This window comes from Rhodopirellula bahusiensis, from assembly GCF_002727185.1.
GTDB lineage: Bacteria > Planctomycetota > Planctomycetia > Pirellulales > Pirellulaceae > Rhodopirellula > Rhodopirellula bahusiensis.
The window spans coordinates 1-115343 of the sequence record NZ_NIZW01000001.1 but is presented as its reverse complement, the minus strand read 5'-3'; the positions used below and the strand labels follow the sequence as shown (position 1 = coordinate 115343).

Annotated in this window: 80 protein-coding genes and 2 tRNA genes (1 of these 82 running past the window's edge); 49 read left to right on the top strand and 33 right to left on the bottom strand. The window is 56.1% G+C overall.

Features of this window, described 5'->3' with window-relative positions; all coding sequences use genetic code 11:
• Both CEE69_RS00490 and CEE69_RS00485 read right to left on the bottom strand, forming a co-directional pair.
• Window positions 1–1541 carry the 5' portion of a hypothetical protein gene (locus CEE69_RS00490; RefSeq protein ID WP_099258608.1) on the bottom strand. 1216 nt of this gene lie to the left of the window's left edge, so the window shows 1541 of its 2757 coding nt (coding positions 1–1541); the start codon lies at window positions 1539–1541; its stop codon lies beyond the left edge, outside the window.
• 50 nt (window positions 1542–1591) lie between these two features.
• Window positions 1592–1918 (bottom strand): DUF6793 family protein, encoded by a 327-nt coding sequence (locus tag CEE69_RS00485; protein WP_099258607.1) that lies wholly within the window; start codon window positions 1916–1918, stop codon window positions 1592–1594.
• 179 nt (window positions 1919–2097) lie between these two features.
• Here CEE69_RS00485 and CEE69_RS00480 point away from each other — a divergent pair, with 179 nt between their 5' ends.
• Window positions 2098–2916, top strand: coding sequence for a 3-keto-disaccharide hydrolase (locus CEE69_RS00480; protein ID WP_099258606.1), 819 nt, complete (start codon window positions 2098–2100; stop codon window positions 2914–2916).
• Between the two features lie 426 nt (window positions 2917–3342).
• Here the strand turns inward: CEE69_RS00480 and CEE69_RS00475 are convergent.
• The 4 genes from CEE69_RS00475 to CEE69_RS00455 form a co-directional block, all read right to left on the bottom strand.
• Window positions 3343–3416, bottom strand: a tRNA-Val gene (locus tag CEE69_RS00475).
• A gap of 152 nt (window positions 3417–3568) precedes the next feature.
• Window positions 3569–3763 carry a 30S ribosomal protein S21 gene (gene rpsU / locus CEE69_RS00470; protein WP_007338941.1) on the bottom strand — a complete coding sequence of 65 codons (195 nt, stop codon included), beginning with the start codon at window positions 3761–3763 and terminating at the stop codon, window positions 3569–3571.
• A 354-nt stretch (window positions 3764–4117) separates the two neighbouring features.
• Entirely contained in the window at window positions 4118–4405 is a 288-nt protein-coding gene (locus CEE69_RS00460) for a hypothetical protein (protein ID WP_233214457.1), read from the bottom strand.
• A gap of 424 nt (window positions 4406–4829) precedes the next feature.
• On the bottom strand, window positions 4830–5717 hold the full coding sequence (locus CEE69_RS00455; RefSeq protein ID WP_099258604.1) for a formyltetrahydrofolate deformylase: 888 nt from the start codon (window positions 5715–5717) through the stop codon (window positions 4830–4832).
• Between the two features lie 65 nt (window positions 5718–5782).
• Between CEE69_RS00455 and CEE69_RS00450 the strand changes: the two genes are divergently transcribed.
• Window positions 5783–6274, top strand: coding sequence for a YkgJ family cysteine cluster protein (locus CEE69_RS00450; protein WP_007329341.1), 492 nt, complete (start codon window positions 5783–5785; stop codon window positions 6272–6274).
• Between the two features lie 114 nt (window positions 6275–6388).
• Complete coding sequence (gene hisS, locus CEE69_RS00445; RefSeq protein ID WP_099258603.1) at window positions 6389–7717, top strand: histidine--tRNA ligase; 1329 nt, start codon at window positions 6389–6391, stop codon at window positions 7715–7717.
• Between the two features lie 671 nt (window positions 7718–8388).
• Here hisS and CEE69_RS00430 read toward each other — a convergent pair.
• From CEE69_RS00430 to CEE69_RS00420, 3 genes are all read right to left on the bottom strand, one after another.
• On the bottom strand, window positions 8389–8886 hold the full coding sequence (locus tag CEE69_RS00430) for a carboxypeptidase-like regulatory domain-containing protein (RefSeq protein WP_099258602.1): 498 nt from the start codon (window positions 8884–8886) through the stop codon (window positions 8389–8391).
• Between the two features lie 57 nt (window positions 8887–8943).
• Window positions 8944–9948, bottom strand: a complete 1005-nt coding sequence (locus CEE69_RS00425) for a DUF1559 domain-containing protein (RefSeq protein ID WP_099258601.1) — start codon at window positions 9946–9948, stop codon at window positions 8944–8946.
• A 316-nt stretch (window positions 9949–10264) separates the two neighbouring features.
• Entirely contained in the window at window positions 10265–11410 is a 1146-nt protein-coding gene (locus CEE69_RS00420) for a linear amide C-N hydrolase (protein WP_099258600.1), read from the bottom strand.
• A gap of 337 nt (window positions 11411–11747) precedes the next feature.
• Here CEE69_RS00420 and CEE69_RS00410 point away from each other — a divergent pair, with 337 nt between their 5' ends.
• The 3 genes from CEE69_RS00410 to CEE69_RS00395 all read left to right on the top strand — a co-directional run bounded on the left by CEE69_RS00410 (window position 11748) and on the right by CEE69_RS00395 (window position 15921).
• Entirely contained in the window at window positions 11748–13526 is a 1779-nt protein-coding gene (locus tag CEE69_RS00410) for a BBP7 family outer membrane beta-barrel protein (protein ID WP_233214455.1), read from the top strand.
• A gap of 190 nt (window positions 13527–13716) precedes the next feature.
• Window positions 13717–13983: a hypothetical protein gene (locus CEE69_RS00400; RefSeq protein ID WP_099258597.1), complete on the top strand. Its 267-nt coding sequence runs from the start codon at window positions 13717–13719 to the stop codon at window positions 13981–13983.
• Window positions 13984–14088: 105 nt separating this feature from the next.
• A complete protein-coding gene (locus CEE69_RS00395) occupies window positions 14089–15921 on the top strand; it encodes a UbiD family decarboxylase (RefSeq protein WP_233214454.1) in 1833 nt (610 codons plus the stop codon).
• Window positions 15922–16179: 258 nt separating this feature from the next.
• Here the strand turns inward: CEE69_RS00395 and CEE69_RS00385 are convergent, their stop codons facing one another.
• From CEE69_RS00385 to CEE69_RS00375, 3 genes are read right to left on the bottom strand one after another with little or no spacing between them, the layout of a single operon-like run.
• Complete coding sequence (locus CEE69_RS00385) at window positions 16180–17151, bottom strand: hypothetical protein (protein WP_099258595.1); 972 nt, start codon at window positions 17149–17151, stop codon at window positions 16180–16182.
• Window positions 17144–18556 (bottom strand): DUF1501 domain-containing protein, encoded by a 1413-nt coding sequence (locus CEE69_RS00380; RefSeq protein WP_099258594.1) that lies wholly within the window; start codon window positions 18554–18556, stop codon window positions 17144–17146. Before CEE69_RS00380 ends, CEE69_RS00385 begins: the two co-directional genes overlap by 8 nt.
• Window positions 18557–18575: 19 nt before the next feature.
• Window positions 18576–21794, bottom strand: coding sequence for a PSD1 and planctomycete cytochrome C domain-containing protein (locus tag CEE69_RS00375; protein WP_099258593.1), 3219 nt, complete (start codon window positions 21792–21794; stop codon window positions 18576–18578).
• A gap of 322 nt (window positions 21795–22116) precedes the next feature.
• Between CEE69_RS00375 and CEE69_RS00370 the strand changes: the two genes are divergently transcribed.
• The 8 genes from CEE69_RS00370 (at window position 22117) to CEE69_RS00330 (ending at window position 33692) form a co-directional block, all read left to right on the top strand.
• The gene (locus CEE69_RS00370) at window positions 22117–23052 is read left to right on the top strand and encodes a DUF2062 domain-containing protein (RefSeq protein WP_099258592.1); all 936 of its coding nucleotides are present in this window, start codon (window positions 22117–22119) and stop codon (window positions 23050–23052) included.
• Entirely contained in the window at window positions 23049–24800 is a 1752-nt protein-coding gene (locus tag CEE69_RS00365) for a TIGR03545 family protein (protein ID WP_099258591.1), read from the top strand. Before CEE69_RS00370 ends, CEE69_RS00365 begins: the two co-directional genes overlap by 4 nt.
• 326 nt (window positions 24801–25126) lie before the next feature.
• Complete coding sequence (locus CEE69_RS00355) at window positions 25127–26077, top strand: aldo/keto reductase (protein ID WP_099258589.1); 951 nt, start codon at window positions 25127–25129, stop codon at window positions 26075–26077.
• A gap of 106 nt (window positions 26078–26183) precedes the next feature.
• Window positions 26184–27002 (top strand): sugar phosphate isomerase/epimerase family protein, encoded by an 819-nt coding sequence (locus CEE69_RS00350; RefSeq protein ID WP_099258588.1) that lies wholly within the window; start codon window positions 26184–26186, stop codon window positions 27000–27002.
• Between the two features lie 261 nt (window positions 27003–27263).
• A complete protein-coding gene (locus CEE69_RS00345; protein ID WP_099258587.1) occupies window positions 27264–28901 on the top strand; it encodes a sulfatase family protein in 1638 nt (545 codons plus the stop codon).
• Window positions 28902–29127: 226 nt separating this feature from the next.
• Entirely contained in the window at window positions 29128–30963 is a 1836-nt protein-coding gene (locus CEE69_RS00340) for an arylsulfatase (RefSeq protein WP_099258586.1), read from the top strand.
• Between the two features lie 228 nt (window positions 30964–31191).
• Window positions 31192–32910, top strand: coding sequence for an OprO/OprP family phosphate-selective porin (locus CEE69_RS00335; protein ID WP_099258585.1), 1719 nt, complete (start codon window positions 31192–31194; stop codon window positions 32908–32910).
• 95 nt (window positions 32911–33005) lie between these two features.
• Window positions 33006–33692, top strand: a complete 687-nt coding sequence (locus CEE69_RS00330) for a hypothetical protein (protein ID WP_099258584.1) — start codon at window positions 33006–33008, stop codon at window positions 33690–33692.
• 126 nt (window positions 33693–33818) lie between these two features.
• Here the strand turns inward: CEE69_RS00330 and CEE69_RS00325 are convergent, their stop codons facing one another.
• Window positions 33819–36971 (bottom strand): efflux RND transporter permease subunit, encoded by a 3153-nt coding sequence (locus CEE69_RS00325; protein ID WP_099258583.1) that lies wholly within the window; start codon window positions 36969–36971, stop codon window positions 33819–33821.
• Window positions 36971–38311 (bottom strand): efflux RND transporter periplasmic adaptor subunit, encoded by a 1341-nt coding sequence (locus tag CEE69_RS00320; protein WP_233214453.1) that lies wholly within the window; start codon window positions 38309–38311, stop codon window positions 36971–36973. The genes CEE69_RS00325 and CEE69_RS00320 overlap by 1 nt, the downstream gene beginning before the upstream one ends.
• 283 nt (window positions 38312–38594) lie before the next feature.
• Here CEE69_RS00320 and CEE69_RS00315 point away from each other — a divergent pair, with 283 nt between their 5' ends.
• The gene (locus CEE69_RS00315) at window positions 38595–40367 is read left to right on the top strand and encodes a TolC family protein (protein ID WP_099258582.1); all 1773 of its coding nucleotides are present in this window, start codon (window positions 38595–38597) and stop codon (window positions 40365–40367) included.
• Window positions 40368–40407: 40 nt separating this feature from the next.
• Here the strand turns inward: CEE69_RS00315 and CEE69_RS00310 are convergent, their stop codons facing one another.
• Entirely contained in the window at window positions 40408–41817 is a 1410-nt protein-coding gene (locus CEE69_RS00310; protein ID WP_099258581.1) for a sensor histidine kinase, read from the bottom strand.
• Window positions 41814–42491: a response regulator transcription factor gene (locus CEE69_RS00305; RefSeq protein WP_099258580.1), complete on the bottom strand. Its 678-nt coding sequence runs from the start codon at window positions 42489–42491 to the stop codon at window positions 41814–41816. The genes CEE69_RS00310 and CEE69_RS00305 overlap by 4 nt, the downstream gene beginning before the upstream one ends.
• Window positions 42492–42667: 176 nt before the next feature.
• On the opposite strand from CEE69_RS00305, the gene CEE69_RS00300 reads away from it, so the two are divergent.
• The 9 genes from CEE69_RS00300 to CEE69_RS00240 all read left to right on the top strand — a co-directional run bounded on the left by CEE69_RS00300 (window position 42668) and on the right by CEE69_RS00240 (window position 49571).
• On the top strand, window positions 42668–43120 hold the full coding sequence (locus CEE69_RS00300) for a hypothetical protein (protein WP_233214452.1): 453 nt from the start codon (window positions 42668–42670) through the stop codon (window positions 43118–43120).
• 328 nt (window positions 43121–43448) lie between these two features.
• Window positions 43449–43796, top strand: a complete 348-nt coding sequence (locus CEE69_RS00295) for a hypothetical protein (RefSeq protein ID WP_099259169.1) — start codon at window positions 43449–43451, stop codon at window positions 43794–43796.
• 113 nt (window positions 43797–43909) lie between these two features.
• Complete coding sequence (locus CEE69_RS00290) at window positions 43910–44329, top strand: hypothetical protein (RefSeq protein WP_233214451.1); 420 nt, start codon at window positions 43910–43912, stop codon at window positions 44327–44329.
• Window positions 44330–45756: 1427 nt separating this feature from the next.
• Window positions 45757–46128 (top strand): GxxExxY protein, encoded by a 372-nt coding sequence (locus tag CEE69_RS00265; protein ID WP_007340627.1) that lies wholly within the window; start codon window positions 45757–45759, stop codon window positions 46126–46128.
• A 478-nt stretch (window positions 46129–46606) separates the two neighbouring features.
• A complete protein-coding gene (locus CEE69_RS00260) occupies window positions 46607–46915 on the top strand; it encodes a hypothetical protein (RefSeq protein ID WP_099258574.1) in 309 nt (102 codons plus the stop codon).
• Window positions 46916–46956: 41 nt separating this feature from the next.
• Window positions 46957–47727 carry a hypothetical protein gene (locus tag CEE69_RS00255; RefSeq protein ID WP_099258573.1) on the top strand — a complete coding sequence of 257 codons (771 nt, stop codon included), beginning with the start codon at window positions 46957–46959 and terminating at the stop codon, window positions 47725–47727.
• Between the two features lie 89 nt (window positions 47728–47816).
• Complete coding sequence (locus CEE69_RS00250; protein ID WP_233214450.1) at window positions 47817–48566, top strand: hypothetical protein; 750 nt, start codon at window positions 47817–47819, stop codon at window positions 48564–48566.
• A 102-nt stretch (window positions 48567–48668) separates the two neighbouring features.
• Window positions 48669–49082 (top strand): hypothetical protein, encoded by a 414-nt coding sequence (locus CEE69_RS00245; protein ID WP_233214449.1) that lies wholly within the window; start codon window positions 48669–48671, stop codon window positions 49080–49082.
• Between the two features lie 201 nt (window positions 49083–49283).
• On the top strand, window positions 49284–49571 hold the full coding sequence (locus CEE69_RS00240; RefSeq protein ID WP_233214448.1) for a hypothetical protein: 288 nt from the start codon (window positions 49284–49286) through the stop codon (window positions 49569–49571).
• Between the two features lie 296 nt (window positions 49572–49867).
• On the opposite strand, the gene CEE69_RS00235 is transcribed toward CEE69_RS00240, so the two are convergent.
• The 4 genes from CEE69_RS00235 to CEE69_RS00220 form a co-directional block, all read right to left on the bottom strand.
• Window positions 49868–53110: an efflux RND transporter permease subunit gene (locus CEE69_RS00235; protein ID WP_099258572.1), complete on the bottom strand. Its 3243-nt coding sequence runs from the start codon at window positions 53108–53110 to the stop codon at window positions 49868–49870.
• Between the two features lie 98 nt (window positions 53111–53208).
• A complete protein-coding gene (locus CEE69_RS00230; RefSeq protein ID WP_233214447.1) occupies window positions 53209–55143 on the bottom strand; it encodes an HlyD family secretion protein in 1935 nt (644 codons plus the stop codon).
• Complete coding sequence (locus tag CEE69_RS00225) at window positions 55124–55843, bottom strand: CerR family C-terminal domain-containing protein (RefSeq protein ID WP_099259164.1); 720 nt, start codon at window positions 55841–55843, stop codon at window positions 55124–55126. The genes CEE69_RS00230 and CEE69_RS00225 overlap by 20 nt, the downstream gene beginning before the upstream one ends.
• A 419-nt stretch (window positions 55844–56262) precedes the next feature.
• Window positions 56263–58827: a S8 family peptidase gene (locus CEE69_RS00220; RefSeq protein ID WP_099258571.1), complete on the bottom strand. Its 2565-nt coding sequence runs from the start codon at window positions 58825–58827 to the stop codon at window positions 56263–56265.
• Between the two features lie 505 nt (window positions 58828–59332).
• Between CEE69_RS00220 and CEE69_RS00210 the strand changes: the two genes are divergently transcribed.
• The 3 genes from CEE69_RS00210 to CEE69_RS00190 all read left to right on the top strand — a co-directional run bounded on the left by CEE69_RS00210 (window position 59333) and on the right by CEE69_RS00190 (window position 67120).
• Window positions 59333–63886: an Ig-like domain-containing protein gene (locus tag CEE69_RS00210; RefSeq protein WP_233214446.1), complete on the top strand. Its 4554-nt coding sequence runs from the start codon at window positions 59333–59335 to the stop codon at window positions 63884–63886.
• A 311-nt stretch (window positions 63887–64197) separates the two neighbouring features.
• Window positions 64198–65955 (top strand): hypothetical protein, encoded by a 1758-nt coding sequence (locus tag CEE69_RS00200; RefSeq protein WP_099258567.1) that lies wholly within the window; start codon window positions 64198–64200, stop codon window positions 65953–65955.
• 250 nt (window positions 65956–66205) lie between these two features.
• A complete protein-coding gene (locus tag CEE69_RS00190; protein WP_099258565.1) occupies window positions 66206–67120 on the top strand; it encodes a lactate/malate dehydrogenase family protein in 915 nt (304 codons plus the stop codon).
• Between the two features lie 18 nt (window positions 67121–67138).
• Here the strand turns inward: CEE69_RS00190 and CEE69_RS00185 are convergent, their stop codons facing one another.
• From CEE69_RS00185 to CEE69_RS00175, 3 genes are read right to left on the bottom strand one after another with little or no spacing between them, the layout of a single operon-like run.
• On the bottom strand, window positions 67139–68209 hold the full coding sequence (locus tag CEE69_RS00185; protein ID WP_099258564.1) for a hypothetical protein: 1071 nt from the start codon (window positions 68207–68209) through the stop codon (window positions 67139–67141).
• The gene (locus CEE69_RS00180; RefSeq protein ID WP_099258563.1) at window positions 68206–70323 is read right to left on the bottom strand and encodes a coiled-coil domain-containing protein; all 2118 of its coding nucleotides are present in this window, start codon (window positions 70321–70323) and stop codon (window positions 68206–68208) included. Before CEE69_RS00180 ends, CEE69_RS00185 begins: the two co-directional genes overlap by 4 nt.
• Complete coding sequence (locus CEE69_RS00175; RefSeq protein WP_099258562.1) at window positions 70320–71810, bottom strand: MotA/TolQ/ExbB proton channel family protein; 1491 nt, start codon at window positions 71808–71810, stop codon at window positions 70320–70322. Before CEE69_RS00175 ends, CEE69_RS00180 begins: the two co-directional genes overlap by 4 nt.
• 340 nt (window positions 71811–72150) lie before the next feature.
• Between CEE69_RS00175 and CEE69_RS00165 the strand changes: the two genes are divergently transcribed.
• The 4 genes from CEE69_RS00165 (at window position 72151) to CEE69_RS00155 (ending at window position 76555) form a co-directional block, all read left to right on the top strand.
• Complete coding sequence (locus CEE69_RS00165) at window positions 72151–72582, top strand: hypothetical protein (RefSeq protein ID WP_099258561.1); 432 nt, start codon at window positions 72151–72153, stop codon at window positions 72580–72582.
• A gap of 132 nt (window positions 72583–72714) precedes the next feature.
• Window positions 72715–74349: a helix-turn-helix domain-containing protein gene (locus CEE69_RS00160; RefSeq protein ID WP_099258560.1), complete on the top strand. Its 1635-nt coding sequence runs from the start codon at window positions 72715–72717 to the stop codon at window positions 74347–74349.
• Window positions 74350–74993: 644 nt separating this feature from the next.
• Entirely contained in the window at window positions 74994–75167 is a 174-nt protein-coding gene (locus CEE69_RS32710; protein WP_199169763.1) for a hypothetical protein, read from the top strand.
• A 158-nt stretch (window positions 75168–75325) separates the two neighbouring features.
• Entirely contained in the window at window positions 75326–76555 is a 1230-nt protein-coding gene (locus tag CEE69_RS00155) for a DUF1559 domain-containing protein (protein WP_099258559.1), read from the top strand.
• Window positions 76556–76637: 82 nt separating this feature from the next.
• On the opposite strand, the gene CEE69_RS00150 is transcribed toward CEE69_RS00155, so the two are convergent.
• Window positions 76638–77894: a tetratricopeptide repeat protein gene (locus CEE69_RS00150; RefSeq protein ID WP_099259162.1), complete on the bottom strand. Its 1257-nt coding sequence runs from the start codon at window positions 77892–77894 to the stop codon at window positions 76638–76640.
• Between the two features lie 691 nt (window positions 77895–78585).
• Between CEE69_RS00150 and CEE69_RS00145 the strand changes: the two genes are divergently transcribed.
• Entirely contained in the window at window positions 78586–79704 is a 1119-nt protein-coding gene (locus CEE69_RS00145) for an FG-GAP repeat domain-containing protein (RefSeq protein ID WP_233214445.1), read from the top strand.
• Here the strand turns inward: CEE69_RS00145 and CEE69_RS00140 are convergent.
• Window positions 79673–81106: a multiheme c-type cytochrome gene (locus tag CEE69_RS00140; RefSeq protein WP_233214444.1), complete on the bottom strand. Its 1434-nt coding sequence runs from the start codon at window positions 81104–81106 to the stop codon at window positions 79673–79675. The genes CEE69_RS00145 and CEE69_RS00140 overlap by 32 nt on opposite strands.
• Window positions 81107–81371: 265 nt before the next feature.
• Here CEE69_RS00140 and CEE69_RS00135 point away from each other — a divergent pair, with 265 nt between their 5' ends.
• From CEE69_RS00135 to CEE69_RS00115, 5 genes are all read left to right on the top strand, one after another.
• Complete coding sequence (locus CEE69_RS00135) at window positions 81372–81701, top strand: hypothetical protein (RefSeq protein WP_099258558.1); 330 nt, start codon at window positions 81372–81374, stop codon at window positions 81699–81701.
• Window positions 81702–81740: 39 nt separating this feature from the next.
• Window positions 81741–82217: a hypothetical protein gene (locus CEE69_RS00130; RefSeq protein ID WP_099258557.1), complete on the top strand. Its 477-nt coding sequence runs from the start codon at window positions 81741–81743 to the stop codon at window positions 82215–82217.
• A gap of 29 nt (window positions 82218–82246) precedes the next feature.
• Window positions 82247–82328, top strand: a tRNA-Ser gene (locus CEE69_RS00125).
• Window positions 82329–82811: 483 nt separating this feature from the next.
• Window positions 82812–84869 (top strand): S9 family peptidase, encoded by a 2058-nt coding sequence (locus tag CEE69_RS00120; protein ID WP_099258556.1) that lies wholly within the window; start codon window positions 82812–82814, stop codon window positions 84867–84869.
• A gap of 10 nt (window positions 84870–84879) precedes the next feature.
• Complete coding sequence (locus CEE69_RS00115) at window positions 84880–85326, top strand: thioredoxin family protein (protein ID WP_099258555.1); 447 nt, start codon at window positions 84880–84882, stop codon at window positions 85324–85326.
• 710 nt (window positions 85327–86036) lie between these two features.
• On the opposite strand, the gene CEE69_RS00100 is transcribed toward CEE69_RS00115, so the two are convergent.
• Window positions 86037–86273: a hypothetical protein gene (locus CEE69_RS00100; RefSeq protein WP_099258553.1), complete on the bottom strand. Its 237-nt coding sequence runs from the start codon at window positions 86271–86273 to the stop codon at window positions 86037–86039.
• Between the two features lie 614 nt (window positions 86274–86887).
• Here CEE69_RS00100 and CEE69_RS00095 point away from each other — a divergent pair.
• The gene (locus CEE69_RS00095) at window positions 86888–88264 is read left to right on the top strand and encodes a hypothetical protein (RefSeq protein ID WP_099258552.1); all 1377 of its coding nucleotides are present in this window, start codon (window positions 86888–86890) and stop codon (window positions 88262–88264) included.
• A 565-nt stretch (window positions 88265–88829) separates the two neighbouring features.
• Window positions 88830–90194 (top strand): BBP7 family outer membrane beta-barrel protein, encoded by a 1365-nt coding sequence (locus tag CEE69_RS00085; RefSeq protein ID WP_233214443.1) that lies wholly within the window; start codon window positions 88830–88832, stop codon window positions 90192–90194.
• A gap of 96 nt (window positions 90195–90290) precedes the next feature.
• Here the strand turns inward: CEE69_RS00085 and CEE69_RS00080 are convergent, their stop codons facing one another.
• Window positions 90291–96284: a cadherin domain-containing protein gene (locus tag CEE69_RS00080; protein ID WP_099258551.1), complete on the bottom strand. Its 5994-nt coding sequence runs from the start codon at window positions 96282–96284 to the stop codon at window positions 90291–90293.
• 424 nt (window positions 96285–96708) lie between these two features.
• Between CEE69_RS00080 and CEE69_RS00075 the strand changes: the two genes are divergently transcribed.
• Complete coding sequence (locus tag CEE69_RS00075; RefSeq protein WP_099259148.1) at window positions 96709–97872, top strand: cohesin domain-containing protein; 1164 nt, start codon at window positions 96709–96711, stop codon at window positions 97870–97872.
• Window positions 97873–98206: 334 nt separating this feature from the next.
• The gene (locus CEE69_RS00070; protein ID WP_099258550.1) at window positions 98207–98857 is read left to right on the top strand and encodes a fibrinogen-binding protein; all 651 of its coding nucleotides are present in this window, start codon (window positions 98207–98209) and stop codon (window positions 98855–98857) included.
• Between the two features lie 8 nt (window positions 98858–98865).
• Here CEE69_RS00070 and CEE69_RS00065 read toward each other — a convergent pair whose 3' ends face one another.
• The 5 genes from CEE69_RS00065 to CEE69_RS00045 form a co-directional block, all read right to left on the bottom strand.
• Window positions 98866–100458, bottom strand: a complete 1593-nt coding sequence (locus CEE69_RS00065) for a DUF1501 domain-containing protein (RefSeq protein ID WP_099258549.1) — start codon at window positions 100456–100458, stop codon at window positions 98866–98868.
• A 99-nt stretch (window positions 100459–100557) separates the two neighbouring features.
• Window positions 100558–103029 carry a PSD1 and planctomycete cytochrome C domain-containing protein gene (locus CEE69_RS00060; protein WP_099259146.1) on the bottom strand — a complete coding sequence of 824 codons (2472 nt, stop codon included), beginning with the start codon at window positions 103027–103029 and terminating at the stop codon, window positions 100558–100560.
• A 211-nt stretch (window positions 103030–103240) separates the two neighbouring features.
• The gene (locus CEE69_RS00055; RefSeq protein WP_099258548.1) at window positions 103241–103672 is read right to left on the bottom strand and encodes an EF-hand domain-containing protein; all 432 of its coding nucleotides are present in this window, start codon (window positions 103670–103672) and stop codon (window positions 103241–103243) included.
• Between the two features lie 93 nt (window positions 103673–103765).
• A complete protein-coding gene (locus CEE69_RS00050; protein WP_099258547.1) occupies window positions 103766–105286 on the bottom strand; it encodes a FecR domain-containing protein in 1521 nt (506 codons plus the stop codon).
• Complete coding sequence (locus CEE69_RS00045) at window positions 105283–105801, bottom strand: sigma-70 family RNA polymerase sigma factor (protein ID WP_099258546.1); 519 nt, start codon at window positions 105799–105801, stop codon at window positions 105283–105285. Before CEE69_RS00045 ends, CEE69_RS00050 begins: the two co-directional genes overlap by 4 nt.
• Window positions 105802–106030: 229 nt before the next feature.
• On the opposite strand from CEE69_RS00045, the gene CEE69_RS00040 reads away from it, so the two are divergent.
• From CEE69_RS00040 to CEE69_RS33015, 6 genes are all read left to right on the top strand, one after another.
• Complete coding sequence (locus tag CEE69_RS00040; protein WP_099259144.1) at window positions 106031–107374, top strand: polysaccharide pyruvyl transferase family protein; 1344 nt, start codon at window positions 106031–106033, stop codon at window positions 107372–107374.
• Between the two features lie 346 nt (window positions 107375–107720).
• The gene (xerA, locus tag CEE69_RS00035) at window positions 107721–109067 is read left to right on the top strand and encodes a site-specific tyrosine recombinase/integron integrase (protein ID WP_199169762.1); all 1347 of its coding nucleotides are present in this window, start codon (window positions 107721–107723) and stop codon (window positions 109065–109067) included.
• Between the two features lie 736 nt (window positions 109068–109803).
• Entirely contained in the window at window positions 109804–110226 is a 423-nt protein-coding gene (locus CEE69_RS00030; protein WP_099258545.1) for a hypothetical protein, read from the top strand.
• A 227-nt stretch (window positions 110227–110453) separates the two neighbouring features.
• The gene (locus CEE69_RS00025) at window positions 110454–110675 is read left to right on the top strand and encodes a hypothetical protein (protein ID WP_233214442.1); all 222 of its coding nucleotides are present in this window, start codon (window positions 110454–110456) and stop codon (window positions 110673–110675) included.
• Window positions 110676–111329: 654 nt separating this feature from the next.
• Window positions 111330–111695, top strand: a complete 366-nt coding sequence (locus CEE69_RS00020; RefSeq protein WP_099258543.1) for a hypothetical protein — start codon at window positions 111330–111332, stop codon at window positions 111693–111695.
• 633 nt (window positions 111696–112328) lie between these two features.
• Complete coding sequence (locus tag CEE69_RS33015) at window positions 112329–112760, top strand: hypothetical protein (RefSeq protein WP_099258542.1); 432 nt, start codon at window positions 112329–112331, stop codon at window positions 112758–112760.
• Between the two features lie 761 nt (window positions 112761–113521).
• On the opposite strand, the gene CEE69_RS32300 is transcribed toward CEE69_RS33015, so the two are convergent.
• The gene (locus tag CEE69_RS32300) at window positions 113522–113974 is read right to left on the bottom strand and encodes a hypothetical protein (RefSeq protein WP_158230930.1); all 453 of its coding nucleotides are present in this window, start codon (window positions 113972–113974) and stop codon (window positions 113522–113524) included.
• A 73-nt stretch (window positions 113975–114047) separates the two neighbouring features.
• Here CEE69_RS32300 and CEE69_RS00005 point away from each other — a divergent pair, with 73 nt between their 5' ends.
• Both CEE69_RS00005 and CEE69_RS31745 read left to right on the top strand, forming a co-directional pair.
• A complete protein-coding gene (locus tag CEE69_RS00005) occupies window positions 114048–114518 on the top strand; it encodes a hypothetical protein (protein ID WP_099258540.1) in 471 nt (156 codons plus the stop codon).
• 84 nt (window positions 114519–114602) lie between these two features.
• Window positions 114603–115136: a hypothetical protein gene (locus tag CEE69_RS31745; RefSeq protein ID WP_143549103.1), complete on the top strand. Its 534-nt coding sequence runs from the start codon at window positions 114603–114605 to the stop codon at window positions 115134–115136.
• The last annotated feature ends 207 nt before the right edge of the window (window positions 115137–115343 follow it).

Here is a 115343-nt window from a genome sequence, read left to right as displayed (position 1 = left end):
CGGGCGCGTCCGTGATTCGCACTGTTCTGCGATTGAAGTCCTGATCCGATGGCGTTGTCATCGGTCGCTTCCGCATCCGCAGCGTTCGGCAGATTGCCCAATCGCATGTCGCGGGCGAACAGTCGGAATCCGGAATTGATCGACGGCGGTGCGTCTTCGATCGTCATGCCCACAAGGGCTTGTTCGACCGAGGGTTGTTCCAGCATTTTGGCAATCTCTTCTTCGGAAACCGTCTCGGCGTTTTGGGAGGCTGAGGGCGATTGCAGACCGAGCGAGCGATACGCTTCCACTTTGCGGAATTTTCGCGGCGGTCGAGCGAGCACCGCACTATTGAAGAAGCTGTCGTAGGATTTCCAGGCGGTCATCCATTCATTCAGCAGGTCCACGCGGCTGTGCACGATTCGACCGCGTCCAATTCGGCGTTGGTAGACAAGGTCTCCATCGCCCAGTGAGGTCGCATCCTCGGCCGGTTGGCCGGCGACCGACACGGTGATGTTGTCGTTCAGTCTCGCTTCGATGGCGGGGAGTGATTCGTCCGATTGAACCATGTGAGATTTCAAGAAGGCGATCGCATCGTCGCCGTTGATTTCCTGATTCCCGTCCGGCTGGATCGGCAGTAAGGACTTGAGAGTCGCGTCTTCAATCGCATCCGTTCCGGACGGGCCGTTGACGATCAGCGTGCCGCCAAAGTGCACCCAATCCACGATTGCACTTCGCTGGCCAGGTGTTAGGGCGGATGATGTCAGGTCGTCCCAGAACAGGACCGCGGTGGAGGTCCAGTCCAGCATCGTTTCCGATAGCGGCAGGACACCTAGCGTAGGCGGGATGATGACGCGGTAGTTCTCTCTCGGTCGATAGAAATCCTCGCTCGACCGCAGAGGCTCGACCCAGTCCGAAGTTTGCAAGCGAGTGAATCGTTCCGATCGTTCCGTGAGCACGACGAAGAAGAACGACTGCGGTTGTAAAGCCGCGAATTTGCTGGGTTGCAAAGGGACGGAGGCACCGGTTCGCGACGAGACGAAGTCGCCGTCGAACTCGAGGCCTTCAATCATTTTGCCGCCGGCTTCCGACGCCAAGGTGCGGGTTTCCAATTCGCGGCGTTGGCCTTTGGGCAGAACGGCTGGTCGGCGAACGCGAAAGGACTTGCCCACCGTTCGAGCGGACGCGTCGGCAATTCGTGCGTCCATTTCGGAACGCTCGACTTCGTCGGTGAACGCGTTGGCCGGACGAGTGATCTTGGTCTCGGTCAGGATGGCACCGCGTTCATCTTCGCGGTTGCTCTTCAAGGCAACGCCCGCTGAGAACCAGTGCCCCGGTTTGATCGTTCCGTCGATGGCTCCCTTCGTTCCCGCATCGGGGCGGGTTGCTGGAAACGCTTTGGCTGAGTTGATCGTGAATGGCGGTAGCTTTTGCTCCGCGAGTTCATCCTTTAGGTCAGCGTCTTCTGTGGGGCGACATCCATCGCATCCAACCAGCAATGGAACAAGCATCAACCACGCAAACCACAGCCATGGGTTAGGGGGCGACGCTGATTTCATCATGGGTTCTCAATCGTGAAGCAATGGATGCGGTGAGGACTTGGCGGCGTCCACTACCATCCCATTACCATATTCGATTCGATCGCGATGCGTGCTTGATCGAGGTCGCAACCGGTTTCCATTCGGTACAAACGAATCGCGTTGACCTTGTCGCCGGCCGATTTGCTGAGGCATTCGCGAGCGGTCATGCACGGATCGAGTGTGCGATCGGTCAGACCAAGCGCACCTTTGCTGATCACCCAAGAATCGCGAGGGCGTTTCGTCAAACGCATCAGCTCATCTTCGGGGTAGGCGTCGTCGACGACTTCGCGAGCGTCGTCTTCGTTTTCGGCCCAAGTGATGATGATGTGGGCGTCCGTTTCGATTTCAAACAAAGGCATGGTGGAAACGTTCGTTGGAGGAAGAAGAGCCGCGACGCAGCATGCGCTTGCTGGTCCTACATCCTAATCCACGTCGCGACCGGGCTGTAGGTCCTTGAGGCGTTTTGCTTCTCGTCACCGCTGAGGGCTGATAGAGTGGGCGCCGTATTGGAATCTCCCTTTGTAGCCAAGGTTTTGCGATGAAGTGCTGGTGTCTGTCCGGTCGGGAATTTCATTTGATCGGTGCCGTGTTGGGTTCCGCGAGCGTTCTGGCGTGCTGCCTTGTGAATGCCGCAGACAACGTTGGGGCCGCTGCGGAGGCTGTTCCTTCTGTCGAGCAATCCGGCGTTGCTACAGATTTTGTCGAGCTGTTTGATGGCAAATCCTTTGACGGCTGGGAGCACGGTGGCAATTGGCGTCTCGAAGACGGGGCGTTTTTTCGCGCCGCTGGCGGTGGGCCACTGACGTACAAACGCAAGCTTGTTCCGGATGACTTTGAGCTTCGGTTCGAATGGAAGGTGTCCAAGGGTTGCAACAGCGGCGTCTACTACCGGCCGGGGCAAGTCGAATATCAAGTGCTCGACAACGTGAGCAGTCCGTACGGAGAAAACCCGCGGCAATCTGCGGCTTCGTTGTTCTTTTGCATGGCTCCGTCGAAAGATGCAACGCGTCCGGTGGGCGAATGGAATTCCGGAAGAGTGGTCTGCAAAGGAACAGTGATTCAGCATTGGCTCAACGGTCAAAAGGTTCTGGACTTTGACTACACCGATCCAAAGTGGGCTGAGATGGTGAAGCTTCTGACAATCCGAGGCGGTGATCTCACGGGTCGCGGTGGCGAGCTGTGGCTGCAGGATCACGGTCAGCCGGTTTGGTACCGCAATCTGCGTTTGCGAGAGATCCCAAGTGACGAGCCGCTCAATCCATCGCCTGATTTTGAACCCATGTCGATCCCGCCGGGAGCATTGGCCAAGGAGCAGCAGCGTGTGCAGGCGATGCTAGAGGCGGCACGGTCGCGGTAGGGAAACGGTGTTGCCGAAGCACCTCGATGGCACGATCCAAGGGAGCGGTGTCACCCACCGCTAGTGCACCGGATGCTTACCACGAAGAGCACTGAGGGCTCGAAGGTTACGCGGACTTACTCACTCGATCCTTGGGTAGGTGAGAAGTGTCGCCCCGTCGGGGTTTTGGGCTGTTCCGGGCAGTTGTGCGTTCCGGGGCCTGACGACACCGGCACAGATGTAGGCCAGGTTTCACCTGGCAACCACGGCAATGCTTTGGAACAAAGCGAGGCGTCTGCGCCATTCCACGTGGCATCGACATGGGGATTTGATCGGCCAGTCACCCGTGCCAGGTGGGACCTGGCCTGCAAATGGTCGGTGGCACCTTATGGAGGAGGCGGGCACTGTCGGCGCATGAAAAAAGCCCCGCTGGAAAGCGGAGCTTGATGGGCGATGAGGGACTCGAACCCCCGACATCCTCGGTGTAAACGAGGCGCTCTAGCCAACTGAGCTAATCGCCCTTTGAAAAGTCATTGACTTTTCGGGTTGTTTGCTCGGTCCATTCTTCGGAGACCTGAGCTGTGCCGTTTTGGCAAGTTCCGCTTCATCGAAACGGAACGACTTGGGGCTGATGGTCTGATTCGCACGATCAAAGTGGTCGTGCAATCACCGATCAGCGGGACAACATGCGGGTGCGTTTGTTGCGGCGTTCAGCACGCAGGCGGGCGCGGCGATTGGTTTCGCTCGGCTTTTCGTAGAATTCGCGGCGACGCATTTCTTTCTTGATACCGCTTCGCTCAACCAATTTTCTAAACCGGCGGACTGCCTCCTGAATCGTTTCCCGATCACGCACCAATAACTTTACCATTGCCGCTCCGTAAACCCTTTCAAATCAATCGTTTGCATGGTCCAAATCCTCCAAGTCGAGGAATGAAATGTCGCGGTCGAGCGCAGCAAAAGCCAAACCCGTCGCGGTGAAGGCCGCGAATCATAACGACCTAACACCGCCCCCCACAACCGAGGAAACGGAAAATACAGTCGTTTTGTGGTGAAAACGCCGCTTTCAATCTTGATCCAAAACGGATGTTTTCCTCGCGTGTGAACTTGGGCGTTTTGACATCGTCGAAACGCCGTTGGATCATCCGTGAAGATGCGATCGAAGTGGCCGTCCCACGCCGGATTCACCGCCGCAGATGACTCGCAGAAAGTTGATCTATCGGGTTCAGGCGGCGGCCCGCGTGAGGTTTTCCATCGGAACTGTTTCGCAGCGAACCCCGTCGACGCCGTAATAGACGAGCGATTGAGTTTTGAGGTCGGCGATCGCGGTGAGCTTCACACTCCGAGGACCATGCAGGCAGAAGTAGAGCCCGCAGGTCGCTCCTCGCCGCACCACTTCGCGCTGAGTCAGCGGGAACTGATGGGGCTCGAGGTGTCCCAGTTCGCACAGCTTGTCTTCGACTTGGCGACGCAGTAGCGGCAAATCGATCGTTTCGAGGGAATACCCGATCATCAACATCCTTTCGTCCAGCGGGAGGTCTGCTGCCGATGGTGTCACGCCGCCTCGACGTAACAAATTTCCTCAGGGAGAGAGGCCATCCGGTCACTGCGTGCATCAGACGCCGACGGTATCGACGCGCAGCGCGGAGAATCTTCGGGGCGATCTGGTTCAGGTCCGGTCGTGCGGCCAACCAGATTGAAATTCATTCCCATTGCGCACGTTGCGGCAGACTTGCGCGATTAGACGGGGGGAGCGATTCCGGTCGGTCAGACGGATTGAGCCCGTTGTTGGACGAAACGCCGTGACTGAAGGGAAATTTGCAAGTTCGTCCGAAATGCAGTTGATGGGGCGTGACAACTGAATCCATTAGCCGCCGTGCGTTAGCACCGGTTTCTGTGTGTTGAGAACCGGGCATACCGGCCGTTGGCTGATGGGGTCATTTGGTGCCGGCGAGATCTTTGCGGGGCACAACGCGGTGGAAGTGCAGGTGGACTTCGCGATCGACCACTCGCCGCACGCCTTCGACCAGGCACGCGGGTTCGTTTTCGGATTCGCCCTGAGCGATGATTGCATCCAAAGGAGTGCCCGGCGCGACAGAAAACGTCCGCTGGTTGATCGTTTGGTTTCCCGCGTCGAGCTCTGGAATGATGAAGTGGCACGTCGCACCAAACGTCAGCATTCGGACGTTGTGGGCATCATGGTACGGGCGGAATCCAGGGAAGCCTGGCAGCAATCCATGATGCAAGTTGATGATTCGGCCGCCCGCGAATTGCCAGCAAGCGTCGGCGGGAAGGATTCGCATGTAGCGAGCCAGAATCAAATAATCGATGTCGTATTCATCCAGCGTGGCCAGCAAGGCAGCGTCATCGACCGCTCCGGTGCCGTCGCCGATCATCCGGAAATCGCAGTCAAACTCGTCGGCCAGAAACCCCAACTTCTTCCGGTTGGAGATGATCACGGGCACTTCCGCGGCGATTTGGCCTGAGGAAACAGCTTCCAATACCGCTCGCGGAGTGTGTTCGACGTAGGTGCACGCAACCGCCAATCGAGGCTGGCTCGCACGAGCATCGGGGCTCCAGGCCCGGATCGACAAGCCAGTGTGCTCGCCGATCTGCTTCATCTCGTCCTTCAATTGCCCCAGCAGTTCTGCTGGATCGGCACCCGCATCGAATTGCAGCCGGCAGAGCATCGCGAACAATTCTTCCTCGTCGTGGTCGTACATCTGGATTTCGGAAATCCGAGCCCCGCGTGCGGTGACGTGGTGAATGATCGGATCTGCCAAACCGGAGTGATCCGGACCAAGGGCGGTGATGACGACTTCCATGTGGAGGCTTTTGCGAGGAAACTGTTGGCCCGACGAATTCGCAAATTATCACATTCGACCCAATCATGCCCACCGCATCCAAGTTGCCTGTCGCCACGCCGCCCTCGGTCAATGGCCGTCGTCGATCGGACTTTCCCGCCGACGCGAATCTGTGTGATCACTGCACGGCCAAGTGCTGCAAGTACTTTGCGCTGCCGATCGACGAACCGGTGACACGAAAAGATTTTGACTTCATGCGGTGGTATCTGCTGCACGATCGAGCCACCGTGTTTGTCGACGAAGACACTTGGTATTTGCTCGTTCACACGACTTGCAAACATCTACAGGACGACCATCGGTGCGGCATCTACGAAACCCGGCCTCAAATTTGTCGTGAGTACACGACGAAGGAGTGTGAGTTCGAGGACGATTGGTGCTACGAGAAGTACTTCGAAACGCCTGAGCAGATTGACGAGTACGCGGACGCTTTGTTCGGGCCGCAGTTCCCCGAAGGAGCCGACCGGGACATCGACTCGATCCGCAGTCGACGTCCGACGGGACTCCCGGTCGTTGGGTAGCGGAACTCGTCAAGAGTTTCGGCAAATTTGGATGCCAACCGAAAGTCTTGGCGACTTCCGCTACGACTCACACCCTCCACTTTCCTTCTTCCCATTCACCCCTCACCGACCTCCATGATCCAACCTCGCACGCTGAAGGGATTCCGCGACTACTTGCCCGCCGCGATGATTCCGCGGGAAAAATTGATGCAAACCGCTCGCGAAGTGTTCCGCAGTTTTGGGTTTGCACCGATCGACACACCGACACTCGAACACCTGGAAATCTTGACCGGCAAAGGCAGCGACGAAACCGACCGTCAGCTTTACTCGTTTGAAGACAACGGCGGGCGACCCGTCGGCATGCGGTTTGACCTGACGGTGCCATTGGCTCGATTCGCGGCTCAGCACATCGGCACGTTGGGAACCCCGTTCAAGCGTTATCACATCGCTCCGGTATGGCGTGGTGAGAAACCACAAGAAGGCCGTTACCGCGAATTTGTGCAGTGTGACTTCGACACGATCGGCACCACGTCGGAACTGGCGGACATCGAAGCGGTTTGCGTGATCGACGCGTTGTTGCGAGCGATCGGGATCGACGCGTTCACGATCAGCATCAACAACCGAGCGATCTTGACCGGGTTGTTGGAATCGTTGGGATTGGCCGACAAGACGACACCGGTGCTGCGAAGTCTCGACAAGCTCGGAAAGATCGGCCGCGAAAAAACGGCCAATGAGATGGTCGAATCCGCGGGCGTGACGGCCGAGCAAGCCGATGCGGTGTTGCGATTGGCAGAGTGTGACGGCGACGCGGAGTCAATCTTGGCATCGCTGCCCGAGATCACCGGTGGCAATGAAACCGCCGCGGCAGGCATCGAACGTTTGACCCAAATTTATCGTGGTGCCTTGGCATCCGGAGTCAGCCCGGACCGTTTGAAGATCGATGTCTCGATCGCTCGCGGGTTGGATTACTACACCGGAGTCATCTTTGAAACGACGCTGGACGAATTGCCCGGCATCGGCAGCGTTTGCAGCGGCGGCCGCTACGACAACTTGGCGGGGCTGTACACCAAGCAACATCTGCCGGGCATTGGTGCGTCGCTCGGACTGGATCGATTGCTCGCCGCACTGGAAAGCCTCGGTCGATTGTCGGGTGTCAGCAAACCCTGTGCGGTGTTCGTTCCGTTCTTCGACAAGGGACACCGGGACGACTATTTGAAGTTGGCCTCGCAGCTTCGCGATGCTGGGATTGGCACCGAAGTTTATCCGGAACCCAAGAAGCTCGGCCAACAGCTCAAGTACGCCGACTCGCAAGGTTTCGCCGTCGCTCTCATCGCGGGCGGCAACGAATGGGAAGCCGGCACAGTGCAAGTCAAAACGCTGGCAACAAAAGAGTCGCAAGACGTGGCGTACTCGCATGATTCGCCGCACGCGTTGATCGAAGCGATCCGAGCGGCAACTTCGTAGGCCGCTTTTGCACGGTCAATCAGGACAACGTTGGGCCGCTAAAACTTGAGGGTTGACACAGAGCATGCGACGTTAACTTTCGTTTTGTCCTACGCCCCAACGGGGCGGTTCTAAGATAGCCCCAGGCATCGCCTGGGGTTTCGTTACGGAGGCCCCAACGCGAGCCCCAACGGGGCGGCCCTAAGAAAGATTCCCCATAACCCGCTAGGACCGCCCCCGTTGGGGCTTTGCAATCTTGGTCCCACCACAACCCAGGGCGTTGCCCTGGGCTGGCATAGGGCTGCCCCGTTGGGGCGAAGTCGTGGGACAAAACCTGGGCAGTTCAAAGCCGTTTCGAATCCAAGCATTTGGCAGCCTAGAACGACGTCGAATCATTTCGGCGCACGAAAAACGGGTGCTTTCCCAATGGGAAGCACCCGTTGCTTTTGAGGTTAATTCAATGAGCCGTACCGCGTTAGCGGCGGTTATCAGACGCCAACCGGGGCTGACGCCCATCGGCTAATTGTTGTCTTTCGGTATACGACTAAATCAACTGCCCGTTAATCTGCAGGAGACTGGCTGAGCGAATCTTTAGCAACGCGTGAACAACAAGTGGCGATGTTAGCGGTGTGGCGCAAGCCGCCCGGTGAGGAACCGGAGGGCTCGCGCCCTTCCGCTACGTCACGTGGACCTTAAAGCGGTGAGCCGTCGGATTTCAGTGCGAAGTCGTAGACCGTTTGGCTGTCGCTGACGGTGGCTTTGATTTGCGAATCTTCGTTGTAGGCCTCTGGGACCTGCTCGTTTGGATCGCGTTTCTTTTTGCGTCGTGCGACGGCGTCGTCATCATCGTCGGCACCTTCCGTGTCGACTTCACCGGTCGAGGCGGTGGTGCTGATTCGCACGACTTTCTCTCCCGGAGGAACGCCCATCACTTCGCTGTTGAACTTGAGCTCGTAGTGGCCTTCTGCGTCGGTGGTGCCGTAGCAGAACGTTGTGTCCGGTGCTTCGAACATCACGACGGCGCCTTCAAGAGGTTGCCCGTCCAAAGTGACTGTGCCGGTGATCGGAACCAATCCGATCGAGGCATAATCCGCTCCGTCACCCGATCCGCAACCGGCGCTGGTTGCCAAGGCAAGTGCGAGGCAACTGGTCCATGCCAGAGTTGCCGCGGAAGTGATTGTTGATTTCATAATCATCGAGGAGGTTTCAAAGAAGTGTGGTGGGGATGGGTGAGTCCGTTTCACGGATCAGAGTTCCGATGGGATCTCACCGCCGTCACGCGATCCGAGAGCGTCGTAGACGTCTTCTGCAAGCGATTCGGTCAGGAAAGTAACCGAGCCATCGCACTTCAAGAAATGAGCTCCGCCGACGTGGTAGCTTCCGAACGCCAGTTCCATCAATCGACCGCTCATCAAGGGAGCTCGTTTGATCGCGTTGACAGGAGTGATCGTGACACCAGCAACTTCTGAGAATTCGGTTCCGCCGGTTCCGCCATCGCAACGGCAAGGGTCGGTTTGAGGAGCACCGATGTACCAGTAGTCCATGCCTTGTCCGTCTTTGACGAACTTCGGATTGTTGTAGCTTTCGCCGATCATGATCGTGTTGGACGTTCCGTCCAGGATGTCACGGAACTTGGTTTTGCTGCAGGCGTAGAAGATGCCGTCTTGGTCCAAGCTTTCCAATGAAATCGTGTCGGGCAGCGCGGTGCTGGTGTCATCGGAGGTTGCCAAGGTTCCGGCAACGCCGCGGTAACTGGCGGGCACGCGTTGTGGGATTCCGTTGTAATCCATGTGCAATGGCAGCGCCATGCTGGGGCAACGGTAGGTCGGGATGACCGTTTCGCAGGCCTCTTCGTTGGGGCCGTCATCAGTACCCCAGTTGCCCAGGCCTGACTCTTGGAAGATCAGGGTCTGGTACAGGTTGGCTTGTTCGATCTGAGGCAAGATGTGTCCGCTCCAGGTCATGCCGCGGTTATCCCAGCCGTAAGGGAACTTGTTGAACGTGTCGTGGTAAACGTGAAGTCCCAAGCCAATTTGTTTGAGGTTGTTACCGCATTGCATGCGGCGTGCGGCTTCGCGAGCGGACTGGACCGCTGGCAGAAGCAGGCCGACCAAGACGCCGATGATGGCGATCACAACCAACAGTTCAACCAGCGTGAATCCGCGGGTGGATGTGGTTTGGCGGGCGGGAGTTTGGTTCGTGCACGTCTGGGCTGGGGATCGGCGACTCGATTGGGTCGTCAGGGAGGTCATTCGTTACTTCCAGCGAAATTTGTGAGGTGGGCAACGACGGGAAGCGAGTTCGCTGATGAGCCGCCGTTGAAGATTTGGGCGGGACTGTAGAAAAGGACTGTGAAGAAACACCGACGTTCAAAGTGAAGGTTTGATGAACCAGATCGAGCATCAAATCACCGGAAATCGGCTGCCAGATTGCGTGCGTGGGCGACGCTTTCGGGTCCTGTTAAGGTAGGGCTAAGCTTCATAAAAGAAACGGCCGGTACTGAGGAGGGGTTTCGCCCCGTCTGAAGAATTTTTCAGGAAACTTTGTTTCCTAATGCGAAACTGAGTTTCAGGGTGCTGTTTGAGGCACGCGAAGCTTGTTGGGGTAATCCAAAAGGAGCTGTTTGATCATCAGGCTGGGCAGACCAGCTGGGATGAAATGGTCAAACGCATGGTTCACAATTCGTTCGTTGTCCGCGTCGGTGACCGCTTTCATGTGAGTCGCCACGTTGCCATCGATGTTTTGATCTATGTCGATCGCTTGCGGAGTCTGCTCAGAGCCAAAGGACAAGTCGTCCAGGTCGATCCATCTTTGTTTCAGCGAGTTCTGGGTGCGAAAGTGAATTCGCCTTTCCTCCGGTAGATAGACGAGGTTCCACTGAGTCAGACGGCCTTGAGCGACCATCTGCAAACAGCGGTTGGCGTAGTCGACGGGCACCGTCTCACCGTCCAGGTTGCCAGCCATCTCGACCAAGCGAACGCCGCGACCGTAGCGCAGCAGACTTCCGTCGTTGATTTGTTCGGTTTGCGAATCTTGCCAAGATGAATTCGCCAGCACGCACGCGTGAGTCTTTGGTTTTCCATCGTCCAAGCGATAGTCGTCGCCGTGACGCACCACCGCTTTGCCATCGAGGAATTCGACCACAGCGACATCGCCTGTCGCATCGGTGACGAAGTAATGAACGGTTTCGACCATCGGAAGCATTGGGATCGGCACGACGGTTGAGAGACTGTCGACCACCTCCGCGACGGTTTCAGCGGTGTCGAGTTGGTACTGAACCCATTGAATCGCGTTGACCGCGGTGAGCTTTGGGTCCGCTTCCACGTCGACAGGATCGGGAAACGTCGTTTGCGGCAAACGAAGCAAATCGACCGTCAGGCCCTTCTCGTTCATCCCAGCAAATGGAATTTCTCGGCCGAATTGGCAAAACGAAACGCTGCCGTATTTCGAAACCCAGGTGGCAGGTTTGATGGGCGCCAGCGACGTCTTTTCGATGCCGCGATGATTGGTGATAACCATCGCTTCGCCGAACGGCCAATCATGATTGCGAGCGATGACCAATTGGCCGTGAATCGTCATTCGCATCACGGTGCACGCGGACGCGGGCTGGACCGAGACGGTCAAAAGACCCATCGCCGCGACCACGGCGATCAATCCCAATTCGGCGAGCGATTGAAACTGATTGACCGAACGGCATTTTTGACGCGAACACATATCGGTGGACTCCGGCAGTGAATGGGCGTGAAGAGGGCGGACGCGAGGTCCGCGAATTCATGGTAGCAAAATCGTCGAGCGGAGACGGGGCGTTTTTCGCTGGAATGAACGGGGGTTGTTCGGTGAAAAGTTGCTCGCGTGAAACTGCGGATCGGCCGCAGTTGTGGCCTAACCGTCAAAGTTTGCCAAAACGGCTCAACCGTCACGATCGTCGCATCCGATACCAGTTCACGTGGCACCCGGTGTTGCGCGACGAGACGTGCAAGTAGCACGCTCCGAGCCGGCCGGCCACTTCGATTCGACAACCCCCGACGATTGAATCCAAGCGAAACACCCCATGAACTCTTTGATCTGGCGCCGACTTCCCCGGTTTGCGAAAAGCTGTGTCGTCCTCGTGACATGCCTGGCGTGCTCGCCATTGGCGGCTCAGGTCCGTGTCAAAAAACCGGACCGCGGAACGTATCAAGCACCCGGAAGTGCCGCTGAAACGACCGGCGATTGGGAACTGTATCCCGACGACTCGCCTCAGCTCAGCCGCATTCAGATCGACGAAGTCATCTACGACGACATGGAAGTCGCCTCCGACGCGGAAGGTGACGGCCTGCAGGTCGTGGACGCGCCCGGCGGTTTGCAATTGCGAGCACTCGGCGAAGTCGCGGGGGCAAACTCGCAACCATCCAACGCCCAAATCGTCCGGCCGGTTTCAGCCATGTCGGTTCATCCCAACTCAAGTGCCAATGGCGCTTTGATGGGAGGGGCTCGAATCATTCAGTCCACCGGATCGAGCCATCGCGGACGTGTGCTGCGAAAGACTTCCGGCACCGTCACGATGATGGAACAGCCGACTTTTGTGGGTGAGACCATCATCGGTTCGAGCACGCCAACCAGCTTCCAGGGGCCCGGATGTGGCATGGAAGGTCCCGGCTGCGGAATCGAAGGATGTGGTTGTGGTTTCGACGTCGGCTGTGGGCTGGAAGGTCCTGGTTGCGGACTGGATTCGTATGGTTGCGACAGTTGCGGCTATGGCGGATGCGACGGGATGTGCGGACCCTCCAGCGGTCCCTGCGGCGCGATCTGTGTCGACCCGAATCGTTGGTTTGGTTCGGCCGAGCTGATGATCATGTTCCGCAAAGGCGATCGATTGCCACCCTTGGTCACAACCGACACGGCACCGGACACCGGGTCGCTGGACACCGGCACGGTTCTGGCCGGCAACGATTCTGTTTTGAAAGACTCCACGGTTGGCGGACGTTTGACGCTGGGCCTGTGGTTGGACAACCATCAATGCCGCAGCCTTGTCTTTCGAGGCTGGGTCGCTGGCGATGAAAAATACAGCTTCGGTGCCGACCAACGAACCTTCGACGTCCTCGCGATTCCGTTTTTCAACGTCGCAACTGACGCGGAAGATTCCAATGTGGTCGTGTTCCCCAACGCTCCCGCGGACCCCGCGATCAATGGTCGCTTTGGTGCCGTCGGTGTGGATGCCTACAGCGAACTGTACGGCGGTGACATTTCGGTTCGTCAATTCTGGCGAGGCGGTTTGGGCACCACGTTCGACGTGCTGTATGGGTACCAATACATGCGATTGTCCGAGGGTTTGAACATTTCGTCCAGCTCAACGCTGACCGAAGGAACCGATGCGGGCAACTACATCTCGATTCGTGATTCCTTCGAAGCGACCAACGAATTTCACGGAGCCCAGTTCGGTTTGGCCGGTCGCTACCGTGAAGGCTGCTGGAGTTTCAATTGGTTGGCCAAGGCCGCGTTCGGGAACGTTCGACGCACGGCGGATCGTCAGGGCAGCACGACGGTTGGACCGCCTGACACACCTCAGGATGGCGGTTTGTTTGTCGACCCGGACACCAACGAAGGCACCTTCACCAGCGACACGTTCGGCTGGGTTCCTGAGTTGGACGTCAACTTGGGTTGGCACCGATTCAGCAACTTTGACGTCACGATCGGCTACCACCTGATGGCCATGACCGACGCCATCCAGGTCTCGGGCATCTTTGATCGAAGGATCAACGACACCAACAATGTTCTGCCATCGCCGGCGATGCGAGATAGCACTTTCTACGTGCAGGGCATCCACTTCGGCCTGAGCTACATCCACTGATCGGAACCCCAACCTGGGGTCCGAGGCAGGATCGATGATCCGGCGGATCGTTCACGGAATGACGCGGGAAACGGGGCTCCGAGCAATTGCTGGAGCCAAATTTGCCGACATGACCGGTGGTAATTAGGATGTGGGGCAACTTTCTCAATTCGCTCCACGATCCCCACTTTTTGCGGCTGACCTGTCTCCCATGATCTATTTCATTTGCTGGGTCGTTTTCTTGCTCACGATGATTCTGGCAGTGATCGTGGTCGGATTCAAAAACCGCAAGCCTCGACCTGCCGCCGCGGTTGTGCCCGCCGGTGAGGAAGAGATGATGGCGGACGGCGAAGACATCGAGGTCGTCGAAGGCGACGCATTCGAAGCCGTTCCTGGTGAAGGCGATGACTTCGGCGGTGGAGAATTCGCGGCCGAGGGCGGCGACGACTTTGCCGCGTTCGAAGACGAATTCAAATGATCGGTTGAATTCGATCGAAGAATCTCGCTCGCCGACCCGTTGTGAACTCGTCTGGCTTGGCGGTCAATCGATCGGATTCCTGGTTCTCGTCTGAAAGTTTTCGCGTTGAAACATCGAAGCACCCGAGACGTCGTGGAGGATCTGCGCGCCGGAGGTCGACTGATCACGGTCGATGACGAAGTCGATCCAACTCTGGAGATGGCCGAGATCCAACGTCGCGTGTATCTGCGAGGTGGACCGGCGATCTTGTTCACCAATGTTCGTGGATGCCAATTCCCGATGGCGTCGAATCTGTTCGCGTCGCTGGACCAAGCCCGTTACCTTTTTCGCGACACGCTCGAGCGTGTGCGTCGATTGATTGAGGTCAAACTCGATCCGTCGGCATTGCCCAAAAGCCCGATGCGATACGCGGGCGTGCCGATGACGGCGCTGACAATGCTGCCGCGATTCACTCGAAGCGGTCCGGTTCAAGCCAACCGGTGCCGGCTGAGCGAGTTGCCGGCCCTGAAGTCGTGGCCGATGGATGGCGGTTCGTTTGTGACCTTGCCACAAGTGCTCTCGGCGGACCCGACCGCTCCTGAGAATCTGATGCGAGTCAACTTGGGCATGTACCGCGTTCAGCTCGCGGGGAACGACTATGACCCCGAGACCCAAGTCGGGCTGCACTATCAGATTCATCGCGGCATCGGAGTACATCATCGCGCAGCGATGGATCGCAACGAATCCTTGCCGGTCGCGATCACGGTTGGTGGATCACCGGCGATGAGTCTGGCTGCGGTGATGCCGCTGCCCGAAGGCCTGACTGAGCTGACTTTCGCCGGTGCGCTTTCGGGTCGACGTGTTCGCATGATGCGCGGATCGCACGCGCCGGTTTACGCCGACGCGGACTTCGCGATTGTGGGGACGGTTGATCCAACCGCGACGATGCCGGAAGGTCCGTTTGGCGATCACTTGGGTTACTACTCGTTGCAGCACCCGTTCCCGTTCATGAAGGTCGATCATGTTTGGCATCGCAAAGATGCGATTTGGCCGTTCACCGTCGTCGGCCGGCCACCTCAAGAAGACACAACGTTCGGCCAGCTGATTCATGAGCTGACCGATCCAATTATCCCGACGGTGATCCCCGGCGTGAAAGCGGTTCACGCGGTCGATGCGGCCGGCGTGCATCCGTTGTTGTTGGCGATCGGCAGCGAACGTTACATGCCGTACTTGAAAGCCAAAGAGCCGCAGGAGTTGCTGACTCAGGCCAACGCGATTTTGGGCAACGGGCAATTGTCACTGGCGAAGTATCTGTGGATCACCGACGACCCAGATGATTCGATCAAGATCCATGACATTGGCAACTTCATGCAGCACATCCTTCGCCGAGTCGATTGGCGTCGCGATTTGCATTTCCATACCAAGACGACGATCGACACGCTGGACTACAGCGGCACGGGATTGAATCAAGGTTCCAAAGTCGTCGTCGCGGCGACGGGTCAGCCGATCCGAGAACTCGCAACGGAGATACCATCTGGTCTTAGTCTGCCGGATGGCATTTCAGAACCGAAGTTGGTGATGCCTGGCGTGATCGCGGTGGAAGGACCCAAGTACAGCGGCGACGCGTCTCGTGAAGACGTTCAACGTCTCACTGAGCACTTGGCAAACCAGCCAAATCTAGAAAGCGTGCCGTTGATCACCTTGTGTGACGATTCTGAGTTCGCCGCCGCAACGTTGAACAATTGGTTGTGGTTGACGTTTACACGCAGCAACCCAGCGATTGATGTCGACGGTGTTGATGTGCAGGTCGTCGACAAGCACTGGGGCTGTCGCGGACCGCTGATCATCGACGCGCGAGTCAAACCGCATCACGCCCCGCCGCTCGTGGAAGATGCCGACGTCACCGCCAAGGTTGATGCAAGAGCCAGCAGAGGCGATGAGCTGGCCAAGTATTTGTGAGTGTCTCGGGACTCCCTGTAGGCACGGTTGAAGCCGGCGGGGTCACGGGCGGTTCAACAATGAACTTTGGATTCGTTGCCGGACGACTCGCTTTGTTCCAAAGCATCGGTTGGGGCGCCAGGTAATGACCTGCCCTACGGAGCCCCGATCACATCCCGCAGCGTTAGCAAGGTCTTACGCAGTTAGCGGTGCGGCGCGAGCCGCCCGGTGAGGAACCGGAGGGCTCGCGCCCTGCCGCTACTTTGGGCGAAGGATCGCTCAACGTGACGCGTCGTGAACTTCCGCGAGCTTCCTCCTTAGGTCACGCACTCGGTCTTGGATGATCAGTGGCAGTTTGCTTCGCAGTTGGTTGCGGCCGCCGAACCAATCCACTGGTTCGTGCACCACCAGTCTGGCTTGCACGATGGTTGCGTCTGCATCCTCACCCGCGATCTCGGCTGGCAATCGTGTGGCTGTGATCACTCCGCCGAGTCCCTGATATGGTTTCGAGTCGCCGGTGACTTCTTTGCCCAAATCATTTCGCTCGATCGGGCTCCACGAGTTTTCAAACCGTGGATCCAAATGCCAAGCGACGGTCACAAAATCACCTGAGTCGCCTTCGAGGCGACGATGCGTTTCCGCGTGGATCACCCCCTCGACCATGACTCGGTCCAGCAACGGAAAACTCACCCTGCCGAAAGATGAGGTTTCGCCATCCGGGCTGATCCCAAGCTTTGTGAGTTCTTCTTCGCTGACTTGGTTCGCGGCACCGACGTCGTCTTGCTCATCGTCGGTCTTGCGGACGCCCAGCAAAGAATTCAACGCGTCGGAATCTTGCACCAAATCAATCGATGCATGCACGACGAAGGTGACGTCCAGCAGGTGCCCGATACGCTGGTCGTCGGAATTCGAAATCGAATCCATGTCGATGGCGATCGGAGCGACCGCCGAGTCGCGGACGAAACGTTGGATGCCTCCTGCTCGCGACAATTTCTGCAGTTGGCTTTCGACTTCCTTTGTCACGACCGGTTCACCGGATGAGCTCAGGAACGTTGGTGCGGGGAGGGGAGCGACGCTGTCGTCGGTCAGCGGAATGCCATCTTTCAGCATCTGATCAAACAATGCGTTGCCGTCGTCGGCCAGCACCGATCCAGCGTGGGCGATGACTATGCTTGCCAAAACCAACGCGAGGGATCGCATGCGTTGTCGCGATGGTCGCTTGCTGCAATTGGGGCGTTTCCGATCAAGCATTTTTGAGGATCGGTTTCAAGACGCGGGCCGGTTCGACTCCCGTGAGCCTGACGTCGAGGCCTTGGTACTTGGCCGACAACTTCATGTGATCGAGCCCGCAGGTGTGCAGCATCGTCGCATGCAAATCACGCACGTGGGTTTCCTCGCCGTCTTTCAAATAACGATAACCGAGTTCATCGGAGTTGCCGTACGAGATCCCGCCTTTGACGCCGCCGCCCGCCATCCACAACGAAAACGCGTTGATGTGGTGGTCGCGTCCCGAGCCTTGTTTCATTGGTGTGCGGCCAAACTCGCCGCCCCAAATGACCAAGGTGTCATCCAGCATCCCGCGACGCTTGAGGTCTTGAATCAATGCCGCCGAGGCTTGGTCGACCGCTTTCGCGCTGTCCTTCATCCCAGCCTCCAGGTTGCTGTGGTGATCCCACGCACGATGGTAAAGCTGGATGAATCGAACGCCGCGTTCGGCCAATCGTCGAGCCATCAAGCAGTTGCTTGCGAACGATCCGTCGCCCGGTTTGGTGACGCCATACAGGTTCAATGTTTCCTGCGATTCGTCCGACATGTCGGCCAATTCCGGCACCGAAGTTTGCATTCGGAACGCCATTTCATACTGGCTGATCCGAGTTGCGATTTCGGAATCGCCACGGTCGGCCAGCAAGTCTTGATTGAAGGCATTGACCGCTTCGATAGTGGCTCGCTGAGTCGTGTCTGTGATTCCGCCGGGCGGGCGAACGTAGTGAACCGCGTCGCCTTTGGATTGAAACTGAACGCCTTGGAAACGGCTGGGCAGAAAACCTGCTTTCCACTGACGTGCCGAAACCGGTTGGGCTCCGTAGCGACCTTGGCTGGTGAAGACGATGAACCCCGGCAACGATTCGGTCTCGGCACCCAAACCATACAGGAGCCACGAACCCATGCTCGGGCGTCCTTTTTGGATCGAGCCCGTGTTCATGAACGCGTGAGCGGGGTCGTGGTTGATTTGCTCGGTGTGCATCGAGCGAATGATGCACAGATCATCCGCGACCGATCCGATGTTCGGAAACAGTTCGCTGATTTCGAGACCGGACTGGCCCCACTTCTTGAATTTGCAAAACGAACCGCGAGCGATCAACTTCGAACCTTGAAGCTGGGCCAACTGTTGTCCGTCGGTCATCGACGCCGGGAACGGCTGGTCGTTGATCTTGTCCAGTTCTGGTTTCGGGTCCAGCGATTCCATGTGGCTGGGGCCGCCAGCCATGCAAAGGTGAATGACCGTTTTCGCGGTGCCGGGAAAGTGCGGCTGAGGCGAATGGGTTTGGCTGGCTTGGCTTTCGCGTGCGAGCATCGATCCCAGCGCGGCCATGCCGACGCTGTAGGTGCCGCGTTTGAGAAAGCTGCGCCGCTGAATGGAGGGAAATGAATTCATGATGTGACTCCGGCGTGACTCAATAGCGGGTAATGGTTTCGTGCAGGTTCAGAACGATGCGAGCTGTCGCGGTCCAAGCGGCCCATTCGGCGCGATCGGCTGGCGACAGCGATTTGTCGTGACGCGCGGAGGACTGGCCGATGCTGGTCAACTCCACCGACAAGGCTTCGTCCGCGAGGAACAGTTCGCGTTGCTGATCCAGGAATATGGACAATCGCTCGATCTCTTCGCTGGTGGCTTCGCGTTGAACTGAACGACGAACCATTGCCCGCAATCGATTTTCGTCCGACTCGGATTGCTGCATCGTGCTCCAAGCCAGTTCGCTTGCCGCTTCGATGAACGTTGGATCATTGAGCAACGTCAAAGCTTGCTGCGGCGTGTTCGCGTTCGCTCGAATTGCCACGCAATCTTCACGGCTGGGAGCATCGAAATTGGCCAGCATCGGATGCAGAAATGTTCGCTGCCAGTGCATGTAAATGCCGCGGCGATATTGATTGTCGCCCGCGGTGGAACGGTAGCTGCGATTGGGGAATTGCAGGTTCGAATAGTATCCGCCGGGCTGGTACGGTTTGACCGAGGGGCCGCCGATTTCCAGGTTCAACAAACCGGATACGGCGAGCGCGTTGTCGCGAATGATCTCTGCTTCCAAGCGTCGCGGTGGGTGATAGGCGAGCAAGCGATTCTCTGGATCGATCTCAGAAAGTTCCGGTCGAACGCGGCTGTCCTGTTGATACGTTTGGCTGGTCAAAATCAACCGTTCCAAGTGACGCAGATCCCAGCCCGAATCGATCAATTCAATCGCCAGGTAATCGAGCAGTTCCGGGTGCGATGGCGGATCGCCTTGAGCACCGAGGTCATCAACGGCGGCGGTCAAGCCAACACCGAAGAATTGTTTCCAAGTTCGGTTGGCTACGACGCGAGCCGTCAACGGATTGTCGCGGTGCACGATCCAGCGAGCCAAATCCAGCCGCGTCAAACGCTTGGCATCGCCTTCGCCTTCCTTCGCGGGATCGGTGTCGTAGCGACCCAGGAATTCTGGTGTGGCGGGTTGAACGACTTCACCGGTTTTGTCTTGCCAGTTGCCACGCGGCAGGATCCGCATTTCCATTGGCTCGGAAGCTTGCGTCACCATCGTCCACGTTCGACCTTCGCGACAAGCGAGGTAGCGGTCTCGCCAATGGTTCTTGGCACCCACGTCTTTGGCTTGATGCGGATTCGACATCATCCAGCTCAACAGAGCGTTGGGTTGGCCAATCGAATCGCAGATTTGAATCGCTTCCAACTCGGCTGAATCAAAAGGCCGCATTCGGATCAGCGGTGACGTTTCGAATGCCACTTCGGTGTTCGCGTGCAAACCTTTGATCTCCGCGATCAACGATTGGCCGTCTTTCAGTTGCAAAGGTGCGGACAGCTCAAACACAGCCTGCATCGGATCGTCGGCGTGCTCGGACTGGTCGATCATGAACTGATGCGGCCGTTGCTTCACCGTGTGTCCGTTTGAGTCCGTCGCGGGAACCGACCAACGCGAGGCGACGTTTTGCTGAGCGACCGTGCTGGAGAACGCGGGCAGCCAGCGGTTGGCTCTTGCCAAGGAAACAGCGACGCTGCTGCGAGTTGGCTTCGGTTCTTCGCTTTTCTCGCCAGCGGTTTTTTTCTCGTCGGAAGCGTCGGCCTCCGGTTGCTTGATTTCCTCGATGTAGAAGCGGACTTCCACGTTTTGAGACGATTGGTTCGGTGCGGTCAGCAAGCTGACTTGGATGGACTGAGGCGACAGGGATTCAGCGGAAATGGCATCGCCCTCGAGCTTCCAGGCACGCTGGTTTTTGTCCGCTGATTTGGCTGAGGTCTTCTGAACCGATTTCCAACCGTCGGCGTTTTGTCCGAGCCAATCGTTGACACTCGTCAGCCATTGTTCCGCGGCGGTCTTCTTGTCGTCCGGCAGGGCGGCGTATTGAGAACGAGCCAATTCGATGAGTTCCCGCTTGGCTTGCGTTTGCTCTCGCAGCAACGCTTTGCTGGTGACTTCGATTTCCGGCGGGAATGGGAAGTTGTTGTTGTAGCCCTTCAGGTCCGGGTTGGGCGTGTAGCCGTAATCGCTGTAGACGCCCCATTGCTTGATGTCAGCGAAGAACGCACCCAGCGAGTAGAAATCCTTTGCCGTGAAAGGATCGAATTTGTGGTCGTGGCATTCGGCGCATCCCGTGGTCAGCCCCATCCAGGCCATGCCAACGGTTCGCACTCGGTCGGTGGCGTACTTGGAAAGGTACTCGCCAGGTTGGGCACCGCCTTCCCGAGTCATCATGTTCAGCCGGTTGAAGCCGGACGCGATCAAGTCGTCGGTCTTTGGATTGGGAAGCAGATCGCCGGCGAGCTGTTTGATGGTGAATTCATCAAACGACATGTTGTCTTGGAACGCTTCGATTACCCAGTCGCGGTAGGGAAAGATGTGTTGGTTCTGGTCACCGTGGTAACCGACCGTGTCCGCGAATCGAACGAGGTCCAACCAGAACGCGGCCATGCGTTCACCGTGGTGAGGGTTGGCAAACAGTTCATCCAGCTTCTGATCGATCAGGGCGGCTTTCGCGTCAGCCGATGTCTGTGCCGAGCGAGATTGCTGGAAGAAGTCTTGGGTTTCTTTCCAAGTCGGTGGCAACCCAACCAGATCCAAATGCATCCGCCGCAGCAATCGGTCTGCTCGAGCGGGTTCGGAAAGGTCGTGTCCCTTCGCGAGCAGTTTGGCACGGACGAAGGCATCGATTGGATGAACCGAATCCGAGTCAGTCGTTTCGTCCCACTGGCTCAGGTCGGGGACATCGGGACGCTCGATGGGACTGAACGACCAATGTTCCTCGTATGGAGCACCTTGGGCGATCCAGTCTTTCAGCAGCTGCTTCTGTTTGTCGGTCAACGATTTGTGTGAATCCGGTGGAGGCATCACCAGATCCGGATCGTCGTGATCGATTCGGACGACCAATTCGCTGCCTTCGATGTCCTCGGGAACAATCGCGGCGTAGTCGATCGCTTCTTCGCGAACGTCCATTCGCAAACCGGCCTGACGATTGTGCTCGTCCGGTCCGTGACAGAAATAACAGTTCTCGGACAGGATCGGCCGGATGTCTTGGTTGAACGAGATGTCAGCTTCGTCGGCCGAAACGGTGAGCCAGCATGGGCCGGTCAGGCCGAGCAAGCAAAACGTCGTCCATCGCAAAAAATCAAAGGAGTGCAATCGAGAATGCATGAAGAGCGAGACCACAGAATATGGCTGGAAGGAGGGGGGCGGGCGGGAAACTCATTGTAACAGATCGATCCAAGATCTTTCAGAAACCTTCGGTCCTCAGCGAGCTTTCTACGGTTGTTTGAAAGACAACGAAACACCGTGAAACTCAATAGACTCTATCGACTTATGAGCTCGCACGATGGCCGCTTGGAAACCGGCCGATCGCCGATTGATCTGGCAGTGTCGAATTTGCCGGTTGTACTAAATAGTTGTCCTCGAGATGCCGATGATGACGAGGATTCCAGTTGTTACATCCATCGATCAGCCGCGTGGGCCGAGTTTTATGATTCTGTTTTCGATCAAGCTGCTCAGCAGTCTTCGCAAAGCGATCGCGGGGAGGAAATATCCTTCTCAGCTCGCCTGGGGATTGGCGTTGGGCCTCCTCATCGGCCTGATCCCGCACGGCAATTTGTTGGCTGTCGTGTTGGTGTTCGGAGTGCTGATGTTGCGTGTCAATCACGCGATGGTCGCGCTCACCGCGATTGGCGTGACCATGGTCGCACCTCGACTGGATCCAATCTCAGACGAATTGGCTCAGTGGTTCTTCTCCCAAAACGGTGTCTCGGAGTTCATGGCACAGGCTTGGGACTACCCGTTGATTCCTTGGACGGATTTGAACAACACCGTCGTGATGGGCAGCTTTTTGATTGGACTGGCATCGCTCGTTCCAACCTTTGCTGTTTCGTACCCGCTTTTCAAAGCCGTTTCGGGCAACAGAAGCGAAGACGACGACTTGGTCGTGACACCAGTTCGCAAGCGACGAACGACCGATACGTCGGCAACGCACGCGATTGATACCTCGCACAAACAGCCACCTCAGCCTCACTTCACGCCGGAACCGGTTTTTGCATCGGGCAACGGCGAGGCTCTCGAATCCGCTTCGGGACGAGTGTTTGACTTCCGCCGCGTGGACGATGCGGAACCCGTGCTGGCAAAGATCTCGCCACGCCGCGATGAAGACTCGGATTCGAAACGAACCACGGCGGCATTGGACGCTCCTGCTTCGGACGCTTCCTCCAAAACGCAATCCACCCACATCGAAATGCTGGATGCGGAATTGAATTCGCAACCCGCATCGAAACCGACCAGCGTGGCGTTGAGATCTGGCGAGTCAGCTCGTCCGCTTCCAAACACGAACGACGACCAACACAAAATCGATGAAGCGCTCAGTTATTTGCTTCGTCAATTGCGCGATTCGCAAGACAAGGATGCAGCATGATTCGTTGGAGATTCTTACTGACACGGCTAATCGTTGTCGCGACCATTTTGATGCTGCTGTTTTGGGGCCTCGGCCCGATGGCCAGCTACATCACGGTCCGTGGGTTGGAAGCCTCGACGGGAGCCCGGGCCGACATCGGCGCGACTCGCGTGGGATTGTTTCCACCTCAGATCCAGTTCGATTCGGTGCACGTCGCCGATCCACGTGATGACAAGGAATTCCGAAACGCCTTCCAAGCGGACTCGGTGAACTTGATCGTCGACGGAGATGCGTTGCTGCGTCGTCGATGGGTGATTCGCCAAGGCAGCATCGCTGGTTTGCAAATCGGTACCACACGAGAGTCCAGTGGACACTTGGAAGAAGAACCGGAAGAAATCGAATCGTCCGGTCCTTCGATGATCGAAAACTTGTTGTCCAGCGCGACCGGCGGACTGAGTGATCGTGCCGAAGCACTCGGTAAAGATCTCGAGACCGTTCGCACGGGCGAAGAGATTCGCCGTCGTTGGAAGAGCGAATACGAGCAATTGGTCAAGCAAACCAAAGAACTCGAAGAACGCGTCGAAACGATTCGCGAAGCCGCCAGCGGCATCGACAATCCATTGCGGGATTGGCCCGAGTTGCAACGCACCTTGGCGGAATCCGAAGCGGCTCGAGAGCAATTGATCTCGTTGCGAAACGCGATGAATGCAATGCCCGATCAGATGAAAGCCGACTTGGCTCGCTTGGAAAAGGCAAAGCAAGCTGACTTGGACAAAGTCGATGCCTATGTGCCTGGCGACCTGAGCGAATCGAAGAACTTCGGCGTTGACTTGGTCAGTGCTGAAATCCGACGTTCGCTCAACCAACTCCGTGATTACCTCGATAGTGGGCGGACGCTTGCCAACTACACCGTGGTCGCGCCCGATACCGAGCGTGTCCGTGGCGAAGACTTTGATTTCTTGGGCCGCAATCGTCGCCCGGAATTGATGATCCGTCACTGCGACGTCAGCGGCACCATGCGTGCGGACGGCAAAGTCTTCACTCTGACCGGAGTGGTCGAGAACATGACGCCAACACCGGAACTGTTGGCGGATCCAACGCGAGCCCGCTTGCGTTTGGAAGGTCCCGAAACAGTTGATGTCGACTACATTCGCGACCGTCGACAAGGCGAACAACTCGATCGCTTGACGCTTCACTGGCCACAGATGAATGCCGATCCGATTCACTTGGGACGCGGCAAAGACGTTGGCGTTGCGATCGCCGGCGGCGTTCGCGAAGTGTGGGTTCAACTGAGCAGTCGCGGGGAACACCTTGAGGGCCGTTTGGTCAGCAAGCAAACCGGCGTCAACATGCGTTTGGATATCAAAGGCGATGCGGGAGCTTCGACGGCGGCGATTCAAATGAACCAATCGCTTGCTAATGTGGATCAAGTTGAAATCGATGCCGAGTTCAACGGGACCTGGCAAGACATTGATCTGAAGCTGAACACCAACCTGGGTCAGGTTTTCAACGACGCCGCGAAAACGGCCATCGCCAGCCAAGTGGAAGCGTCCAAAGCCAAGGTCGCTGCCAAGGTGGACGAAGCTCATCGCGAGCAAATGTTGGAATTGAACGAGTGGATGCTCGCTCAACAGAACCAAGCTCAATCGTTGTTGGCCAAGGCGGACAAATCGGTGGAAGAACTCAGCCGCAAGGTCCTGAGCGAAATCAACGGTGCGGATCAATACTTGGGCAAACTCAAGACCGCATTTGGTTCGAGCTTGCGTTGATCAGAAGCTAGCAACTCGGGTCGACTCCGCCATGTGCGTTTGAGTCGACCGGGTGAGCGTTGACATCGCGTCAATCGCGACCGTCCTGGCAAAGGCCGAAGGTGGGTGCACGATTCAATCGTGCGTCGACCTCCGGCCTTTCTTCATGCGCGCACGGCGGGGCGAATACGGGGTGAAGATCTCGGGCGAAAACGCTCAAATCTATAGCCCAGAACGGCTTTTCTTTGGGGTTGGGTGCGTTGGCATCGGCGGCAACGCGAGGTTACACTCGCTGCATCTTGTCGCCCTGGAACCCATCCCCACCATCAACCCCAAGAATTGCCAAGATGCTGCCTCGCCGACGTTTAGGCCAAACGGACATGGAACTCACGACGCTCTCCTTTGGAGCGTCTTCGATCGGACAAGAGTTCCGCAGCGTCGATTTGGGTGAGAGTTTGCAAGCTGTTCGTGTTGCTCTCGATAGCGGCATGAACTTCATCGACACCGCTGCGTTCTATGGACGTGGCATGAGCGAAATGATGCTCGGCCGAGTCCTGCCTGATATCCCGCGTGATCAGTACTACTTGGGCACCAAACTTGGTCGCTACACCGGCGAGCACTTTGACTTCAGCGCCCGACGTGTCACCGAAAGCATCGACACATCGCTTGAACGAATGAAGGTCGACCACCTCGACATCGTGCTGTGTCACGATTTGGAATTCGTCGAGATGTCGCAGATCGTCGAAGAGACCATCCCAGCGATCCGTCGCGAAATCGAAAAGGGCAAGGTTCGCTACGTCGGTGTCAGCGGTTACCCCATGAAGATGTTCAAGTACGTGATGGAACGTGCGGACATCGACTGCTTGCTGACATACAACCACTACACATTGCAAAACGACATGGCACTCGACTTGGTGCCACTTGCCAAAGAGAAAGGTGTTGGGTTGATGAACGGTGCGCCATTCTCGGCGCGTTTGTTGACCAACGCGGAATTGCCACCTTGGCACAAAGCCACCCCTGAAGTTCGCAAGGTCGCCGCCGCTGCCGCCAAGCACTGTGCCGATCGCGGAAGTGACATCGCCAAGATCGCACTTCAGTTCAGCATCGCCAACGAAAATTTTGCGACCTGCATTCCTGGATCAGCCAACCCAAAACGAGTCGCCCAGTGGGCCGAGTGGGCACAGGAGCCCATGGACGAAACATTGGTCGCCGAAGTCCAAGAAATTCTGAAGCCAATTCACAATTGGTTCTACATCGAAGGCCGGCCCGAAAACAACGACGAGCCTGTCGCCTCGTGAGTTCACCAAGTGGCATAGGCTTCCAGCCTGTGGAATATGAATCACAGGCAGGAGGCCTATGCCACATCCAATCCATCCCCACAAATCTCCCCCTCAAAGAATTTACATGACGTTCAAATCTGCCATCACGGTCAGCCTGGTCGAAGAAGCTCGCGGCGGACCATTTGTTTACTGGGACGGTTTGCAAGACGCTTGCGAAAAGTCAGCGGCACTGGGTTTTGATGCGATTGAAATTTTCGCTCCCGGCCCCGATGCGGTCGACGAGAGTGAGCTCAAGGGACTGCTTGAAAAACACAACTTGGTTGTCGCCGCTGTTGGCACCGGTGCGGGAATGGTCAAGCATGGTTTGAACCTCACGCACGCGGACGCCGATCATCGTGCCAAGGCTCGTGACTTCGTCAAGCAAATGATTGACTTCGGCGGCAAGTACAACGCTCCCGCGATCATCGGATCGATGCAAGGCAAATGGGGCGGCGACATTTCTCGCGACCAAGCGTTGGGGTTCTTGCGGGAAGCACTTGATGAACTTGGTCCGTACGCAGCGAAGTACAACGTGCCGCTGTTCTATGAGCCACTGAATCGTTACGAGACCAATCTGCTTCGCACGGTCGAAGAAGGCGTTGAGTTTTGCAAGACGTTGTCGTCCGACAACATCAAGTTGCTGGCGGATTTGTTCCACATGAACATTGAAGAAGCCGACTTGGCCTCCGCCATTCGAGCCGGCAAGGGCTACGTCGGGCACATTCACTTTGTCGATTCCAATCGCCAAGCCGCCGGCATGGGGCACATGAATCATGAGCCCATCATTCAGGCTTTGAAAGACATCGACTACGACGGATACCTGTGTGCCGAAGCATTCGCGTTGCCCGATTCGGACACCGCCGCGAAAAACACGATCGATGCGTACAAACGCCTCACTGCGTGAGTTTGTCCAAACACAAACTTGCATAGGTTTCGGGTCTAAAAAAGATGAGGCATAGGCTTCCAGCCTTTGATTCGAGAACCCCTATCGGGCTGTTGATTGAGTGAGCCGTACCGCGTTAGCGGCGGTTAATTAGACGCCAACCGGGGCTAACGCCCAACGGCATTTTGTCATTCGATATGCGACTAAATGAACAGCCTGCTATGCCACTGAGCAAAAAGTCGACGCCCCCACCATCCCTCCCCACCACGAGATGAACTGAATATGTCAAACACTTTGATTGGGTCACGAACCCTGATTTGGATGCTTGCCATTGCGATGGCACCTTGGGCGGTCGCCGATGATCGCCCCAACATTGTCTTCATCATGTCGGATGATCACACCAGCCAAGCGGTGGGAGCCTATGGCAGTCGATTGGCCTACCTCGACCCAACGCCGAACTTGGATCGGTTGGCCGAGGAAGGGATGCTGTTCGAAAACGCGTTCTGTACCAACTCAATCTGCACGCCCAGTCGTGCGTGCATCATGACCGGGCAATACAACCACACCAACGGCGTGTTTGATTTGAATGGTCGCATTGATCCGGAGAACCAGCATCTCGCGAAAGAGATGAAGAAGGCCGGCTACCAGACCGCGATGATCGGGAAGTGGCACCTCAAAGCGGAACCCGCTGCATTTGATTACTACTGCGTGTTGCCCGGACAAGGCAAGTACTTTGATCCTGAGTTCCGAGTCCAAGGTGACAAGCCCTGGCCGAAGAACACGATCAAGAAAGAAGGCATGCACAGCACCGACGCGATCACCGACATCACGCTGAAGTGGTTCGACGAAGTTCGTGAGGATGACAAACCATTCTTCTTGATGCACCACTACAAGGCACCCCACGATTTCTTTGAGTACGCACCTCGCTATGAGGAGTACCTGGAAGAAATTGCCATTCCGGAACCGAAGAATTTGTGGAGCCAACCGAAGTTCGGATCCTTGGCGACTCGTGGGGCCGATGACGAAATGATGCCGTTCATCGGCACATCGATCGGACGCCGCAATCCGCGTCGCAACTATGCAAAGCATTACGGTGTCGACTCATGGCTCAGCGATGAAGATGCAAAGCGAGAAGCGTACAACATCTACATGAAGCACTACCTCCGCTGCGTGAAGGGAGTCGATGACAACTTGGCTCGTTTGTTCAGCAAGTTGGAAGAAACCGGCCAAATGGACAACACCGTGATCATCTACACAGGCGATCAAGGGTTCATGCTGGGTGAGCACGACTACATGGACAAGCGGTGGATGTATGACGAGTCGCAACGCATGCCGTTCTTGGTCCGTTATCCCAAGTCAATTCCAGCCGGATCACGCAGCAGTGCAATCGTCGAAAATGTCGACTACGGTCCGACCATGTTGGCATTCGCCGGAGTGGAAACGCCCGACTACATGCAAGGCAAAAGCTTTCGCGAAATTTGCGAGACCGGTGAAGAACCCGAAGGTTGGAAACAGGAAGCGTACTACCGCTACTGGATGCACATGGCTCACCATGACAATCCCGGTCACGTTGGGATTCGGACCAAGACCCACAAGCTGATCTATTACTACGGCGTCAACTACGAAGGAAAGCTGCAAACGCCACCGGCTTGGGAATTGTACGATTTGGTGAATGACCCAACGGAAGTCGTCAACCAAATCGACAACCCGGAATACGCCGAGATCGCGACGGATCTCAAACAGCGATTGGCGGAGCTTCGGGAACGAGTGGGTGACGATGGTTCACATTACCCGGCCGTCGAAGAGGTGGTCCAGGAATTTTGGGATTACAGTGAGGAGGACCGTCAGAAGGCGATCAAGATTTCGCACGAGTATTCTCAGGCCAAGCAATCGGGGCAGGAAACCAAGCTCCGAAAGTAGGCTTGGTGTTCCAGTGTTTCTAGCGGCTAGTTGAGAGCTCTCCGGTTCGAAGGACCGGACGGTTTGTGCCGTTCTGCTAAGAGACTGCCGGGCTGAACCTGTGAAATGTGTCACGTCGCATTCTCGCCGTTTGAAGGCGGAATTCTGACCTGACAAATCGCACAGTTCGGCTACCGTTGTTTTCCCTCCTCCCCTCAGTTTCATCCCTCCAGTCTGAGTCACTCCTATGTCACGTTGGTTGTTTTGTCTGGCGGTCGTCGCCGTGAGTTCTTGGTCCGGCGGACTGCAGATGTCTGGTTCGGTCGCGGCAGCGGATCGTCCGAATGTGGTGATCGTCATCACCGATGATCAGGGATACGGCGATTGCGGCTTCACTGGAAACGAGGTCGTGAAAACGCCAAACATCGACTCGTTGGCGGCGGAGTCATCGGTGCTGACGGATTATCACGTTGCTCCCACGTGCTCGCCAACTCGTTCCGCATTTGTCACGGGGCACTGGACCAACCGAACTGGCGTGTGGCATACGATCAGCGGTCGTTCGATGTTGAGAGACAACGAAGTGACGTTTGGCGAAATTTTCAGTGATGCTGGTTACCAAACGGGCATGTTTGGCAAGTGGCACTTGGGCGACAACTATCCCTACCGCGCTGAGGACAATGGATTCACCGAGGTCTATCGCCACGGCGGAGGCGGCGTGGGGCAGACACCCGATTTTTGGGACAACGCTTACTTCGGCGGATCTTATTTCCACAACGGAGAGGCGGTCAAAGCGGAAGGCTTTTGCACGGACGTTTTCTTCCGTGAAGGCAATCGATTCATTCGAGAATGTGTCGAAGCCGACGAGCCTTTCTTGGCCTACATCGCGACGAACGCACCGCACGGTCCGTTGCACGCACCGCAAAAGTACATCGACATGTACCCTGAGATGAAGGAAAACGTCGCGACGTTCTTTGGGATGATCACCAACATCGATGACAACGTCGGGCAAACTCGTGAATTGCTTCGTGAGCTGGGCGTGCATGACAACACGATCTTTATCTTCACGACTGACAATGGCACGGCGGGCGGTGCTTCGGTCTACAACGCCGGGATGCGTGGCAAGAAGGGCAGTCCGTATGAAGGCGGCCACCGCGTTCCATTCGTGATGCATTATCCCAAGGGTGGCTTTGCAACGCCCCGCAGTGACAACACGCTTTGTCATGCCGTCGACGTTGTTCCCACGCTGCTGGAAATGTGTGGTGTCGATGCACCTGAAAAGGTGAAGTTCGACGGGACATCGATCGTGTCGCTGTTGAAAGGACAAGCCGACTCGTCGTTCGACGAACGCATGTTGATCACCGATTCGCAGCGAGTGATTGACCCGATCAAGTGGCGTCAATCGTCGGTGATGCAGAACAAATGGCGTCTGATCAATGGCAAAGAGCTGTACAACATTGCGGACGATCCAGGCCAAGAAAACAACGTTGCGAAAGCTCACCCCGATCAAGTCGACTCGATGCGTTCGTTCTACGACGCGTGGTGGGCGGAGTTGGAACCGACGTTTTCACAAACCACAGAAATGACCGTCGGGCACCCCGATCATCCGGTCGTCACGTTCACCGCTCACGACTGGATTGGGCAGGCTCCTCCATGGAACCAAGCTGCGATTCGTGCCGCCGCGGCGGTTTTTCCAAAGAAATCGAAGAAGGCGAAGGACCAGAAATTGTCGCACAACGGTCACTGGGCCATCCACGTGCACGAAGCCGGCAAGTTTGAGGTCGCTTTGCGTCGTTGGCCCGAAGAATCCGGCGCCGCGATCACTGCGGCTGTGCCGCCGGGCGAAGATGTGCCGGGATCGTCACCCGCGTATCGAACGCAAGCCGGCCGTGCGATTCCGGTTCAGTCGGCTGAAATTCGTGTTGATGGAAAGTCCATCGCGAGCAAAGCCGTCGGTGAAGGGGACAGCGTCGTGTCCATGGAAATCGATCTATCCAAGGGCTCACACCAGCTCGCTCCCGTCTTCAAAATCCCGAGTGGCGAAGTCGGGGCGTACTATTGCACGCTCTCGCGAATCGGCAAATGAGTTTCTCTTTTTAGGGCCGGTTGTGACGATTTTTCCGGCACTTCCCAGTCGGGTTGTGTCGGTTGAATCGGATGCATCAGATCCCAATATTAAGAAATACTTAGTTTCGGTCCGGGTGGCAATCATCAGCCATACATGCGGGATCGGGTGATCGATGAACACTCCGTAAGGCGACATCAACCTAGGGATTGGTTGGTGCTTAAATCGAGAAAACGGAGTCTCAATTCGATGCAATCTTCATCCATGCGGCGCGGCGGTAGCGTTGCCAGACGAACCCTTGCGGCGTTGGTCTGCTTGGTAGCCAGTGGCGGAACAGTGGCGACCGCCGATGAATGGTGGAACCCCGCAGACCAAGTGGGAAGCGACTCCGTGTTGGTCTCGCCTGAATCGGCTCCTTCGCAGGGTTCGTTCGATGGAATGCTGTCCAGCGAGTACAGCGCGGCTCCCGTCCAAGCGGTTGAAAGTACTTTGCAGTCGCTTCCCGCTGATATCGATCAAGAGCCATCTGGACTCGGCACGCTTGATCAAGACACGCAAAACCAGCTAGCCATCGCGGAAGACGACTCCGATGAGGCATCCTTGGAGGATCGACTCGAAGCTCTCGCAGCACGTCTTGATTCGCTTGATACACTCGAAGAAGAGTGGGCCGACTACCAAGATGAAATGGCTTCGGACGCAAAAGCCAAGAAGAAAAAGTCGACCATCAAAATTGGCGGTCGTGTTCACATCGACCACTGGTCGTTCTCCAACACCGACGCTGGGATCAACCGGATCGAAAGCGGTCGAATTGGCGGAGCAGCCGGCGACCCCAATCAAAGTCCAGAGAACATCACCGCGTTCCGACGTCTGCGATTGGAAATCTCGGGGACCGTTCCCCAAAACATGAAATATCGTTTGCAGGTTGACTTCAATAACCCGCAAACACCCGAGATCAAAGACGCGTATCTCGGCTGGACCAACCTCCCCAACAACCAAACGTTGCTTTTGGGTAATCAAAAGCGTCCGCTCGGATTGGATCACTTGAACAGCTCGCGATACAACGTCTTCGCAGAGCGCCCATTAGCGGTTGAAGCATTCAATGAAGATGCTCGTCGCTTTGGTTTGGCGATGTATGGTCACAACGATGCAGAATCGTTCTGTTGGACCTACGGCATCTACAACCTCGAGAATATCAACACCGACGGTCGGTTCATCGGCGACTCAGCTCAAGCGGGTGGATACTCGCGGCTGTGGGGATCGCCATGGTACGACGATACCAGTGGTGGACGCGGGTACTGGCACTGGGGTTTGGCGGGAGCCGTTGCAAAACCAGACGGCGACGCTGGAGCGAATGACACCAACAACAACGAAGGGCGTTTTCGTACTCGGCCGGTCGCTCGAAGCTCGCAACGTTGGCTGAACACCGGGCGAATCGACGGTGCCGACTGGTATCAAAACATCGGGTTCGAAAACATCTTGAACTTGGGTTCGCTGCAAATCACGGGTGAGTACATTCTGACCCCAATGCAGGTGGAAGATCCAGCCGCGGGAGTGGACGACAACTTGTTTTTCCACGGTGGTTACATCTACGCGTCCTACTTCTTGACCGGCGAGCACATGCCGTACAACCGGTCGACAGGAACGTTGTCGCGCGTGACACCTCACGAAAACTTCTTCTTGGTGGATCGCTGCAACGGTTGTCGTGGCAGTGGCTGGGGAGCGTGGCAGGTGGCACTTCGATATGACCACCTCGATCTGACCGATGGTGGTGTCAACGGCGGCGTGGCGGATCTCTTCACCGCTGGCTTGAACTGGCACTGGACGCCTTACTCGAAGGTTCAGAACAACTTGGTGTGGGGTGAAATCAGTGATAGCGGATTGGCCGCCAACGGCAACAGTTCGCTTGACGCCCCGGTGGAAGCAGGAAACTTCCTGATCTTCGGAACTCGTTTCATGATTGATTTCTGATCGATCCAGTTCAAATCCAAACCAAGACTCTCTCTGTGCGGGGCTGTTATTCAGCCCCGCACACAAACCGCACAGAAATGAAAAAGGAATTTCTAATGAGCCGATCCATTCAATTCGGTCGCGTCGCGTTGCTGGGATTGTTCGCGTTGACCGCCTCGGTCGTCTTCTCGAGCACCGCCAGTGCATTCGGCCCCGCCTGCTGCTTCTGCCAAGCCGGACGCTGCGTGGTAGAAGTTGAAAAAGAAGAAGTCGACGTGACTTGCTTTGACGTCGAATGCGAAACCATCTGCATTCCACCGCTGCGTTTCCCATGGGAATGCGGGCCGCTGAAGAAGTGCGGCAAGGTTCGGACGGTCAAGAAATTGGTCACGGACAAAAAGAAGAAAACCGTCTGCACCTACGATTGGTCCGCCATCGCTTGCTGCCCAGATTGCCGTCATCGTGCACGTGGAATCTTCGGTTGTGGCAAGGGGTGCGGCAACGGATGCTGTGACAGCGGAAGCTGCGATGCAGGTTGCGAAACCGGTTGTGACGTTGGTGGGTGTGACATCGGATGCTGTGCCAGCACAGAAGGTGCCGCATCGTTGCCGCCCGCAACGTTTGCCAACAACGCCGGCGAAGCGATCCAGTTGGACCAACAAGAAACCGTCGCTTTGGCATCGGCAATCAGCCGTGCTGAACCAGACGCCGAAGGTTGGGTGACCATCACCAATCCCAACCAGGCTTCGCTTCAGGCAGAGAACGACTTGATCGAAGCCACTGTCGAAGTCATCGGTCAGTAATCTCCAACGTCACCAACGTTCGGAACGCAAACCACCGGCACGATTCAATTGTGTCGGTGGTTTTTACTGCGCTGTTGGGATGGGGCAGGCTTCAGTTCATGGACGGTCAAATCACAGGCTGGAAGCCTATGCCACTTTGGAGGCCGTCCGGTTGCGATGGAACATCACATAGACGCACGGAACCAAGATCAGCGTTAGGATGGTGGAGATCACCATGCCCCCTAACAAAGCCCGAGCGAGCGGGATCATCGCTTCGTTTCCAGGTGCGAGCTGAAACGAAAGCGGCAACATGGAAGCAACCAAGGTTAACGACGTCATCAAAATGGGACGCAAACGCACTTGTGCGGCTGACATCGCTGCTTCTCGAGCCGTCACCCCGCTCGCAAGTCGCTGATTAGCAAACTCGACCAGCAGAATCGAGTTGTTCACAACAACTCCGATCATCATCAACGTTCCCATCAACGATTGAATGTTGATGTAGGTGTCCGTCAGAAAGAGAACCACCAAGACGCCGCCGATGCCAAGTGGCACGGACAACATGATGATCAGCGGGTCAAGGAAGGAACGGAACTGAGCCATCAGCACGAGGTAAACCAGCAACGTTGCGACGGCCAGTCCGGCTCCCAGCATGCTCATTCCGTCTCGCATCTTTTCGATAGGACCTCGAAGCGTGACCGAGACGCCGTTTTTAAATTCCATGTCCGCCAAAACAGCATCGATGTCAGCCGCGACACTTCCCAGGTCTCTGCCAGCAACATTGACGTGAATGTCATTGACCCGCGAAATGTTGTAGTGGGCGATCTCGCCGGGGATGGTCACGCGATTGACGGTCGCGATGTTGGACAGCGGAATCGTGATGGGACCATCCGGGGTGTCGAGAGACAACGGAATGTTCTGCACCTCGTCGAGCGACTGAAACTGATTCGATGCGTACTGAACGCCCATGAAAAAGTCGACGCCGCTCTTGGGATCAATCCAGATCGTTGGCGAATAGCCCACACTCGATCCCAACGCCGTCAGCACCGTTTGGGCGACCTGTTCCTGGTCGACGCCCAGGTATTTGGCACGTGTGCGATCAACCTTCACATCGAATTGCGGGTAGTCGAGAGACTGGGCGATTTGGACGTCACGTGTTCCTTGGATCGGAGCGATCTCGCGAACAATTCGCTCGGCCGCGTCTCGGCATTGTTGCAGGGTGCCCGCCGAAACTTGAACGCTGATCGGGGTCGGGACCCCTTCGTTGAGCGCCATGTTGACAATCCCGCCGGAGACAAACATGAACTGCTCCAGCGGATATTCCTCGTTCAGTTTGGATCGCAATTCATCAATGTAAGTTTGGGTTCCAACGTGACGATCTTCTTGGTTCAAGTTCACAATCAAGTAAGCCGTGTCAGGTCCAGAGTTGGAACTCAACACGGTGGAGAAACCGGCACCCTTTCCGACTGGCAAACCAATGTTGGAGATGATCGTGTCAATCCGATCTTCAGGGATGACTTCCTTGATCGAATCTTCAATCTTGGCGACCAGTTCTTCCGTCTTCGACAGGGCGGTCCCGGGCAGGGTTTTTAAGCGAATTTCAAAGCTGCCTGAATCCACATTTGGAAAGAGTTCCGTGCCGATTTGCGGCAGCAAGAGAAAGGAGGCTCCCACCGCCACAGTGATCACCAGAGCCGAGATCGCAGGGACTCGCATCGCCGTTGCCAGCAGATGCCCATACAGCCCCGAAGGTGTTTGAGGTTTCGGTTCGTTGCCTTCCTCTTGCTGATCTGACGATTTTTCACGAACACGTTCACGGACGAATGTCGCACAGAAAGCCGGGACGACCGTCAACGCCAAGATGTAGGACGCACCGATGGTCAGCGTGGCCGCGAGCGACAAGGGAGCAAACAGATACTTGATCATTCCCGTCAGGAAGATTGCTGGCAGGAACACCGCGAGCGTGGTGATGGTCCCGGCAAGAATTGCGCCGGAGACTTCTTGCGTTCCATCGCGGGCGGCTTCCATGGCGGATTTGCCCATGCGGCCGTGACGAATCACGTTTTCGACCACCACGATTCCGGCGTCGACCACGGTGCCGATGGCCAGTGCGATTCCGCCAAGCGTCATGACGTTGATCGTTTGACCCGAGAACGCGAATCCCAAGGCTCCGATCAAGATCGCCAACAAGATCGTCGAAACAATGATCACTGTCGGCAGCACTCGCCTTAGGAAAACAAACACGACCAAGGCGACCAAGACCGACCCCAGTGTGACCTGCGTGAGTAGGCTGGACATCGCGTTGCGAATGTAGAGCGATTGGTCCGAGACCAACGTGACTTCGGTTGCATCGGGGATGTCTCCGCGTTCCTTCATCTTCGGAATCTCCGATGCGATTCCATCGTAGATTCTGTCAACGACGGCAATCGTGTTCTCACCGGGTTCGCGAAGGAGCGGGCAGTAGACGCTGCGTTTTCCATTGACGCGGACGATGTTGTATTGCAACGCCGCATCGTCTTTGACTTCCGCAACGTCTCGAATGAAGATTGGACGATCGTTTCGAACGGCGATGGGAATGCCCTCGATCTCATCCACATCGGGCAATGTGTTTCGAGGATGGATTTGATAGTCCGTTCCGCCCATGGTCGCGGTCCCCGCCGCCAACACGAGATTCGATTTCTTGAGCGCGTCGACCACGTCGGTGGCGCTGACGTGGTAGGCCTGCAGTTTGGCTGGATCGACGTAGACCATCATTTGGCGGAACTTGCCGCCGAAGGGGTGAGGAATCTGGACGCCTTTCAAGCCACCCATTTTGTTCCGGACGGCGTAGTACCCGATCGTGTACAGTTCCGATTCGCTCAGGCCTTCGCCCGAGATCGCCGCGAGCACGACGGGCAGGTTCGATGGTTCGCTGCGAAGCGTGAACGGCCATTCGATCCCGGGCGGCAAGTGGAACATGTCACTGGCTTCCAAGTTGACGATGTCGTTCATCGCTGAACTTGGATCGGCACCCGGTTGGAAGAAGACTTTGATCACAGCGGCACCCGGAACCGTGCGAGATTCCTGGTGTTCAATTTTGCCTGCCAAGGTCAACGCACGCTCCACGCGGGAGGTGACCGATTTCTCCATGTCCAAGGTGGGAAGACCTGGATAAGAGAAAAAGCTGACGACCACCGGTTTTTTGAAATCCGGAAGGATGTCGATCGTGATACCGGGGATGACGGCCGCGCCCAGAACACAAAGTGCGATGGATGCCGCCAGCACCGCGAAACGATTGCGGAGTGAAAACTGGATCAATGACATCAGTGAGCGGCCTCCAAAACGGCGACTTTTTGTCCGTCAATGAAGCGGCTCAAGTGAGCGTCGACGACCGCCTGTCCGGGCTCGACACCGGTCAGGACTTCGATGAAGTTGCCGTCATCCATGCCCGTCGAAATCTCTTGGATGGAGATCGTGTCATCGTCCGCGACCACATACACAAATGCGTTGCCTGATTCATCAAAACGGATCGCTTGAGAAGGCAGCATGTTGGCGGCGATCTTTGTGTCCATGTTGATGGTGGCTTGGCCAAACATGCCGGGCAAAAGTTTGCCGTCACGATTGTCCATTTCGACTTCGACCAACATGGTTCGCGTGTTGACATCCAAGCTGCCGCTGCGGCGGGTGACTTGTGCAACCAAAGGGGCTTCCGACGCGAAGGAAGGGAAGGTCAAACTCACTTCGTCCCCGGGGGTGACCAAGGGAGCGTCTTTTTCTGGGACGGGGATTTGGACTCGTACCCGATTGATTTGGCTGATCACAAACAAGGGTTTGACAGGTCCAACGTCGTTGGCGGCTCGCACCAGGTCGCCCGGTTGAATGTTTCGTTCCGTGACGATGCCAGCGAAAGGAGCCTTGATTTCAGCGTAGTCGATCCAGACGTTGAGCTCATCGAGTTCACGTCGGGCGATCTCCGTTTCCGCTTTCGCGGTTTCCAGATCAGCCCGTGAGGATTCGATCTTTGCGGTGGCGACTTCCACGTCAGCGCGAGCCGATTCCACGGCGGATTCGACCGCTTGCTTGCGAGCTGATTCGCTGTCGCGTTTCATGCGAGCTTCGTCGAGCATTCGATTCTGCAAAGAGCCTCGGTTGACCAAGTCTTCGGTTCGACTGAACTCCGCGTTGGCGGCAGCGAGCGACGCCTCCACGGCGGCGCGTTCGGATTCGGCCTGCGCCAATTTGGCTCGTGAGGACCGTTCGCTTGCTTCAGCCAGCTGCACGCCCGCGGCGGCTTGCGTCTCTTGTGATTCCAAACGCCGGATTTTGGCGTCGATGATCCGGCGTTGTTGCAGTTTTTCAGGAACAGCGATCTTCGCCAGGACTGTTCCTGATTCGACATACTCGCCAATGTCGGCGGAGAACGATTCCACATAACCGGTTGCTTGCGAGCGAACTTCGGCTCGGTAGTAAGCGTGGATGGTTGCCGGTTGAACGCTTCGTCGTGTCACTTCGGTGGGTTGGACGGCGACGGTCTTGACCGGGGTGACGCGTGGAGGTTGCGGTTTTGTTGCCACTGAATCGGAGTCGGTGCAACCAGTCACAAAACAGAGCACGGCGAGGGTGACAAATGGAGGCAGGACGCGGGGCGGGCTTGCAAAAGGCATGTTGTGAATCGAGGACAGTGTCCTGGGCTCCGCTGTGATAATTGGGGGAATCGGAAAAGTCTGTCTGACCGGAAGCGGTTCGCTAGGTGGTCGATGTAGTTTAGTTCGCGCAATGGGCCGTTTCGATGAGCGGCAGATTAGAACTGACTAATCCAACGCGATCGATCGTCACCATCTGGATGAGCAATCGCCGAAGGTCATTTGTAGAAACCAGTGCGTTCAGAACGAGCTGAGAATGGCCCACGAACGCTTTCTTCCGAACAGATGAACTAGGAGAACATGGATGTCTCGTTCGTTTCTTTACTCTTTGATTGCCCTCACGGGCACCGTTCCCGCGATCGGTTGTGCTCAGCATTTTGACCGAGCCCCTGCTGCAGACGCCTATTCCACCCGTTCGGCGGCCGTTGCAACCGCGATCGCAACGGCGACCAACGATCAGGCGGAACCGGATTCCATGTTGGCTGAGGACGTCAAAGCTGAGGAAATCAAAGCCGACGTTCCCTCGATTCGTCCCGTCGCCCATCGTGATGTCGACGCCACCGTCTCTCAGCCACAGGCCGTCAGCGAAACGGTGATGACGATCGATGGGAAACGTTACCGGTTGCAGCCGATCGAAAAGGAACCTGCAACGCAGCCCGCGGAGCATTCCCTGGCGGCATTCGAAAGTGCTTCGGTAGGATTGGCGCCAGAACCCATGGTGGTTGAGCCCTTCGAGCAACCAGTGGAAGTCGGCATGTTGGCCACCGATTCCATCCAAATGAACTTGCCGACCGCTTTGGCAATGATCGACGGTCAGCACCCGGCGGTCGGATTGGCTCAGTGGCGGACTCGCGAAGCGTACGCGGAACTGGACCAAGCCAAGGTGTTGTGGTTGCCGTCCATCCAGGCCGGGTTCAGCTTCCACCGTCACGATGGGAACTACCAATCCAGCAACGGTGACATTGTCGATGTCAATCGGAATTCGTTTCAGTACGGGTTGGGCGCAGGTGCGACCGGTGCGGGAACGACCAATACTCGACCGGGGCTGGTTGCTCAGTTCCATTTGGCCGACGCAATCTTTCAGCCGAAGATCGCCGAGAAGTCCGCTTGGGCACGGAGCCACGCCGCAGCCGGTGTGTTGAATCAGCAATTGTTGCAAGCTGCGATGGCCTACACCGAATTGTTGGAAGCTCACCAAGACGCTCGCGTGCTGGAAGAATCCCGCGACCGAGCTGGGGAGCTCACTCGGATCACGACCGATTTCGCTTCCGCCGGCCAGGGATTGCAAGCTGACGCAGATCGAATGCAAACGGAGATGCGTCTGATCGACAGTCGTTTGGTTGCCAGTCAGGAACGCATTGCGGTTGCATCGGCGCGACTTGCTCAGGCAATCAGCATGCACTCGGGGGACAACTTGGTTCCGATGGACGTGACCGTGGTTCCGTTGAACCTGACCCATATGGGGACCGACAAAGCATCGTTGATCAGCACGGGTTTGTCGTCACGACCGGAGTTGAAAGAATCCCAGTCGTTGGTCGCTGCCGCCTGCGAAGCTTACCAACGCGAAAAGTATGCTCCGTTTGTTCCGAGTGTACTCTTGGGTTACAGCACCGGCGGATTTGGAGGCGGCTTGGGCAACGATCTCAGCGATGTCGATGGTCGCTATGACTTCGACGCCGTGGTCACGTGGGAACTACGCAACTTCGGGCTTGGGGAACGTGCCGCTCGCAACCGAACGTCCGCACGAGTTCAGCAAGCCAAATACGAAAAGCTTCGCGTGATGGATCAGATCGCAGCCGAAATCTCGGAATCGGCCAGCCAGGTTGAGTTTCGTCGTCAACAAATGGATTTGACTCAGCAAGCGATCGCCACGGCGGAACGATCTTACCAAGCGAACTTGGAACGCATCCAAGATGGTGAAGGTTTGCCCGTCGAAGTCTTGCAAGCCGTCCAGGCTCTGGAGGCAGCACGTCGTGCCTATCTCCAGGCCGTGACGTCTTACAACCAAGCCCAATTCCGACTGCAATGGGCCTTGGGATGGCCAGTCAACGATGACCAAACCGTGTACGAGTATTGAGCCAATCGCCATTCCAGTTTCGTGCACCTTCTGATCGCAATCACGAAGGCTTGGTAGGCAAACTCACTTGAAACACGGTCCTCCACGGAGGTCGCTCGATCAGTTCGATTTCGCCTCCTAGGGAATCCAAAATGCTTCGCACGATACTGAGCCCAAGACCCGTGCTGGGTGGGAAGGAGTTTTGATCGTGCTGCGAACTCAATCCTTCGTCGCCCGAGTGGGCTTTGTAGAAGCGATCAAAGATTCGGTCGGAATGTTCGGCCCCAATTCCAATCCCGGAGTCTCGGAATTCGATGTTCACGAGATTGGATGAATGGGTCAAGACGACTTCGATGTTGCCTCCGGTTGGTGTGTACTTGATCGAGTTTTCGAGCAAGTTGTGAAAGACTTGCCGCACACGTTCTTGGTCAGATTCGATTTTCATTGGGCCGTTGCGGATCAAGGCCAATGACAACTGTCGGCCCGTGATTCGAGGTTGCAGCGAGCGGATCACCTCTTCTGCCATTGCTTCCAAATCGATCGAAGCCAATTTCATTCCAGCCGCGCTCGATTCACTGCGTGACAAAGCAAGCAGTTGACTGGTCACGGCTGTCAAACGGGAACACTCCTCCAAAATGCTTTTGAATCGCGTGCTTGCTTCGTCTTGAACGTCTGTGAGTTCCAGTCCCATCTCCGCTTCGCTTTGGATGATCGTCACCGGTGTGCGTAATTCGTGAGAAGCGTCGTCAGAGAACCGTCGGACTTCCGCGAACGATTTTTCTAACCGGGAAATCATCGAGTTGATGGTTTTTGCGAGATGTCCGAGTTCATCGTGCGGGTTCGGAACCGGCAACCGTTGATGTAGGTTTTCAGCCGTGATCTCGTTGCTGCGTTGGGTCAATTGTTCGACCGGAGATAGTGCCTTCATCGCCAAGACGTAGGACACAATCACCACCATGACCAGCATCAAAGGAATGGTGGACCACAGGACTTTCGCGACGCCTCGAAGCTCTTCATCGATGTGCTCCATTTCGGCAACGAGAATCAACGTGTGCGTGCCGGTGGGCGTTTCGATCGAACCGCGAGCGAGCCGGCCGTGTCCGAATCCTGGGATCATTTGGGAATCGAACACCGGGCCTGGTTGCACGATCGTTTTCCATTCGGAATCAGGCATCTGATTCAGCGAGTTGGCCGCCGCCACGATGCGACCGTCAGGAGCCACTGCAACTCCAGAAATTTCCAGATGCTTTCCAAATTTGCGGACCCAGTTCGCGAAATTTTGATCCGGCGTCGTAGTTGTTTCCAGATCAACACGGACTTTCTCGAATCGGTTCTTCAGACCATCATCGACCTGACGGTAGTGCATCCGATAAAGCATGCCGTAGAGCAATGCGGCAAAGGCAAACAAGACAATGCCAAATGCGAGCGTGCTCCAAACGGCGATCCGCCAACGGATACTGATCCGATTCATGCTGTTTCTCGAATCGTGTAGCCCACACCACGAATGGTCAGGATCAAAGGAGATGTTCCAGGCAACTCGATCTTTTTTCGAAGACTGTTGACGCACACATCGATGGCATTGGTCATGATCCCACCGGGTTCTTTCCAAATGTCGATGGATAGCATTTGCCGCGTGACGTTCGAATTTTTGTGACGCATCAGGTATTCCAACAGCTCGTACTCGCGAACGCTCAGTTCAATCTCAACTCCATTTCGGCTGACACGTCGTGCCATGACATCGATGTGAACATCGTTGCACTTCAGTTCGGCCGACTGGTTGGGTCTCGAACGTCGCAGCAAAGCACGGACGCGAGCGAGCAGTTCCAGGTGAGCGAATGGCTTGACCAGATAGTCGTCCGCTCCGAGATCCAATCCTCGGACGCGATCGTCCACGGAGTCTCGAGCGGTTAAAATCAGGACTGGCAAAGTGATGCCACCAGCACGAAGGTCGGACAAGATTTGAAAGCCATCTCTGCCCGGCAATGAGAGATCGAGGATCAACGCGTCGAAGGGTTCCGTGGTCGCCATGTAGAAACCTTGTTCGCCTGTTCCACAAGTCTCAACCTCGTAGCCGTCTTTCTCGAAGACCTGCGACAAATTGCGACGCAGTTTCAACTGATCTTCGATCAAAAGAAGGCGAGTCATGACGGGACTTGGTCGGGGGAGCGAAACAAGGGTTCTTCAGGAATGTCCTTTGGAACCGCAACAGCGACATCTTCCTCGTCGCGATTGCTGAATCTGGGAAAGTGACGCAGCATTGACCATTTATCGTTTCGATCCATTAGCAAATGATTAGAAGTTGCTAATGTGAGGCTGGGTCAATGTCTTCGGTTCGAAAACCTCAGTCATATGCAGATGTGAAAGCTTGGTTGCTGCACTCCTTCGGTACAATTGCTTCGACGGTCATCCAGCCAGCGTATCCAAACACTGTGACGTATCGCATGGTCAATCCCTACGAATCCGCCGAATTCGTTTCTATCACACCGCCTGAGAAACCGTCCAAACATCCCTTTTTGATTGGATTTCGGAATGGCACGCTTTGGTCGTTGATCGTGTTGTTCCTCACCGTTCCGGCGTTCTACAACGAGTTCACGTTGCCCTTGAGACAGAGCAACACGATTTCTCCTGGCGATCGTTTGACGCTCGCGACGTCGGCTTGGTCGTGGTTGATAGCTTGCGGCACTGGTCTGACTTTCATCACATTGCCTTGGGCGGTTGTTGCCGGGTTCGTCAAATGGGCGTCCGTCCGCCGTGAGACTGGTTTCACACGATGAGCATTCTCACGATAGGATGGGGAGTGTATCGAGTTTGAGGTTATCTGATACGTCTTCGGTCAAGGGAGAGCTTTTCACGTACGCCTGTCATCGAAAGGTGATGAGCTCAAGAAAATCTTTGGTGCGATTGATGAATCGCCGTATTTCCCGGACAAACTTTCCCAGAAACTAAAGTTGCTGAAACGGCTCACGCCAAATGATGCGAGCGAAATCGCAATCCCGGATTAGACCCGAACCACCACTTCGTGCTCTTCGTGTCCATTTTGGTGAGTCGTTGCTATTGAGTTTCGTGTCCACTGACAAGCGATCTTTGTTAACTGAGAAGTGGATGACAAATCCGTACCAAATTCCAACCGAAGAAGCGAATGAGACGCCCACACGGACGCCCGTTTGGTACTGGGTTTTGGCTGCGCTGTTGTTGTTGGTTGCGGTCGTGATCAGTGGGCCTGGTGTCATCCTTGCGATGAGTGACGGGTTACGTCCAGCTCCGGCCGGACGTCAGTTCGCGACATATGATCTGGAGCTGTTTCTGTTTGGTATCCCCATCGCACCGTCGACCGCTCGGTGGCTTGCTTTCGCCGTCACACCCATCTTGATTGCCATCGCCGTCGGGCTGGTCTGGCGAGGTATCTCGGTGAGAAGGGATCATCGTGTCGTTGCTTCGCACGATCGATGATCGTTTGAACGCCCCGTTCTGCTTAGGATTGGGCCTGTTTGAAGACAGGCATTTCGAGTTTTTATAGGTCGGTTGTGCAGACCGATCAAGTTTCGACAAGTGGGAGAATGGTGATGGACAGTGGCAGTCAGGATGCGGAACAGCTTCGTTTGCTCTCGATTTTTCACTACGTTGTGGCTGGGCTGTTGGCTCTGATCTCTTTGTTCCCACTGATCCATTTGGCGGTCGGAGTTGGGCTCTTGACTGGCGCGTTCGATGGGGCAGGAACGGGCGAAGCGCCGCCTGCGTTCATGGGGTGGTTGTTCATCGCGTTCCCGCTTGCATTCATTGCCTTTGGATTGACGATGGCTGCCTGCGTCGCCATGGCTGGACGCAAGCTGAACCAGAGACGCGGTCATCTGTTTTGTTTGGTTGTTGCCGGAATGGAATGTTGTTTCTTTCCATTCGGGACCGTTCTGGGTGTGCTGACGATCCTCGTTCTGACGCGTCCAACGGTAAGACAGGCCTTCGGTGTTGCTGACTCTGGGGTTTGACAGTCGGTGGTGATTTCTACCCGCTAGGTTGGCGATGGTTGTTGGCGATTTGCCGAAGCGGCTTGATCCGGACTAGGCGATCACCACGAAGGGCACAGAGAGCACGAAGGTTCAGGTTTGTTGTGGGCGGATCGGTTTGTTTGGAATCTCGATTGCGAAGTGGCCGAGACTTCTGGTTCGCGATCTGTCGAATTCGAATTGGAATCGGGGTAGAGATCGGAAAGTTGGGGCTGATTCTCACTGTCTCTTCGTGCTCTTCGAGTCCTTCGTGGTGCATTTACCGGCAGAGATTCTTCACCACGAAGGGCACAGAGAGCACGAAGGTTCAGGTTAGTTGTGAACGAATCGGTTTGTTTGGAATCTTGATTTCGAAGTGGCTGAGACTTCTGGTTTGCGGTCTGTTGCATTCGAATTGGAATCGAGTTTGAGATCGGAAAGTTGGGGCTGATTCGTGCTGTCTCTTCGTGCTCTTCGAGTCCTTCGTGGTGCATTTGCCGGCAGAGATTCTTCACCACGAAGGGCACAGAGAGCACGAAGGTTCAGGTTTGTTGTGGGCGGATCGGTTTGTTTGGAATCTCGATTGCGAAGTGGCCGAGACTTCTGGTTCGCGATCTGTCGAATTCGAATTGGAATCGGGGTTGAGATCGAAGCGATCGGACCGTTCGTGCTGTCTCTTCTTGCTCTTCGAGTCCTTCGTGGTGCATTTACCGGCAGAGATTCTTCACCACGAAGGGCACAGAGAGCACGAAAGTTCAGGTTTGTTGTGGGCGGATCGGTTTGTTTGGAATCTCGATTTCGAAGGGACTGAGACTTCTGGTTTGCGGTCTGTCGCATTCGAATTGGAATCGAGTTTGAGATCGGAAAGTTGGGGCTGATTCGTGCTGTCTCTTCGTGCTCTTCGAGTCCTTCGTGGTGCATTTACCGGCAGAGAGTTTTCACCACGAAGGACACGGAGAGCACGAAGGTTCAGGTTTGTTGTGGACGGATCGGTTTGTTTGGAATCTTGATTTCGAAGTGGCTGAGACTTCTGGTTCGCGATCTGTTGCATTCGAATTGGAATCGAGTTTGAGATCGGAAAGTTGGGGCTGATTCGTGCTGTCTCTTCGTGCTCTTCGAGTCCTTCGTGGTGCATTTGCCGGCAGAGATTCTTCACCACGAAGGGCACAGAGAGCACGAAGGTTCAGGTTTGTTGTGGGCGGATCGGTTTGTTTGGAATCTCGATTGCGAAGTGGCCGAGACTTCTGGTTCGCGATCTGTCGAATTCGAATTGGAATCGGGGTTGAGATCGAAGCGATCGGACCGTTCGTGCTGTCTCTTCGTGCTCTTCGAGTCCTTCGTGGTTTTAAGATTTGCTACGATGATTTGACAATCGATTCATCCACGCCGGTGGTTCCAGCATGGAAGGCGGTGCGTTGAGGGGGGAGAAAATGGAATTCGATAAACTGTCTCACCGAGTGATCGGGTGCGCGATCGAAGTGCACCGCGAATTGGGGCCTGGGTTGCTGGAGTCTGCCTATGAGCAATGCCTCGCCCATGAGTTGCGTAAGAATTCAATTCTGTTTCAGCTCCAGCACCCGCAGCCGGTTCGCTACAAAGACGTGGCGTTGGATTGTGGCTATCGGATCGATTTGTTGGTGGAGGGCTCCATTATTCTCGAACTGAAGAGCGTCGAGAAATTGAAGGGGATTCACGAGGCTCAATTGCTGACTTACATGAAGCTGGCGGGAATTCGGACGGGGCTCTTGATCAATTTCAACGTGACACGGCTCAAAGACGGGCTCCGTCGCTTTGTGCTTTGAATCTGATGCTGCCGGCTCCATGAGTTGGGATAGGAGTCGAAAGCATGTCTACCTTTCACCGCGAAGCGACGTAGCGGTCACGAAGGATGACTTTCGCCGTTGGTTGGCACCATGTTCACTCCACACTGAACCTTCGTGCTCTTCGCGTCCTTCGTGGTGCATTTGCCGGCGAATATTCTTCACCACGAAGGGCACAGAGAGCACGAAGGTTTCGGTTCGGCTGATCTGCCGGATCGGCGCCGAAGCGGCTTGATCCGGCCTACGCGACTGCTTGAATTGTTAGCCAAAAATTATTGGTATGATGAGACGCTCAGGGTTGCCATCGTAGCGGTCCGAGGGTCATTTTGTGTCACCACGAACATTTTGAAGCGGGAAGAATTCGATGATCAAGATTGCCGCCATCATGCTTGCACCGCTTGTCATTTGGTTTGTGAAGTGGTGTATCTTCGATGATTGATCCTTCAAGAAGGATGACGCGATGGCAAATTTGACAGACCCAAGATGGATTTGGTTCAAGGGCGGGTTGTTCGTCGTGACGGGAGGGCTCGCTTCGCTGGTTTTGATCGCGAATTCTCCGAGTCTGCAGACGATTGGGTTGCTTGCCATTGCGATCTGGTCATTTTGTCGAGCTTACTACTTCGCTTTCTACGTGATCGAACGATACATTGATCCGAAATTCAGTTTCTCTGGTTTGCTGCACTTCGCTCGCTACGCGCTCTTAGGTCACTCGCCGGACGAGAGCAAGCAAGGGAACGCGGATACCGACGAGGGTCACGATCTTTCATAGTGCGTCGAGCTCAGTCGGTGAGCACTGAAAGGAATGGACAAATGACACGATTCCTTGTGGCGTGCATGGTCACGCTTTGGATCGGCACAACCGCGTTTGGGGAAGAACTTGCGCGAATGCGGTATTCCAGTGCACTTCGAGTCACTGAGATTGAGCCGCCCAAAATCGACGGTGTGGTGCCGACGTCCATGCGTTTCTTCGTTCGAAGCATCGCTCCTGGGGTCAGCCCAGATGACATTCGGATGACGTTGAAGTCAAAAGCTGGTGACCTTGTCATTTCAGTGGATGTAAATGGGCGTTTTGACTTGCCGGTTTCGAAGGAGTTGCGTGAAGAAGATCCTTGGTTGATCGCAAACCAGCCGAAAGGGTCTCTCCGGATGGAGTTTGCGTATGCTTTCGAGCAGGACATCGAACCGCGCTGGGTGAATCAAGCATGGCAAGTTTCTTACCAATCGGTTTTTCCACACGTTCATTTTCGGAGTCAACTGACCACGGCAATTGCTGGCATGAAGGAGTCACTTCCGATTGATTTGAGCTACACGCAGTGTGAAGGTGCTGTTCTCTCCAACTTGAATCCGTTTGCATTCGCGAAGTTGGTGGTCAATGGAGTCGAAGTCGAGATGGTCGAATTGATGGACGGCGACTTCGTCATTCCGTTCGATGTGGAATGGTTAGAAGATGCTCGGGTCATCGTTTCACCACCCTATGGTTGGACGATTTCCATTGATCAATCCAACAAGTATTTGAAGGTGCAGTCGGGGATGCATCCGATGCTGAAGTCGGCGCGGACAAACGAATTGCAAGCCGACTGAAGAACTGTTCAAGCGTCCTTGTGCTCGCCGCATTCGAAATTTGTGTAGCTTACTATGATGCTCGTTTCATTTTCGATGAGGAGTCAACGATGAAAAGAATGTTGTGCTTGTTCCTTTTGGTCTTGTTGACCGCACCGGTTGCCTTTGCCGAGGAGGCGTCCTTGTCGATGCGGTTTGTTTATGACGGTGTGCCTCCCAAGCCAAAGCGTTTGGTTTTTCGCGGCGTCCCCTTGATCGTCCAGGATGAGAAGCTACTGGTCGATCAACAAACGAAGGGGATTCGAAATATCGTCGTCCAGCTTTACACAGGACGTGGAGGTTCCGAAGTCGATGTCCCACCCCATGATGGTGTGCGTCAAAAGTTACTCGTGCGGAACGGTCGCTTTGATCCGCACGTGCTGCTGACGCAAAAAGGTGATTCGCTGGAGATCGACAATCAGGGGAGGTTGATGCACAACGTGGCGCTGAACTTCTTCGCGAACACGGCGAGCATCCATCTGCTCAAGCCGGGGGAATCTTTCTCGCTCGAGTTGGAACAACCTGAGCCCGCGCTCATTCCAATTGACTGCAACATCAATCCGTGGATGCGAGGGTTCGTGGTCGTTGTCGACCATCCGTATGTTGCGGCCAGTGATTCCGACGGCCGGTTGAAGATTGAAGGCCTGCCTGTTGGCCAAGAGCTCGTCTTTCGAGTTCGTCATGAAGTGGGCAAAATCGATCAAGTGACCATTGAAGGGCAGGAAGTTCAATGGCGGCGTGCTCGGTTTTCAGTTTCACTCGATCCCGGTGAGAATGATTTGGGTGACATTCTGGTTTCCCCTGAATCGTTTCTGAACTGATCGAATCAGTGAAGTGGATGATGAAGGTTGGAGGTGGTTGTGAAACGGTTTCGGATTTCAACGTTGCTCATTTTTACGGCGCTGTGCGCTGGTGCGTTCGTGATGCTGCGCCCGTTTGAGCCCCAAGTACGCGTCTTCGATCCTGTTGATCTGGAGCGATATCACGGCTACTACCGCAACGCCAAGATTTACGAAGTCTCGGTGGTGAACGTCGGTGGACATGCTATCTGGTTGCCGGACAATTCAGAGCTTTATGCTGCGCCGACATTGTCGTCCCTCGCGTGTGGCGTGAAGACGAATCAGGTATTCGTCTGCTTTGACGAACAAAGTGCCAAACGAGTCGAGCCTGGTGAAGGATTGATCTACCAGATTTGTATGTTCGAGGCTGATGCCAGTTTCGAAGTGGAGGTTGAGGTTCACGATTGGCGTGGGATGAGCAAGACGATCGAGGATTATGTGTACGTCTTGGGGGCTAGCGAAGTCAGTCGAGTCGCCCGCGTCGTTTTAGATGCTTGATGAAACCTGCTGATCAGAGATTTCGTTTTTCCTGGAAGTGCGATTGATGCGGATGAAGAGTGGTAACCGACTCACCGTGGTCAGCACTGAACGTTTTGTTCATATCTTACATTGCGTGTTCGCTGATTGGATCCGGGATGACGAGTGTGGGATCGTCGCGGTTGCGTCGCAGCAGAAAACCAACGGTGACAGGACCGCAGGATGATTGAACCCGACTCAGACCAGAATCAGGATGATTCCGATTTGAACGCCGAACGGATCGCGGAGACATACGATGATGCGATTGTCAACCTGATCGCAGGAGGGCTGCTGGGAACAGTGGGCGGTGCGGGGCTGGGGTTCTCTGTCTCGCTTGCTTTCACCGGATGGGCCGTTGTTGCGTTCTTCGCTGGCGGCGTGGCCGGCGGAGTTTTCGGGATGGTCTTGGGCTACTTCGGCGGCGACAGCTTTACCGAGTGGCTGAAAGAAAATCTGTGGCGATTCTGGTAGCGAGAGCTGAATTCATGCTCGTCCCTCCCTCACGTCATTTAAGTCCATCCTCAGGGTGGCCGTGCAGTTTTGAATTGCCCTCCCTTTGGGCGGTGCGGCCTGCATCGGGCCGGGGAGGGTTGCGTGCTGGATCCAATGCTGAGCCCTCCCCTCGCTTCGCTCGACCCTCCCACGGGGAGGGTGACGATAAACGCTTGGCAAAAACGGGACTTAAGAACTGCTCGGCCCTCCCAAATGTTCGTCAGGCCACCAAGGTGGAGGTGGTCTGCCGAAGCGGCTTGATCCAGCCTGCTCGTCTATTCCTCGACTTCGACGAACGGGATGTTCAGCGATTGAAGGGCGAGCAGGTAGAGCATGTACAAGACAGGAATCAGCAGCAGCACCAAAGCCGTGGCGAGCATCAATCCGAAGGCCAAGCTGCTGGCCATCGGGATCAGCAATTGAGCTTGGAAGGATTTCTCGGTGAGCAGCGGCACCAAGCCCGCGATGGTGGTCATGCTGGTCAGCATGATCGGACGGAAACGCCGGCGGCCCGATTCCAGCAAGGCTTGGATCGGTTCGTCACCGGCCCGGACTCGCGAATTGATGAAGTCGATCAGAACAATCGAGTCGTTGACGACGACCCCCGCCAAAGCGACCAAGCCAAACATGCTGAACAATGTCAGCGGAAGATCGAGGAAGGCGTGCCCCCAGACAGCACCGATCATGCCAAATGGAATGATGGCCAAAATCAAAAGCGGCTGCATGTACGATCGGAACTGAAGGACCAGCAACACAAACATGCATAGAATCGCGACGCCGAAACCGAGCTTCAGACTGCCGACCGACTCACGGCTTTGTTCTTGTTGCCCTTCCCAACGAATGGAAACGTTTGGGAACTGGGCTTTAAAAGTGTCCATCTGTTTCTGCAAGCTAGCGATGATCAAGTCAGCGTTGGCGGTGGTCTCGTCCAAGTCAGCTGAGATCGTGATGCTGCGTTGTTGATCGACGCGGTTGATCTCTGAGAAACCACGTTCCAAATTGATCTCCGCGAGTTCGTTGATCGGACGTTGCATGCCATCCGCACTGCCCACGCGAATTTCTCGGAAGTTGACCAGTGACGTGCGTTCTTCAGGCGGGTAGCGGACCATCAATTTCACTTCGTGGCGTCCGCGTTGCAAACGCATGACTTCGGCACCGAAGTACGTGTTGCGAACGGTTTGGCCGAGGTCGGTTGGGGTGACTCCAGTCGCGAGGGCTTTGTCTTTGACTCGGAATTGGAATTCCCATTTGCCGGGTGTGTTGTCGTCGCTGATGTCAAAGACACCGGCGAAGGTGCCGACCTTCTTCTTCATGACCTCCGTCGCCGCGAGTAACTCGTCAACATGTTCTCCGGACGCGAGCAGTTTGAATTCGATGGGCGTTCCGGCGGGACCGGTTCCGATGCTGCCGTACGTGATTCTTTCGACGCCAGCGATTTCGCCGACCTCCCGACGCCAGCGTGCGATCAACACGTCGCTGTGCACGTCACGAATTTCGGTTCCATGAAGCTCGGCGAAGATTTGGCCCGCGTTGCTGCCGCTGGATCCTTGGCCGCCCATGGGGCCGGCTGTGTTGGTGATGGATCCCACTTCACGGTAGGCAAAACGCACGGGGCCGAGGTAGTCGGCTTCCGGTGGCGGGTAGAGTGATTCGACTGGTTCTCGCGTTTTGGCGGCGCGTTCGAGAGCGATCTCTCGGCTGACCTTTTGAAGGGCGCGTTCCATTCGTTGGGTGGCGACTTCGGTCGCGCTGGCGGGCGTTCCGTTCGGGAAGACAACGGAGGCTTGCAGGTAGTTGTTGTCAGACTTCGGGAACAGGACCGTCGTCACGACTCCTCCGCGAATCATGCCGGCCGTGCCGACAAACAATGCGATCGCAACAGCGATGGGGAGGACTGGGTTGAGCAAGCAGAAGTGCAGCGTGGGCACGTAGATCTTCTCCGCGAACCATTCCATTGCGATGCTGGCTTTGGAGTTGAGCCAAAACAGCAGCAACATGAACGGACGCAGCGGGTAGGTCACAATCGTCGCGACCCGGAAGAATCCGGAATGGCTGTGGGCCAAGTGGCAAGGCAGGACAAACGTGCTTTCCCACAAAGACACCAGTAGCATCGCAATCACGGCGAACGGAATCACGGCCATGAATTTGCCCATCACACCGGACACGAAGAACATGGGCGCGAAGGCGATGACGGTCGTGGTGATCGACGCGGCGACGCTGGGGAGGACTTCGGTGGCACCATCGACGGCCGAGTCATGCAGCGATTTACCCATCTGGCGATGAGCGTAGATGTTCTCGCCGATGACGATCGCGTCATCGACCACGATTCCCAGTGCAATCAAGAACGAAAACAACGAAAGCATGTTGAGTGTTTGATCGCCCCAAGACAGTGCGGCACCGGCACCCATGATGGAGATCGGAATTCCGAGAGCGACCCAGAACGCCAAGCGGACTTCCAAGAACAAGGCGAGAACAAGGAACACCAATCCCAAACCCTGGACACCGTTGCGAAGCAGCAAAGCCATTCGGTCTCGGACGTCGACCGAGGTGTCGCCCCAAAGCACAAATCGATATCCGGGCGGAGGTTCGATGCGATCGACATAGCCGCGAACGTCATCGACAAGGTTCAGCAGGTCTTCTGATTTGGTGCGTTGAACATTGACGACCATGGCGGGTTCGCCATTGATCTCCGCCGTCGCGGTGACGTCTTCGAATTCGTCGCGAACGCTGCCCAAGTCACCCACGGTCAGGACGACACCGTCTTGGCGAGTGATCAAAGGAATGCGTTCGATCTCGGGCCCGACACGGCCTTTGTTCTTGGCACGCAGCAGGATTTCTTGACCAGACGATTTGAGTTGGCCGCCGGGCAACTCGACGTTGTGTTGGCGAATTTCGGACGCGACTTGTTCGAGAGTCATCCCGTAGGACCGTAGCGTCGCCTCGGGAATTTCCACATCGATTTGATAGTTGCGTGTGCCCATCAACTCGGCGACGGTGACACTGGGCAGCATCAGCAAATCGTCACGCACGGACTCGGCGACTTCGCGAAGCTTCAATTCACCTCGACGGGTTCGGTCATCGGGGCCGATGATTCCCAAGCGGATCGCTGTGTCGCGGAAGGTGATTTGTTCGATCTCGGGGTCTTCAGCGAGATCGGGGAAGCTGGGGATGCGATTGACTTCGCGATCGATTTCCGACATCACTTTTTGGACGTCTTGGATATCGCTTTGCAGTTCGGCCAAGACGTATCCGCGGCCCTCCATCGCAATGGAGGTAACTTTTTTGATCCCGTCGATGGACCGGATCGCCTCTTCGATCTTTTGACAGATGGCTTCTTCGGCGTCTTGCGGTGTGGCACCCGGGTAAGGGACCGAGACCATCACGACTTCGAGTTCGAATTCGGGAAAGACTTCCCGACGCATGGCGACGAATGCTAGAGCACCCACGATCATCAACGCCAACATGACGACGTTCATGCCGGGTGCGTTTTCGATGGCCCAAGCGAGGACACGTTTCATCGAAGGTTCTTTGAATGAAAAGGAATGGATGGCGGAAGATGGTCAGTCGGCAGATCAGCGAGCCGCGAGTTTCGTTTCCCGTTCTCGCGGTGGTGTTGTCACAATTCGGTGAGTGCTGAGGCCGACGGTGAATCCGAATCGGTGTCGGTGGGTGGAGTGAGGTTCTCCTTCGGCGCACGAACCGGGAACGTGTCCGCTTCGATGCTGCCGAGCGGCGAGACAACAACAAAACTGTTGCCGGTGATTGATTGATCGGGAACTTCGCAGATCCAAAGGTCAGAGCTTCCGCCGATCGAGGAGAGCAAATCGATGGGACGAACATCGTGACGAATCACCAAGCGTCCCGCGGACCAATCTTCAGGCACAAAAGCGACTTCGGGTTCCGCGTCGGATTCAGTCTCTTCGTCGTCTGATTCTGAATCAGTTGGCTCCGCATCATCGGTTTGTGCGATGTCCGCTTCAGGAGTTTTTGCTGAATCGGATGCGTCGGCATCGGCGGTTTGATCTTCGGTCTCCTCAACATCCAACACCGAATCGTCCGGGATGAATTCCCAAACGCGATTGCCTGGTTTGAGAGCTTCGGATGGGAAGATCACGAGTGGCACGGCGGGGTGCAGTTGCAACTGCAGTCGAACGAACATGCCGCGAACCAGAGCAGTTGGGCCGGCGGACACAACGTCTTCGCCAGTGACTCGTTTTGTCGTCCCATCGTCGCTGCGACGTTGGAGTTCAAACATTTGGGGTTGGTCGACGACGACGCGAACGGGAACGGTCCGAGTTTGCTCGTCCAATCCAATGCCGTCGTAACCGATCAGTTGGCCGTCCCAGACATAGGTCACATCGTCTCGTCCGGACAGTTGATACTTCACCTTCACTTCCGTCGGCGGCAACTTGTATCCGCGATGAGCACCGTTGGCGGGCGCGTTGAGCTCTTCGATGGGTGACTCCGATTTTTTCTGGTTCAGCACCCAGTACAGTTGGTCGGTTCGCAGGCTGGTCGCGACTTCGACTTTGGATGTGTCTTCCATCGTGACGACGGGATTGCCTCGGGCGACGAACGTGTTCAGCTCGGCTTGTTCGCTGGCGATGACTCCGTCGATCGGGGCTTTGATCTCGGTGCGTTGCAAATCGATTCGAGCTTGTTTCAATTGCGTCGCCGCCAGTTGCTCAGCCAACTCCAGTCGAGCTCGGCGTTTCTTCAGCAAGTCGATTTGGTTTTGGTAAGTCACCTTTTGCTGCTCGGCTTGCAAGACAGCTCGACGGGCCGCGTCGACGTCACGACGAGCGGCAAAGTCTTCGGGCAATGAATCGAGACGTTTGACTTCGCGGCTTTGAAGTTCGATGTCGGCGTCGGCGATTTCCAGCAACCGGTTGGAGTTGATCAGCTCTTGATCGATTTCGTTGATCGTTTCGTATTCAGATTGCTGTGTCTGTTCCAAACGACGGACGGTGAGTTCGTAATCGGTCGGATCGATTCGCATCAGCACGGTGCCGGCGGTGACGTATTGGCCGGCTTCGCATTGCGGAGATTTGTCGATGATGCGGCCGGCGACTTCGGTTGCCAAGACGACTTCTCGAAACGGGACGACCGTGCCGTCGGTGTTGAGGTGCAACGTTTGGCCACTGTCGGCGAGTGACTGAGTTGGCACGACGTCGACGGCGGGCAAGGCTTGCAGTCGTCCGGCCAACGATGTGTCGGCGGGCGGACGCGTGGAGGGTTGCACGGCGCCGAGGAAGACGACCAAGCCGGCTGCTCCGGCGAGCAAGAGCAAGGGAACGCCGACGTTGAACATCAACCAAGGAAGCACGTTGGAGGAGTCGATCAACTGGACCGTGTTGGAATCGCTCGCAGACGTATCGACTTCGATGCCATGTTCGTATGGCGATCGCGTCGGTTCGGTGGATGAGGGCGTGGTGGATGAGGGCGTGGTGGATGGCGCCGCGGTCGTCGACTCCGGCGAGGCTTTGGCCGTCGCGGATTGTTCGTCTTCGGTCATCGTGGGTGTCGACTCGTTATTGTTGACAAGAGACATCTTGAGGCTCGTTGAGCGGCGATGGTTTGAGAAGCTTGTGTTGATCGATCACGTTTTGGTCGCCACACGCTGCCAAGGTCGACGCGGTGATTTGGCGGCACAACGATTCCAATCCGTAGTGGGTTTCAATCAATTCGGGCGAAATCAAATGAGCCATCACGGGATGGCCAATCCGATAGTGGAGGCATTGTCCTACGACGCCGAGAGCCAACTGCGGGACAAGGGCGTCGGTTTGCCAGTTTGATTTTGCATCCGCAGGTGGCAGCAATGATTCGATGGTTTTGCACAACGCGTCGTAGAGCGGTTTGAAGTAACCGCGAATCATGTCTTCGAATGCTGGCGTGGGATGTTGCATCTCACGCATCATCAGCATCGCTTCCCAGCCGGATTCATCCGCGGCAAGCATTCGCGAAAGCAGGGTGCGGATCAGCAGTTCGAGATCCTGTTGCGGCGTCTTCTTTCCGACCTCGGGAGTCGGATAGGCTCGTTCGCGTTTTTCTCGAATGGCGGTGATGACGGCTCGGTACAGGCCCATCTTGTCGCCGAAGTAGTAGCTGACAGCGGCCACGTTGACGTCGGCGATGTTGGCGATTTCACGGACGGTGGCGCGATCGAATCCACGCTCGGCAAACACGGGACCAGCCGCACTCAACAGCCGTTGAGTCGGATCGGTAGTCGCGGAAGCGAGAGAATCAGGCATGAACGGATGAAAAGAATGAGAAGAGCAGAATCGCTCGGCAATCATGGTTCAAACGTGCGTTTTAAACAAGTGTTTGAATCTTCGCGGATCGACGTGGTGACGGCCACATTGTCTGCGAAACACTGTGCAAAGCAGGACTTGAGTCCTCAAGGTTGATTGCGTATCGAATTGAATCGAGTCGCTGGTCCGCCATTGCGGGCTTCCAACGGCGTCCCGAGCTCCCGTATGTCGCGAAATGCGGCGGCGAATCCAGAATCGGGATGGCGGTATTCACCCAGGCTTAACCCGGGAGAGCGAATCGCCATCTCACAGGTTCGGAGGATGCCGGGGATTTTTGGACCTGCACCGGGAATCTGCGAGTTAGCCCGTGTGCATCGAAAGTGAAGTTTGGTGCGAAGATGGGACTCAGCAGGTCAGGATCAGAGCGTTTCGAACATGCGTCGGAGCGCGTCGCGATGGGCGTCTTCGTCGAATGGGTTGGCGAGCGGTTTGGTGGTTGGTTGTTCAGCCTGTGGTGCGGACGCGGCGGTTGGATTCGGTTGAGCGTGGTCTGCCGCCAGCGGTTCGCTCGTTGATTGAGCCGACGTTTCGAATCGCTCGAATGTTTCGCTGTGTTCGAACCCGCGGGCAATCCGCGAGGTTCCATCGGATCCATTCCACTGTGTGAGCGAGTCGGTGGTGTGCCAAGTGCCACCAGGTTGCGTGACATAGATTCGCACAGTGTCTTCGCCGCCGGCGGATGCTTTCGCGGTCACATCGTCAAAACCAATTGCGGTGGCGCGATATCCACTGCTGCTGATCGTGGCTTGGGTTTGAGAGATCGACATCACGTCGTCGGCCGCTGAGTCGCCCAAGTCGGCGGTGTCGTGACCACCGGCTTCGGCGTACGCATAGACTCGTTCGAATCCAAACACGGCTTGCGTTTGTGTGTCACTGCGGAGCGAGCTGAATTGAGGTCGGATGACCAAGCGATCATCACCGGACGAGTCATTCAGGTGTGCGGAATCTTCGCCGCCAGCGGTCGCATGGGCAAACAATTTGGGAACGTTGTCGACGCGAAATTCAAAGCCGACTCCAGACATGCGAGCGGATTGGCTGGATGCGTTGAGAACGTCGTCTCCGGTGCTGTCGTACATTGTCGCGAGATCAAGACCGCCGCCGCCGACGAAGGAGATGTTCTCGAAGCCGCGAATTTCGATGACGCCACCGAGGAAGGTGAGTCGACTGATTCCATCTTCGTTGGTTGGCGGACGTAGCAGCAAACTTTCGGCTTCCGCGGATCCCATGATGCGAAGGGTGTCGCCGCCAGCACCGCCGTCGATGACGATGGTTTCCGTTGTGTCGAGCGTGTAGTTGCCGTTGGCGTCAGAGAACAACGTTTCGCCATCGACGCCGCCGTTGACGGCTGACGATAGGTTTCGCAAGTCCAATTCGACTTCATCGGAACCCGATGTGCCTTGGTAACCGCTGAGCGACGTGTTTGCTGGTGGGGTCGGTTCCGGCGTCGGCGTGGGGTCTGGAGTTAGGGAAGGTTCCGGCGTTGGAGCAGGTTCCGGCGTTGGAGCAGGTTCCGGCGTTGGAGCAGGTTCCGGTTCGGGCACGGCAAAAGCCAGTGCTGCTTCCAGGTTCAACGTTTTGTACTGGATGCCGGTGACGGGATCGGTGTGTTGATCGGCGGTGTCGTTCAGGCGAGCCAGGATGGAGTCGACGGTCGGTGACATGCCCGCGTCCGTCATGGCCTGGCGAACCAACACGGAAGCACCGGCGATCTGCGGGCTGGCCATGCTTGTTCCGCTCAGAAGAGCGTAGTCGTTGGCGAAGCCATCTGCGCCATAAACATGTTCGGGAACGCTGCTTCGAACGGCTTGCCCGCCCGTGGTTAGGATCCCGTCTTCACGCTGCGAAAAATTGCTGAGCAGGTTGTTCGCGTCGACTGACCCGACTCCCACGACGTACTGACTGGATGCGGGGTACATCAGCGCGTCGGACGCTTCGTGATCCATCGTCGCGTAGGAATTGCCCGCCGCGGCAAACACCATGATGTCGTTTTCGTACAGCGTTTGCAGTTCGTCTTCTAACATCGCCATCGCGTCGAATCGATTCGCGTCGGTGAGCTCGGTGCCGAGCGACATGTTGACGGTGGTGATTGGGTTTTCGAACGTGTCGTGGTTTTCGATCACCCACTGCAGGGCGGACTCGATCCACTGCAGGTTTCCGTTCCCGGCATCGTCGAAGACTCGGAGGCCAACCAAGTCGGCTCCGGGGGCGAGGCCTTGAAACGCTTCGCCAGAATCCAGGTAGCCGTCTCCTCCGATCAAACCGGCCACGTGCGATCCGTGGTACCCGGCTGGAGCATCGTCGTACGGGTCGTTGTCGTTTTCGGCGAAATCGTAGCCGCCGACGACTCGGTAGCCGGGCCCGTAGCCTCCGCCGAGTGCGATGTGGTCATAGGCGATTCCGCTGTCGATGACCGCGATGGTTTGCCCGCTTCCGTCCCAGGCTCCTGCTTCGGCATCGTCCGCGAGCAGCCCACCGTCTTCCCGCAATGATTGAGCTTGATCGAGGAGCGAACCTGACGATTGCCCGTCGATGAGATTGTCGAAATTCAGCCCGGTTTGTCCGCTGAGGGCCGCGTTGGCGACGGAAGAACTTGGCACACCATCGGTCGAGGTGCCGGGAAGCACCGGTCCGATGGGAAGCGAATCCTCCGATGCGAGGCCCGATGAGTCCGCGGTGGGGACGATCGCCGGAGCAATCGGGATGTTCGCAGCGTCAGTCGCATCGGCGACGGGGGCGAGCCACTCGTCGGCGGGGCAGGCCGGCAGCGGCTGCGTCGGGTCGGCCCAATCCGCCAGCCAAGCTCCCATCAAGGAAGCCGACAGAGCCAATCGTTCTTCGCAGGGCTGGATCGCCGGCGATGGCAGTTCCAGGGCGTCGGAATCCGTTGCGATTGGATTCGATGGCGAGTGGGATGGATTGGACATCGGGTCAGTCGGTTCGATTGGCTGGCATGAAAATGGTTTTTGAAGGGTAGGTCACAGAACGTTGCCGGTACCCGAGAGCTGGGGGGCGAATAGTGAGGGGCCTGCGTTCGCGGTGTCATGGCGGAGTTTTCGCAAGTTGTGGATTGGGCGAACGCGGTAGAAGGCGACCCCTGTCGTCAAAATTTCAGTTTTTGATGAGCTCAATTGGAACTTTTTGCCCGCACAATCCGTCCAATCGCGACCAACCCATCGTTTTTGTTCGCTCGGACCAAGCAAAGATTGATAAAGGCGGTGGTCTAGGTAAGATGGCCTTGCTTTTCAAATTTTCGCACCCGCCCAAAGTTTTTGGATTACGCTGGCGGTCCCGACCGTGGAAGCGGTTTGCGGGAGCCCGTTCTAACTTTGCGCGGAGCGCTGAAATGCCCGTCGATATCGGGGCATTTTGACGTTTGCGAAGACCCATCACATCGACCCAGCCCAACCATTCGAATTGCCGAGAAAACAGATGAAAAATCTGCGTCAACTGCTTCGCAGCGTGAGTCCGTCGTCATCGCGAAAGCGAAGCGAAGACCGGTCGCGTGCTACTCGCTCGAGCAAGCGTCGCCTACTAAGCGAATCGCTTGAAACTCGACAATTGCTGGCTGGTGACGTTCCCTCGGTGATCGATTCAGCCCCGGAAGGCGAAAGCACTCGTGCCGTCGCGCACAACTACTGGCGTGCCTACGATGTTGACAACAACAAATATGTGACGGCCTTGGACGCGTTGATGGTGATCAATCACCTCAACAGCCATGGCGAAGGCGAGCCGCTGTCAGACTCGGATGAATTCACCGGTTTCGTCGATGTGACTGGTGACAACAAAGTGACGGCGTTGGATGCATTGAGCGTGATCAACGCTCTGAATCGAGGCGAAGGCGAAGCGGACATGCCTTTGGTTGAGTTTGTCTTGGCCGCTCGCAACCTGGATGACTCGCTGGTCGACAACACGACTGGTGCGACCGACGTATTGCCCGATGACAACGTTGAGTTGACCTACAACGTCGATGTGAATGAAGTCTTCAAGCTGGAAGTCGGCGTCAAGGATTTGCGAGGGTTCAGTGCAACGGGTGTTTTCCGTGCAGTGACCGACATCGTGATCGATCAAACAGACGTTTTGGAGCCCGCGGTTGGTGAGGTCCAAAGCATCGTTCTCGACAACACTGTTTTGTCGACTCCGCTCGAGGGTGACATCACGTTCTTCTACGTTGACGATCCCAACACGACGGTGACCCGTTCGTTCAGCGACTTCATCGGCTCGAGTCTGAACAACGCTGAAGACAACTTGGAAGCAATCATCGCCGAGCTCAGCCCATTGGTTGATTCCGCGGCCGATGTGACTGTCGACAACAACGTCAACAGCAGCTCCGGTGGCCCCAGCGGCGGTGGCTCGTTCACGATGGAAATCGTGTACACCGGCCCCGATTTGATCAACGTCGACGTCCCACAATTGCGGGCCGTGTTAGAAATCGATGGTACCGCTCAACCGATCAATTTCTCTGAGACCAACGTCCAGAATCCGGACGGCTCGTTCAACAGCACTCCGATCTTGCGTGCTTTGGAACTGAACACACGCAACGCGGGGAACGCTCGAGTCTATGGCGTCGACCGAACCTTTGCTGAGTTCAACCAAGACGTTGATTTGGGCAGTGGGCCAATCGATTTGTTCAATGAAATCGGGGCTCTCGGGCCAACGAACGATTTGACGGACGAACTGGTCGATTTCAATCCTGACCTGGCTTATGACGTCTTGAGCGTACCCGTGCGAGCGGTTGCACCCGTCACCGGTCTGAGTGTTAGCTTGGATCCGCCGGATGAAGGCGACCAAGTCCTGATTTACGGCACCGAAGTCGGCAAGGAAAGCGTGCCGAGCGAAATGATTCAGCTCGACGCTTCTTCCCGATTCATTCTCAACGTGACCGGCGTTGCGAGTGGCTTGACCGCAGAAAACAGCACACTCAGTCTGACCGAAGATGATCCAGCCACGACGCTTGATTTGGCGACACTGAACTCTGGCAACCCGGCCGGCACGACTTACGCGATCTCAACCGAAACCGAAAACCTCGGCGACTTCACCCTCACAAATGGTGTTGTCACCTACACGCCTGATGCGGATGCGTTCGGCACCGGTGACCAATTGGTTTACACCGCGACCGACGGCACCGACACTGTCACTGGCACGATCACGGTGAACGTCGCGGGTGTCAACGATGCACCGACTTTGGCCGATGACACGGCAACAGTTGAACAGGGTGAGACGGCCCAAATCGATGTCTTGGCGAATGATTCTGCCGGACCTGGTGAGAACATCGCCGACTTGGTTCTGCAAAGCCCAGCGACCGCGTTCACAACTGCCAACGGCGGATCGGCGATCATCGCCAACGGGCAAATCAGCTACACCGCTCCAGCCGGATTCTCGGGTTCGGATTCGTTCACATACACCGTTGCTGATGGTGCACTGACCGCCACTGCAAACGTGGTCGTCACGGTCACGAACAGTCAAGTCGGTATCAACGCAGCCGACAAGACCGTCACGATTGACGAAGACAATGGTGGCGGAACGACCAGCGAAGTCTTGGTCGCTGACCTCAGCGCCGACAATCTGATCAGCATCAACACCGGTGGCAGCACCATCACGCTCGACAATGCCGTCATCTCGACGGGCAACGGCAGCGTCCGATTCGACGATGACCAAATCTTCTTCACGCCTGATCAAGACGATTTTGGCACGACAACGATCACTTACACCGCTAGCAACGATGTCGGCAGCGATACCGGTGTCATCACCGTCAACATCACGGCCGACAACACGGACCTGACCGCCACCTCGGATGACTTCCAAGTCAACGAAGGTGCCACCGTGACCTTGGACGTGCTGGCGAACGATTTTGATGGTCCAGGCGAGACTGGGACGTTGACGATCACCTCGGTGACACAGCCCACGTTCGGAACCGCGACGATCACTCAAAGCGGAACACGAATCAGCTACACCTCAACGGGGACAGCAGCGAACGGCGATGACTCCTTCACCTACACGATCAGTGATGGGCAGGGTGGAACATCGACCGCGGTTGTGAACATCGACATCCAAGATGTTTTGGACGCTCCGGTTGCCGCCGACGATTCAGATACCGTTGACGAAGATTCCGGAACCTTGACCATCGATCTGAACAGCTTGGTCACGCTGGAAGGTGGCGACTCGGTCACGTTCAGTAAGGTCAGCGGCACCGACGCGATCGGAGCTTCCGCTGTTGCAGCCAACGGCACCTTGACCTTCACTCCGGTTGCGAACGCAAACGGCACCGCGACGATCGTCTACCGAGCGACCAGCACGCAAGGATCGCAGCTCTCCGACGAAGGCACCATCACGATCAACGTGACGGCAGTCAACGATGCCCCAACGGCCAGCGACCGCAGCGTGACCGTGTTGGAAGACGCTAGCATCGACATCGACTTGACCGGCAATGTCGCCGACATCGACAGCACCGGATTGGTCATCACCGTGGCTTCGAATCCAGCAAACGGAACGGCCACCGCGATCGGCAACGGACAAATTCGTTACACGCCGACCACTGACTTCAACGGGATGGATTCGTTCACCTACCAAGTCACCGACGGCAACTTGACCGCCACCGCGACGGTCAATGTCACCGTCACCGATGTGATCTCGCCACCGGTTGCAAACAACGGATCGTTGTCAGCGATGGAAGACGGCGGAGCGGTCACGTTGGACCTGTCAACTTTGATCAACCTCGACGCGGGTGACAACGGAACCGTCACGATCACCACGGCACCGACGAATGGCTCGGCCAGCGTCAGTGGAACGTCTGGTGACCTGACTAACTCGACTCTGAGCTACACGCCAACTGCAGACTTCTTCGGAAGCGATTCGCTGGTCTACACCGTCACGAACTCGCAAGGTGCTTCGGACACGGGAACGATCAGCATCTCGGTGGCGGGAGTCAACGACGATCCGACTGCCAATGACGACACCGCCACAACGGTTCGCAATCGAGCGGTCACGATCGATGTTCTGTCGAATGACTCGCTCGGACCAGCCAACGAGAACCAAACCGCAACCGTCACCGTGCCGACTCAACCGGCCAACGGAACGGTCACGGTCAATGCAAACAACGAATTGGTCTTCACTCCAGCGACCGACTTCGTGGGCACCGCGACAATCACCTATCAACTCAGCGATGGTGAATCGACGGACACCGCAACAGTCGATGTCACTGTCAACGACTTCAGCCCATCGGTGATCACCGGTCAACTGTTCGTCGACGCGATCATGAACATCCGCGACGTGATCGACAACGGTGCCGATCCAGTTCGCAACGGTGTTCGCGACTCGGGTGAAACCGCCCTCGGTGGTGTCTCGGTTCGCTTGGTCTCGCCCGCTTCGGACAACGAATTGGGCGTCGATATCGATCAAGTCGTGCTGACGAACTTGGACGGTGAGTACACCTTCGAAGACGTTGCACCTGGTAGCTATCAAGTCATCTACAACCTGCCTAGCAGTGCGGTCGCCGCGGGTGAAGCAGCGGACGGAATCATTCCGATCGAAATCGGATCCGAGGGTGGAGCTTCGCCGGTTGGATCCTTCGCTTTTGCAAGCTTGGGTGAAGCCGGACAAGGCAACAGCTCGATCCTGTCGACGAACACCAACGGCGGCAACGGTTTGCCAAGCGGTGTCGATCCGGGCGAAGGTGGTTACATCAACCTCGCTGACGGTGTCCAAACAATGTTCTTGGCCGGCAGCGGATTCGAAGGCGTGGCATACGCTGAGCTGGCGATGAACCGCACGAACGATGCGGCATTGTTGACCATCATCGAAGAAGACGGCGACGTTCGAACCGCTCAGGTCGATGGCGATCACTTGCGAGTCAACCGGGACGGAACTTCGGTTCAACTGCTCGGTGGCGTCAACGACTTTGACTTCGACGACAGCCTCGAAGATCTGGTCGAAAGCGAATACCCCGCTTTCCGCGACGCGATTGACATGATTCTCGGCAGCAGCTGAGTTTGATTTCAAACGATTGAATAACGAAAGCCCCGTCGGTTCATCCCGGCGGGGTTTTTTCGTGATGTACACCGCAATGATCACCTCCGGCTTGCATGCAATCGTCATAACCGGCAGGGATGACGCGATCGGCGAGGTTTCCCAACTTGATTCGAATTACCCGAAAGGAAACAACTTCGATCCCCCCGGGTGCGAGTTATATAAGTTGCGACGTGGAGTTCGACTCGAGCTCCGGCAAATCAACAGTCCAGGCTGAGGGGCACAACATTGCAATGGCCCTCGCTCTTTTCGAACCCTTTGAGGTAACCCCAGTGAAGAAGTTGTTTTACTCTTTCGCGATTGCTTTGACCGCAATGGCCTACGGCACGACCGCCAACGCACAATGTTGTGGCGAACCTGTCCCCGCTCCCGCCTGTGGCGGATGTGGTGCCGTTGTTTCCGCATCGCCAGCCGAAGGTGCTCCTGTCGCTGCAGCAGCTCCCGCCGCAGTGGCTGAAGGTTGTGGCCCAGCCATGACGACTCAAACGATCATGGTGCCTCAACAGGTCACCGAAATGCAGACGGTCACCGTGACCGAAATGAAGCAAGAAACTCGTCAACGCAACTACACCGTTGTGAAGTCGGTTCCTCGCACCGAAACTCGCACTCGTACCGTGACAAAGCAAGTTCCTCGCCAAGTCGTCAAGACTGAGGAATACACCGTCATGGTCCCATCGACCAAGACGGAAGAGTACAGCGTGCAAGTTCCTGTGACGACTGAAGTCGAACAGTCTTACACGGTCATGGTTCCTCAAAAGAGCACCGTTGAAGAAACCTACACGGTCCAAGTCCCAGTGACGACCGAAGTGGAAGTTCCTTACTCGGTTCGTGTTCCTTACACCGAAACCGCGACTCGCACCTACACCGTCAACGTTCCTTACACCGAAATGGTCTCGAAGAACTACTCGGTTTGCGTTCCAGTGACTGAAAACGTTGAGCGTAGCTACACCGTTCGTGTTCCTTACACCGAGCAAGTTGCACAAACCTACACGGTTCGCGTTCCTTACACCGAAACTGTTGAGCAAACCTACACGGTTCAAGTTCCTTACACCGAAACGTTGACTGCTTCACGTACCGTTTGCAAAAGCGTTCCCGTGACGAAGACCCGTACGGTCAGCAAAGACCTGGGTAGCTACCAGTGTGTGACAGAAGAAGTTCCTGCCAGCAATGGTTGTGGATCGAGCTGTGGCGGATGCGGATCATGTGGCGGTTGCAGCGACGCATGCGGTTGCGGCAGCAGCTGTGGCGGATGCACTCAAACGATCACCAAACGCGTTTGGGTTCCTAACTTGGTCACCGAAGAAGTTCCTTATACCGAATACGTGAGCGAGCGTTCGGAAGTTCCTTACACCTACACTGTGAACAAGTGCCGCACTGAAACTCGCACTCGTCCCGTGTCGGTTTGCAAGTACCGCAACGAAACGAAGACCCGTATGGTCAACGTCACTAAGTGCCGCATGGAAACTCGTGCTCGTACGGTTCCAGTGACTCGCATGACTCGCGAAGTTCGCACTCGTCAAATTGCTGTTCGTCGTTGCCGTCAAGAACAACGCACGCAAGAGTACCAGGTCACCAAGTGCCGCACTGAGCAACGCGTTCGCAAAGAGCAACGCACCAGCTACACCAGCGAAACTCGTACACGTTCGAAAGAAGTGTGCACGATGGTCGCCGAAGCTCGCACTCGCATGGTTCCTCAAACGACCATGACGACCGAAGCTCGCACTCGTGAAGTCACCGTCATGGTTCCTGAAACCAAGACTCGTGAGTACACCGTCACCGAGTGTGACACTGTCACCGAAGAAGTTCCTTACACGGTCACCGTGATGGACCAAGTTGAAGAAGCCAAGACCGAAGACTACACCGTTTGCGTGCCAGTCCAAGTTGAAAAAGAAGTCGAAGTCACCAAGACGATCATGGTTCCTCAAACGGTTGAAGTTCCCGTTTCGAGCGGATGTGGATCGGCTGCTGGCAACGGCGGATGCAGCGGTTGCGGTTCGGCCGCACCAGTCGCATCGGGCTGTGGCTGCTGAATAGCGGTCTTCGACAAATCGTCGAATTAGAACGATCTCTCACGTTCGCGTGAGTTCGAAAGAGGCCAGCAATCTTCGGGTTGCTGGCCTTTTTTTCGTTTCTCGCTTCCTGCTTCCGCGTCAGTGCCGTGATTGACGCCGTTCGCGACGTTCCCGCGATGCAGGGCATTGATGGATGATGCCTGCTTCGTTCGGATACCCGAGACAGCGGTAGAATGAATTGAACTCGACATCGCAAAGGACGAATCGCATGAAGATCACATTGGTTGGCACGGGACGGGTCGGGTCCGCGATTGCGTTTGCATTGACCATCAATCCTTTGGCCAACGAGTTGTTGTTGCTCAACCGCTCGCGAGAGAAGGCCGAAGGCGATGCTTTGGATCTGACGCACGCCGCGGCGCTCGTCGACAGCAACATGAAAATCTACGCCGGGGACATCGCTGACTCGAATGACTCCGACGTGATCATTTTCACCGCGTCGGTTCCGTTTCGGTACCCGAACCAAACACGATTGGAGATGGGGATCGACAACATGCCCATCCTGCGTGACTGGATGCCGGCTTTGGCAAAAGCGAGCCCGAACGCGATTGTGATCATGGTCAGCAACCCGGTCGACGCGCTCGCGTATGAAACGATCCGCCTGACTGGATTTGACCCCAAGCGTGTCATTGGTACCGGCACTTTGGTCGACAGCATTCGCTACCGTGCGCTGTTGTCGACGGAGCTGAAAATTCACGCCCAAGACATCCGGGCGTACATCTTGGGCGAGCACGGCGACACACAATTCGCGGCTTCGTCGATCGCGATGACCGGGGGCGAACGGTTTTATCCCAGCGACACTTCGAGACGGATGTTCGAGGAAACCAAAGCGATGGGATACGAGGTGTTTCGATTGAAGGGGCACACGTCTTATGGCATCGCGATGGCGACCATCACCATTCTGGACAGCATCGCATATGACCTTCGCCATACGATGCCGGTCAGTGTGTTGGTCGATGGATACCTGGGCGTTGAAGACGTTTGTCTTTCGTTGCCGGCAGTCATCGGCCGCGAAGGAGTCACTCGGATTCTTCATCCGACATTGTCAGAAGACGAGGAATCCGCGTTTCGGAACTCGGCCGCGATCGTCAAGCAAACATTGGTCGAGATGGAAGCTGGGCAGTGACCGATCGGGTCTCGCTGGCTACTGCGCCTGAGATCGCGAACCACCGGGGCCGCCAGAGATTGGCCGGTCAAATGGAAGCGGGCGAGCGGCGGTCGCAAAACCACGTTTGTACAAGTGCTCTTTCAGCATCCGGAATGCGGCAAAGCTTTCGGGATAAACCCAGACTGTAATGGTGGTTTTGGATGGATCGCGTCCGGCCAATTCCACATCCAGCAACCGACTTGTCGTGAGCACTTGATCGATCGGTTGACCGTGAGGTTCTTCCAGTGGCTCGATCACCATGCCAGCCAATTGAACTCGCGTGCCCATGGAGGTCTTTCCGCCTTGGGAGACTCGACCAGTCGATTTGTCCATCGCATAGTGGGCGACGTATCCGCGGATGGGGCCGACGGCGGAGGAAGAGCGTCCGTCTCGCGAACCACGGATGACGCGTCCGAAGTCTTCCTTGATAGCTTTCAACAATGGCTCGATCGGGACGACTGACAAGCGATCGCTTTTTAAACGCAAATGGATCTCATCGCCGAAAACGGTTTTCGCCATCGGTGTCGGCAAGTGCTCCACCGCAACGACGGGTGTTTCTTGATTTTCGAGACGTTCCTTGGTGCCGGCCAAAGTTGCCAGTTCCGAGCTGACTTCTCGCATTTCACGGCCGAGTTTCGCGGCTTGGACATTGTCTTGGTCGAGCTGCTTTTGCTTCTTCTCCCAAGCTTCTTCGGCGAGCGTCAGCAGGTCGAGCAAGGCACCGCGTTCCCGTTTGGCTTGTTCCAATTCCAAATCATATCGCTTGACCATGTTTTCCAGACGCATCGATTCACGCTGCGCCGCCGCGGCTCGCATCGCGGTTTGTGCGAGTCGCGAAATTTGGGAATCGCTTGCCAGTTTTGGTTCTGGTAGCGGCATGCCTTCGGGCGAGACGAGGTCGCCTGGTTTCTGAGCGATTTCGTCTGGCGAAGTGAGCGCATGGGTGATTCGCTGCGTTTGGGTTCCCAAGACCACCACGAGGATGATCAGGATTCCAACGAGGTTGGCGACGATGTCCAAGAAAGCATCGTGACCGAGTTCCAGTGTCGTGCGTCTGCGTCGACTCATCGAACCCTCCGCGTGATTTCCACACCGCTGTCGTGCATCAACGTCTGCAGTTCATGAAAACGTTGATCGGCATGCGGTGCCACCAATACATCGAGTCGAGGTTGCCAGCGGCCTCCGGGAAGCGTCGCTCCCCAACCGTCCACTCGGTCGTGAACCGCAGTCGCCAATTGCATGGTCGCTTTGTGAACCGAACTGTTCTCGAAGGGGAACGTTGCAACGACGACATTGTTTTGAACCAACTCGTATCGATCGTGGTGGCAAACCATCGCGATCGGACGCACGACCTGAGTTCCATTGATGCCGGCCATCGAACGTGGCAGCGCCCAGTCTCTGCCTTCGCGGCGCACCGTTGCGGATGGTTGCTGTTGCGACTGCATGTTCATGCTTGGCGGTGGCTGATTGGCTGAATCAGGTGCCTGGCTCGACGATGGTGGCGAGGCCGACGATTGGGAAACGGAGGCGGAGGCCGATTGGCCGCCGGTCGATTGCTGCATGCCAGCGACTTGCTCGCCGTTGACCGGCGAACTGGAGCCGCGGAAATCCGGATCGGTTTCGTCGGCGGTGGATTCGCCGTCGGTGCCGTCGGCGGATGGATCGCTCATCGATCCCGAACTTGCGGACGGATCGCGACTGGTGTCGCCTTGTGGATCACCCAACAGCGGATTGTCTTTTTGAGCCAAGTAGTCGTTCAAAGCATCAGATCGCGAATTGACCGCGCCGAAGCTGGATTGACTGGATCCCGGAATTGGTTCCGCCAGTCCGCCGGCGGGCAATGGCGGGCCTGAATCACGAGACGGCATGAAGCCGTTGGCACGTGCTTGGCGATCGAGCGAACGAGCCGAAAGAACTGGTAACGGTTTTTGAGCCGGTTGCATGCGTGAGTTTGAGTCGCTGCTGAGTTGCGATGTGGCTCCGCTGGGTTGGCCAGCGTACGGATTGTTGGTGAGTTCACCGTTGCCGCTTCCTTCACCGGGTCCCAAGCCACCACTTGGTTTGGCACTGAATGCATCCGCATTCGCGAAACCGTTGCCGGACGGTCGTGACGAAGCACCCCCGAGCGTCGAGCCGCCGTTCAAGCTTTGCAGGCCGTCTCCGTTGCCATTGCCTCCCCGGCCGCCACGACTTTCGCCGATGTACTGTTGAATGTTGCGGCTGGCGGCTTCATGAACGGCTAACTCCATCTTGGGTTTCAAGACTCGGTCGGGTTTGGGAAACGCCAGGTCCACTTCTGCGGGAACCAGCTCGTATCCGTATTGGTCATCCCAATCCTGCATCGCAGCTCGGGCGGTCACAAATGTCTCGATGCCATCGGGACGAACGATGAGCAACGGGTACGGTGGAACTCCGTCGCCATAATTTTGCATCGCGTGTTGCCGGAACACTCGAAGAGCTGCGTCAAGTGGATTGCGACGAGGCGATCCAGATTGAACGCCAGCCAACAATTGTGTGTGTGTGATGCGAGTGTTCTCGGGCCAGATCGTGACGCCGACTTCGGTGCACTCCACATAAACGGGCCGGCGAGCCGTTCCGTTGGGACCGCGGTGAGGCACGATGACGACGCGAGGTTTTTCGCCTGATTTGACGTGTTCGAGTTCGGCAATTTCGCGGCGCAGCGTTTCCATCTCTTCACGCATCATCACGATGGCTTGTTCGTCGACTTTGGTGGCATCATCGGGAGCGATCGCTGCATCAACTTCATCGCTGAGTTGCTTCAGCCGATCACGCAGTTTTTTCGCGGCCGTTTGAACTTGAGTCAGTTCGTCACGACGTCGTTCGACTTTGCTGGTTTGCTTTTCTCGATGTGATACCAATTGTTCGACGCGAAATTGTTCTTCTTCCAACAACTGTTGAGCCAACGCCGCGGTCATGGCTGGCGGTGCATCAGAATCTGCTTGCGCGTCACCTGACTCATCCTCGGACGAAGTCTTTTCGTCATCCGAAGGGTCGATCGTCGATGCTACCGCTTCCGCTTGCTGAGCAACTTGCGGGACCGAGGTGTCCTGAGCTTTTTCGGCCACGAGAGCCAGCAACAGGATCAAGGTACCCAGCGTGCAGACCAGCACCGCGAGGAACGGGAACAACGAAGGAGACAGCGAGGCGCGTCGCCGACTCATGCCGCACGCCTTTTGCTGGTGGAGTCATCACGTCCGCTGGGAGCTTTTGCCGCAGGCAATCGTTGCGACAATGAATCGACGGCACGTGCGAGTGTTCGCATCGCATCCCCCATCACCGGATCCAGTTCAACGACAGACGCTTCCGGTTGTGCCTGCATGCCTTGCTGAGCCGCGAGTGCGGTCATAGCTTCGGTGTGAGTCATCAAGGTGCGGCGATGCGTTTGCACTTCCACAGCGGTCGCGTGCATCGCATCGTTCCAAGACTTCGTTTGGTCTTGCAACGTTTGACTGACGCCGTTTCCGATCGTGTCCAACCGAGACACGGTGGCTTCGATCCGGTCCGCGTGACTGGTCAGCGCCGGTTGCAATGACGCTTGCATCAATTTGCGGAACTGTTCGGAACCTTCGTTGTGCTGAGTTCGCCACGACGCTTGGGCTTCTTCGATTGTTTCCCGCCACAGTTTGGCTTGCGTGGCAAGGGACTCTTGCACCGCGACTCGGATGCCATCGCACAACTGCGTGACCAGAGCGGTTTGGCTGTCGCCGGCATCGTCGCTGGGCAAAGCTTCCGAGACCAAATTGCGAACTCGCAGATCAACGTTGGCGAGCAAGCTTTGTTGAGAACGTTCGACGGGGAACTGCAGGAAAATCGCGAGAACCGACAGCACCAATCCAAGCGCTGTGGTATCGAAGGCGACGTACAAACCGCTCTTCAATCGATCCACCGCGGCAGTCCCATCGGTGAAGTCCAATCCGCCGAGCGTTTGTGTGATCCCGATAACCGTGCCCAAGAAACCAAGCATTGGAATGGCCCACACGATGATGCGGATCAAGCCAAAGGAGTCATGAGCCGCATCGGCGTCGCGCTCGGACAGTTCCCGCAAGTCTTGCGGCAGGTCTCCGGTTCCCGTGCGATGCGTTTGACGCCCCAGCACTTCGTTCAGGCGACGGACCAGCAACGAATTTCGAGTGGCTGATGGAAGTGACCGCAAGGCTTTTCGCCAATTCCGAGCGATTGCGCCAGCGTCGTTCTGCTGGAGCCATCGCTGCGCGGGTGAATCCGAGGCGACACCAGTCGCGTGAGCCATCAAATCTTCGTCGCGAAGCAATTCCAGTTGATGTCGATCGCGAGCGACTTGCAAGGCGCGAACGGCGAGGATGGCGACTGCGACGCAAAACAAAATCGCGGCGGCAACAGCGACCGGGTGCCCGAGAAAGTATCGGTTCAGTGGGCCCCAATTGGCTCCGAAGACAACGCCGTAAAACACGGCGGATAGGACCAGTCCCAGCCCGATTGGACCGACGGAGGTCACGATCTTCGACAGCATGGAAGGCGAATCGACCAAGTCGGACGGTTCATCCGCCGCGGCCTTTTCGTGGTTGCTGGCTTGCGGAGAGGCCTGCAATTTCGTCGGAGGCTCGACGGGTTCGCCCCAATGATCGGCGGGGGAAAACGTGTCGTTGGCGTTGAAATCGTGAGGCTTCATCGGACTCCTTCCGGACGGAACGGCGATTCATGGCGCGGAACGGCACAGCCGGTCGCACACGCCACGTCGCTAGGATCGACCGATACAACCGGCGGACTTCATCTAATCCGCATTTTTTGACATTCGGTTGTGGCGATGGTCGGATCGAAGCGGAACTGCTCGGGGTGAACCGTAGAGAGTAGGAGGTTTGGCTCCTCGCCAGAAAGGTCGATCCGCAGTTGCGGGCGAGCGATCTGGACCGCAACGGAGTCGCTGTTCTAGAGTGGCGGTGCTGATCGTTCGAACTTCGCCCGAAGTCCTGAACTCATCTCTTTCTTGATTCATTTCCGGAGAAATCACCGTGCGTACGAACTTGGTTGCCTCGATGGTTTGCGTTGGAATTGGCGTCGTGATTGGATTGTGTCTGGGATCGGACAAATCCGATGGCGCGTTCGCTCAAGACTCGCCGGTGATTCGTCAACCAGAATCGCTCACTGGCGAACCGCACCCGTTGGAGGGGAACCCCACGCTCATCCAAGCTCGGCCGGGCCGAGACGTGGGGGCATCAGGCGAAATAATCGGATTTTCCCATGTGGATGAATCAGGAACGCAAGTAATTAGTTTGGTAAACACAGGAAAACTGTGGATGGCGGTGTATCATGTGGGTCCCGATGGCGAGATCCGACTGGTGAGCAGCCGCGCTATCGATGCCGATTTTTCATTGGAACTCAACGCGACGGCGCCCTTGCCGGATGACATTCGTCGAATGCAAGGGAACACGAAGCCTCGTTGAGGCGGCAATTCTGCATCTGAACGGCCCGTTTCTGTTGGCGATTCGCCGCGACGGTCATTAAGATGGGGATGGCAGGGAAGCTACATCAAAACGACAACTTTCGACGCCCTCTATCCTCATCTCAGCGTTGCCATGGCCTCTTATTTGTCTCTCGAAGACGCCGCCAAACAACTCGGAATTCCTGCCGACAAACTGATTGATCTTCGCAGCCAAGGTCAGGTCCGGGGATTTCGCGATGGTTCGAGCTGGAAGTTCCCTGAGGCAGAGATCGAGCGTTTAAAAGACGAATTGCCCAACATGTCCGGACTGGGATCCGGAATCTTAGCGGCTGACGGTGGTGGATCGAAAATCGGATCCGTGATCGGCGGCGACAATTCAGCCAGCGATGACAGCGGAGTCGATTTGGACATCGAGTCGCTCAGCAGCGGCAGCGACGTCAACCTGATCGCAAGCGATTCGGGAGACGGCAGTGATGTGACGATCGTGCCTGGTGCAAAAGCCGACAGCGACGCACCACTGAAAATTGATCTGGATGAATTGAATTTGTCGGGTTCAGCACTCTCGCACGACAGCGGCGAGTTGGAATTGGAATCGCCGACCCCTGGTCCTCAGCCAAATAGCGACAGCGACGAGTTCAACCTTGGAAGCTCGTTGGGATTGAGCAGCGATTCAGATGATCTGACGCTGGAACCTGTGAAAGGAACCGCTCCTGAAGGAGCTGCCAAGAGCCAATCGGATTTGTCCGGTTTGGGCGGAGAAGACAGCGACGGCGAACTGGATTTGGGCGACATCAGCTCCGATGACCAAGCCAGCAGCCTCGAGTTGATGGGCGACCTCGATCTGGACAGCAGTCCATCGGCGATCGAATCCAAGAGCCATGCTGGCAGCGACGTTCTGAGTGAATTGGATTTGTTGGCAGGCGATGCAGCGGGAAGTGGTTTGCTTTCCGGAAGCGGCGACTTGCTGGGCAGTTCGCTAATGTCCGCTGGTTCAGGCGGATCCTCCGGGGTCGATGATGCACTCGCCGACGACGACGATCTGATCATCGCGGACGACGACGATGACTTGGTTGTCAGCGGTGCGGGCAGCGACATCTCGATCGCTGGTGATAGCGGCATCAACCTGATGAGTCCCTCGGACAGCGGTTTGTCGCTCGAGAGCGAGCCATTGGATTTGGCCGGCAGCAGCATTTCCGCCTTGGATTTGGGAGCGGAGCTCAACGAAGGATCCGGAACTGGAAGCGGTCGCGATGGAAGTGGATTGGTTCCCGCCAGCGAAATGGGTTCGGGAATCGACTTCCAAGGCGACGACGAATTCCAACTGTCCGCTTCGGGCATGCAGATCGATGGCAACGAAGAGAGCGCCTCTCAGGTGATCGAAGTTGTCGATTCCGAGTCGGTTGACATTGAAGAAGTCGATTTCGATGGAGCCGACCAAGTCGATGCCTTTGACGAAGCCGGTGACAGCGGTTTCGCAATGGACGACGACGTCGCAGAAGTGGACGCATTGGACGATCCAATGGACAGCGACGGATTGATCGATGAAAACGCCGCGGTGGCAGCAGCTGGTGCAGGCGTTCGAGGCGGATACGAAGTTCCGTTCACATTGCTTCAAACGATTGGCTTGCTTCTTATCCTCTGCGTGATGAGCTTGGGAGGCATGTTAATGACCGATTTGGTTCGCAACATGTGGAGCTACGCCGAACCATCTGCTCCCGTCAGTGCCCTGACCGACATGCTGATCAGCGTGGCCGGCTGGGGACAGTGATCTCGATTGAGCGGTTGGTTCTTGATTGACCGCACCCACTGAGATTCTCTCCCGCAAAACAGCGGTGCTGACTGGCATTGTTGATTGACCCAAATTGCCCGGCTGGCCATCTCGAGCTCGCCGAGGCAAATCGTCGTCGCCACGGCCCCACTGTGGCCCCCTGTGCAGTTGTGGGCCTCTGTGCAGTTGTGGGCCTCTGTGCAGTGGGGCTTCCTCCTTTCCTGTGTCTCGATTTCTGTTCTCTCGTCCATGAACTGAACGAGGGTTCGTCGCCCAGGATCGACCGCCGCAGAGCCTCAAAGTCCTCTGCGCGATGCCATTTGCCCAAGTTTCCACCTCAAAAAAATTCTTTTCTGGTTGGCTTGGAGACTCGCACGAGGTCTTTTCGAGTTGTGTGGCATCAACGGAAATCGCTCCATCGACGGGGAACCCCGTCTTCAACTAACCCGTTATGGGGGGTTTTGTTCACCCTTTTTCTAGCATTTTGGGTCATAGTCAATGCATTTAAGGTGGAACGAAGCACCGTATACTGTAACATTCGGTTACACATTCCGCGTTCAGCGGTTTGCGTGTCGTGAATTGTTCAGTCATGAACTGCCTTTGCGACAGATTTCAACACTCCCCTCAGGTATGGATTTATCCCGATGAAGCATTTGTTTTCGCTCACGATCTTGTTCGCTGGCCTCACTCTCACATTCGCTGGCTGTGGTGACCAAGCCGAAGTGGTTGAGCCATCTCAGGCTGCTGAATCTGTTGAACTGTCTCCTGAGGAACAAGCTGAATACGACAAAGAGATGGCAAAGCAAATGGGGAACTAGTTTCCCAGGCGCGGCCCAATCGCCAATCGTTCTCCATCATCCTTCGACGGCGTTTGAGTCTGAGCCAACCAGTCTGAAGTGGGTGCAGTTGTATGCTGAGCCCAGTCACTTATTGAACACTTTTCTGTTGAGTTCTTTTTAAATCGGAGAGACTTTTTATGTTGAATCGTTCTAAATCTCGAACTGGCTTTACGCTGGTTGAGCTTCTTGTGGTGATCGCCATCATTGGCGTCTTGGTGGGGCTGCTTTTGCCAGCCGTCCAGGCAGCCCGAGAAGCAGCCCGTCGCATGAGTTGCAGCAATAATTTCAAGCAATTGGGATTGGCGATGCACAACTATGTTTCCGCCTATGATCAAGTACCGATGAACTATGGTGGAACGACGCCCGTCGCTCCTTTGAATGCAGGCCCCGGTGGGGCGACGAGCTGGTGGAATAACAACAACTTTGGAAACCACGAATTGCTTTCGATGTTGATCGGTCTGACTCCATTTGTGGAAGCACAAGCCACTTGGGAACAGATTTCGAATCCATTCCCAGCTGACACGAACAACGATGGCACGCCAGACATCACGTTTCCTCCAATGGGCCCGACTCCCACGCCAGGTACCAATGACCGAAACTTCTACTCACCTTGGATGACGGACCTGCCGTTTCTACGTTGCCCGAGTGATCCAGGTCGTGGCGCTCCGACGATGGGACGTACGAACTACGCTCCTAATGTTGGCGACAACATGAACCGTTGGAATGGTGGCAAGAACGGAGACTTGACGGTCAATAACTGGGCGATGGGTGTTCAATCACGCAACCGTGGTTTCTTCATCCCTCGTGACGTCACAAAATTCAGGGATATCCTGGACGGGTTGTCCAACACAATCGCAATGGCTGAGATCGCCACTGACCTGAATGATGGTGATAAACGGACGTCACTTGCTGTGGCCACCGGCGGAACTTATCAAAGCAATCCGAACCACTGCGAAGAACTGTTCTTGGATCCAGAGCGTCCACAGTTTTGGATCGATCCTGACAGCCCAGGAACCGGGCAGTCACCAGGGGATCAGCCTCGTGGTCTCGGAGCAGCAACTTCACGTGGCGCGCGTTGGGCAAACGCTCGGCCTATCTTTTCGACTGTGAACACCATTTTGGCTCCCAACAAAGGCGTTTGTGCCGACAGTTGGCCAGGAAATGGTGCGATCGCTCCTCCCAGCAGTCGTCACCAAGGTGGCGTCCACATCCTGATGGGTGACGGTGCGGTGAAATTCATCACCGATTCCATCGAAGCAGGCAACGCATCGGCACCAATGCCCGATCCAGGACAAAAGAGTCCTTACGGTGTTTGGGGTGCTTTGGGCACACGTGCGAGCCGCGAAGTCATCGAACTGGATCTTTGATCCACGAAGGTTTCTTTGAAAACAACATTACGAACCGCTCTTCAATTTGGAGAGCGGTTCTTTTTTTGTTGGTGCTCGATCATCATTCGAACTCGCTTGGCAGCTCCGGTTGCAATTCTGGGTACCCCTTAGTGACTTGCCAGGGTGTTTGCTCGGTGAGGCGACTGACAATTTGAGTTCGCACTTCATCCACCTCGACGGTGTCGTCTCGCGGAAGCGTCGTCGCCATGGATGCCCATGCCTCGGCTTCCCAAAGTCGTCCTAGCTTTTCTAATTCAAGAGCAATGTCGGTGGCCAGTTGTCGCGAGATACTGCCCATCTGATCGAATCGTTCCATGGAGACGCGAACCTGTTCGAGACTTTCGAGTCGATTTGCAATCGCACTCAATCGTTCCGGTGATTCAATCTGCAGTTCGCTTGTCAGCTCCAAGATTGATGCCCAAGGTTTGACAAGGTCGGGATCTCGCTGACCGGCGTTCCAAAAGAATTGCAGTGCGTCCTTCGGTTTCCCTTTCGCAGCGGCGACGGTCGCTTTTGCGATCCAGTATTGGGAACTGGCATCGAGTGATGAAGCATCTTGTTCCGTCAGCCACTGCTGGTACGCATCGATGTTGCCGCTTTCTGCGAAAGCAAGTCCCAGTTGCAATTGCGCGGGCTCGAACTCCGGATGCTGATCAATGATCTCACCAAGGATTTTGGTTGCCTCGTCTGTTTGGCCGGACTTCAGCAACTTGTTTGCTTGTCGCAATAGTGGTCGTTTGTCATCGGGATTTCGACGAACTATCTCCAGCGTCGATCCGAGGTCATCTTTGGCCGATGGAGCGATCCCAAGCGACAGCAACAGTTTGGTATCGAACTGACGTTGCCGGACCAGGATTCGACCATGGGAAGTTGCTTCGGCTCGGTTGCCGCTGTTGACGTACAAGTCGTAGAGCCATCGACGCGTGGCATGTCGGGATGGAACCGCCTGGATGGTCGCTTCTAGCAAGCCAATCGCATCGTAGAGACGTCCTGCAGCGACCAATGCGATCATTGCTTGCCGGACTCTCCCGTCGTTGCTGAACGATTCCACGGAGCAGGCCCTCACCAAAAGGTCGGCTACTTCATCAGGCTTTTCCAGGTGTTGAGCGACTTTTGCGACGGAGGCGATGGCGTCGGCATCGTCCGCATGAGCTTCCAAGACCGCGTCTGAGTACTGCCACGCTTCGGTCCATTTTTGTTTTCGCATCGCAAGTCGTAGTTCACCCAGCGGCCGTTCGGGTGCCTGACGTACCTCGGGTGTATCCTGTTTTCCGCACCCGGGAGCGACCGCCAACGGAAACGACAGCAAGGCAATCATTTCGAGCCTGCGTCTCGCGCCGAACAGGCGTGTTTTTCTACTTGAGTGCATGATCGCCTCGAAATGCTTGATGTGGTTTGACGGTCGTCATCGTGCGATAGGCTGGCGAGTTCGCACATTGCCGGCACGCAACAATGGCACTGAACGAGTGACGACCCAATGCGACGGACACTATAGTATTGTTGCCATGCTAAATCTTCGAACACCTGCTGTTTTTATCACTGTCGTGATGACGTGCGCATCAATGGTTGGATGCCGTGAACGCGCTGCTGAGTCCATTACCGGTTCCTCGAGTCCAAACAACGAACTCGTCGATATTCAACCCGCGTCGAGTCAGTATTCAAAGGAGTGGCACGACCGTGTTGGCCGTGAAGTGCAAGCCTTTTGTGCGGACTGTCACGTGTTGCCGCTGGCCACCAGTTCAGAACAATCTCATTGGCCAGGTGAAGTCGATCAAGGGCTCAACTTGTACGTAACTTCGGGGCGAACGGACTTGAAGGTCCCCGCTCGGGACGATGTCATCGCTTTCTTCGAAATGCAAGCGCCTGAAAAGTTTGATTGGTCGCCTTGGTTGAAATCTGTTCCAAAAAGCAAAATCGATTTCACCACTCTATCTGTTGGTCTGGCAGATGAAGGAACGACACGACCTCGTCCGCCTGGCGTCACAAATGTTCGGTGGCTCGACATTGGAATGAACGATTCACTCGCGTTGGTCTACTGCGATATTGGCAGTGGCGCCGTCGTGGCTCATTGGCCCGATCGCGACGGTGGAACATCGAAACATCTCGCTACGTTGTTTCAACCAGTTCATGCCGAGGCGTGTGACTTGGACGGAGATGGCCGCCAAGACATCATTGTTGCTGACATCGGTGAGTTTGATGCCAACGACAGCAACCTTGGAAGAATCGTTTGGTTGCGTCGAAAACCAGAGTCCGAGGAATTTGAACAAATCGTCTTGATGGATGGGATTGGACGCGTCGCTGATGCGAGACCAGCGGATTTTGACAACGACGGCGATGTCGACTTGGTTGTTGCAGAATTCGGTTGGCGGACGAGCGGACGAATTGTGCTTCTCGAAAACCGAATCAGTGAGTCGGTTGCTGCTGCGGATCAGCAAGAACGTTTGTCCGAGTCGTTCATCGTCCACGAAATCGACAACCGGCACGGGACGATTCACGTGCCCCCAGCTGATCTGAATGGCGACGGTCACATGGATTTCATTGCCGCGATCAGTCAAGGCTACGAGACGGTTGAAGCGTTCTTGAATGATGGCAAGGGTGGCTTCCAACAGGAAGTCATCTTCGCGGCGCCCGATCCGGCGTTTGGATTGTCTGGCATACAACTCGTCGACATGGATTTGGACGGTGATTTGGATGTGCTACTGACCAACGGGGATTCGTTCGATCGTGGCGTGAAGCCTTACCATGCCGTTTGGTGGTTAGAAAACGACGGAGCCTATCCCTACAAACACCACAAGCTTTGCAACATGCCGGGAGTGCTGACCGCGAAAGCGGGAGACTTCGATGGTGATGGGGACATGGATGTGGTCGCGGGATCCTTGATGGCGGGACCTGTTCGGGACCAGTTTGAAAGCTTTCAAATGGCGTCCATCATGATGTTGATACAAACCGAGCCTGGCGTGTTCCAGCCAACCTCGTTGCAGCTACATTCGCATCAGCATGCATCGATCGAAGTCGATGATTTTGATCAAGACGGCAAGATCGATTTTGCGATCAGCAATTTGTTGCGGACAGCCAGAGGCAACGAACCGGATGCCGTCATTTGGTGGAATCAGTCGCCTGGTCCCTGACTTGCTTCGCATGTTCACGGTCGACGCGAATGAAGTGATCGGCCATGGAAAGAGTCAGACCCTGCAGCTTCATTCCGGCTAAGTCATCGATCTCAGTGCTTGGCATGTGACATTGGACACACTGATCAGCGAGGCTGACTGGTAACTCCGGACGCATGCCGCAGTGCTCAGCGTCGTGACAGTTCAAGCACGCTCGGCGAAAGAAAGCTTCGTCGCCACGTTTCGCAACGTGCGGGTCATGGCAGTCCGTACAGGTCATCTCGGAGCTTTGAAAACAGTCGCTCATCCGTAGCCGCGCCAATTGGTTGCTCGTGTGGATACCGCTGTCATCGAAGTCTGGTTTGAGCGTGTGATGAAATTCGCTGATGTCATCGCCGGGGCGAAAGCTGAACGCTGGCTTCTTGAAATCGAACGATCCAGAGTGGCACTGGCCGCAAATATCGAGTTGCCGTTCCCTGGATAGTTCGTTTGGTTGGACGATGTGTTGAGCTGTTTTTGAATCAGGGTTGGTCGTGTGGAAATCGACATGCGACTTTCCTGGCCCATGGCAACGCTCACACGAAATCCCCCAGATCGCAGACGATGGCTGGTAGTGGTTGGGTGCTTCCGTTTGCTCGATGTAAGTGATGTGGCATTCCAAGCATTCGGTGCGAATGACTCGGCCGAAATTGACATCGAGGTCCTCAAACCCCGGACTGGTCAACCACTGTTCGGGGCCGCTGAAGTACGACGCGAAGGACTGGAAAAGGCGGTCTTCGTCCCAGTACAAAAATGTCTGAGCGACCTTTCCCGAACCAGTGATGACGTCCATCGGGACATCGACGCTCCAATCGGAAAGCGAAACTTGCTGGACGATGGAATCGCCTTCCTTCTGAATGGTCAGCGTAAGGTCTGGATCGCTGGATTTCAGTTCATTGCCCTGAGAATCGACGGGCCCCAAAAACCGGTCGGGGTCAGCAGTGCTGCTGGTCATGTTGTGAGCCGTCAAAAGGAAGCCACGGTGACGGTCTTGATGGCAGGTGGCACAGGCTTCCGCGCCCAAGAATCCATCCGAATTGACGCTCTCGGGAACATCAGCTTGGACGACATCGCTGCTGGAGGGACCGTTCTCGAGCGAAGAAAAGGGAAGGACCAATCGGGGACGCGGTTGATCATCCTTTTGCAGGACCCATGATCCGGGAATCACTCCTTTCTGAGCCACGACCCTGGGGGTCAAACGCACGACGTCGGATTTCTGCTGACTCTTTGGCAGAGTGGACGAAGCCGCGTCCATTTTTCGCGAAAGCTTTTCCACGAGTTCCGATTCGTCTTCGGATTGGGTGGCTACGTAGGCAGCAGTCAGACACAGACCAGCGATGACTGCCGCGATCAACCAAACTCGGGGGCTCGATGTGTCAGCCAAAGCAAACAACTTCACAAAGGGGAGGGGAACGAAGCGAACACGATGACAAGGGAGTCGATTTTATCAAATCACGCTCGTTTGATCGCGAGGAATCGAGGCAGAGCAATTTGGACAACCTGTTCGGGTGATTCGGCAAATGGTTCTCGATCGGTCGTGCGTCGCAATTGGCCCACGCCCAAATTGGCTTGACCTGGCGAGGGATTGTGGGGTAATCAACACACTGTGAACTTCCCACCTTGTGTTCCCTACCCAGGAATCCCACCCCATGTTCCGACTGGTTTTGTTGTCATTGATGGTTGCTGGTTTCTCGCTTGCGACTCCGTCTGCCGCTGAAGTTTCGGCTGCCGAAACCGTGAACTATCGCTGCAAAGAATGGAAAGCCAAGCACATTCACGACAAAAAGTCGGCGGACACGATCGAAAAGACGCTCAAGACGTTGAAGTGCGAAACTCAGCGTCACGCCCACAACGGTCACGACGATTTGAAGTATCGCTGTGTGGAATGGAAGACGCTGCAACTGAAAACTCACGACGAAGCTCACAAGTGGGAGAAATGGTTGAAGGAATACGGTTTCGAGACTCAGCACAAACACTGAGCAACGTCTCCGCATACTCTCTTTTGAAAGACGGCTTTGATGGCTCACCGATCGTTTCCGCTGCCGCTGATGTCGTTGCCAATCTATTCTGGGTTGGCAATCCGCGCCGTCCAAGCGACCGGCCAGGTTGCCTCGCAGTTGATTGAATCAGCTGGTGACGTTGTCGAGAATCTGCGTGAGTCGAAAGAATCAGGGAGTTCCTTCGCTGACATTTTCGCCGGAACCGCGGATCAGGCTGATTCAGCAACCGGCGACTCAGAAGGCGGATTGGATGCGATTCGCGAAACTCTTGGGAAATTCCTGCGAGACATGGGGTTGGCTCCCGGATCGGAAGTCAATCTGCAGCTGTCCGGCGACGAAATTCGAGTGGCTTCGGACCACCCCCGAGCCGCAGAAATCGAGGATCGTCTCTCCCGAGAGAGCACTTTGCTGTCGAAGATCCGGCAACAACTACCTGGACAGCAACAATTTGAGTTCAACGTCCAAGTCGCCGCACGCGATGACTTGACGGGCTGACGGCTTTTGTCAGAATGACGCCCTGATCTGGAGGATAAGCGAATGGCTAGCAGGCTGATTCGAAATCAGTTGTCCAGCAATGGATTGCGGGTTCGAGTCCCGTGTCCTCCGCTTCTGTAAAAGCACCGCCTGAAACTTTGGTTTCAGGCGGTGCTTTTTTATGGCTCCAATCAACTGGGCAGCAAAGCTGCGATCGCAACGTCAACGATGCGTGCATCAAATCAAGGCGGCCATCATCACGGCGAACGCTGGACGGCTAGGCAGGTGGCGTTGACATGGATGAGGCGTTGTTGATTTTCGTTCTGGCCTACGCCCAGGCGGGGCAGCTCTTAGATAGCCCCAGGCATCGCCTGAGGTTTCGTTATCGCCCAAACGGCTGCATGGTTGTGTCTGATCGTTCCTGCCCACTGGCGTTGATGTCCCGTGAATGACAAAACCCTACTTGCAAAAAAGATGCATGTGTAGCGAGTGGGAAGTTGCTTTCGGATGTTCCATCCAAGGCTGGCTAGAATCCCATCCGGCTTCATGTTCACGCGATGCTTCCGCGATGCCTATGATTGATTGGTCGTCCTGTCCCTCCCAGAAGTCTGTCCGATGAACAAAAATCTGATTGCCCTCTTCGCGTCGACAATCTTGGCGTGCGTCTGCCATTGCGATTTCGCCTTCGCTCAAGTGAATCCATCCGAAACCGATGAGGTGACTCCGTTGCTAGATCGCGAACTGTTCTTTGGTAATCCTCAAATTGCTGGCGGGCAGTTGAGCCCCGACGGGAAATTCATCTCGTTCATGAAGCCGTATCAAGGGATCATGAACGTGTGGGTGAAAGAATTCGCCGAGCCGTTTGACGCGGCTCGTCCGTTGACCGATAGCGAGCGGCCGCTGCATGGATACACGTGGACGGAAGACGGCAAGTTCATTCTGTTCGTCAAGGATTCCGGCGGTGACGAAAACATGAACCTGTTCGCCGTTGATCCGGCGTCGAAACCCGAAGCTGGCAATGAGACGCCCGAGTCGCGGAACCTGACGCCGATGGAAGATGTGACCGCACAGATCATGCACGCCAGCCAGAACAATCCCGACTTGCTTTGGATCGGATTGAACGACCGCGATAAGGCGTGGCACGATCTTTATCGCCTCGAGATTTCCACGGGTGACTTGACGCTGGTTTATCAGAACGACGATCGCATCACCGGTTATGAATTCGATTGGGACGACAACCTGCGTCTGCTCAGCCGCACCGACCCTGCCGGCAACACGATGCTTCTTCGCAAAGACGGCGATGACTTGGTTCCGATCTACGAAACGTCCGTCACCGAAAACGCAGGCGTCAGTGGTTGGGACGCGAAGAACGAGAACTTTTACTTGGTCACCAACAAGGGCGAACTCGACCTGCTGACCTTGTACACGATGAATCCTGGCACGAAGCAGGCCGAGTTGTTGGAAAGCGATCCAGAGCAAGCCGTTGATTTCGGTGGACTTCGGCTGGACCGTAACACTCGCGAAATCATCTCGACGTCCTACACCGACGACAAGACTCGTTACTACTGGCGAGACAAAACCTGGGAAGCCAACTACAAATTCCTGCAAGAAAAGTTCCCTGGCCGCGAGATCGCGTTTCAAAGCTCGACCAACGACTACAGCAAATTCCTGATTGCAGTTCACGGCGACAAGTACGCTGCCGAAGCCTGGTACTTCGACGCGGAAAAACGCGAACTGATTCATCAGTACACTCCACGGCCTGAGCTGAAAGAAGTGGAGGAATACTTGGCACCGATGCAGTCGATTCGCTACGCCAGCAGCGACGGTTTGGAGATTCCTGCGTACCTGACCGTACCCGCGGGCGTTGAAGCGAAGAACTTGCCAGTGGTCGTGTTGGTTCACGGCGGCCCCAAAGGCCCACGCGACACATGGGGTTTCAGCGCAACGGTTCAGTTCCTGGCCAATCGAGGCTACGCGGTGCTGCAACCCAACTTCCGGGCCAGCGGTGGCTACGGAAAGAAGTTCCTCAACGCGGGCGACTTGCAATGGGGAAAGTTGATGCAGGACGACATCACTTGGGGCGTGAAGCATTTGATTGATCAGGGCATCGCCGACAAGGATCGCGTGGCCATCATGGGTGGCAGCTACGGCGGTTACGCAACGTTGGCCGGATTGGCATTCACGCCGGATCTGTACGCATGCGGTGTCGACATTGTCGGCCCCAGCAACATTTTCACGCTGCTCGATTCGATTCCGCCGTACTGGGAATCAGGGCGAGCGTTCTTGTACGGTATGGTGGGCGACCCGAGCACCGAAGCAGGCAAAGCTCGAATTCGCGAAACCAGCCCGCTGTTCAGTGCCGAAAAGATCTCCAAGCCATTGTTGATCGTGCAGGGAGCGAACGACCCGAGGGTCAAGCAAGCCGAAGCCGATCAAATCGCGATCGCACTTCGCGATGCCGGTCACGCGATCAGTTACTTGCTGGCCGACGACGAGGGCCATGGGTTTGCCAAGCCCGTCAACCGCATGGCCATGTACGCCGAAATCGAAGCCTTCCTGGCTGGACAAATCGGCGGTCGCTACCAAGAGGAGATGCCCGATGACGTTGCCAGTCGTCTTGAAGAACTACGAGTCGACGTGAGCAAGGTGACGTACGAACCGGCCGCGGGATAAGGTTGCACAGATGAAATTTCGAGTGTTCGCCATCGCGGTGTTCGCCATTGGGCTGTGTTCATTCGTGATGAGTCAATTCCTTGTGGGGCCGCAAGACGTCGCCGAGCGAAATCCAGACTTCGCCTCCACAACCACGCTCGTCACGGACGAGAACTACCGAGCCATCGTGCTCGCCAGTGAAAAACCCGTCGTGTTGGATTTTTACGGCGACTACTGCCCGGTGTGCCGCCAGCTCGAACCGCAATTATTGCCGGTGGCGGAGGAGCACGCCGACGCAGCCCTCTTCGCTCGCGTCAACGTGGTAGAGTCCCCCGAACTGGCCGAGCAATACCAAGTCCGCGCTGTCCCCACCCTGGTGATGATCCACCAAGGCGAAGTCCTGTTCCAAAGCGAAGGACTATCCGCTCTCTCAACGCTGCAAACCGCCCTGCAGAAAGCGACCAAGCCGCAAGGCTAAAGACATCGCCCGGCGTCAGCTACCGGTACATTGAGTGTCGCCGTCGCCTGGAACGCGGAAGGCAATTCGTCGAGGTGCTTCGTGAATGAGGTTGCTCCAACTTACGTCACTTCGCGAGTTTAGCTGCGATCGCTGAGAACTGTTCCAACGCCGTTTGCAAACCATCTGCGATGTTTTGGGCCAGCACCTCTGGGGCGGGCAGGTTCTCGCTGTCTTCGAGCGAGTCATCTTTGAGCCAGAAGATGTCGAGGTTGGATCGCTTTAGGGGGGGAGGGTAAAGTGCGGGTTCGTGCGGACCGTCTCTCCGGCTACGCACTCGAAGAGGATGTTGTCCGGGACGACGATCGCAGCTCGGCCGTCGATTTCCAGCAACGTCTTGATGTGCTCCCGTGAGCGGCAAGGCGCTAGCCGCCGGTTCGTCACCCCTACTTATCGCGTTCCATCCTATCTTGAGCTTCCAAAACGTAAATCATCACCTGTTCCAAATCATCATCCGTATCAACGAATTGAATGTCCCCGCCTTTGGTCCAGACCTTTGCGTTCGCAATCGGATTCTCACACCTCCTAACAGCGCGAGTCGCGTTCGCTTTCAATTCATCACGGACTCGCTTGATGCCGTCGGCCACTCGATAGTCGTTGTTTCCCGTTTTTGGAACGACCGTCACAACAACATGAACATGATTTGATCGGACAGAAACGGCGTGCAATTCTCAACCACGAATTTGCGAGTGCTTACGAATCACATCTTCCACCGATTCGCGATGTTGCTCGTCCAGCAGAACCGCGTCCTCCTTCATTCGATCTTTGCACCAGTCCTCAAGCACTGGCTGCGGTTGCTGTTCACCCCGTTTCCATTTCTTCCAACCACGCGCGTCTCCTGGTAACCATGAACCATATGCAGTCCATGTGATGAAGAGCGTTATCGGATCGTTTGCATCGTTGGCCATTCAACCATCGTACTGGAGGCAACGAACCGTCGGCTAGCGCCTTGACGCTCACATGATCAGGCTGAAACGCTCACCCGGTTCACCGGCCAGCCAGTCGGCTCCGGCCTCGATCGGACACGGGGCGCCGTCAACGCCGTGCAGAAAGAGATTCATCACGCACAGGCGAGCCATATTGGGAACCAGTTCCCAGCCGCCGTGAGCGGCAAGACGCTAGCCGCCGGTATTTCAGCGCAACGAACCGACGGCTAGCGTCTTGTCGCTCACCAAATCTTTTCGAGCAGACCTTCGTAGATATCGCCTTTGGTATCGGCCTGCATGCTGGACCAGTTCTCGGGGTCGACAGAATCGGCGATTCCCGCGCGATCACCCGCTCAAGAACAGGCGAGTCAACTTGAGCGTGTCGCGGCACTGCGTGGCGGGCATTGACTGGGGCGTTTGGCCGTGGGTGCTCCTGACGGATCGGCGTTTGGATGGCACGCACGGCGCTTACGGATGCTCCTCCAAACTGGCGCTGCCTTGGGGTCTGGGGTTTCAGTACTCTGGTCAACGATCGGCGTCCTGTCTTGTTCGGTGAACTTGTTCGGTCATTCCCCTAAAATTCCGAGTGCTGCATCGTGTTCTTTCAACCGAAAGCGAACCTGCCTGATTCCGCGAAGTCGCGGATTGAATTTTGCTTGCAACAGATCGCTGAATGTGTCGGCTTTGAACGGCTCTTGCTTCCGGTGGTAGGTCGTAAAACCATCTTCGACCTCTATGAAGGTGAGCGGAATCCGCAACACGTGATCGCGTTTATCGGAAAACACCTCGGGCATGATGTCAATGGAATCCAGGTTCGCAATGCCCTCCCGCAGGCTCCGAGTGCTGGCGGTGGCTGTTGCGGTGGTGGGTCTTGCGATGGTCCCAGCGGGCTGGCTGGTCGCTATGAACCGGCGGACCGCAGCATCATGCTTGATCAGACGATCGACAGCGATCCGGCGATGGGGCTGGCCACGCTGATCAATGCCGTCGTCTGCGATTTGCTTTCGCAAAACAACTTTGCCGGGGTACATTTGCCTGAACAAGTCGACCTGGCCGTCGTCGGCACGGGACTTGGCATGATTCGCAACAGCATCAGCCTGGTTGCCAAGCATCCGGTTCATTGGGATTCGACGCAGTGGGACGTTTATCCTCGACCGTTTCTCGACGGCCAATCACTCGCTTATGCCAACGCGATTGCCGCATGGGGGCGTGACGATGCGGCTCCCGAGTGGTCAAACGATTTGCCCAGCGACCTGAAACGCCCAATGAAAAGGTCGCTGAAGTTCCTGCTGAAAACAAACGATTCCTTCTTTCGACCCCGGGCGAAGCAGGTTCTGTTGACGCAGTCGCAGAGCGAATGGTGGAAACTGGCAGCCGATTCATCGGCATCCAGTCAGGTGATCGCGATTCGGCATTTGAATTCGAATGGTAAGCTGGATGACCAGCAAGCGTCCTTGCTGATCGACAAACTGGGGTCTGCGAACGTCGCGATCACGCTGAATGCGATCGCGGCGATGGAACGGATGGCGTCCCAGCAACCAGCAATTGCCAGCGAGTCCCTTGTTCGTGGACTTCGTTCTCTGACGGATCACCGCGATGATGAAGTCTGTGCCAAAAGCATGTGCGTTCTTGCACGGCTAGGCGGGCTGGATGACGCGGCGGTGGAGACGGCAGCAACGATGCTGGAAGCCCATCCAAAGCACCTCACTTTCGCCGGCCTATATGCTTTGTGCATGCAGGATTCCGTTCCGGAGGAGGTCGTGCCTGCGCTGGACCGATGTTTCGTTCGCGTGTTGCGAGCGTGTGACTATGAACTCATCGATTTGATCGCCACAGCGTACCGGCGCTGGCTCTATGATCCTCAATCGCACTTTGAAAAACTGTTCCAGAACAGCCCCGAGCATCTTCCCATTGCACTGGAAACGCTGCAGAAGGTTCCACAGCAACCCGTTCTGTTGAGTCGCGGAGCGTGACGGACGGATTCTCATTGTGGCATAGGCTTCCAGCCTGTGGTTTCTCCTTCACAGGCTGGAAGCCTATGCCACTGATTTACCTAATAGCCTGTTTAAATGAGCCGCACCGCTTTAGCGGCGGTTGACCAGACGCCAACCGTGGCGAACGCCAAACGGCTCACGTGCCCGATGGCACCTGCGTCCCGGCGGCAAACGGTTTCGTTGCCTCGTCCATTTCATCGTGAAACCGCATTGAGGCTTCGGCAGCCTGCGCGGTTTGAAAAATAATCGTCCGCAACCATTTCATCGGTGTGCCGGAAAAGCGAAGGAAGCACTTGAGTCGTCGCGGCCCGCGCTCGGACAGTTCACTCAATCCTCGCGCATAGGTAACCGCTTCGATTGAAATCGGCTTGGAAGAGCCCCACTGGATGGAATCAGCCCCTCATGTGCTGCGGAGTTGCTCTTGTTGGCGAGCGTCGCTGGTGTGTAGGACAGCATGGTTGCAGTCTGATCAACTCGCTGCTGTTTCGAAACAAAGCATCTGAACTTGAACGACGACGGTTTCCCCCGGGCGTCCCATTCATTCATGAACATTGTCCGACTTTCACCGTGGATCGCGATTCTGGGGTGCATCCTGGCATCGCAGAGCGTTTCCGCTCAAAGTCCGAATGGATCATCCAGTCGAGCCCGAGCCTCGGAAACGACCGAGAAGATGACCTGGTACCCCAAGTCGATCAACGGCAAGAGCCTTGATACGGATGTCAGTGAGGATGTCCTGGCGGATTCTGTGGTCGAAGGTGTTTCGTTCGATTCACCGACGTTTGAGTACTACGAAGAACCCTCCCACGCCATCAGTTCATGCGACGGGTGTGGTGTGTGCGATCGATGCGTCACGCACCGATCGGCACGACGTTTTTGGGTTCGAGCCGAATACCTGTTGTGGTCGCTCGATGGAATGGATTTGCCGCCCTTGGTGACGACCAGTCCGGACGGCACCGATCCAGTCGACACAGGTGTGCTCGGGCAATCGGGAACCACCACGTTGTTCGGAAACAGCACCGTGCTCGATTCGATGCGTTCGGGTTTGCGTGTGACGCTGGGATGGAACGACGACAATTGCGGGAACGGATTTGAATTGAGCGGCATTGGGATCTTCCGAGACGAGGAAACCTATCAAAGCAATCGAGGCCTGTTGGCTCGTCCGGTGTTTGACACCGATGCGGGTGCCGAGTCGTCGATGTTGATTGCTCACCCGGATTTCTTGACAGGATCAGTCAACGTCCAAGCCGAGAACGAACTGGCCTCGTTTGAGTTCAACCGCCGACATGCGTTGTCTTCGGTTCGAGGCCAACGTGTGGACTTCCTCGTTGGATATCGATACGGAAGCCTGGACGAAATGCTTCGGATCGATCAATCGTCGGTCTACACCGCTGCTCAAGGCCCAATCATCTCAGGCACGACAGTCGACTTGTTCGATCAGTTCGAAGCTGACAACCAGTTCCACGGGGCGCAAGTCGGCCTCCAGTTGCAACGATGCTACGGTGCGACGACTTGGGACGCTCACGCGAAAATCGCGTTTGGTGTCAACCGAGCCGAAACGACGATCGCGGGGCAAACAACAAACACGGTTCCCGGCGGAGGCTCTTCTACGTTCGCCGGTGGGCTGCTGGCTCAGTCAACCAACATCGGGACGTATGATGATTCGTCCTTCATGGTGCTGCCTGAAATTGGACTGAACCTGACGACTCAGGTTCATCGCGATATGAAGCTGACGATCGGATACAGCATGATGGTTTGGTCGGATGTGGTCCGAGTGGAAGACGCGATCGATCGCAACGTCTCCCAGTTCGCTCCGGAAGCACCGACGGGAACCAACCAACCGGCCTACGATTTGACGACCAGCAGCTTCATCGCTCATGGACTGAACATCGGGGCTGCGTTTCAGTTCTGAGTTTTCGAGACGCTGCTGATCAGCGTCCTTGGAATTCGTCATCCGATCACCCAAGTCTGGACGAAGCCAAACTTGGGTGAGGCCGGACGACAACGATCACACAGTGGTCTCAATGGTGATCGTGAGCACTTCTTCGACAGCCAATCCATAGCGGTCTTGTGACAAGACACGAATGCTATAGCTGGACTGCGTGGCAGCATCGGCCTCGAAATTCGTTTGCAAAACACCGTCGACGATTGTGAACGACGTGTTGTCGGTGTCGCCTGTTCCGGCGACCAACGTAAACGTGTGTTCGTCGAAGTCGTTCGCATCGGTCGCGGTCAGCGTTCCGACCGTGGTGCCACTGGCCGATCCGTCATCCACGGAGCTGTTGTCCAACAAGACGCCCGTCGGTGCGACATTCTCTTCCGTGACAATCAGGTCCGCGGTGTCTTCGAAGGTCAGCCCATCTGCATCGGTCACGCGAACGCGAATCGAGTAGAGAGCCTGAATCGCGTCGTCGGTTGCTTCCGCGGTCCGCAATGCACCATCCACCAAAGTGAATTTGTCATTGTCGAGATCGCCTTCGCCATCAACAAACTCGAAGGTGAATGTGTCGCCGGCATCCTGATCAATCGCTTGCAAATCGCCGACCAAGAATCCACTGGCTTGACCACTGGCGATTGCTGGGAATGCCAGTGCCAATCCGGTGGGAGCATCGTTGATATCGATGACGGTGATCTGGAAGGATTGACTGACCGTCTCACCGACTGCATCAGAGCTTTGGATGCGAACGGAGTAAGTCGATTGAGTTTCGAAGTCGAATGTCGCGGCGGTCACCAGGTTGTTTCCGTCGATTGCAAACGATGCGTTGTCTGTGTCACCCACACCATCGACCAACGAGTAGGTGAACGTATCGGCAACGTCCGCGTCGGTCGTGCTGAGTGCACCCACGACGGTTCCGAGGGCCGCGTTTTCTGCGATCTCGTTGTCGTCAATCGCGATGGCCGTGGGTGCTTCGTTGGTTTCCGTCACGGTGATTGTGAGCGTTTGCTCCACGAATGAACCGCCGGCATCGGTGCTTCGCACTCGAATCGAGTAGGACGATTGAGTGTCCATGTCGAGCGTGGTTGCGGTCAGCAAATCTTCACCGTCAACAGTGAACGATGCGTTGTCGGTGTCTCCATCACCAGCGACCAAGGTGTAGGTGAAGGTGTCCGACGCATCGACGTCAGCGGTGTCGAACGTACCCACAGTCGTGCCCGAGGCTGATTCTTCGGTGACGACGCTACTGCTGATTGAAACAGCAGTCGGATCCTCGTTCACGTTGGTGACCGCGAGCGTCAGAGTTTGCTCGAAGGTTGATCCGTCCGAATCCGTTGTTTGAACACGAACCGAATAGGACGATTGGGTTTCGAAGTCAAACGTGGTTGCGGTGACGAGGTTGCTGCCGTCGACGGTGAAGGCCGCGTTGTCGGTGTCTCCATCGCCGGCAACCAAGGCGTACGTGAAGGAGTCGCCGGCATCCGCGTCGGTCGTGCTGAGTGCACCGACGACGGTTCCTGATGCGGCGTCTTCAGCGATGTCGGCGTTGTCAATCGCGATTGCGGTGGGAGCCTCGTTTACATCGGTGACGGTGATCGTCAGCGATTGCTCGAAGGTGGCTCCGGCCGAATCGGTGGTTTGAACGCGAACCGAATAAGACGCCTGAGTTTCGAAGTCGAGCGTGGTTGCTGTCACCAAATTGCTGCCATCGATCGTGAAGGCGGCGTTGTCGGTGTCTCCATCGCCAGCGACCAAAGCATAAGTGAACGTGTCACCGGCATCCGTGTCGGTTGTGCTGAGTGCACCAACGGTGGTTCCTGAAGCGGCGTCTTCAGCAACGCTGCTGTTGTCAATCGCGATTGCGGTCGGAGCAGCGTTTGCGCTGGTGTCGGTGATCGTGATCGTCAGAGTTTCGGTGATCGTCGCTCCCACTGAATCAGTGGATTGGACGCGAACCGAATAGGACGATTGGGTATCGAAGTCGAACGTCGTTGCGGTGACCAGATTGCTGCCGTCGATTGTGAAGGAAGCGTTGTCCGTGTCGCCATCGCCGCTGACCAAGGCGTATGTGAAGGTGTCACCGGCATCCGCATCGGTCGTGCTGAGAGCACCCACGACGGTTCCCGAAGGAACGTCTTCTGCGATGGTCGAGTTGTCCAAGGCCAGCGATGTGGGAGCGTCGTTGGAATCCGTCACCGTCAGCGTCAGGACTTGCTCAAACGTTGCTCCTTCCGAGTCAGTGGTTTGCACTCGAACCGAGTAGGACGACTTTGTTTCAAAGTCGAATGAGCTCGCCGTAACGAGATTGCTTCCGTCAATCGTGAAGTCTGCATTGTCGTCGTCACCATCGCCGCTGACCAAAGCGTAAGTGAATGTGTCCGAGGCATTCGCATCGGTGGTGCTGAGCGAGCCCACGGTGGTTCCGATGGAGGCGTGTTCTTCGATCTCGGTGTTGTCGATCGAAATCGCAGTGGGCGCCACATTGGCTTCACTCTCGGTGATCGTGATCGTCAGAGTTTGCTCGAAGGTGGCTCCGCCCGAGTCCATCGTTTGGACGCGAATCGAGTAGGACGACTGCGTATCGAAATCGAACGTGGTCGCGGTCAGCAAGTTTCCGCCGTCGATCGTGAAGGCGGCGTTGTCAGTGTCACCATCGCCGCTGACCAGGGCGTAAGTGAACGTGTCCGATTCGTCCGCGTCCGTTGTGCTGAACGCACCCACGGTGGACCCGGATGCGGCGTCTTCGGAGACGCTGCTATTGTCCAGGGCGATTGCCGTTGGGACTTCGTTGGTATCGGTCACCGAGAAGGTGAAGATCTGTTCGAAGGTGGCTCCGTCGGAGTCCGTCGATTGGACTCGAACCGAGTAAGACGCCTGCGTTTCAAAGTCGAACGTGGTCGCGGTGACTAAGTTTCCACCGTCGATCGTGAACGATGCGTTGTCGTCGTCGCCATCGCCGCTCACCAAGGCATACGTGAACGTGTCGGACGCATCATCGTCGATCGTGGTGAACGCACCGACGGTCGTTCCCGACGCGGTGTCTTCTGCGATGGACGTGTTGTCGATCGTGATTGCGGTTGGAGCGTCGTTCACATCCGTTGCGGTGATCGTGAACGTTTCAACGGTCGACAAACCAAATGGATCGGTGCTTTGGATTCGTACCGAATACGACGATTGTGTTTCGAAGTCCAGCGAGGCAGCGGTTACCAAATCGCCACCGTCAATCGCAAAGGAAGCGTTGTCGGTGTCTCCGGTACCGCTCACCAAGGTGTAGATGAACGAGTCCATTGAGTTGGCGTCGGTCGTGCTGAGCGTGCCAACCGTGGTGCCAACGTCGGCGTTTTCTTCCACGTCACTGTTGTCGATCGCGATTGCGGTCGGTGCGACATTCGTCGACGTGACGGTGATGGTGAACGTTTCTTCCGTCGACAATCCATCGGCGTCCTGGGCTCGGACTCGGATGGAGTAAGACGATTGTGTTTGCTGGTTGGCAGCAAACGCGGTGACCAATTCACCATTGACGATCGTGAACGACGCGTTGTCGGTGTCTCCGGTTCCCGACACCAGCGTGTAAGTGATCGTGTCGCCGGAGTCAGGGTCGTCGGTGCCAAGCGTTCCAATCGCCGTGCCACTTGGTTGACCCGTTGCCACGTGAGTGCCGGACAAGGTGACCGTGGTCGGAGCTTCGTTGACACTGGAGACGGTGATCGTGAACGTTTCTTCGAAGAACTCTCCCGTCGAATCAGTGCTGCGAACTCGGATCGTCAATGTGCCTTGGGTTTCGGCATCGAGTGATCCTGCGGCCTGCAATTCATCTCCATCGATGTCGAACAACGCGTTGTCATCGTCTCCATCGCCGGTCACCAACGTGTAGGTGAACGTGTCGCCCGAAGTCGGGTCGGTGGTGCTGAAGGTGCCAACCGCATCTCCGGTGGATCCGTTCTCGACGACGGTGGAGTCATCGAGGCTGATCGCTGTGGGCCCTTCGTTGCTTTGAACGATCGTGAAGACTTGTTCAAACGTTTCGCCGCCGGCGTCGGTCGTTTGAATGCGAACGCTGAAGCTGCTTTGTGAATCGAAGTCGATCGTTGTTGCGGTTCGCAGTTCATTGCCAACGATCGTGAACGATGCGTTGTCTGTGTCACCGGTTCCCGATACCAACGAATAGGTGAAGGTGTCGGACGCATCCACGTCGGTTGTTGAGAACGATCCGACGACGGTGCCGGATACGGAATCGTCCGCGACGGAATCGTCACTCAGTGCGATTGCGGTGGGGGCTTCGTTGACGTCATCGACGTTGATCGTGAAGGATTGATCGAACGACAGGCCACCTTGGTCGGTTGTGCGGACGACGACGGTGTAGCTGCTCTTGGTTTCAAAATCGAGAGCTTCGGTTGCGATTAAAGAGTCGCCGGAGATGGCAAAGGTCGTGGCGGTGGTGCTGCCATCGATCGAAACAATGCTGTAGGTGAACGTGTCGCCGGTGTTGCTGTCGGTTGTCGAAAGCGATCCAACGGAGGTGTCCGCCGCTTCATTTTCCGCGATCGTTGTGTCACTCAGCGAGATCGCAGTGGGAGCAACATTTTGGTCGGTGACCGAAAGCGTGAAGACTCGCTGGAGCGTGCGTCCGGTCGAGTCTGTTGTTTGAACTCGGATGGTGTAGGTGTCTTGAGCCGAAGCATCGAACACTTCCGCCGTCAGCAAAGTGTTGCCCGAGATGGTGAACGAACTGTTGTCGGTGTCACCGGTTCCCGAAACCAAAGCGTACGTGTGTGTGTCGCCCGAATCGGGGTCCATCGATGTGAACGTTCCGACGGTCGAGCCCACCGCTAGGTTCTCGCCAACGGTGGTGGCGGAAAGGCTGATGTTCGTGGGTGCCTGTGCGTCAGGCAAATCGGGAATGTTGGGTGTCGACAAGCCGACGACTCGTCGCAGCAAATCGCTTGCGTCCAACGGGCTCAGTCCGTCTTGGCCGGTCACGTCACCCAGCAAATCTGGATCGATCGCGGCGAAAGGCACAAAGGCTTCCCCGGAACCGGTCGCGTCCGTGACAACAAAACCGCTGTCCAGGTCGACGCCGGCTCGGGCAACCAGTCGAGCGTCTTCGGCGTCATAGCGACGGTTTGCATTGACGTCGCCAGGGAACGCCACGACTTGGATCGCATCGTCGGCGCTGGCGGTCATGCCACCCGCGTTCACATCCAGCGAGCTGATCGTCAATGTTCCGGTGGCACCGTATGGGGCGTCTTCGGGAATGGTGGCAATCAGGTCGATGATGTCGGCTTGCCCCGCATCCATCGCTTCCAAGCTGAAGAATGTGATCGTCGCGACGCCCGGGGTGTCCAAGTTTGCTTCGACTTGACTTCCGGTCGGTGCATCTTCACCAAGTTGTACGCCGGAGATGTCCAGCATAGCTGGGTCGTACTGAATGGTCAGCGTTACCGAAGTCACGCCATCAGCGTTACTCAATTGAATCGGCAGTCCCGCGGGCAACTCGGTTCCGCTACCACCGGCGGGCAACTGCACCGTTTGGCTTGGTCCGCGAACGATGTCGGGCAGTCCGACCACCAACGAAGCCGGGCTGGCGACGGTGAATGTGGTGACAAAGTTGCCGCCCGCCGTGCCGTTGTCGTCCCCATCGAGAAGCTCACCATCGGCGAGGTCCGTGAAGCCGTCGCTGGCACTGCGAAGGGTCGCGGTGTAGGTGTCAGCAGCAAGCGGTCCATCGGTTGCGATGAATGTAACGGTTGTGCCGTTTACAACGAGTGAACCGCGCACGTCGCCGGTCGAGGTTCCCTGCAAAGTCACATCAGCGGCGCCAGCGTCACCGGCTTCGTTGTCGTAAAGACTGAGTTGGGGGATGCTGACTTCTTCGCTCAGTTCAGCGGTGAAGCCGGATGGGGTCGGTGTGAACGAAGCAATTGTGGCCGCCAAAACGCGTCGTGATTCCAGCGATTCGACTTTCAAACGTCGGTCGTTTGCTCCAAGGAATCGGCTTTTGTGGCGTGAATGACGGGATTTATTCGAAGTCAGACGAGCTAGCAATCGTTGGACAGCGGGTTTCATAGATGGGAGACCTTGTTCGACCGGAGTCGATAGAAAAGCAATTCTGCCGTCCCTGCTGAGGTGTGGATTGTCACGCGGTCCCTGGCGACAAACGGAGTGCTCAAATCGAGCCCACAGTGAGTTTAAGACGATGCTCGATCATTTTCGTCACGGGGCTTTTGAAATTTTTTAGGAAATTTTTTGTGCGGTAGTGCGTCAGAGGTATCGTTGAGTGTGACATTTGCACCCCCGTTCCGCCCTGACAATCCGGTCATTCCTCCTTCGCAGAAAACATGTTGCGACCGGCCTGATGCAGACGAACAAAGTTGCAAGTAAGCCTCAGAATCCATTTGGGAAATGCCCTGCGTGCAACGCGGTGACTGCAAGTGTCGCCCCGCCTTCGCAAGTGGCTATGAACGAACACGAAAGACTCCGGCAAGCTCTGATGAAACCTTCTCGATCCCGTCGCCTTTCCATTCAATCGCTCGAAGGGCGACGTCTTCTCGCGGCCGTCAACATTCCGGACGACCTCACCTCGGCGCCCGATGCCATCGTGTCTGTTCCGGTGAACATCGATTCGGCAACGGGAGTCCGTGGAGCGGAGATCCGTTTGAGCTACGACACGTCGGTGTTGGATCTCGAAGCAGACGACATCGACTTCGGTAGTGTTTGGGGGACCGGCAGTGACACACAAGTCACTGCAAATGTTGATGATGCGGCAGGAACAGTGGTCATCTTCGTTTCAGCCTCCAGTGCATTGACGGATGTGTCCGGCAGTCTCGTCGAACTTCCATTCTCAGTGGTCAGCGATGCGGTCGTGGACAGCACCACCGTGCTTGACTTGACCCAAGTCACCTTGAACGAAGGCCAAATCTCGGTCGATCCAGCACCGGTTTCAGGGACCGATTCGACCGATGGATTGATCACGATCACCGCGGCCGCAACCGGCGATGACTCGATCTCTGGATTTGTATACGCGGACGCGAACAATGACAACGTTGTGGGAACCGGAGAAGCAATTCCTGGCGTCACGATCACCCTGACGAACACTTCCACCGGCACGGAATTGCAGACAACCACTGATTCCGACGGCAGTTATGAATTCACCGATTTGGCTCCCGGCGAGTATGAAATTGTTCAGTCTCAACCGGTCGCTTACTTGGACAGTGGTGTCAACGAGTTGACGGTGACGTTGGTCGAAGGAACGGCGCTCGAGGATCAAAACTTCCGCGAACTGGGTTTGCTTCCCCAGTACATTTTCAATCGCTTGCACACGACGTCCGTGTTGCCTGTCGGCTCCGATCGTTGGACAGACGCCATCACTGATATCAACACGTTTGCCAATGCAACATCCAGCTCGACCGTCGCTGCTTCCAGCGTCGTGGCGGCATCCACCAGCAGCACGGAATCCACCTCCACCGCCGGTTCGGATTCGACCGCTAGCGGGGAACCTCTCATCGATGAAGCTGAGCTGGGATCGGTAGCAACGGTCGCGGCAAACGTGGCGACCGCACAGACGGCCGATATGGGCACCCCCGTTGGATCAAACGACGATGACTCCGACGACAACGAAGCGGTCGACGAAGTCTTTGCAAGCAATCTGTTTTGAGCCAACGGATTGAATGCCGCTGGATGCACGCAACCTTTTTACGTTGCGTCATGAAACAGCTTTGATGACGAACTCCGATTCGGTCGTGGTGTTGAACTTCGAAGAATCACCAAGAGTCACGTTGATCACAGCCAATGAAACTCATGTTGTCCAACGCCGATTCTTGCTGAACGCTCGGTGAGTGACGTTGACACAAATGTTCAGATTGGACTACTTCTTTGCATAGAAGTCCCTGAGGTCGTCTGAAAGTTTGGCTTTCAAATGAATCTACTGGGCGTTCATTGCACTCGTGATGAACAGAAGATTCCATTCGGAAACATACATGGGAGCCAGGATGGCCAAAACATGTCGCGTGTTGACGACCGAGCGATTGGAAGGTCGGCACTTGATGGCAAGTGTTTCACTGGACGCCATCGGACCGGCTATCTCTGGGCCCGCTGTGGCACAGGAGTCAGTTGCATCGATCCGGGTGGAGGACGCTCACAACCTAAGAGCTGCCGAGATCCGATTTGAGTATGATCCCAAGCTCGTTCGAATCGAAAAAGAAGACATTCGTGCCGGAGCAATCTGGAACGACCGAGCGTCCATCATCGCCAACGTGGACGATAGCACCGGCACCGTGGTCGCGTATGTGTTTTCGACCCAACCCATTCTCGGCAGCGATGGAAGTCTACTCGATATCCAGTTGGATCAATCGCGTCACGAGGCCTGTCTGACCCCGACGAAGCTTGATCTTCAACAGGTCCGCCTGAACGAAGGCACGATTGAATTGGAATCAGAGCCTGTTGTTGGACCGGATCCTACTGACCATGCGGGGCCATTCCCCGCTCGTTCAACGGACCTGTTTCAACCACCTGAAACAAAGCCGTTCATTGGACCTGTGTTGCCGGACCACTTGAAAGCGGGCTACGTCGACTCGGTCATGAACGACATCTTCCGTTCGCCGGTCCAAGGGCGGATGTTGGGTTTCCAACGATCCGCCTGAATGAACAACTAGCCAACGATATCACGGATCACACTTCCGTAAACATCCGTCAAACGGAAGTCGCGTCCAGCGTATCGGTACGTCAGCTTTTCATGATCCAAGCCCAATAGGTGCAAGATCGTGGCGTGCCAATCGTGGATGTGACATTTGCCTTCGACCGCTTCGTAACCGTGTTCGTCGGTGGCTCCATAGTTGAAGCCTCCACGGACACCGCCGCCGGCCATCCAGGTCGTGTAGCCCTTGTTGTTGTGGTCGCGGCCATCGCCGTTTTGAGCGTGCGGTGTGCGGCCAAATTCTCCGGCCCAAATAACGAGCGTTTCGTCCAGCAAACCTCGTTGCTTGAGATCCTGTAGCAATCCTGCGATCGGTTGATCAATTTGCGAACAGTGATCATCCATTTCGTCGCGGAGGTTGCGGTGGTGATCCCATCCGGGGCTGACGCATTCAATGAACCGGACACCACGTTCGGCCAATCGGCGTGCCATCAAGCATTGACGACCGAAGTCATCGGTCCCAGAACCGTTGATGCCATAGAGCTCCAACGTGTCTTGCGATTCATCGGACAGGTCGACCGCCTCTGGCATTTCTGACTGCATGCGATAAGCCAACTCAAACGACTCAATCATGCCTTCGACTTGCGGTTGATGGCCGTCGCGATCGAGTTTGTTTTGATTCAAATCTTGGATCAGGTCCAACTGAATACGCTGCAGTTCTGGATCGAGCATTCGGTTCGTCAAGTTGGGAATCGCACTGTCATCGCGTTGCGCAAATTGATCTCGAACTGGGCGACCAAATGGACGCTGTTGCATGGACGCTCCCATGCCTCCGGACATTCCCATCCGAGATTCGGCGTAGCGACGGCGGAGGTCACTGTTCATTCCCGACTGCATTCCTCGCCGTGGTCGGCCTTGTTGATTCTGGCCCATTCGATTTCGACCGGGCCGATTGCCGCCGTTTGGTCGCATCATGTTTTGAGCAAAACCGCCACGGCCTCTGCCGCCGGCCTTCATTTTGGTTCCTTGATAGATCGCTGGCAGAAACGAGCTGGCGTAGTTGCCACTATCGCCGGGTGATGGATTCAAGACGATGAAGCCAGGCAAGTTTTCGTTTTCGGTTCCGAGACCGTACAGCGTCCAAGCCCCCATCGAAGGACGCGGGAATTGGAAGTTCCCCGTGTGAGTCTGCGTGGTGGCTTGCGGATGATTGGGTTGGTCGCAATGCATTCCTCGCAACAAGCACAGCTCATCGGCTTGCTTGGATAGTTCCGGGAACAAATCCGAGATCCACAAACCGCTCTCACCGCGTTGACGGAATTCCCACGGTGATCCCAGCAGACGTCCGGTCCCGCCATACTTGCCGACTTTTCCAGTGTCGCGTGTCAGTTGCGGTTTGTGATCAAACGTGTCAACGTGCGACGGTGCTCCACGCATCGATAGAAAGATGACCCGCTTCGCTTTCGGTTCGAAGTGAGGAGCTTTGACGTCCAGCGGATTGTTGGCTCTCGCTTGTTCCGTTGCCAGTGCTGCAAACGCGAGGTAGCCAAATCCACTGCTGACGGCTTTGAGTGCGCCGCGACGCGATAGGTTGTTTGGATCGGACATGGTGGAACCTAATGAGAAAGCGAAGTGGAGGAGTGATGTGGCATAGGCTTCCAGCCTGTGAGTGAGGTTCCACAGGCTGGAAGCCTATGCCACAAGGTTTCAGTTCAAACATCGAAACTCAGCCGAAGCGACCAACGCTTGGCAGAACGCGGTCATCGCCAGTTGTTGTGTTTGCACAAACCGATTGGATTTGCTGCGAGCCGGTCCCATGAAATCCTGAAAGAAGTTCACACAACTTCGGATTTCCGCGTCGGTCGCAGGACGCCCGTACGTCGCTAAGAAAGCTGCCGAGATACCGTCTCGAATGTTGTTGTGTTCCTTCAGCAGTCGACGACTCAGTCCCTCCGCACTTTGCAAGACGAACTCATCGTTCATCAAATACAACGCTTGGGTTGGGACATTCGACACGTCGCGTTTCGCGTTGCTGAGACTCGGGTCGGCGAAATCAAACAACGCCAAGGAGCGAGGCACTGCGTCGCGAACGATGGGCAGGTAAACCGATCGCCGATCGTTCAGCCCGTCCAAGAGCGACGCGTCGAGCGTGCGGCCGATTCGATTGTTGCCATAGCGAGCGATGGGCGAACCGATGGGGCGTTCGAGATTCAATTCGCCGCCAACCGCCAGAATCGCGTCACGCATCGATTCCGCATCCAATTGTCGCGGACTGGCTCTCCAGAGCAATCGATTGTCGGGATCAACTTCATAGTTGGCGTCGTTCATTCCGGAGCTCATCTGATAAGCACGCGACAACACAATTTCGCGAATCAGTGATTTGACGGACCAGTCTTTTGCGAACTGAATTGCCAAATGATCGAGCAATTCAGGATGCGAAGGGGCTTGTCCGGTCAGTCCCCAGTTGTTGGGCGTCGCCACGATGCCTTCGCCGAACAAATGCAGCCAAATGCGATTCACCATGACTCGAGCCGTCAGTGGATTGTCCGGCGAAGTTAGCCACTGAGCGAGTTCCAAACGGCCGCTGGAATCCGATGGGATGGAAACGTCGGCACTGTGCGGCAGGACTTGAACGAAACCGCGAGGCACGCGTTGCGCCGGGGTTTCCACATCGCCACGGACGTAGACGACCGCGTCCTCAAATGCGTCCGCTTCCTGGACGCCCATCGCCAGAGAACGAGGCGTTCCATCGTCATCGACTTCCGAAAGGACACCTTGGATCAACGCGATCTGGGCTCGGAGACGAATCACTGTCTGTTGCTGCGATGGGTTGTCTCGATCGCGAGTGGCTTCCATCATCTGCGATCGCAGATCGTTCATGCGTTCTTGAAACTCATCGATTTCGTCGGTCGAATACTGCCTTCCTGCGGGGACTTCATCCGCAATCGGAAGTGACAACAAATCCGATGAATTGCGATTGGTGATTCCTTCGGCGGTTCCGTAATACGTGTTCGTGCTTTGGAAAATGCCGGCCATGGCGTAGTAGTCGGTCGTCGGAATGGGATCCAGTTTGTGGTCGTGGCAACGGGCGCAGGCGACCGTCAAACCCAAAAAAGCTTTGGACACCGTGTCGATTTGTTCGTCGATGATGTCCGCTTGGACTTGACGAGGATTCCGCTCGACCAGGTTCTTTGTTCCGATCGCCAAGAAACCGGTCGCGATCAAGTTCTCTTGCCACTGTTCATCCGTTTTGACCGGCAACAAATCACCCGCAATCTGTTCCGCGATGAAGCGGTCATACGGCGTGTCATCGTTGAAAGAATCGATCACATAGTCGCGGTAACGCCACGCGTGTGGATACGTGTTGTTGGTGCTGTTGCCACAGGATTCGGCGTAGCGAGCCACGTCCATCCAGTGTCGCCCCCAACGTTCGCCAAATCGCGGGCTGTCGAGCAGTTCATCAACTTTCGACTCGATCGCAGCGTCTCGATCCTTGGCCGTTGCACGCAAGAACGATTGGACTTCGTCTGGCGTCGGTGGCAAGCCAATCAAGTCAAACGATAGGCGACGCAACAGTGTCGCGGCATCCGCATCGGCCGCAGGTTCCAAGCCGTTGTCTTCCAGTTTCGCCAGCACATGCACATCGATGTTGGACTTCGCCCAATCAGCATTCTTGACCTCGGGAAGATCCTGAATAGTCGGTTTGTGAAAGGCCCAGTGTTCCCGTCCTGCTTCAATGTCGATCTTGCTTTCCACCGTGATCGATTCGCGAACGCGCGGGTCTGGCAGATCCATTTCGATCCAACGCTTGAAATCGGCGAGGACCTCGTCGGGCAATTGGCCACGCGGCGGCATCTCCCAACCGCTGTAGGTGACGGCGTCCCAAAACGGGCTGTCTTCTGGATGCCCAGGGACAACCGATGGGCCCGATTCACCACCCAGAAGCAATCCATCTCGCGTGTCCAGACGCAGCCCGCCGCGCGTCTTGCCAGACTCGGCCGAGTGGCACTCATAGCATTCTCGAACCAGCACCGGACGAATTCGATTTTCAAAGAACTCGAGTTGCTCCGGCGTGATCTTCGATGACTCTTGCGCCGGCGTCTCGGACGCGCCGAGCAAACCCAGCGAAAGAGCCAACATGGAAAAGGCGAAGTTTTTCATGGCGTCACGTGCAATCATGAAGTCTGGCAGAGAAGAGATAAGAGTCAGCATCAAGTGTGGGATAGGCTTCCAACCTGTCATTTTGAAAAATTGGTCAGCAAAAGGCACTTCACGTGCGATTCGTCCTGGTGATCGCCACGGTCCGTTCATGCAACCGGGGCGAATGCCCATACGGCTGATCAGTCAGTCCCACACATTTTGCCGACCAGCTTTGCAACGAATGTCACGATCATTCACCGGGGCGTTTGGGCTGAACACCTTTCTCTTCGTTTCGCAATCCACGTTGACCGCCGGCACCTGGTCGCATTCCTTCACGTCCTTGCCCTTGTCGTCCTCTCATGCCCTGCCCTCGCCCTTCGCGAAGTGCGGTCAGCGCCGCGACCAACTCCTTTGCGTTGAGTGCACCGTCGCCGTCTTTGTCATGGTCTTTGATCAGCTTCGCGGCAATCTTGGATGGATCCATTTGCATGCCCGCTGCTCCCCGACGCCTGGCTTGAGGGTTGCCGTCAGCGTCCTTCGCCATTCGGTTTGGTTTTTGAGCGAACGCAACCGATGAGATCAGTGGCAAGGCTGCTCCGCCGGCCAACAGTTTCATCAGGAATCGTCGTCGTGGAGGGGCACCTGCGATAGGTTGGGTTTGCACTTCGTTTTGGTTCTTCATGATTGGCTCCTAGGGAGAGGACGGGGAAGATCGACGAGGGAATGGTTTGGTGAATGCGATCGTTTTGGTGCAGTGCGTTGGCAGACCAGGTCGCTACCGGAGGGCTCGCGCCCTGACGCTATCAATTGGGTTTCGAAGGTTGTTGCGAAACGTTTCCGAAGGTCGACGTGGAAAGCGTGGTCGGATAGAAGCATCCACGATTACACGGACGTGATCTCCGCGTCGTCCAAAGGTCATGAGGCTGAGGTCGATCGTTCGGCGATCTTCGCTGAGCGTGATGATGTCGCCGGTGCGAGTCGCATCGAGTTCCAGCCCCTGGCCGAAGGGTACGTTGACGGCGGTTCGAAGCGAAAACCGCCCATCTGTTTTGAACAAGGTTTTGTCTCGAACAATCACGCCCAGAATGGGGTGTTGAAACGTGATGCTGCCTTCGACCAATTCCAAGTCTCGAATGTTGAGCCGTCGACGATTCCAATCGGGGTCGGGCGTTACGGTGGGATTGAACATCAGCAAGAACGAACGAACGCGTTGGTCCGTCGGAATCACCGAGTTCAGCAATTGCTCTTCCGTCGTGTAGTTTCCGGGGTCTGTGATGTCGACCGAGCATGGTGATTGCAATCGATTCGCATAGCCTTCCGGCAGAACGAAGATACGACGATCACTTTGGATTCGGTTGGCCATTCGCGGCCATTGAGGTGCGAAGCGGAAGGCACCGGTCGACTTGACGATCCCCGACCCATACGGCCACAGCTTTTCGAATCGACCGGTATCGAAAGCGATGTCGCTCATGCTGCCATCGGAGGAGAGTTCGACGCTCTCGCCTTCGGTCAGCAGTCGCTTCTGACGATGGTTGTCTGAGACTACCTCGACCTCACCGTCGAAGACCGACACCTTGGAAAGTCCGTCGCGATCAAGTTCGATACCGAAAGCCGTGCCCAAGTCGATCACTTGAGCGGAGGGTGTGTCGACGCGAAAGCCTTCGGCACCCGGCGGGACGGTCGCGGACAACAGCCCAAACGCCAACTTGGTTTGATCGATTGATTGCAATTCATACGACGCAGGTCCTTCCAAAGTGACCTCCACCCCGCTGTCAAATTGCAAGTGAACGATGCCCGATTGAAGAGCGATCGTTTGAGCCTCCATCCGGTCGCCGGATTGCCACGAGCGATTGTCTTCCCAAGCCGCGTCGATGGATTGAACCAAGGTCACAAACGTTGGATCGGTTTCGTTGTCCGGAACTGCCTGCTCGGTCGCGTTTTGTGCGGTCTTAGAATTGTCAGGATGATCGGGAGCGAACTGGATCGCCAAACCAACGATCAACAAAATCGATGCGGCGACGGCAGCGATGACCCATATTCGCCGATATCCGCTTGATTGGACTGGGGAGGCAACTGCCGATGGCGTGGCCACGTGTTTTGTTTCGGAAGGTTCCGATTCAGTGAACTGTTGCCAGCTCAATTCCGCGGTCATGCGTTCGTCAAAGTGAACCGCATCAGCGAACTGTTTCGCGTGATCCGGACTCGAGTTGATCCATGATTCCAATTCGGACACTTGATCCGGAGTCAGGGTTTCATCGAGATAACCATCGATAAGAAGTTGGACATGGGTGCTCATCCATTCGCTCCTTCCGAAACGAACTTGTCTTCGATGCACTCACGCAATTGTTCGCGAATTCGTTGCAGTGCTTTCGCGACGGAGTTGGCCGTCATGCCGATTTGCTCGCTGATCGCCGCGGGCTTCAAACCCTTTTGATATCTCAAGTCGCAGATTTTCCGGGCTCGACCTGCCAATTGATCAATGCAAGTCGGCAAGTGATCCAGCTCATCGGGCGGAGAGGATTCGTCGAAGACGGTTTGCAAATTCGCAATTGTTTCTTCGCTGAATACCAAGCGATCACGTCGACGACGACGCAGGTACAAACCGATTTGGTTTCTCGCGATCCCAATCGCCCAGCCTTGGAACGCTTGTGACGAATCGTAGGAATCAAACGAGTTCAGAACCGCGAGCGCTGTCTCTTGCAGCACATCTTCGCGATCACGGCGATCTCGAACCACCGACGCAACGAAAGCGGCCACCACCGGCTGAGCCGAGGTCCACAATCGGGTCGCATGGCGTGTTGAATCGTCCACTCAAAACTCCTGAGAATTGGCTTGCATGAGTTCCTTATCCGCTCAAATCAAATCATGACAGAATTCGCCCGGATTTTTTTTTGATTTGTCTTTCGCGACTCCGGTGTGCAGCCCAAATGCTCGGTTGAGCTGAAGTACGATGTGACCCCCTCTCCCACCCACCAGACCGGCGTGAATGAAAGTTTGCTTGCCGCCCCACCCATTTTCGCGAGTTCCCATGCCTCTTTCGATGTCCCGATCCGCGTCTGAAAAGCACGAACCAACACTTGCCCGTCGATCCTTCCTGAGTCGCTCCGCAAAAATGGGAGTGGCCACGGGAGCGTTGGCTGCTAGCAATCCAGTGTGGCAAGCGTTGGCAACGGCCGACGACGGCAAACCTCCGAAACGAGTCTTACTGCGTTCCTCATGGCAGACCGTCAACATCGGTGACATCGCTCACACACCCGGCGTGCTCAGCATTCTTCGCGACCACCTGCCCGACGTGGAAGTCACGCTCTGGCCGTCCAACGTCGATCACGGCGTGGAAGAGTTGCTGCGAAAGGAATTTCCCAAACTGAAAATTGCAAAGCCACGATCCGAGGCATTGAAGCAAGCCTTCCGCGAATGCGATTTTCTACTGCACGGATCAGGTGCATCCATTGTTGCCGAACGCGATTTGGTCAAGTGGCGAGAGGAAACGGGAAAGCCGTACGGCATCTATGGGATCACGTTCCCGCTGAAGAAGTCGTCGGCAACGTCGGCGCGAAACGGAGATGCGATGGATCGTTCAGTCGATGTGCTCAATCACGCGAGGTTCGTCTTCTTCCGAGACAGCAAGTCATTGGAACTGGCAAGGAGTCTCGGTGCGTCCGCCCCCGTGATGGAGTTTGGTCCCGACGGTGCCTTCGCGTGTGACTTGCGAGACGAACCCGCCGCGGATCGTTTCTTGGCAGAGAACCAATTGGAGCCCCAGAAGTTTCTGTGCTGCATCCCGCGTCTGCGATACACGCCGTACTGGACCATCAAACCCAACGTCAAATTTGATCCGATCAAACACGCTCGCAACGAAGCGATGAAGGAGCACGACCATGCCCAACTTCGCGAAGCGATCGTGCAAATCGTTCGCAAGACGGATCGCAAGGTCTTGGTCTGCCCCGAAGATCGCACGCAGATGGCGGTGGGCAAAGAGATGTTGATCGACCGATTGCCGAAGGACGTTCTGTCGCGAGTCGTCTGGCGGCCGAACTATTGGTTGACGGGCGAAGCGGTCAGCGTATACATGAAGAGTGCCGGGTTGTTTGGCAACGAAATGCATTCACCGATCATGTGCATCGGCCACGGGATTCCCGCGATCGTTTGTCGTTTCGAAGAACAAACCAGCAAAGGCTACATGTGGGAAGACATCGGCTTGGGAGATTGGTTGTTCGATCTCGATTCGGAAACCGATTGCAAACGCATCGTCCCGACGGTTCTGCAGATGGCAAATGACTTGGACGCCGCAAAAGCCAAAGCGGATGAGGCACGCCAGTTCGTCGAAAAACGCCAACGCGAAACGATGGCGGTTCTGCGGAAAGAGCTTGCCAGTGTGTCCTGACACATGAGCAAGAAAAAAAGATGGAGTTGATTCCCGTGAGCCGTTTGGGCGTTCGCCCCGATTGGGTGCGGGAATCGGGGCGAACGCTGGGCTGCGAAATGTTTGCGCTTGTGGCGGCCATGTTTTTCGCAGGTTTCATCCCGGGATCGAGAGTGGCAGCGTGGGGGCCGCCGCATCAGATCGGCAATCTGTTGTCGATTCAGCAACAGATCTGGCCTTTGGAGACTGTCCGGCCATTCGTTGTTCCGAAAACAGGGCCGGATCGAGATGAATTCGCATTGTTTGTCACGCTTGGCTCGCTGAACGTTTGCGAAACGTGTCTTCGCCTTATTTGCTGGAGCAGCTCATGTCTCGTCTTGTCGCACCCGATGCACCCCGTCTCTATACCAATGGCCAACCCTGGCGCGACGCCCGCGGCCGAGACGCCCCGCGACACGCCGTGGAGACGGAATTCAAAGCGGAGCATGCCGTCGTCGACCTGTCGACTCAGCCGCCCAAACCGTTGGTTGTTAAATGTCTGGTCCGCGAGTTGCGGATCCGATTTTACTCCGTCAACACCATCAAAAACTATCGCTCCGCTTGGGTCTGCTTCCTTCGCTGGTACCGGGGACCGCTGGACCAGATCGACCAAGAAGACATTCGGGCCTACTTGGAACTGCTGGTCAATGGCGGCGCGTCGGCGTCGGAGGTCAGCGTCACTTTGTCGGCACTGCGAACCGGCCTGGACAAATTCTGTTTGTTGCGTTGCACGGTTGGACTGGTGTCCCCGCGAAAGTCAAAACAATTGCCTGTCGTGATGTCCAAGAAAGAGGTCCAGCGAATGATGGAGGCCGCTCGCACGTTGCGTGACAAGTTGCTCCTCACCGTGCTGTATGCAACCGGTTTGCGAGTCTCGGAGGTCGCCCGTTTGCAGTGGTCGGACTTCGATTTTGATCGCCAACAAATTCGGGTTCAACTTGGCAAAGGCAAAAAGGATCGCTATGTCATGTTGGCCGACGATCTGTTGCCGCTGATGCGGCAGTTGTGGCGGCGCACCCAAGGAATTGGCTACCTGTTTCCTTCCGAAGACGGGCGTGTTGGCCGGCATCTTTCTCCGCGGACGATCCAACGTGCGGTCAAGCAGGCTCGGATTCTGTCGGGAATTGGCAAGGCGGTCACGCCGCACAGTTTTCGCCACAGCTTTGCGACGCACTTGATCGAATCCGGCACCGACATTCGGTTCATCCAAAAGTTGCTTGGGCACACCAATCTGGAAACCACCTCGCTGTACACCAAGGTCGCACAGATGAAGGCGACGGCGGTCGCCAGTCCACTGGATCGGTTGGGGAATGAATCGGGGCCGTCGTCGGGTTCTTCCGGTCGGCAACCGAAACCTCGGCCCTCCGTGGGTCGGATGCGGCTCGAAGTGGATCCGCACCCCGATTCAAGCGGCGCGTATGCGGTGACGTTGGGCGTTTGGCAAGAAGGTCAATTGCTTCCGTTGCCGGGAATGCGAGCGACGATGCCACGCCGAGATTGGGTTTCCTTGCAAATTCCACTGCAAGACATCTGGGAACCGACGTTGTGTTGCCTCCCCGCGGCTCAGCGAGAGCGATTGGAGTCGCCCGAGTTCTTCTCGCAGGTGCAGCGAGAGGTTGCCAAGCGAATCCTGCGAATCAGGGACGCAGAACATTCTCAGGCGATCAAGACCTAAGCCATTCCCAGATGCGAGTTGGATTCTCCCCCCGCAGGACGTTCGTCTTGTCTGCCAGCGGGGAAGGTGTGATTGCCGCCTGAATTCAGAGCGAAAAACACCGTCTTTTGCACTCGTGCCTCGGAAGCAGCAAACGCAAACCCGCGTCACGGCACCCTCGCCTGGTCGCGCAAGTGCTGCAGACCGAGCCCCCTTCAGCTAAAATCAACATCCGTCCTCCCCCATTTCCAAGCATGTACGACACCCTGTCGTCCAGAACCCCGTTGTGCGGCCCAGACAATCGGTTGCATCTGTGTTGATCGGTGTGCATCCGTGGCTCACCTCAGTGCTCTCTGTGTCCTCTGTGGTTCAACCGATCGCTGGCAAATGCAATGGTCGCGCGAGACGCACCCATACGTTCGAACGTCCTGCTTCGCCGATGGGTGCGCGTCGTGCGACTAACGCCATTGTCAAATGACATCGCCTCCGATGCAAGTGTTTTTGCATCACTCCGCGACCTCCGCAATTCCGCTTTCTCCGCGTTTCAAGCTTTTTGCAAGCATTCGATGTCATCGTCTCGCCGCGCGGCCCCATTGTCAGTACCGCACAACATGGTTTTTACGCTAGGCCTTCGGCACACCTTCCTTGGTAGGCAACGGGCGCTGGCATTGGTACAATTTCTTTTGATTCAAACTCCACCGCTTCGGTAACGGCGGTGTCGTAAAAACCTTCCGTTGTGCGACCTAGATCAAATGTAATGACTGTCGACAAAGAGCTAATCGCTGGCCTTTTGCGTGATGCATTGGTTGCCCTTGCGTTGCCCAAACCGGAACAGGTTCGTGTTACACACCCCGGTTGTGTCACCTGTGACCTGATCGAAGATTTTACGCATGGTCGACTCTGTTTCGTCCAATCCTGCTCGGATCGGCTCGATGAATCGTCCACCAGTTTGCTGGCCCAAATCGACTCAACAATTGACGACCTAACCAACGACGATTGCGTTTGCTTCGATTCCGCGATGCTTGATCGTCCACCTTGGGCCTCGCTCCGTGCGCTGGCGACTGACGCTCTCGACGCGCTGGGGTGGGCGGACGCAAAACTCGATGCTTATACTGAAACGGAACCGGGCGTTTGGCGACGTGGAAACTCGGCAATTGTTGATGGTAGTGACGTCGAATAGCACATCGCCGGTCGCCCAACATGGTTTTTACGCTAGGCCTTCGGCACACCTTCCTTAGTTGGTCACGCGGGCTGACATTGGTACAATTTCCGATAGTTCAGGCATCGTTCGCTTCGTTTAGGGCGGTGTCGTAAAAACCTTCCGTTGTGGGACGCTAGCCTAATTTGCCTGACACATTTGAACTCCTCGAAGCTGTGCACGACCACGAGACGTTTGTCGCGTTCGTGATGGCGCTCGCCGCCGAACGCCACGCTGCCGCAAAGATCGAGGCCGACAATCCGCAGCGGTACATGGTCGACGGCGCGCTCGGTTGGGCCAATGGTGACATCCCGGCGTTCCTTGAGGCGTCGTGTGAATTCTTCGCGTCGGTGCCGAACGGTGAATCTGTCCCAGATCCAAGCTGGAAGGTTTTCGCGGAAATCCTTTGGTGCGGTAAAATTATCGAATGATGCGCGGACGGCTTGCATGTCTTCACAATTGGACACCGCTCTGGTGCTTCCCGCGTCCCACAACATGGTTTTTACGCTAGGCCTGCGGCACACCTTCGTTCTTTGGCAACGGGCGTTGGCTTTGGTACAATTTCCCGAAGTTCAGGCATTGTTCGCTTCGTTCAGGGCGGTGTCGTAAAAACCTTCCGTTGTGCGGCCCAGACAATCGGTTGCATCTGTGTTGATCGGTGTGCATCCGTGGCTCACCTCAGTGCTCTCTGTGTCCTCTGTGGTTCAACCGATCGCTGGCAAATGCAATGGTCGCGCGAGACGCACCCATACGTTCGAACGTCCTGCTTCGCCGATGGGTGCGCGTCGTGCGACTAACGCCATTGTCAAATGACATCGCCTCCGATGCAAGTGTTTTTGCATCACTCCGCGACCTCCGCAATTCCGCTTTCTCCGCGTTTCAAGCTTTTTGCAAGCATTCGATGTCATCGTCTCGCCGCGCGGCCCCATTGTCAGTACCGCACAACATGGTTTTTACGCTAGGCCTTCGGCACACCTTCCTTGGTTGGTCACGCGGGTTGGCATTGGTACAATTTCCGTAGTTCAAACATCGCTCGCTTCGTTTAGGGCGGTGTCGTAAAAACCTTCCGTTGTGGGACGCAGGCAATGAGTGATTCCGACCTGACGGACGACGACATCGTGGATTGTATTGGCGATCCGCCACCGTTCACGCCTATCGACGTGCCGCCCGACCCAAACGCCGTTGCGCACGCTGACTTTCTCCGGCGCGTCGCTGGCTGGCTCGAACGCCGCGTTGATCTCAGCCAGCTACGGCGTGAACTCACTACGCCTGATTCGCTGCCTGAATTCCTCGCGGAACTGGATGCGTTCGTTTCGAGCGCTACGCCTGCTCATCAGTGCTGGGCGTTTTCGTCGCCTCAATCCGACTGGGATCGGATGGCCGGACGCTCTGGCTTCGCGTTGGTTGCAGATGGTGACGTGACCAACGTGTTGGTGACTCTGCTGAGCTGATTCGGACGCAACGTCTTTTGGCGGTTCAGCGTCCCACAACATGGTTTTTACGCTAGGCCTTCGGCACACCTTCCGCGTTTGGCCACGTAGGCTGGCTTTGGTACAATTTCCGTAGTTCAGACATCGTTCGCTTCGTTCAGGGCGGTGTCGTAAAAACCTTCCGTTGTGCGGCCCAGACAATCGGTTGCATCTGTGTTGATCGGTGTGCATCCGTGGCTCACCTCAGTGCTCTCTGTGTCCTCTGTGGTTCAACCGATCGCTGGCAAATGCAATGGTCGCGCGAGACGCACCCATACGTTCGAACGTCCTGCTTCGCCGATGGGTGCGCGTCGTGCGACTAACGCCATTGTCAAATGACATCGCCTCCGATGCAAGTGTTTTTGCATCACTCCGCGACCTCCGCAATTCCGCTTTCTCCGCGTTTCAAGCTTTTTGCAAGCATTCGATGTCATCGTCTCGCCGCGCGGCCCCATTGTCAGTACCGCACAACATGGTTTTTACGCTAGGCCTTCGGCACACCTTCCTTGGTTGGTCACGCGGGTTGGCATTGGTACAATTTCCGTAGTTCAAACATCGCTCGCTTCGTTTAGGGCGGTGTCGTAAAAACCTTCCGTTGTCGGACCTAGGTCAAAGATGGTGCAGACCGTTTTCCAGAGACTGCTCGCACTTCTTGCTGATCCGCGATTCCACGACGAGACGGTTGACGACGATCTCACTGATGCCGTTACGTCGCTTGCCACTGACGTTGAATGGCAACCGGTGCTGGATGCGATGCTGGATGTTCTTCGCGATACTTCGTTGGCTTCGCACTGGTATGACGTCGTTGCATGCCTCTTTGGCTGTGACTGCCACAAACTCCCTCTCCCGTGCGAACGCTCGTATCTGACCGCGTTGCTTTATGACTGCCTGCGAATCAAACCCGATCTTGGCGTGACGGGACTCGATCTCGACGCCGCTGACAATCTCGTTTGGAGTATTGTTCACCACCTCAAAGGCGTCAGCTACACGTCCGACTATAACCCTAAGGCCGACCCTGACGTGTTCCAGCATAATATCGCTCGGTGATGGTTCGGTCCGACAACATGGTTTTTACGCTAGGCCTTCGGCACACCGCTGTCGTTTGTTCAAGCCTCCCTTTGGTGGTAGAATCTCCCGTAGTTCAAACATCGTTCGCTTCGTTCAGGGCGGTGTCGTAAAAACCTTCCGTTGTGGGACATAGGCCAATAGGATCGCCACGTGGATCGTACTCGCGCAGACATCGAATCCGACGTTGACCGCCTCCTCGCCGATCTACCGGAACGTCGTGGAGGGCGCGAGCATCTGTTGGCGTATCATCTCGCGACTTATGGCCATGCGGTTGACGTTCGCTGTCCTGATTGCAACGGCGTACTGACAGTGACTATGCATGAATCGGCTGCGACGGTTGCTTGCTCGTGCGGACTTTGCACCGGGGCGTTTCGCGGGTTGTAGCTCAATTCATACTGACCGTGCGGCCGTTAACAAATGGAGACTCAACCCGGCGCAAAATGTCCCACAACATGGTTTTTACGCTAGGCCTTCGGCACACCTTCGTTGGTAGGCAACGGGCGCTGGCATTGGTACAATTTCTTTTGATTCAAACTCCACCGCTTCGGTAACGGCGGTGTCGTAAAAACCTTCCGTTATGTGCCCCTGATCGAATGGCTCCTCGGCAATATCAATACGTTGGGCCAGCCGATATTCGCGATTCCGCGCTTGCCTCTTCGCCCGCTGGCACACCGATCCGTTGCGTTGATGATCTTTCGGCTTGGATCGCGTCACGTTCATCGGACACCGAACCGGACGGTTCACTGATTGCCACGTTTACCGTGGATGTTGGCGGCACTCTTTTGCTTGCGCCGCGGCGCTCCGAACATGTCGCGTGTGCTGGTGGCGGCCCTGTGCTTTCCGCTGGCGAAATCACGTTTTCCGATGGCGACGTTTCCGAAATCACCAACCAATCCACTAGATTCTGCCCCGAACCTGAATCGTGGCCGACTGTTGCTACCGCGCTGGATGCCATTCCCGTTGATCGACCCGATGATTTCACAACGCGTGTTGTGTTTCGCCTTTGCCCGGCCTGCAACGAACGTGACATCGTCAAGGATGGCTGGTTCGTCTGTGATCTGTGCGGGGCCGATCTTCCTGAAAATTGGAACCTTCCTACAGCGCAACGGGGCACATAACATGGTTTTTACGCTAGGCCTGCGGCACACCGCTGTCGTTTGTTCAAGCCTCCCTCTGGTGGTAGAATCATCCATAGTTCAGACATCGTTCGCTTCGTTTAGGGCGGTGTCGTAAAAACCTTCCGTTGTACGCCCCAGTCACTCGTTGATGCAGCCTTCACCTCCGTTTGACGACGCTGTTTCGACGTTTCGCGACTTCCTCCGATCGCAGAACGTATCTGACAACCTGCGCTGGATTTGGCGTGACTCGATTATTTCGCGGCGCGGTGTTGGATCACGCTATCTGGCCACTCGGCCCATCTACATCGACAACTCGCAACTCGCTGCCGAAACGGACGTCCGCCGTTACTACCAGACTGGCGTTGACCGCAATCTTGGCATCCGGCTGGCTGTATTCTGCATCGCTGACGACGATCCATATTGCTACATCGAACTCCCCGAAGATCAAACTGATGCTGAATACATGATGATGTCTTCGCTCAAATGCTCGATTCCTGACCCGCCGCCAATTGCAACCCTCGTTCGCTCTGCCCTTCACGCGTGGTTCCTGCGTTTGTTCATTCGCATGCCGCAATCGTCTTGGGCCAACCAATGTGTCCCGCTAAACCCCAGCGCGTAGGGGCGTACAACATGGTGTTTACGCTAGGCCTTCGGCACACCGCTGTCGTTTGTTCAAGCCTCCCTCCGGTGGTAGAATCTTTAGTTGTTCAAACTTGAATGGCATCGCAACGGCGGTGTCGTAAAAACCTTCCGTTGGGCGACGCAGGTGACCTCACTTTTGCGCTTTACGAATCCCAACGATATTCCCATCTACGGAGACTGGGATTTCAAGGTCTACCCAGCTCGTATCACGTTACGATCTAGCGATATGCTCGCCGTCTACCGGCAATACATTGAAAACCACCATAAATACCACTCGACGATTCCTAAGGAATGGCCACGCTACACGGAATTCCAGCGCGTATCAGAACTTGCTGAACGACTTCAAGCTGCCTGTGATACTGAAACTGACATTGACTTTGAATCCGCTGACTACCTCTGGTCGTTTTCCTCAGGTCTAATGTTTGACCGCAAATTCGTATCGGTTTATTGCCCTGAATGCGATCGCGATTTCGCAGCAGATCAATGCAAAGTCGTAGATTGGTCCTATGGCAGTGGGCTCGCAGCTCACGGTGGACAGCGAGTGGAATGCCCACAAGAACATACTCTCTATTCTTGCATGCAGTGGAATAGCTGACCCGAGCGTCGCCCAACATGGTTTTTACGCTAGGCCTTCGGCACACCTTCGTCCTTTGGCAACGATCGCTGGCTTTGGTACAATTTCCCTAGTTCAGACATCGCTCGCTTCGTTTAGGGCGGTGTCGTAAAAACCTTCCGTTAGGCGACCTAGATTTCTCTGATGCCCAACTACGTCTTCGAGACACCGTACCCATCACGAGTCTCT

Excerpts from the sequence above, each read along its gene's own strand:
- CEE69_RS00485 (WP_099258607.1), bottom strand. The coding sequence starts at position 1,918 with ATGCCTTTGTTTGAAATCGAAACGGACGCCCACATCATCATCACTTGG.
- CEE69_RS00480 (WP_099258606.1), top strand. The coding sequence starts at position 2,098 with ATGAAGTGCTGGTGTCTGTCCGGTCGGGAATTTCATTTGATCGGTGCC.
- rpsU (WP_007338941.1), bottom strand. The coding sequence starts at position 3,763 with ATGGTAAAGTTATTGGTGCGTGATCGGGAAACGATTCAGGAGGCAGTC.
- CEE69_RS00460 (WP_233214457.1), bottom strand. The coding sequence starts at position 4,405 with ATGATCGGGTATTCCCTCGAAACGATCGATTTGCCGCTACTGCGTCGC.
- CEE69_RS00455 (WP_099258604.1), bottom strand. The coding sequence starts at position 5,717 with ATGGAAGTCGTCATCACCGCCCTTGGTCCGGATCACTCCGGTTTGGCA.
- CEE69_RS00450 (WP_007329341.1), top strand. The coding sequence starts at position 5,783 with ATGCCCACCGCATCCAAGTTGCCTGTCGCCACGCCGCCCTCGGTCAAT.
- hisS (WP_099258603.1), top strand. The coding sequence starts at position 6,389 with ATGATCCAACCTCGCACGCTGAAGGGATTCCGCGACTACTTGCCCGCC.
- CEE69_RS00430 (WP_099258602.1), bottom strand. The coding sequence starts at position 8,886 with ATGAAATCAACAATCACTTCCGCGGCAACTCTGGCATGGACCAGTTGC.
- CEE69_RS00425 (WP_099258601.1), bottom strand. The coding sequence starts at position 9,948 with ATGACCTCCCTGACGACCCAATCGAGTCGCCGATCCCCAGCCCAGACG.
- CEE69_RS00420 (WP_099258600.1), bottom strand. The coding sequence starts at position 11,410 with ATGTGTTCGCGTCAAAAATGCCGTTCGGTCAATCAGTTTCAATCGCTC.
- CEE69_RS00410 (WP_233214455.1), top strand. The coding sequence starts at position 11,748 with ATGAACTCTTTGATCTGGCGCCGACTTCCCCGGTTTGCGAAAAGCTGT.
- CEE69_RS00400 (WP_099258597.1), top strand. The coding sequence starts at position 13,717 with ATGATCTATTTCATTTGCTGGGTCGTTTTCTTGCTCACGATGATTCTG.
- CEE69_RS00385 (WP_099258595.1), bottom strand. The coding sequence starts at position 17,151 with ATGCTTGATCGGAAACGCCCCAATTGCAGCAAGCGACCATCGCGACAA.
- CEE69_RS00380 (WP_099258594.1), bottom strand. The coding sequence starts at position 18,556 with ATGAATTCATTTCCCTCCATTCAGCGGCGCAGCTTTCTCAAACGCGGC.
- CEE69_RS00375 (WP_099258593.1), bottom strand. The coding sequence starts at position 21,794 with ATGCATTCTCGATTGCACTCCTTTGATTTTTTGCGATGGACGACGTTT.
- CEE69_RS00370 (WP_099258592.1), top strand. The coding sequence starts at position 22,117 with ATGATTCTGTTTTCGATCAAGCTGCTCAGCAGTCTTCGCAAAGCGATC.
- CEE69_RS00365 (WP_099258591.1), top strand. The coding sequence starts at position 23,049 with ATGATTCGTTGGAGATTCTTACTGACACGGCTAATCGTTGTCGCGACC.
- CEE69_RS00355 (WP_099258589.1), top strand. The coding sequence starts at position 25,127 with ATGCTGCCTCGCCGACGTTTAGGCCAAACGGACATGGAACTCACGACG.
- CEE69_RS00350 (WP_099258588.1), top strand. The coding sequence starts at position 26,184 with ATGACGTTCAAATCTGCCATCACGGTCAGCCTGGTCGAAGAAGCTCGC.
- CEE69_RS00345 (WP_099258587.1), top strand. The coding sequence starts at position 27,264 with ATGTCAAACACTTTGATTGGGTCACGAACCCTGATTTGGATGCTTGCC.
- CEE69_RS00340 (WP_099258586.1), top strand. The coding sequence starts at position 29,128 with ATGTCACGTTGGTTGTTTTGTCTGGCGGTCGTCGCCGTGAGTTCTTGG.
- CEE69_RS00335 (WP_099258585.1), top strand. The coding sequence starts at position 31,192 with ATGCAATCTTCATCCATGCGGCGCGGCGGTAGCGTTGCCAGACGAACC.
- CEE69_RS00330 (WP_099258584.1), top strand. The coding sequence starts at position 33,006 with ATGAGCCGATCCATTCAATTCGGTCGCGTCGCGTTGCTGGGATTGTTC.
- CEE69_RS00325 (WP_099258583.1), bottom strand. The coding sequence starts at position 36,971 with ATGTCATTGATCCAGTTTTCACTCCGCAATCGTTTCGCGGTGCTGGCG.
- CEE69_RS00320 (WP_233214453.1), bottom strand. The coding sequence starts at position 38,311 with ATGCCTTTTGCAAGCCCGCCCCGCGTCCTGCCTCCATTTGTCACCCTC.
- CEE69_RS00315 (WP_099258582.1), top strand. The coding sequence starts at position 38,595 with ATGTCTCGTTCGTTTCTTTACTCTTTGATTGCCCTCACGGGCACCGTT.
- CEE69_RS00310 (WP_099258581.1), bottom strand. The coding sequence starts at position 41,817 with ATGAATCGGATCAGTATCCGTTGGCGGATCGCCGTTTGGAGCACGCTC.
- CEE69_RS00305 (WP_099258580.1), bottom strand. The coding sequence starts at position 42,491 with ATGACTCGCCTTCTTTTGATCGAAGATCAGTTGAAACTGCGTCGCAAT.
- CEE69_RS00300 (WP_233214452.1), top strand. The coding sequence starts at position 42,668 with ATGTCTTCGGTTCGAAAACCTCAGTCATATGCAGATGTGAAAGCTTGG.
- CEE69_RS00295 (WP_099259169.1), top strand. The coding sequence starts at position 43,449 with ATGACAAATCCGTACCAAATTCCAACCGAAGAAGCGAATGAGACGCCC.
- CEE69_RS00290 (WP_233214451.1), top strand. The coding sequence starts at position 43,910 with ATGGACAGTGGCAGTCAGGATGCGGAACAGCTTCGTTTGCTCTCGATT.
- CEE69_RS00265 (WP_007340627.1), top strand. The coding sequence starts at position 45,757 with ATGGAATTCGATAAACTGTCTCACCGAGTGATCGGGTGCGCGATCGAA.
- CEE69_RS00260 (WP_099258574.1), top strand. The coding sequence starts at position 46,607 with ATGGCAAATTTGACAGACCCAAGATGGATTTGGTTCAAGGGCGGGTTG.
- CEE69_RS00255 (WP_099258573.1), top strand. The coding sequence starts at position 46,957 with ATGACACGATTCCTTGTGGCGTGCATGGTCACGCTTTGGATCGGCACA.
- CEE69_RS00250 (WP_233214450.1), top strand. The coding sequence starts at position 47,817 with ATGAAAAGAATGTTGTGCTTGTTCCTTTTGGTCTTGTTGACCGCACCG.
- CEE69_RS00245 (WP_233214449.1), top strand. The coding sequence starts at position 48,669 with ATGCTGCGCCCGTTTGAGCCCCAAGTACGCGTCTTCGATCCTGTTGAT.
- CEE69_RS00240 (WP_233214448.1), top strand. The coding sequence starts at position 49,284 with ATGATTGAACCCGACTCAGACCAGAATCAGGATGATTCCGATTTGAAC.
- CEE69_RS00235 (WP_099258572.1), bottom strand. The coding sequence starts at position 53,110 with ATGAAACGTGTCCTCGCTTGGGCCATCGAAAACGCACCCGGCATGAAC.
- CEE69_RS00230 (WP_233214447.1), bottom strand. The coding sequence starts at position 55,143 with ATGTCTCTTGTCAACAATAACGAGTCGACACCCACGATGACCGAAGAC.
- CEE69_RS00225 (WP_099259164.1), bottom strand. The coding sequence starts at position 55,843 with ATGCCTGATTCTCTCGCTTCCGCGACTACCGATCCGACTCAACGGCTG.
- CEE69_RS00220 (WP_099258571.1), bottom strand. The coding sequence starts at position 58,827 with ATGTCCAATCCATCCCACTCGCCATCGAATCCAATCGCAACGGATTCC.
- CEE69_RS00210 (WP_233214446.1), top strand. The coding sequence starts at position 59,333 with ATGAAAAATCTGCGTCAACTGCTTCGCAGCGTGAGTCCGTCGTCATCG.
- CEE69_RS00190 (WP_099258565.1), top strand. The coding sequence starts at position 66,206 with ATGAAGATCACATTGGTTGGCACGGGACGGGTCGGGTCCGCGATTGCG.
- CEE69_RS00185 (WP_099258564.1), bottom strand. The coding sequence starts at position 68,209 with ATGAGTCGACGCAGACGCACGACACTGGAACTCGGTCACGATGCTTTC.
- CEE69_RS00180 (WP_099258563.1), bottom strand. The coding sequence starts at position 70,323 with ATGAGTCGGCGACGCGCCTCGCTGTCTCCTTCGTTGTTCCCGTTCCTC.
- CEE69_RS00175 (WP_099258562.1), bottom strand. The coding sequence starts at position 71,810 with ATGAAGCCTCACGATTTCAACGCCAACGACACGTTTTCCCCCGCCGAT.
- CEE69_RS00160 (WP_099258560.1), top strand. The coding sequence starts at position 72,715 with ATGGCCTCTTATTTGTCTCTCGAAGACGCCGCCAAACAACTCGGAATT.
- CEE69_RS32710 (WP_199169763.1), top strand. The coding sequence starts at position 74,994 with ATGAAGCATTTGTTTTCGCTCACGATCTTGTTCGCTGGCCTCACTCTC.
- CEE69_RS00155 (WP_099258559.1), top strand. The coding sequence starts at position 75,326 with ATGTTGAATCGTTCTAAATCTCGAACTGGCTTTACGCTGGTTGAGCTT.
- CEE69_RS00150 (WP_099259162.1), bottom strand. The coding sequence starts at position 77,894 with ATGATTGCCTTGCTGTCGTTTCCGTTGGCGGTCGCTCCCGGGTGCGGA.
- CEE69_RS00145 (WP_233214445.1), top strand. The coding sequence starts at position 78,586 with ATGAACGATTCACTCGCGTTGGTCTACTGCGATATTGGCAGTGGCGCC.
- CEE69_RS00135 (WP_099258558.1), top strand. The coding sequence starts at position 81,372 with ATGTTCCGACTGGTTTTGTTGTCATTGATGGTTGCTGGTTTCTCGCTT.
- CEE69_RS00130 (WP_099258557.1), top strand. The coding sequence starts at position 81,741 with ATGGCTCACCGATCGTTTCCGCTGCCGCTGATGTCGTTGCCAATCTAT.
- CEE69_RS00120 (WP_099258556.1), top strand. The coding sequence starts at position 82,812 with ATGAACAAAAATCTGATTGCCCTCTTCGCGTCGACAATCTTGGCGTGC.
- CEE69_RS00115 (WP_099258555.1), top strand. The coding sequence starts at position 84,880 with ATGAAATTTCGAGTGTTCGCCATCGCGGTGTTCGCCATTGGGCTGTGT.
- CEE69_RS00100 (WP_099258553.1), bottom strand. The coding sequence starts at position 86,273 with ATGGCCAACGATGCAAACGATCCGATAACGCTCTTCATCACATGGACT.
- CEE69_RS00085 (WP_233214443.1), top strand. The coding sequence starts at position 88,830 with ATGAACATTGTCCGACTTTCACCGTGGATCGCGATTCTGGGGTGCATC.
- CEE69_RS00080 (WP_099258551.1), bottom strand. The coding sequence starts at position 96,284 with ATGAAACCCGCTGTCCAACGATTGCTAGCTCGTCTGACTTCGAATAAA.
- CEE69_RS00075 (WP_099259148.1), top strand. The coding sequence starts at position 96,709 with ATGAAACCTTCTCGATCCCGTCGCCTTTCCATTCAATCGCTCGAAGGG.
- CEE69_RS00070 (WP_099258550.1), top strand. The coding sequence starts at position 98,207 with ATGGCCAAAACATGTCGCGTGTTGACGACCGAGCGATTGGAAGGTCGG.
- CEE69_RS00065 (WP_099258549.1), bottom strand. The coding sequence starts at position 100,458 with ATGTCCGATCCAAACAACCTATCGCGTCGCGGCGCACTCAAAGCCGTC.
- CEE69_RS00060 (WP_099259146.1), bottom strand. The coding sequence starts at position 103,029 with ATGATTGCACGTGACGCCATGAAAAACTTCGCCTTTTCCATGTTGGCT.
- CEE69_RS00055 (WP_099258548.1), bottom strand. The coding sequence starts at position 103,672 with ATGAAGAACCAAAACGAAGTGCAAACCCAACCTATCGCAGGTGCCCCT.
- CEE69_RS00050 (WP_099258547.1), bottom strand. The coding sequence starts at position 105,286 with ATGAGCACCCATGTCCAACTTCTTATCGATGGTTATCTCGATGAAACC.
- CEE69_RS00040 (WP_099259144.1), top strand. The coding sequence starts at position 106,031 with ATGTCCCGATCCGCGTCTGAAAAGCACGAACCAACACTTGCCCGTCGA.
- xerA (WP_199169762.1), top strand. The coding sequence starts at position 107,721 with ATGTCTCGTCTTGTCGCACCCGATGCACCCCGTCTCTATACCAATGGC.
- CEE69_RS00030 (WP_099258545.1), top strand. The coding sequence starts at position 109,804 with ATGACTGTCGACAAAGAGCTAATCGCTGGCCTTTTGCGTGATGCATTG.
- CEE69_RS00025 (WP_233214442.1), top strand. The coding sequence starts at position 110,454 with ATGGCGCTCGCCGCCGAACGCCACGCTGCCGCAAAGATCGAGGCCGAC.
- CEE69_RS00020 (WP_099258543.1), top strand. The coding sequence starts at position 111,330 with ATGAGTGATTCCGACCTGACGGACGACGACATCGTGGATTGTATTGGC.
- CEE69_RS33015 (WP_099258542.1), top strand. The coding sequence starts at position 112,329 with ATGGTGCAGACCGTTTTCCAGAGACTGCTCGCACTTCTTGCTGATCCG.
- CEE69_RS32300 (WP_158230930.1), bottom strand. The coding sequence starts at position 113,974 with ATGGATGATTCTACCACCAGAGGGAGGCTTGAACAAACGACAGCGGTG.
- CEE69_RS00005 (WP_099258540.1), top strand. The coding sequence starts at position 114,048 with ATGCAGCCTTCACCTCCGTTTGACGACGCTGTTTCGACGTTTCGCGAC.